General features: G+C 71.5%; 94 protein-coding genes and 1 riboswitch (2 of these 95 cut by a window edge). Of the genes, 54 read left to right on the plus strand and 40 right to left on the minus strand.

Translation table 11 applies throughout. The features are described 5' to 3' along the window. Window positions 1–481, minus strand: partial view of a sigma-70 family RNA polymerase sigma factor gene (locus ACTMTI_RS30800; protein ID WP_441124119.1) — the start only. The gene continues 1,199 nt to the left of window position 1, outside the view; the window shows 481 of its 1,680 coding nt (coding positions 1–481); it begins with the start codon at window positions 479–481; the stop codon falls past the left edge of the window. A gap of 101 nt (window positions 482–582) precedes the next feature. Continuing rightward, window positions 583–1,668, minus strand: coding sequence for a hypothetical protein (locus ACTMTI_RS30805; protein ID WP_441124121.1), 1,086 nt, complete (start codon window positions 1,666–1,668; stop codon window positions 583–585). A gap of 264 nt (window positions 1,669–1,932) precedes the next feature. Continuing rightward, window positions 1,933–2,076: riboswitch (cyclic di-AMP (ydaO/yuaA leader) on the plus strand. Window positions 2,077–2,087: 11 nt separating this feature from the next. Between ACTMTI_RS30805 and ACTMTI_RS30810 the strand changes: the two genes are divergently transcribed. Beyond that, window positions 2,088–2,753 carry a CHAP domain-containing protein gene (locus tag ACTMTI_RS30810; RefSeq protein ID WP_441124123.1) on the plus strand — a complete coding sequence of 222 codons (666 nt, stop codon included), beginning with the start codon at window positions 2,088–2,090 and terminating at the stop codon, window positions 2,751–2,753. Window positions 2,754–2,760: 7 nt separating this feature from the next. Here the strand turns inward: ACTMTI_RS30810 and ACTMTI_RS30815 are convergent, their stop codons facing one another. After that, window positions 2,761–5,337, minus strand: a complete 2,577-nt coding sequence (locus tag ACTMTI_RS30815; protein WP_441124125.1) for a LuxR C-terminal-related transcriptional regulator — start codon at window positions 5,335–5,337, stop codon at window positions 2,761–2,763. Between the two features lie 80 nt (window positions 5,338–5,417). Here ACTMTI_RS30815 and ACTMTI_RS30820 point away from each other — a divergent pair, with 80 nt between their 5' ends. From ACTMTI_RS30820 to ACTMTI_RS30830, 3 genes are all read left to right on the plus strand, one after another. Next, window positions 5,418–6,491, plus strand: coding sequence for a hypothetical protein (locus tag ACTMTI_RS30820; protein ID WP_441124127.1), 1,074 nt, complete (start codon window positions 5,418–5,420; stop codon window positions 6,489–6,491). Window positions 6,492–6,656: 165 nt separating this feature from the next. After that, a complete protein-coding gene (locus ACTMTI_RS30825) occupies window positions 6,657–7,241 on the plus strand; it encodes a TetR/AcrR family transcriptional regulator (RefSeq protein WP_441124128.1) in 585 nt (194 codons plus the stop codon). Further along, a complete protein-coding gene (locus ACTMTI_RS30830; protein WP_441124129.1) occupies window positions 7,238–7,999 on the plus strand; it encodes an alpha/beta fold hydrolase in 762 nt (253 codons plus the stop codon). Before ACTMTI_RS30825 ends, ACTMTI_RS30830 begins: the two co-directional genes overlap by 4 nt. A gap of 339 nt (window positions 8,000–8,338) precedes the next feature. On the opposite strand, the gene ACTMTI_RS30835 is transcribed toward ACTMTI_RS30830, so the two are convergent. The 4 genes from ACTMTI_RS30835 to ACTMTI_RS30850 all read right to left on the minus strand — a co-directional run bounded on the left by ACTMTI_RS30835 (window position 8,339) and on the right by ACTMTI_RS30850 (window position 12,865). Then, window positions 8,339–10,273 carry a helix-turn-helix transcriptional regulator gene (locus ACTMTI_RS30835; protein WP_441124130.1) on the minus strand — a complete coding sequence of 645 codons (1,935 nt, stop codon included), beginning with the start codon at window positions 10,271–10,273 and terminating at the stop codon, window positions 8,339–8,341. A 170-nt stretch (window positions 10,274–10,443) separates the two neighbouring features. Next, entirely contained in the window at window positions 10,444–11,223 is a 780-nt protein-coding gene (locus ACTMTI_RS30840) for an aminotransferase class IV (protein ID WP_441124131.1), read from the minus strand. A gap of 39 nt (window positions 11,224–11,262) precedes the next feature. Beyond that, window positions 11,263–12,324: an AMP-binding protein gene (locus ACTMTI_RS30845; RefSeq protein ID WP_138709962.1), complete on the minus strand. Its 1,062-nt coding sequence runs from the start codon at window positions 12,322–12,324 to the stop codon at window positions 11,263–11,265. Between the two features lie 61 nt (window positions 12,325–12,385). Further along, window positions 12,386–12,865, minus strand: a complete 480-nt coding sequence (locus ACTMTI_RS30850) for a carboxymuconolactone decarboxylase family protein (protein ID WP_441124132.1) — start codon at window positions 12,863–12,865, stop codon at window positions 12,386–12,388. 302 nt (window positions 12,866–13,167) lie between these two features. Here ACTMTI_RS30850 and ACTMTI_RS30855 point away from each other — a divergent pair, with 302 nt between their 5' ends. The 12 genes from ACTMTI_RS30855 to ACTMTI_RS30910 are packed head-to-tail and all read left to right on the plus strand — an operon-like array spanning window position 13,168 to window position 28,767. Then, window positions 13,168–14,382, plus strand: coding sequence for an FAD-dependent monooxygenase (locus tag ACTMTI_RS30855; RefSeq protein WP_441124133.1), 1,215 nt, complete (start codon window positions 13,168–13,170; stop codon window positions 14,380–14,382). A gap of 44 nt (window positions 14,383–14,426) precedes the next feature. After that, a complete protein-coding gene (locus tag ACTMTI_RS30860) occupies window positions 14,427–16,199 on the plus strand; it encodes a tryptophan halogenase family protein (protein WP_441124134.1) in 1,773 nt (590 codons plus the stop codon). Between the two features lie 40 nt (window positions 16,200–16,239). After that, on the plus strand, window positions 16,240–16,761 hold the full coding sequence (locus ACTMTI_RS30865) for a flavin reductase family protein (protein ID WP_441124135.1): 522 nt from the start codon (window positions 16,240–16,242) through the stop codon (window positions 16,759–16,761). A 28-nt stretch (window positions 16,762–16,789) separates the two neighbouring features. After that, window positions 16,790–18,523 (plus strand): AMP-binding protein, encoded by a 1,734-nt coding sequence (locus ACTMTI_RS30870; RefSeq protein WP_441124136.1) that lies wholly within the window; start codon window positions 16,790–16,792, stop codon window positions 18,521–18,523. Beyond that, complete coding sequence (locus tag ACTMTI_RS30875) at window positions 18,504–19,301, plus strand: DUF3050 domain-containing protein (RefSeq protein ID WP_441124137.1); 798 nt, start codon at window positions 18,504–18,506, stop codon at window positions 19,299–19,301. Before ACTMTI_RS30870 ends, ACTMTI_RS30875 begins: the two co-directional genes overlap by 20 nt. Window positions 19,302–19,335: 34 nt before the next feature. Beyond that, the gene (locus tag ACTMTI_RS30880; protein WP_441124138.1) at window positions 19,336–20,508 is read left to right on the plus strand and encodes a 3-deoxy-7-phosphoheptulonate synthase; all 1,173 of its coding nucleotides are present in this window, start codon (window positions 19,336–19,338) and stop codon (window positions 20,506–20,508) included. A gap of 58 nt (window positions 20,509–20,566) precedes the next feature. After that, the gene (locus ACTMTI_RS30885; protein WP_441124139.1) at window positions 20,567–21,937 is read left to right on the plus strand and encodes an aldehyde dehydrogenase family protein; all 1,371 of its coding nucleotides are present in this window, start codon (window positions 20,567–20,569) and stop codon (window positions 21,935–21,937) included. After that, window positions 21,937–24,027: an aminodeoxychorismate synthase component I gene (pabB, locus tag ACTMTI_RS30890; RefSeq protein ID WP_441124303.1), complete on the plus strand. Its 2,091-nt coding sequence runs from the start codon at window positions 21,937–21,939 to the stop codon at window positions 24,025–24,027. Before ACTMTI_RS30885 ends, pabB begins: the two co-directional genes overlap by 1 nt. Next, window positions 24,024–25,532 carry an AMP-binding protein gene (locus ACTMTI_RS30895; protein ID WP_441124140.1) on the plus strand — a complete coding sequence of 503 codons (1,509 nt, stop codon included), beginning with the start codon at window positions 24,024–24,026 and terminating at the stop codon, window positions 25,530–25,532. The genes pabB and ACTMTI_RS30895 overlap by 4 nt, the downstream gene beginning before the upstream one ends. Next, window positions 25,529–26,656, plus strand: coding sequence for a ScyD/ScyE family protein (locus ACTMTI_RS30900; protein ID WP_441124141.1), 1,128 nt, complete (start codon window positions 25,529–25,531; stop codon window positions 26,654–26,656). The genes ACTMTI_RS30895 and ACTMTI_RS30900 overlap by 4 nt, the downstream gene beginning before the upstream one ends. Next, a complete protein-coding gene (locus tag ACTMTI_RS30905; protein ID WP_441124142.1) occupies window positions 26,653–27,924 on the plus strand; it encodes an MFS transporter in 1,272 nt (423 codons plus the stop codon). The genes ACTMTI_RS30900 and ACTMTI_RS30905 overlap by 4 nt, the downstream gene beginning before the upstream one ends. Before the next feature lie 15 nt (window positions 27,925–27,939). Beyond that, window positions 27,940–28,767 (plus strand): AfsR/SARP family transcriptional regulator, encoded by an 828-nt coding sequence (locus ACTMTI_RS30910; RefSeq protein WP_441124143.1) that lies wholly within the window; start codon window positions 27,940–27,942, stop codon window positions 28,765–28,767. On the opposite strand, the gene ACTMTI_RS30915 is transcribed toward ACTMTI_RS30910, so the two are convergent. Next, a complete protein-coding gene (locus tag ACTMTI_RS30915; RefSeq protein WP_441124144.1) occupies window positions 28,757–31,720 on the minus strand; it encodes a type 2 lanthipeptide synthetase LanM family protein in 2,964 nt (987 codons plus the stop codon). The genes ACTMTI_RS30910 and ACTMTI_RS30915 overlap by 11 nt on opposite strands. A 49-nt stretch (window positions 31,721–31,769) precedes the next feature. Then, window positions 31,770–32,588: a DUF6229 family protein gene (locus tag ACTMTI_RS30920; protein ID WP_441124145.1), complete on the minus strand. Its 819-nt coding sequence runs from the start codon at window positions 32,586–32,588 to the stop codon at window positions 31,770–31,772. A 167-nt stretch (window positions 32,589–32,755) separates the two neighbouring features. Here ACTMTI_RS30920 and ACTMTI_RS30925 point away from each other — a divergent pair, with 167 nt between their 5' ends. Continuing rightward, window positions 32,756–34,087, plus strand: a complete 1,332-nt coding sequence (locus tag ACTMTI_RS30925; protein WP_441124146.1) for a cation:proton antiporter — start codon at window positions 32,756–32,758, stop codon at window positions 34,085–34,087. 192 nt (window positions 34,088–34,279) lie between these two features. Here ACTMTI_RS30925 and ligA read toward each other — a convergent pair whose 3' ends face one another. From ligA to ACTMTI_RS30950, 5 genes are all read right to left on the minus strand, one after another. Next, window positions 34,280–36,364, minus strand: coding sequence for an NAD-dependent DNA ligase LigA (ligA, locus tag ACTMTI_RS30930; RefSeq protein WP_441124147.1), 2,085 nt, complete (start codon window positions 36,362–36,364; stop codon window positions 34,280–34,282). Window positions 36,365–36,474: 110 nt separating this feature from the next. Then, window positions 36,475–37,101 (minus strand): TetR/AcrR family transcriptional regulator, encoded by a 627-nt coding sequence (locus tag ACTMTI_RS30935; RefSeq protein ID WP_441124148.1) that lies wholly within the window; start codon window positions 37,099–37,101, stop codon window positions 36,475–36,477. A gap of 45 nt (window positions 37,102–37,146) precedes the next feature. Further along, on the minus strand, window positions 37,147–38,343 hold the full coding sequence (locus ACTMTI_RS30940; RefSeq protein ID WP_441124149.1) for a cytochrome P450: 1,197 nt from the start codon (window positions 38,341–38,343) through the stop codon (window positions 37,147–37,149). 260 nt (window positions 38,344–38,603) lie between these two features. Further along, window positions 38,604–38,801: a hypothetical protein gene (locus ACTMTI_RS30945; RefSeq protein WP_441124150.1), complete on the minus strand. Its 198-nt coding sequence runs from the start codon at window positions 38,799–38,801 to the stop codon at window positions 38,604–38,606. An 84-nt stretch (window positions 38,802–38,885) separates the two neighbouring features. Then, on the minus strand, window positions 38,886–39,821 hold the full coding sequence (locus ACTMTI_RS30950; RefSeq protein WP_441124151.1) for an AraC family transcriptional regulator: 936 nt from the start codon (window positions 39,819–39,821) through the stop codon (window positions 38,886–38,888). A gap of 351 nt (window positions 39,822–40,172) precedes the next feature. Between ACTMTI_RS30950 and ACTMTI_RS30955 the strand changes: the two genes are divergently transcribed. The 5 genes from ACTMTI_RS30955 (at window position 40,173) to ACTMTI_RS30975 (ending at window position 45,098) form a co-directional block, all read left to right on the plus strand. Next, entirely contained in the window at window positions 40,173–41,264 is a 1,092-nt protein-coding gene (locus ACTMTI_RS30955; RefSeq protein ID WP_441124152.1) for a sugar ABC transporter substrate-binding protein, read from the plus strand. A gap of 214 nt (window positions 41,265–41,478) precedes the next feature. After that, window positions 41,479–42,342, plus strand: coding sequence for an ABC transporter permease (locus ACTMTI_RS30960; RefSeq protein WP_441124153.1), 864 nt, complete (start codon window positions 41,479–41,481; stop codon window positions 42,340–42,342). Continuing rightward, a complete protein-coding gene (locus ACTMTI_RS30965; protein WP_441124154.1) occupies window positions 42,339–43,322 on the plus strand; it encodes a sugar phosphate isomerase/epimerase family protein in 984 nt (327 codons plus the stop codon). The genes ACTMTI_RS30960 and ACTMTI_RS30965 overlap by 4 nt, the downstream gene beginning before the upstream one ends. Continuing rightward, a complete protein-coding gene (locus ACTMTI_RS30970) occupies window positions 43,312–44,313 on the plus strand; it encodes a PfkB family carbohydrate kinase (RefSeq protein WP_441124155.1) in 1,002 nt (333 codons plus the stop codon). The genes ACTMTI_RS30965 and ACTMTI_RS30970 overlap by 11 nt, the downstream gene beginning before the upstream one ends. A gap of 2 nt (window positions 44,314–44,315) precedes the next feature. Further along, window positions 44,316–45,098: an ATP-binding cassette domain-containing protein gene (locus tag ACTMTI_RS30975; RefSeq protein WP_441124156.1), complete on the plus strand. Its 783-nt coding sequence runs from the start codon at window positions 44,316–44,318 to the stop codon at window positions 45,096–45,098. A 30-nt stretch (window positions 45,099–45,128) separates the two neighbouring features. Here the strand turns inward: ACTMTI_RS30975 and ACTMTI_RS30980 are convergent, their stop codons facing one another. After that, window positions 45,129–45,872, minus strand: coding sequence for an SDR family oxidoreductase (locus ACTMTI_RS30980; RefSeq protein ID WP_441124157.1), 744 nt, complete (start codon window positions 45,870–45,872; stop codon window positions 45,129–45,131). Between the two features lie 86 nt (window positions 45,873–45,958). Here ACTMTI_RS30980 and ACTMTI_RS30985 point away from each other — a divergent pair, with 86 nt between their 5' ends. Further along, complete coding sequence (locus tag ACTMTI_RS30985) at window positions 45,959–46,576, plus strand: TetR/AcrR family transcriptional regulator (protein WP_441124158.1); 618 nt, start codon at window positions 45,959–45,961, stop codon at window positions 46,574–46,576. A 27-nt stretch (window positions 46,577–46,603) separates the two neighbouring features. Here ACTMTI_RS30985 and ACTMTI_RS30990 read toward each other — a convergent pair whose 3' ends face one another. Together ACTMTI_RS30990 and ACTMTI_RS30995 are read right to left on the minus strand one after the other, a co-directional pair. Further along, a complete protein-coding gene (locus ACTMTI_RS30990) occupies window positions 46,604–47,353 on the minus strand; it encodes a sulfite exporter TauE/SafE family protein (protein WP_441124159.1) in 750 nt (249 codons plus the stop codon). 12 nt (window positions 47,354–47,365) lie between these two features. Continuing rightward, window positions 47,366–48,160, minus strand: coding sequence for an IclR family transcriptional regulator (locus tag ACTMTI_RS30995; RefSeq protein ID WP_441124160.1), 795 nt, complete (start codon window positions 48,158–48,160; stop codon window positions 47,366–47,368). A gap of 103 nt (window positions 48,161–48,263) precedes the next feature. Between ACTMTI_RS30995 and ACTMTI_RS31000 the strand changes: the two genes are divergently transcribed. The 6 genes from ACTMTI_RS31000 to ACTMTI_RS31025 are packed head-to-tail and all read left to right on the plus strand — an operon-like array spanning window position 48,264 to window position 53,842. Further along, complete coding sequence (locus ACTMTI_RS31000) at window positions 48,264–49,208, plus strand: 5-dehydro-4-deoxyglucarate dehydratase (RefSeq protein WP_441124161.1); 945 nt, start codon at window positions 48,264–48,266, stop codon at window positions 49,206–49,208. A gap of 13 nt (window positions 49,209–49,221) precedes the next feature. Beyond that, window positions 49,222–50,499 (plus strand): glucarate dehydratase family protein, encoded by a 1,278-nt coding sequence (locus ACTMTI_RS31005; protein WP_441124162.1) that lies wholly within the window; start codon window positions 49,222–49,224, stop codon window positions 50,497–50,499. Window positions 50,500–50,512: 13 nt separating this feature from the next. Beyond that, the gene (locus ACTMTI_RS31010; protein WP_441124163.1) at window positions 50,513–51,496 is read left to right on the plus strand and encodes a Bug family tripartite tricarboxylate transporter substrate binding protein; all 984 of its coding nucleotides are present in this window, start codon (window positions 50,513–50,515) and stop codon (window positions 51,494–51,496) included. Further along, on the plus strand, window positions 51,493–51,975 hold the full coding sequence (locus ACTMTI_RS31015; RefSeq protein WP_441124164.1) for a tripartite tricarboxylate transporter TctB family protein: 483 nt from the start codon (window positions 51,493–51,495) through the stop codon (window positions 51,973–51,975). Before ACTMTI_RS31010 ends, ACTMTI_RS31015 begins: the two co-directional genes overlap by 4 nt. Next, window positions 51,972–53,474, plus strand: coding sequence for a tripartite tricarboxylate transporter permease (locus tag ACTMTI_RS31020; protein WP_441124165.1), 1,503 nt, complete (start codon window positions 51,972–51,974; stop codon window positions 53,472–53,474). Before ACTMTI_RS31015 ends, ACTMTI_RS31020 begins: the two co-directional genes overlap by 4 nt. Next, window positions 53,471–53,842 carry a universal stress protein gene (locus ACTMTI_RS31025; RefSeq protein WP_441124166.1) on the plus strand — a complete coding sequence of 124 codons (372 nt, stop codon included), beginning with the start codon at window positions 53,471–53,473 and terminating at the stop codon, window positions 53,840–53,842. The genes ACTMTI_RS31020 and ACTMTI_RS31025 overlap by 4 nt, the downstream gene beginning before the upstream one ends. 64 nt (window positions 53,843–53,906) lie before the next feature. Here ACTMTI_RS31025 and ACTMTI_RS31030 read toward each other — a convergent pair whose 3' ends face one another. Further along, the gene (locus ACTMTI_RS31030; RefSeq protein WP_441124167.1) at window positions 53,907–54,668 is read right to left on the minus strand and encodes an SDR family NAD(P)-dependent oxidoreductase; all 762 of its coding nucleotides are present in this window, start codon (window positions 54,666–54,668) and stop codon (window positions 53,907–53,909) included. Beyond that, window positions 54,665–55,690 carry a zinc-dependent alcohol dehydrogenase gene (locus ACTMTI_RS31035; protein WP_441124168.1) on the minus strand — a complete coding sequence of 342 codons (1,026 nt, stop codon included), beginning with the start codon at window positions 55,688–55,690 and terminating at the stop codon, window positions 54,665–54,667. Before ACTMTI_RS31035 ends, ACTMTI_RS31030 begins: the two co-directional genes overlap by 4 nt. A 199-nt stretch (window positions 55,691–55,889) precedes the next feature. Here ACTMTI_RS31035 and ACTMTI_RS31040 point away from each other — a divergent pair, with 199 nt between their 5' ends. Further along, window positions 55,890–57,197, plus strand: coding sequence for an L-fuconate dehydratase (locus ACTMTI_RS31040; RefSeq protein ID WP_441124169.1), 1,308 nt, complete (start codon window positions 55,890–55,892; stop codon window positions 57,195–57,197). On the opposite strand, the gene ACTMTI_RS31045 is transcribed toward ACTMTI_RS31040, so the two are convergent. Beyond that, the gene (locus ACTMTI_RS31045) at window positions 57,170–57,898 is read right to left on the minus strand and encodes a FadR/GntR family transcriptional regulator (RefSeq protein WP_441124170.1); all 729 of its coding nucleotides are present in this window, start codon (window positions 57,896–57,898) and stop codon (window positions 57,170–57,172) included. The two genes, ACTMTI_RS31040 and ACTMTI_RS31045, sit on opposite strands and share 28 nt — an antisense overlap. A gap of 217 nt (window positions 57,899–58,115) precedes the next feature. Between ACTMTI_RS31045 and ACTMTI_RS31050 the strand changes: the two genes are divergently transcribed. Both ACTMTI_RS31050 and ACTMTI_RS31055 read left to right on the plus strand, forming a co-directional pair. Continuing rightward, entirely contained in the window at window positions 58,116–59,441 is a 1,326-nt protein-coding gene (locus ACTMTI_RS31050; protein ID WP_441124171.1) for an MFS transporter, read from the plus strand. Window positions 59,442–59,607: 166 nt separating this feature from the next. Then, a complete protein-coding gene (locus ACTMTI_RS31055) occupies window positions 59,608–60,345 on the plus strand; it encodes an aldo/keto reductase (protein WP_441124172.1) in 738 nt (245 codons plus the stop codon). 18 nt (window positions 60,346–60,363) lie between these two features. Here the strand turns inward: ACTMTI_RS31055 and ACTMTI_RS31060 are convergent, their stop codons facing one another. Next, the gene (locus tag ACTMTI_RS31060) at window positions 60,364–61,944 is read right to left on the minus strand and encodes a glycoside hydrolase family 88 protein (RefSeq protein ID WP_441124173.1); all 1,581 of its coding nucleotides are present in this window, start codon (window positions 61,942–61,944) and stop codon (window positions 60,364–60,366) included. Window positions 61,945–62,225: 281 nt separating this feature from the next. Between ACTMTI_RS31060 and ACTMTI_RS31065 the strand changes: the two genes are divergently transcribed. The 14 genes from ACTMTI_RS31065 (at window position 62,226) to ACTMTI_RS31130 (ending at window position 81,834) form a co-directional block, all read left to right on the plus strand. Further along, a complete protein-coding gene (locus tag ACTMTI_RS31065; protein ID WP_441124174.1) occupies window positions 62,226–64,637 on the plus strand; it encodes a PQQ-dependent sugar dehydrogenase in 2,412 nt (803 codons plus the stop codon). 71 nt (window positions 64,638–64,708) lie between these two features. Beyond that, entirely contained in the window at window positions 64,709–66,505 is a 1,797-nt protein-coding gene (locus tag ACTMTI_RS31070; protein WP_441124175.1) for a glycosyl hydrolase family 28 protein, read from the plus strand. Next, window positions 66,502–67,710, plus strand: coding sequence for a CBM35 domain-containing protein (locus tag ACTMTI_RS31075; protein ID WP_441124176.1), 1,209 nt, complete (start codon window positions 66,502–66,504; stop codon window positions 67,708–67,710). The genes ACTMTI_RS31070 and ACTMTI_RS31075 overlap by 4 nt, the downstream gene beginning before the upstream one ends. After that, window positions 67,707–69,599, plus strand: coding sequence for a glycosyl hydrolase family 28 protein (locus ACTMTI_RS31080; protein WP_441124177.1), 1,893 nt, complete (start codon window positions 67,707–67,709; stop codon window positions 69,597–69,599). Before ACTMTI_RS31075 ends, ACTMTI_RS31080 begins: the two co-directional genes overlap by 4 nt. After that, the gene (locus ACTMTI_RS31085) at window positions 69,596–71,545 is read left to right on the plus strand and encodes a glycoside hydrolase family 28 protein (RefSeq protein ID WP_441124178.1); all 1,950 of its coding nucleotides are present in this window, start codon (window positions 69,596–69,598) and stop codon (window positions 71,543–71,545) included. The genes ACTMTI_RS31080 and ACTMTI_RS31085 overlap by 4 nt, the downstream gene beginning before the upstream one ends. Window positions 71,546–71,555: 10 nt before the next feature. Next, entirely contained in the window at window positions 71,556–72,956 is a 1,401-nt protein-coding gene (locus tag ACTMTI_RS31090; RefSeq protein WP_441124179.1) for a CoA transferase, read from the plus strand. Next, window positions 72,953–74,608, plus strand: coding sequence for a class I adenylate-forming enzyme family protein (locus ACTMTI_RS31095; RefSeq protein WP_441124180.1), 1,656 nt, complete (start codon window positions 72,953–72,955; stop codon window positions 74,606–74,608). Before ACTMTI_RS31090 ends, ACTMTI_RS31095 begins: the two co-directional genes overlap by 4 nt. Before the next feature lie 32 nt (window positions 74,609–74,640). Next, complete coding sequence (locus ACTMTI_RS31100) at window positions 74,641–75,789, plus strand: acyl-CoA dehydrogenase family protein (RefSeq protein ID WP_441124181.1); 1,149 nt, start codon at window positions 74,641–74,643, stop codon at window positions 75,787–75,789. Next, complete coding sequence (locus ACTMTI_RS31105; RefSeq protein ID WP_441124182.1) at window positions 75,786–77,015, plus strand: CoA transferase; 1,230 nt, start codon at window positions 75,786–75,788, stop codon at window positions 77,013–77,015. The genes ACTMTI_RS31100 and ACTMTI_RS31105 overlap by 4 nt, the downstream gene beginning before the upstream one ends. Window positions 77,016–77,038: 23 nt before the next feature. Next, window positions 77,039–77,779, plus strand: a complete 741-nt coding sequence (gene fabG, locus ACTMTI_RS31110) for a 3-oxoacyl-ACP reductase FabG (protein ID WP_441124183.1) — start codon at window positions 77,039–77,041, stop codon at window positions 77,777–77,779. Continuing rightward, the gene (locus tag ACTMTI_RS31115; protein WP_441124184.1) at window positions 77,776–78,636 is read left to right on the plus strand and encodes an FAS1-like dehydratase domain-containing protein; all 861 of its coding nucleotides are present in this window, start codon (window positions 77,776–77,778) and stop codon (window positions 78,634–78,636) included. Before fabG ends, ACTMTI_RS31115 begins: the two co-directional genes overlap by 4 nt. Further along, a complete protein-coding gene (locus ACTMTI_RS31120; protein ID WP_441124185.1) occupies window positions 78,629–79,828 on the plus strand; it encodes an acetyl-CoA C-acetyltransferase in 1,200 nt (399 codons plus the stop codon). The genes ACTMTI_RS31115 and ACTMTI_RS31120 overlap by 8 nt, the downstream gene beginning before the upstream one ends. Next, window positions 79,825–80,286: a MaoC family dehydratase gene (locus tag ACTMTI_RS31125; RefSeq protein WP_441124186.1), complete on the plus strand. Its 462-nt coding sequence runs from the start codon at window positions 79,825–79,827 to the stop codon at window positions 80,284–80,286. The genes ACTMTI_RS31120 and ACTMTI_RS31125 overlap by 4 nt, the downstream gene beginning before the upstream one ends. Before the next feature lie 9 nt (window positions 80,287–80,295). Continuing rightward, window positions 80,296–81,834, plus strand: coding sequence for an acyl-CoA dehydrogenase family protein (locus tag ACTMTI_RS31130; RefSeq protein WP_441124187.1), 1,539 nt, complete (start codon window positions 80,296–80,298; stop codon window positions 81,832–81,834). Here ACTMTI_RS31130 and ACTMTI_RS31135 read toward each other — a convergent pair. The 9 genes from ACTMTI_RS31135 to ACTMTI_RS31175 all read right to left on the minus strand — a co-directional run bounded on the left by ACTMTI_RS31135 (window position 81,806) and on the right by ACTMTI_RS31175 (window position 91,042). Next, a complete protein-coding gene (locus ACTMTI_RS31135; RefSeq protein ID WP_441124188.1) occupies window positions 81,806–83,401 on the minus strand; it encodes a long-chain-fatty-acid--CoA ligase in 1,596 nt (531 codons plus the stop codon). The genes ACTMTI_RS31130 and ACTMTI_RS31135 overlap by 29 nt on opposite strands. Further along, a complete protein-coding gene (locus tag ACTMTI_RS31140; protein WP_441124189.1) occupies window positions 83,401–84,162 on the minus strand; it encodes a crotonase/enoyl-CoA hydratase family protein in 762 nt (253 codons plus the stop codon). Before ACTMTI_RS31140 ends, ACTMTI_RS31135 begins: the two co-directional genes overlap by 1 nt. 37 nt (window positions 84,163–84,199) lie before the next feature. After that, complete coding sequence (locus ACTMTI_RS31145) at window positions 84,200–85,348, minus strand: acyl-CoA dehydrogenase family protein (protein ID WP_441124190.1); 1,149 nt, start codon at window positions 85,346–85,348, stop codon at window positions 84,200–84,202. A 77-nt stretch (window positions 85,349–85,425) separates the two neighbouring features. Then, window positions 85,426–86,064 (minus strand): TetR/AcrR family transcriptional regulator, encoded by a 639-nt coding sequence (locus tag ACTMTI_RS31150; RefSeq protein ID WP_441124191.1) that lies wholly within the window; start codon window positions 86,062–86,064, stop codon window positions 85,426–85,428. 54 nt (window positions 86,065–86,118) lie between these two features. After that, the gene (locus ACTMTI_RS31155; RefSeq protein WP_441124192.1) at window positions 86,119–87,366 is read right to left on the minus strand and encodes an ABC transporter substrate-binding protein; all 1,248 of its coding nucleotides are present in this window, start codon (window positions 87,364–87,366) and stop codon (window positions 86,119–86,121) included. 38 nt (window positions 87,367–87,404) lie between these two features. Further along, window positions 87,405–88,535 (minus strand): branched-chain amino acid ABC transporter permease, encoded by a 1,131-nt coding sequence (locus tag ACTMTI_RS31160; RefSeq protein WP_441124193.1) that lies wholly within the window; start codon window positions 88,533–88,535, stop codon window positions 87,405–87,407. After that, window positions 88,528–89,418, minus strand: coding sequence for a branched-chain amino acid ABC transporter permease (locus tag ACTMTI_RS31165; RefSeq protein ID WP_441124194.1), 891 nt, complete (start codon window positions 89,416–89,418; stop codon window positions 88,528–88,530). The genes ACTMTI_RS31160 and ACTMTI_RS31165 overlap by 8 nt, the downstream gene beginning before the upstream one ends. Next, window positions 89,415–90,266: an ABC transporter ATP-binding protein gene (locus tag ACTMTI_RS31170; RefSeq protein WP_441124195.1), complete on the minus strand. Its 852-nt coding sequence runs from the start codon at window positions 90,264–90,266 to the stop codon at window positions 89,415–89,417. The genes ACTMTI_RS31165 and ACTMTI_RS31170 overlap by 4 nt, the downstream gene beginning before the upstream one ends. Continuing rightward, window positions 90,263–91,042 carry an ABC transporter ATP-binding protein gene (locus ACTMTI_RS31175; protein ID WP_441124196.1) on the minus strand — a complete coding sequence of 260 codons (780 nt, stop codon included), beginning with the start codon at window positions 91,040–91,042 and terminating at the stop codon, window positions 90,263–90,265. Before ACTMTI_RS31175 ends, ACTMTI_RS31170 begins: the two co-directional genes overlap by 4 nt. Before the next feature lie 218 nt (window positions 91,043–91,260). On the opposite strand from ACTMTI_RS31175, the gene ACTMTI_RS31180 reads away from it, so the two are divergent. The 3 genes from ACTMTI_RS31180 (at window position 91,261) to ACTMTI_RS31190 (ending at window position 95,703) form a co-directional block, all read left to right on the plus strand. After that, window positions 91,261–92,301, plus strand: a complete 1,041-nt coding sequence (locus tag ACTMTI_RS31180; RefSeq protein WP_441124197.1) for an LLM class F420-dependent oxidoreductase — start codon at window positions 91,261–91,263, stop codon at window positions 92,299–92,301. A gap of 142 nt (window positions 92,302–92,443) precedes the next feature. Further along, on the plus strand, window positions 92,444–93,178 hold the full coding sequence (locus tag ACTMTI_RS31185; protein WP_441124199.1) for a GntR family transcriptional regulator: 735 nt from the start codon (window positions 92,444–92,446) through the stop codon (window positions 93,176–93,178). A 143-nt stretch (window positions 93,179–93,321) separates the two neighbouring features. Further along, window positions 93,322–95,703, plus strand: a complete 2,382-nt coding sequence (locus ACTMTI_RS31190; protein ID WP_441124200.1) for an aldehyde dehydrogenase family protein — start codon at window positions 93,322–93,324, stop codon at window positions 95,701–95,703. Window positions 95,704–95,821: 118 nt separating this feature from the next. Here ACTMTI_RS31190 and ACTMTI_RS31195 read toward each other — a convergent pair whose 3' ends face one another. The 4 genes from ACTMTI_RS31195 to ACTMTI_RS31210 are packed head-to-tail and all read right to left on the minus strand — an operon-like array spanning window position 95,822 to window position 102,271. Continuing rightward, window positions 95,822–99,253 (minus strand): hypothetical protein, encoded by a 3,432-nt coding sequence (locus tag ACTMTI_RS31195; RefSeq protein WP_441124201.1) that lies wholly within the window; start codon window positions 99,251–99,253, stop codon window positions 95,822–95,824. Continuing rightward, window positions 99,250–100,062: a carbohydrate ABC transporter permease gene (locus ACTMTI_RS31200; RefSeq protein ID WP_441124202.1), complete on the minus strand. Its 813-nt coding sequence runs from the start codon at window positions 100,060–100,062 to the stop codon at window positions 99,250–99,252. The genes ACTMTI_RS31195 and ACTMTI_RS31200 overlap by 4 nt, the downstream gene beginning before the upstream one ends. Continuing rightward, window positions 100,059–100,970: a carbohydrate ABC transporter permease gene (locus ACTMTI_RS31205; RefSeq protein WP_441124203.1), complete on the minus strand. Its 912-nt coding sequence runs from the start codon at window positions 100,968–100,970 to the stop codon at window positions 100,059–100,061. The genes ACTMTI_RS31200 and ACTMTI_RS31205 overlap by 4 nt, the downstream gene beginning before the upstream one ends. Then, the gene (locus ACTMTI_RS31210; protein ID WP_441124205.1) at window positions 100,967–102,271 is read right to left on the minus strand and encodes an extracellular solute-binding protein; all 1,305 of its coding nucleotides are present in this window, start codon (window positions 102,269–102,271) and stop codon (window positions 100,967–100,969) included. Before ACTMTI_RS31210 ends, ACTMTI_RS31205 begins: the two co-directional genes overlap by 4 nt. Before the next feature lie 214 nt (window positions 102,272–102,485). Between ACTMTI_RS31210 and ACTMTI_RS31215 the strand changes: the two genes are divergently transcribed. The 4 genes from ACTMTI_RS31215 (at window position 102,486) to ACTMTI_RS31230 (ending at window position 107,224) form a co-directional block, all read left to right on the plus strand. After that, entirely contained in the window at window positions 102,486–103,223 is a 738-nt protein-coding gene (locus tag ACTMTI_RS31215; RefSeq protein WP_441124207.1) for a DeoR/GlpR family DNA-binding transcription regulator, read from the plus strand. A 93-nt stretch (window positions 103,224–103,316) separates the two neighbouring features. Beyond that, window positions 103,317–104,885: an alkaline phosphatase D family protein gene (locus tag ACTMTI_RS31220; protein WP_441124208.1), complete on the plus strand. Its 1,569-nt coding sequence runs from the start codon at window positions 103,317–103,319 to the stop codon at window positions 104,883–104,885. A gap of 12 nt (window positions 104,886–104,897) precedes the next feature. Continuing rightward, on the plus strand, window positions 104,898–105,785 hold the full coding sequence (locus tag ACTMTI_RS31225; protein WP_441124209.1) for a discoidin domain-containing protein: 888 nt from the start codon (window positions 104,898–104,900) through the stop codon (window positions 105,783–105,785). A gap of 17 nt (window positions 105,786–105,802) precedes the next feature. After that, entirely contained in the window at window positions 105,803–107,224 is a 1,422-nt protein-coding gene (locus ACTMTI_RS31230; RefSeq protein ID WP_441124210.1) for an arabinose isomerase, read from the plus strand. Between the two features lie 116 nt (window positions 107,225–107,340). Here the strand turns inward: ACTMTI_RS31230 and ACTMTI_RS31235 are convergent, their stop codons facing one another. Genes ACTMTI_RS31235 through mhpA form a run of 5 tightly spaced genes read right to left on the minus strand, consistent with a single transcriptional unit; the run spans window position 107,341 to window position 113,115 of the window. Next, entirely contained in the window at window positions 107,341–108,255 is a 915-nt protein-coding gene (locus tag ACTMTI_RS31235) for an IclR family transcriptional regulator (protein ID WP_441124211.1), read from the minus strand. Between the two features lie 11 nt (window positions 108,256–108,266). Next, window positions 108,267–109,163, minus strand: a complete 897-nt coding sequence (locus ACTMTI_RS31240; RefSeq protein ID WP_441124213.1) for a dioxygenase family protein — start codon at window positions 109,161–109,163, stop codon at window positions 108,267–108,269. Continuing rightward, on the minus strand, window positions 109,160–110,254 hold the full coding sequence (locus ACTMTI_RS31245) for a maleylacetate reductase (protein ID WP_441124214.1): 1,095 nt from the start codon (window positions 110,252–110,254) through the stop codon (window positions 109,160–109,162). Before ACTMTI_RS31245 ends, ACTMTI_RS31240 begins: the two co-directional genes overlap by 4 nt. Next, on the minus strand, window positions 110,251–111,507 hold the full coding sequence (locus ACTMTI_RS31250) for an MFS transporter (RefSeq protein ID WP_441124215.1): 1,257 nt from the start codon (window positions 111,505–111,507) through the stop codon (window positions 110,251–110,253). Before ACTMTI_RS31250 ends, ACTMTI_RS31245 begins: the two co-directional genes overlap by 4 nt. Window positions 111,508–111,546: 39 nt before the next feature. Next, window positions 111,547–113,115, minus strand: coding sequence for a bifunctional 3-(3-hydroxy-phenyl)propionate/3-hydroxycinnamic acid hydroxylase MhpA (mhpA, locus tag ACTMTI_RS31255; protein WP_441124216.1), 1,569 nt, complete (start codon window positions 113,113–113,115; stop codon window positions 111,547–111,549). A 121-nt stretch (window positions 113,116–113,236) separates the two neighbouring features. Between mhpA and ACTMTI_RS31260 the strand changes: the two genes are divergently transcribed. Then, window positions 113,237–114,196 carry an amidohydrolase family protein gene (locus tag ACTMTI_RS31260; protein ID WP_441124218.1) on the plus strand — a complete coding sequence of 320 codons (960 nt, stop codon included), beginning with the start codon at window positions 113,237–113,239 and terminating at the stop codon, window positions 114,194–114,196. Between the two features lie 49 nt (window positions 114,197–114,245). Here ACTMTI_RS31260 and ACTMTI_RS31265 read toward each other — a convergent pair whose 3' ends face one another. Next, on the minus strand, window positions 114,246–115,343 hold the 3' portion of the coding sequence (locus tag ACTMTI_RS31265; protein WP_441124219.1) for an ROK family protein. The gene runs 216 nt beyond the window's last position; the window shows 1,098 of its 1,314 coding nt (coding positions 217–1,314); its start codon lies off the right edge, out of view; the stop codon is at window positions 114,246–114,248.

Genomic DNA, 115,343 nt, shown 5'->3' on the forward strand with positions numbered 1-115,343 from the left:
CCGCGAGCTCGGCCCTGCTGAGCTCGCCCGCCACCTCCAGCCACCACAGCGACAGCACCTCCTGGTCGTCCGGGTCGAGCCAGCGCGTCGCCTCGGCCGTCTCCTTGCGCTGCCCGGACAGGCCGAGCTGCATGATCGTCAGCCCGGTGAAGTCGGCCGCCGGGTCGGCCATGCCCAACGCCTCGTCGAGCAGGGTGAAGGAACCGGCCCTCGCGCGCCGCCACTCGCGTACCTGGTTCATGGTGATGGCGACCAGCCACGACCTGAAGCTCTCCGGGGCCCGCAGTCCCGCCAGTCCTGAGACGGCCCTCGCCATGGTCTCCTGGACCACGTCGTCCACGTCGGGATGGCCGTCGAGCGCCCGGCCCGCGATGTTGTACACCAGCGGCAGGTAGCGCCGGACCAACTCGTCGATCGCCCGGGGGTCGCCGGACCTGGCGGCCAGCACGGTCTCGATCGCGTCGGACGGCTGCGCGTACATCCATCACCTCGATCTCTCGTCCCGCAGTCAGGAGACGGAGGGCCGCGGCAACAGATAACCAGAAATCACCCAAATAACTGAAATCCGTCACGTATCTGACGTCACCTGGGCGGTGCTGACCGCGTTTCTGCTGAGGGAGGTCCGCTCGGGCCGGGATCGGCCGACGTACGGTGCAGTCTGATGCCGAGCACGGAGGAGGCCACCAGGACGGCGCCCGCGATCATCACGATGAGCGAGCCGCCGACTACGCCGCCGGTCCAGTGCCAGATCGCCTCCGGCACGGCCAGGGTGAACCCGACCACTCCTGCCACGAGCAGCACCCACGCCCGTTCCCACCGGTACAGCACCAGACACCCCACGGCCACGGCGAACGTCAGCCCGTACGCCCAGGCCGTGGTCTCGTACCCGATCGCCTGCTGGCCGCCGACCAGGGCGATGGCGGCGCCGAGTCCGAGCCCCAGCCGCCGTTGCGCGATCACGCCGGTCAGCACCAGCGCGGTCCAGAGCACGCCGAGGGCGACGAGGGACACCCCGGCGGCCGGTACGGAGCCGCCGGTGATCTCGTCGGCGAGCGAACCGGTGGCCAGCGCGGCGAAGCCCGCGCACGCCAGCGCCCCGGGTACGGCGGGCGACACGACGTACCCGGCCACGGCCACGATCAGGCCGGCCACGGCCGCCACGGTGAGCCGATGATCGCCGGCGATCTCGCCCGCGGCCAGCGCGGCCGTTCCCGAGGCCAGCGCCAGCGCCACCGAACCGGACCGCGCCCGCACGGTGTTCCCGTGCGCCAGCGCCACCGAACCGGATCGCGCCCGCACGATGTTCCCGTGCGCCTGCGCCACCGAACCGGGCCGCACCCGTCCGGTGTCCCAGTGCGCCGGCAGGGCGGTTCCCCGTGGCCGGATGCCGCGCAGCGCGAGTCCGGCGGCGAGCAGCGCCGCCGTCGTGGCCAGCAGGATCGCGATCTGCGCCGGCCGGGCCAGGTCCGTCCACGACGTCCTCACGAGGGAGGCCGCTCCCGCCAGGAGCAGGCCGCCTCCGACGTACCCGGCCACCTCCGCCCACCGCGCCTGCGCGGGCCGTCGCGCCCCCTCGTCGAGCGCCTCCCGTACGGCCGTGGCCTGCCCGCTGGAGAGCACGCCTTCGCGCACGAGCCGCTGCAGCACTTCGTCGCGGGTCTTGCTCACCTCGTCCCCCTTCACATCCGGCGTCACCAGCCCCCTACCCGGCTGACGGAGCCATGCTGAAACCCGGTCAAAGGTAAAGAATTGCTCCCACAATCCCTTGCCAGACAAGGGATTTCGAGGCGGTTCTCCAAACCCGACTTGCACTCCGCTATGTGTATTTCTTACCTTTGAGGACTCGGGGCGCACCAATGCCGCTTTTTGCCGGCGTGCGTCCTAGATCTGCCGAGACCGTGATCTACCTGCGCAGGCGGCATGCCCGCAGCGTGGACACGGCCGCCGAATCCGCGATGTAAGCGGAACCGGGGACCCATTCCGTTGGGGTGAATCGGAATATCCGTATGGACTTCCGTAGGGCACTTCCACGCCCGAACCCGTCAGCTAACCCGGTAGGCGGCATGGAAGCAAGGAGCAATCCCAGTATGACCAAGAACGTACTTTCCCGTGCCTTCAAGCCGGTGAACATCTCCCGGCTCGCCGCCGGAGCGGCCGGAGCGGCCGTCGCCGCCACGTTCCTCGCCGGAACCCCCGCCTTCGCCGCGGACGGCCAGGGCGACCGTATGCCCGGCGCCCAGACCTCCCCGCAGCGCCCCCGTGACGTCACGGCCGACACCGTGGTGAAGGTCGCCGAGTCCCAGGTGGGCGTGACCGAGAACGCGGCGGGCGGTGGGACGCCGTTCCACAAGTGGTACATGTCCTCGCCTCGCGCGAAGGAGACCGCCGCCCGTGACGGTGGCAGCATCCAGGCGTACGCGAACGCGCCGTGGTGCGCCATGTTCCTCTCCTGGGTCGGCGAGAAGACCGGCGCCCGCCCCACCATGGGCTGGGACGCCTACACCATCACCTGGGCCCAGTGGTTCAAGGGCCAAGGGCATTGGGGCTCCGTGGCCAAGCCGGGCGCCGTCGTCTACTTCTCCTGGGACGACAAGAGCATCGGCAGCATCGACCACGTGGGCCTGGTCAAGAAGGACAACCGCGACGGCACGATCACCACGATCGAGGGCAACACCGGCAACGGCAAGGTGGAAGAGCGGGTCCGCCCCGCGTCCCATGTCGTCGGCTACGGCTACCCGCAGTACAAGGGCTGACGCCCGGTCATCCCGGCTCGGGGAGATGCAGGATCTTCGCCAGCTCGTCGCGCCCGCTGATCCCGGTCCGTTCGTAGACCTGGACGAGGGTGTTGGCGACGGTGCGCCTGGAAAGCACCAGCCGGTCGGCGATGTCCGGGTTGCTCAGGCCGGCCGCGGCGAGGTGCGCGATCTGGCGCTGCCTGGGCGTCAGCTGTGGCGCGGCCAGGCCGGTCAACGCGGGCGTGTGCGCGTCCTCGCACTGGCGAGCCAGCATCCAGGCCCTGGTCTCCGCCGCCCGCTGCGCCCTGCGCAGTCCGTCACCGCGGTACGCGGCCGCGGCCTGGGCGGCGGCTTCGGCGGCGGCCAGCGGCAGGCCGAGGCTCTCCAGCGACAGCGACACCGCCTCCAGCTCACCGGCGTCGCCGGCCAGAGCGGCACGGGCGTGGCGGGCGAAGACCGGGGCCAGCTCGCCCTCGAAGGTCCGGGCCAGCGCGGTGAGCCGGTCGGCCACCCGCCCGCCGGCACCGAGCCTGACGACGTCGTACAGCGCGAACAGCTCGTAGGCGGGCAGGTCCCGCGCCGCGTCCGCGGTCTCGAGCGCCGCCTCGATCCCGCCCGCGACGTCCCCCTCGGCGGCCAGCGTCCACGGCCGCACCAGCAGGAAGGCGAATTCCGGCAGGTGCCCGACGCGCAGCACGAACTCGTCGGCGAGCCGCAGGGTGGCCCGCATGGCGGGCAGGTCGCCGGTCAGCGCGTACGCCTGGCCGAGCTCGGCCAGGCACAGCCCCGCGTGGAGCGTACGCCCGCGCAGCCGCACGGCCGCCTGCCTGCCCATGCGGATGGCCTCGCTCATCCGGCCGCGCAGCCGGCACGTCCGGGCGCGCCACGCGCCGAAGGTGACGAGCGCGCGGTCCCACCCGGCGTAGTCCTCGCCGATGCGGTAGCCGATGCCGGCGTACCGCTCGGCCGCCGTCAGGTCGCCCGCCACCATGGCGGCGAAGGCGCCCGCCTCGGCCAGCGCCGCCTGGATCGACGGCAGCCCGTCGGGCAGGCGGCCGATGCGGTCGAGCGCCTCGTCCACCAAGGCCATGGCCTGCCGGCCACGCCCCTCGTGGGCCAGCACGAACGACTCCATCGCGGCCAGCCCGACCGACACCCGCGTGCCTGACGGGCCGATGCCGCGGATCTGCTCCATCGTCGTCCTGGCCTGGGCGAACCTCCCCATCAGATGCTCGATCGAGGTCCTGATGATCAGCACGCCCTGCCGCGACCCGCGGTCCGTCATGGCCGCCGCCGCGGCGGTCAGCGCGGCGCGCGCCTCCTCCTCCCGGCCGAACCCCCAGAACAGGTTGAGCGCTCGCACGGCCTCGTACTCGGCGCGTACCGGGTCGTCCATCGGCTCGCCGGCCAGGCAGCGCAGCACCTCCCCGGCCTCCTCGAAACGGTCGGCGTAGTTGAGCACGGTGGCCAGCGGCAGCCCGGCCGCGATCCCGCCGCCGGCGGCCAGCGCGGCCCGGCCGAGCCGGGCGGCCAGCTCCAGGTCCCGGACGTTCCGCGCGATGTGGCAGGCCCTGATGAGCAGGTCAGGGTCGTCGGCGGTGCCGCCGTCCAGCCGCCAGACCGCGATCCGCAGCAGCTTCTCCGCGGTCGGCGGACCGGCCTGTTCGGCGGCGTCGGCCAGCCAGGTCAGCACCTCGCGCCGGCGGAGCGCGCCGCAGCCGGCGCGGATCACCTCGCCGTAGAGCGGGTGCGCGAGCCGTACCGACAGATCTTGGCCGGACACCGTCACGAGCTGGCGGTCTTCCAGCCGCCGCACGGTCAGCGGCGAGGAGAGCGCGGTCAGCGCCGCGGCGGAGAGCGGCTCGCCGTACGCGATCAGCTCCAGCACGGCGCGCTCCTCCGCCGAGATGTCACCGATGCGGCTCTCGATCAGCTCGCGCAACCGCGTCGTCACCGGGATCTCGCCCTGCCAGCGCCAGATCCCGCGCCGCTCGACGAGCCCGCCGCCCGCCTCCCCGGCCAGGACGAGCTCGCGCAGGAACAGCGCGTTGCCGTCGCTGACGCGCCACAGCCGTCGGACGGTGGCCGCCTCGACCTGCCCGCCGAGCGTGGCGGCGAGGATTTGGCCGGCCTCGTCGGCCGTCAGCGGGTCCAGGTCCAGGCGCGGCAGCAGATCGTCCTTCCACAGCGCGGTCACCGCGTCGGGCGCGCGCTCCCCGGCGCGTACGGTGACCAGGACCCGGGCCTGGCCGCCCGCCACCAGGTGGTGGACGAGCGCGGCGGAGACCGCGTCCAGCAAGTGGGCGTCGTCCACGAGGAGCACCCGATGCTCGCCCGCGACGGCGTCGGCGGCCCAGCGCAGCACGTTCCCCCCGGGCGGCCGGGCCGGCAGCAGGTGGGCCATCGCGCCCAGCGGGACGCCCGAGGCGGCGGCCGTCGCCAGCACCCTGGCCACGCCGTTCGCATCGCGTACCGCCTCGGCCGCCAGCCGGCTCTTGCCCACGCCCGCCGGACCGGCCAGAACGGCTCCTCCGGCCTCCATCGCCGACTGGATGGCCGCCAGCTGAGAGGCTCGGCCTGCGAAGGGCCACAAGGGACGCACATGGGGATGGTAAGGCCGCGCGCCCACTTGAGTAAGGCATGCTCTGGTCAGGACATCACCGCGGCGGACAGGGTGGGGCCATGACCTCGATCTTGTCCACCGCCGACCTCACGCCCCTCGTGCGCCGATGCCTCCGCCAAGACGCCGCTGAGGTCGAGTCGTTCCAGGTGGAGCCCATACCGCACGTTGTGGGCACGCCCTCCACCGGCGGCCTGCGCCGGGTCAGCGGCACCACGACAGGCGGGCGCCGGTGGTCGTTCTTCGTCAAGTCCATCCACTCCGTACGCCACTGGCCGCACCTGCACCTCGTCCCCGAGGCCACCCGGGAGGCGTTCATCGCCGAGTTCCCCTGGCGCACCGAGGCCGAGGTGTACGCCGCCGCGCCGCCGCTCCCGGCCGGGATGCGGCTGCCGCGCCTGTTCCTCGTCGACGACCTCGGCGACGACCGCCTCGACCTGTGGCTGGAAGACGTGCCCGCCCTGCCCGTCGCATGGGACCCGCCCAGGTACGCCGCCGCGGCCCGGCTCCTCGGCAGGTTCGCGGGCATGCACGTGGTGGACGGGCCGGGCACCGCACTGCGGACGTACGTCGCCAACCGGGTCATGGGCCACGCGCTGCCCGCGCTACGCGATCCGGACCTCTGGAAGCACCCCCTGGTCGCGCCGCACGCCGACAGCCTGCTCCGCATGGATCTGGACACCCTGGGTCACCGCATCCCCGCCCTGCTGGACACGATCGACGGCCTGCCGCACACCATGGCCCACGGCGATGCCAGCCCGCAGAACCTGCTCGTGCCCGCCGACGCCCCCGAGGAATTCGTCGCCATCGACTGGGGCTGGCAGGATCCCGCGCCGATCGGCTTCGACCTCGGCCAGCTCCTCGTCGGTCTCGCTCACCAGGGCCTCACCGAACCGGGCGAGCTGCCCGCGATCCACCGTACGATCCAGCGCGCGTACGCGCTCGGCCTCGCCGGCGAGGGCGTGCCGGCCGACCACCTGGCCACCGGTTACACCACCACGCTGGTGCTGCGCAGCGCCTTCACCGCGATCCCCCTCGAACTGCTCGGCGAGCCCGTCACCGACGACCTGCACGAGCTGTTCCGCAAGCGCATCGGCCTGGCCCGGTTCATCGCCGACCTCGGCCTCGCCCTGTGACCGTCACCTGTCATGCGTCCGCGGCATGATCAGTGCCGCTTTGGGGGCCCAGGGGCTGCCCGGCCGCGGCGCTCCCGGGCCCCCCGGCCGAAGCGCCTGCTCCGTGCGCTGCCCGCCAAGGGATATACTGTGAACAAATAACTGATTTGTTCATATGGAGATAGTATGCCGCCGGCGTTCTCGGAGGAAGAGCGGGCGCGGATCATCGAGCAGTTGCTCGACACCGCCGCCCGCCTCTTCTCCACTCAGGGCCTGCGCAAGACATCCCTGGAAGAGCTGACCGCTCCCGCGGGCATCGCCAAATCCTCGCTCTACGCCTTCTTCGCCTCCAAGGAGGACCTCTACTTCGAGGCCATGCTGCGCGAGAGCGAGCAGGTGCGGCGGCGCGTGATCGACGAAGGCCTCAACCGCGGCACCGACACCCGCGACGCGCTGCGGCGCTTCCTGCGTGCCACGGTCGCCGAACTCGACACCAACCCGCTCTACCGGCGCCTGATGTCCCACCCCCAGGAGATGGCCGCGGTCGCCGCCAAGCTCACCCCCGAGCGGATGGCCGCCGCCGAGGGCGGCCCGATGGCCGCCCTGCTCCAGTTCCTCAGCACTCATCTGGAAGGCGACCCCCAGGTCCTGCTCGGCGTGCTGCGCGCGGTCCTGCTCACTCCGCTGCACGCCGAACACCTGGGCGCCGGCATCTATCCAGCCGTGATGGACCGCCTGATCGACGCGGTCACCGAAGGGATCACCTCATGATGAACGGCCTGCCGTACCTGTCAGCCGGTGCGGGACCACCTCTGGTCGTCCTGCTCTACACTCCGCAAGCGGCCAACCCGACGGGCCTGGCGCGCTGGTCCACGATGCGGATGGTACGACCGTTCAGCAAGCACTTCACCGTCTACGTCGTCAACCGGCCACCCGGGCTGCCACCGGCCACGACGATGGCCGACCTCGCCGCGGTCTACGCGCAAGCATTGACAGCCACCTTCGAGGGCCCGGTGAACACGCTGGCCATCTCCACCGGCGGCTCCATCGCCCTCCAACTCGCCGCCGACCATCCCGGCCTGGTCGACCGCCTGGTCCTGGCCGGCACGGCCGCCACCCTCGGCCCTGCCGGCAGGCGGGCCCAGCGCACCTACATCGAACGCGCACGCCAAGGCAGGCGGCCGAGTCCCGCGCTGGCGGAGATCGTCACCGAATCGGAAATCGGCCGGCGACTGCTCAAAGGCCTGCTGTGGCTGTCGGACAGCGGCCGGCAGGACCACACCGACGCCGTCACCGTGCTCAACGCCGAGGACGGCTTCGACCTGCGCGGCCGGCTGCACGACATCAAGGCCGCCACGCTGCTGATCCAGGGGGACAAGGACCTCGTCTACCCCCTGGAACTGGCCCGGCAGACGGTAGAGGGGATCCCCGACGCCCGGCTCATCGTCTATCCGGGCCGAAGCCACAGCGGCACATTCACCGACAAGCGCTTCGCTCCCGACGCACGGGCCTTCCTGACAGACAGTTGATCAACGCTGATCACCGCGCTGCCGCCGGATCTCGTTCCGGTCACCGAGACGTTGGGGTCTCGGAGGATTGCCGGTGGCCCCCGTCATGACGGCTTCATGACCGACCCGCCCCCATCACCGTTCTGGCCGACGACACGGCCTGCGCCGAAGCCGTGCAGCGGTCGCGCCGCCCTGGCAGGGGTGTCCGTATCCTGGGCCGGCCGCCTATGAGCAGGAGCAGCAGGACGTCTGCTACGGCCGGGAGCTGCTGACGGCCCCTCCGCGCGGCCGGACCCGGCGTCGTTCGAGCAGGTCCGGGGGTATATCGCGATCAACGCACATCTCTCGGTACGAGGACGGTCAGGGCAGGGCGCGGGACGCGCAGGGGATGGCCAGGGAGTCACGGCCGGCTTCGTTGACGAGGCGGGCGAGCTCGACGCGCGAGTTGACACTCACCTTCCGGAACATCTTGCGCAGGTGATAGTTGACCGTGTGCGCCGACAACGAGACCCGGCCGGCGATCTGATGATTGGTCAGCCCTTGGCTGACCAGCAGCGCGATGAGGCACTCGGTCTCGCTGAACCCGTGCCACAAGGACCGCCCCTGCCGGATCGGCACCGGCTCCTGCCCCAGCCTCCGCAGCCGGCCGCGCACGCGCTCGCTGTCGCGTACCGCGCCGATCCGCTCGAACAGGCACAGGGCCGACTGGTAGCGGCGGGCGGCCTCGATGAGGTCGGCGGCGGGCGGGGCGGCGAGCGCGGCCCCGAGGTCTTCCAGAGCTCCCGCCTGGTCCCAGGGGTCGGGATGCTCGGCGGCTGCCCAGCGCAGCACCGTCACGTCCTTCTCGCGCAGCGCCCTGGCGTGGCGCGCGGCGACGGAGAGGCGGTGGGACTGCGGGTTGCGCCGGGCCAGCCCTTCCACCGCGGTGAGGGTCTGACCGGTGAGCCCGTCGTCGCCCGCCGCGATGCCGAGCCGGGTGAGCCAGACGGCCGCGCCGGGCTCGTCGAGCAGCAGCGGCCCGAACGTGACGAGGTCGGTGTGCTCGGCGGCGAAGATCCGGGCCGCGTGTTGCGGGCCGTGTAACTCGGCGGCGATGCGCACCCTGACCCATTCGGGGTGCACCGGCCACAGGCGGGGCCGGCCTGCCGCGCGGAGCTTGTCCGGGACCCCCGCGTGCCAGCGGCTTCTGTCGAGGTCGCCGATCCGCAGGCTCGCCTCGGCCAGGACCGCATGGCCGAGTGGGAGGAGCAGGCCGGCGTCCATCTCGCGGGCGGTGCGCAGGGCCGCTTCGGCCAGCTCCAGCGCCTGCTCCAGGTTGCCGGTGCGCATCAGCAGCTCGGCCCGGGTGATGGCGGGGGCCGGGGCGTAGACGCTGGGCGCGCCGGGGCGGGACAGCTCGCCGGCGGCCTGCTCGATGTGGCCGTCGGCCTCGGTGTACCGGCCGCCGCTCATGAGCTTGCGGGCGTAGGCGAGCCGGACGAGCATCCGCCACACCGGCGGGGCGCTGTCGTCGGCGATCGTGACGGCCTGCCGGGCGAGCCGCATGGCCCGCGCCGCGTCACCGCGCCGCCACGCGCTTCCGGCCAGCGTGGACGTGGTCACCGCCGCCGCCGCCCCCGAAAGCGCCGGCTCCGCCGCTTGCAGTGCGGCTCGTTCCGGATCGCGCAGGGAGAGGGCGAACGCCAGCGCGGCCCGCGCGTCGTCGCGACCGCCGTCGTGCCGGCCCTGCTCGGGCGGCGCGGCCTGCGCGACGGTGATCGCCTCGGCGATCCGGCCGCCCGCGACCAGCACGTGGACCAGCCGGGTACGCAGCTCCGCCGCGACTTCGTCGGGCAGCGGCCGCAGCAGGCTCTCGCGCAGCAGCACCCCGGCTCCGGCCAGCCGGCCGTCGGCGAGGTGGGCGTCCGCCACGGTCACCAGGTGGGGCGCGAGGGCGGGATCCAGCGAGTCCAGCTTGTCCAGGAGCCGATCCGCCAGCTTGACGGCGGCCTGGGCGGACACCGGCAGGATCTCGCGTACGGCGTGGGCCAGGGTGTCGGCGGCGGTGGCCTCGCGGTTCGCCTCGTTCTCCACCAGGCCGGGCGGCGTGACCAGGAGCACCCAGACCTTGCGCTGGGCCACGGCGGCGACCGCCGGGCCTGTCTCCGTGTCGGAGGGCTGCGAGCGGTGCAGGATGTGCATGCCCCGCCGGCGGGCCGCGGCCACCACCGAGCGCAGCGTCTCGGCGGGCTCACCCTCCTGCGCCTGGAGCATCAGCGTCCAGCCGGGCCCGGCCTGCCGCAGGACCTTGGACAACTGACGCCATCTTTGTTTTTCGATATTGTCAAAACCGACCGACATCGTGTGCCGCCCCCTATCGGTTTACTGCCTTCCTGACACTAATTCGTGCGACCGCCCGTCACGGATGAAGTGGATCGGCCGGACATCGCGAAAAGGCATCTCTTTCTCAGTGGCTCTTGCGCCGCTCATTGTGCGGGCAGGGAAGGCAGCGGCGCCGCCTGCTCCGCCAGCCACGCCTGCCAGGACGGCGCCATCTTGACCGGACCGGGGCGGAGGAACTCGGGCACCGCCCAGCGCTGCACGGGGCGGATGCCGTGCAGCGCGTTGACCAGCCATGTCTCACGGCCCGCGAGGTCCTGCGGGCGCCGGCGCCGGTGGGTCACCGGGATGCCGAGCTCGGCGGCCCGGCGCTGGAGCCGCGCGGTCGTCACTCCGGGTAACGCGGGCAACTCGCTCGAAGGCACGCAGAGGGTGTCGTCCTCCCACCACAGCAGGCTCGTGGTGGCGCCTTCGACCACCCACCCGTCCGGAGCGGTGATCAGCGCCTCATGAGCGCCGTGCCGCTGTGCCTCGGCCCGCAGGCGGGCGAGGGTGGCCAGGTCCGGCCCCTTGACGTGGGGGACGCGCCGGGGGTCGCCGGGCGGCCGGACCCAGACGGCCAGCGGCCCGCCCCTGGCCGGTGCCGTACGCACGCGAAACCGCAGCTCGCCGGAGGCGGACAGCTCGACGCGGGGGAACCAGTCCCCCTCCCGCGGCAACGCGTCGACGGCCGCCCGCCACATCGCGGCGACCAGGTCTCCGGCCAGGGCCGCCGCTTCGCAGGCCGCGCGGAAGCGGCGGCCGTGGTCGGGGAGAAAACGCACCGCACCGTCCACGACCAGCCAGGAGTCGGCCACCAGCAGGTCGTCCTCGATCGGCTCACCCGCGATGAACTCGCCTCCGGCGAAGACGCTGATCGTGTCCAAACGGCACCTCCTCCCTGATCGGCCGGTCGCCAGTGAGCCTCAGTAGACCCCTTCGACGATCTCCTCGGTCGTGACGGGGAGGACGGAGGCGATCCCGTCGACCACGTCGCCCGCCCCGGGCGCGATCCGCAGCGCGGTGTCGCGTTCGAGGATGTTGGGCAGGAACATGTCGCGGAAGAGCAGGTGCATGAGCACCTGGCCGCGTTCGCCGTAGGCCACGGGGACCCGGGTATCCGGGTCGACGATCTCCACGACCGAGGCCGGGTGGTAGGGCCTGAAGACACACGGCTGCTCGTCCCCGCGCTCGCGGGGGCGCTGTGGCGCGATGCCCATCAGCGTGTTGCCGTAGATGCCGCACACCTTGGCCTTGGGGAACAGCGTCTCCTCGATGAGTCGCAGCGTCTCCGGCCCCGCCGAGGTGCCCGCCCAGAGCAGTCCTTCCAGGCGCTCGGACAGGACCTCGTAGATGGCGGGCCGCGCGCAGGCCGCCTCCAGCATCGGCGGGGTGATGAACAGCACTCGGATGTCCTGGGTGGCGACGATCGCCTCCATCTGGTCCAGCACGTGCTCGACGTACTCGTCGGCGAGGTCGCCGCGGCCGTCGGCGAGGACCTTCTTCACCCAGCGCGGGTCCATGTCGACGGTGAAGAACAGCCCGTTCCGCCGGGCCGCGATCCGCCGGACGGTACGGCCGACCACGTGCGGCCCGCACGGCGCGATGTGCAGCCAGTTCCCCCTGGCGGGGAAATCGTGGGAGTCGAGCACGTCGGCGCACCAGTCGGCGTTGGCGACCCGCGAAGTGGCGTCCACGACGCGTTTGGGCGCCCCGGTCGTCCCGCCGGAGTCGAACACCTCGTACGTGCCCGTGCCGCCCCGGGGGATCAGATCCTCGGCAGGCACGGTCCGTAGCAGCTCCCCGACGTCGGGGAAGCGCCGCAGGTCCGCGACGGACCGGATGTCGGCGCGCGGATCGAAGCCGAGCCCGCCGGCGAGTTCCAGCCAGAATCTCGACCCCGTCGCCGGATCGAAGTGCCAGTCGAGGGTCTCCTGGAGGTGCCGGCTCAGCTCCGTCGCCGGCGCGTGCGCGTCTACCGCGGACATGCTCTACTCCCTGCGTGTGGCTTGCGGACCTGCGTGTGGCCGAGGAGGCGCGGATTCCCGTTCAGGAACGGCCCTTGTACGCGCCGGGCGCCAGCCGGGCCGAGATGGCCAGCCGGTTCCAGGCGTTCATGACGGTCGCCACGAAGATGAGGTGGGCGGTCTGTTCCTCGGTGAAGTGCTTGCGGGCCCGCTGGTAGACGTCGTCGTCCACCGCGTCGGTCCCGAGCAGCGTGATCGCCTCCGCCAGGCCGAGTGCGGCCTGCTCCGGCTCGGAGAAGAACCGCGGTGAGTGCCGCCAGGCGTCCAGCAGGTAGACCCGCTGGGCGGTGACCCCCGCGGCCTGCGCGTCGATGATGTGCATGTCGATGCAGTACGCGCAGCCGTTCACCTGGGAGACCCGGATCTTCACGAGGTGGACGACCTCCGCCTCGATCCCCGACCGCAGCGCACTCTGCGTCACGGTCTGGGCGAACTTCCCCATGGCCCCATAGCTCTCGCGGGCGATTTGGAACAGCGGCAGCCGCGCGGATTGACTCGTCATGGAATTCCTTCAAAAGGTCGGCAGAATTTACACGGGCGCCGCACCCGAAAAGTCATTTGACTTGACACGGCTGCTCTCGTGAACTCACGGCATCACCATAAAAGGCGGGTTCCCGCGCGTCCACTACTCAATCAGGTAGTGGACTTGTCGGCCTCTCGCCTGTTGAACTGCGTGAGCGACGGCTCCATGCCCCGCTGCCGCGCCCCGAGTACGGGGTGAGCGGCTTTCGCCCCCTTGGCCGATCAGCGATCCGGGCTGTCCGTGCGAGCGGCGGGGGATCACCGACTAGGAAGGTCCGATCGATGAGCCATGAGCAGGAGTTGCTGGTCGTGGGCGCCGGCCCGGCCGGTCTGAGCGCCACTCTGGCCGCCCGGTCGCTCGGCGTCGAGGTGACCTTGATCGAGGCGGACGCCCGGGACCAGGAGCGGCCGGGCAGCCGGGCGCTGTTCGTGCACCAGGAGACGCTGGAGCGGCTGGAGCGGCTGAGCCCGGGACTGGGGGAGAAGATCGCGGGATTCGGGGTCCTGTGGCAGGTCGCGCGCACTTTCTACCGTGGCAGGGAGGTCTACGCGCGCCGCTACGACACCGAACAGGGCAGTGGGCTGCCGCCGTACGCGAGCCTGCGGCAGCTCGACACCGAACGGTTCCTGCTCGGCGCGTGCCGCGCCGCCGGCGTTGAGCCCGTCTGGGGAGCCCGGGTGATTTCGGTCCGGTCCGACCCGGACGGGGTGACCGTCCGCGCCGAGAACGGCGGCGAGTGGCGGGCGCGCTACGTCATCGCCGCCGACGGGGCGCGGTCGGCCGTCCGCGCGTCGATCCCGATCGAGATGGACGGTGGCCGCTCCAGCGACTACCGGGTCGCAGTGGACCTGTCCGGCGAGGACGCGGGCGGCGCGCCGGCGGAGCGGCACCTGCACTACCGGCATCCGGCGCTCGACGGCCGGAACCTGCTGATCGTGCCGTTCACCGGCGGCGTCCAGGTGGACGTGCAGTGCCGGGACCCGGCAGACGGCGAGGCGCTGAGCGACCCCGACGCCGTCCGCCGGTGGCTGCCGAAGGTGGTCTCGCGGGAGCAGGCGGAGCGGGTGCTCTGGGTGTCGCGTTATCCCTGCCTGCAGCGCGTCGCCACCGGCTTCGCCGACGAGCACCGGCGCGTCCTGCTGGCCGGGGAGGCCGCGCACCTGTTCGCCCCGCTGGGCGCGCGGGGGATGAACAGCTCGATCGCGGACGCCGAGGCGGCGGCGACCGCGGTGTGCCTCGCGCTCCGCTCGACCGGCGTGGAGCGGGCGAGAGGCGTCGTCGAGGACTACGACACGGTGCGGCGGCAGGCGGCGCGGCACAACCGGGCCCGCGTCGAAGGCGCGCTGCGGCATCTGCGCGCCGAATCCGCCTGGTCCCGGCTGGCCCAGGCCGGTGCCGCCCGGCTGGCTCCACGTCTGCCGCGCTTCGGCGCATGGCTGGACAAGGCCCCCTACGGCCCGCGCGGGCCCATCACGCTGCGCGGCGGCTTGTACTGACGACCCCCCGGACAAAGCGCTACTTCGAGAGAGAAGACGCACAGATGACGAGCAAATCTGCGGCCGACCACGGCTTGACCTGGTCGGAGAAGATCGATCTGCTGGCCGGCACCATGCCGGCCGCCGAGGCGCGCGCGCTGTCCAGCCTGCTGCCCGGCCCCGAGGCCAACGGCGCGGGCGCGTTCCGCTCCCGCGTCCCCGATCGGGAACGCGCCGCGCTCTCCCACGAGGCGCCCCGCCCAGACCCCGACGACCCGCATGCCGTGCGCCGCATCGGCGTGATCGGCGGCGGCACCGCCGGCTATCTGGTGGCGCTGGCGCTGCGGGCCAAACGGCCCTGGCTGGACGTCACGCTGGTCGAGTCGAGCGCCATCCCCGTCATCGGCGTCGGCGAGGCCACGACGCCGCCGCTGCTGGCGTTCCTGCACCACTATCTCGGCATCGACGCCCTGGACTTCCTCAAGCGGGTCAAGCCGACCTGGAAGCTGGGGATCAAGTTCGACTGGGGCCCCTATCCCGACGGGATCATGGCCCCCTTCGACTGGGGCGCCAACTCGATCGGTGTGCTGGGCTCGATGGCGACCAGGAACGACCCGAACGCGTACACCCTGCAGTCGCTGTTCATGCTGCACAACCGGGTGCCGGTGTTCCGCACGGACGACGGTGAGTACGTCTCGCTGATGGACGACCTCCCGTTCGCCTACCACCTGGAGAACCGCGCCCTGGTCACCTTCCTCTCCGAGATCGCGGGGGAGCGCGGCATCCACCATGTGGACGCCCAGATCAGCGACGTCCGCCTGTCCGGCGAGGACTGGATCGAGTCGCTGCGGACGACCGACGGCCGGAGCCTCGACTTCGACCTGTACATCGACTGCACCGGATTCCGCTCCCTGCTGCTGGGCGACGCGCTGAAGACCAATTTCACCAGCTACGCCGACAGCCTCTTCACCGACACGGCGGTCACCGGCTACACCACCCAGAGCGAGGCGATCGAGCCGTACACCACGGCCGCGACCATGGACGCGGGCTGGTGCTGGAGCATCCCGGTCCCCGAAGAGGACCACGTGGGCTACGTCTACTCCTCGGCCTTCATGTCCGGCGACCAGGCCGCCGACGAGGTGATCCGTCAGCACGGCATGGTCGGCGACCTCAAGACGGTGCGCTTCCGGGTCGGGCGGCACGAGAAGACCTGGCGCGGGAACGTGATCGCGGTGGGCAACTCCTACGCGTTCGTGGAGCCGCTGGAGTCCAGCAGCCTGCTCATGCTGGTGTTCACGATCATGTCGATGATGCCGCTGCTGCCGGCGTCCTGGAAGCAGCCGGTGCCCAGCGAGACGCTCAACCGGGTGACCGCGAACCGCTGGGACGGGCTGCGCTGGTTCCTGGCCCTCCACTACCGCTACAACCGGCGCCGCGACACGCCGTTCTGGCGGGAGGTCTGGACCTCCACCGACGTCTCCGGCATCCAGCCGCTGCTGGACGTCTACGCCGCCGGCGCGCCGCTGCACCTGCGCGACCCGATCACCCGCAGGCTCGCCCGCGCCGCCGCCCCCACCTTCTACGAGCTGGACGGCGTCGACTGCCTGCTGCTCGGCCAGAACTATCCGGCCGAGCTCGTCACCGGCACCGAGCCGCTGGAGGCGTGGCAGGCCCGCAAGTCGGCCGCCGACGCCCTCGTGGCCCGGGCCCTCACCCAGCGCCAGGCCCTCGCGGCCTTCCACGCCCGGCCCGAGCTCACCCAGAGCCTGGTCCACGGGCCGCACAGCTGGGTGACCGGATACGGCGAAGAGCGCTGGCTCTGGCAGAGCGGTGCGTGACGGGCGCCTGATGGAGATCGCAGTCGACGGAGCGAGGACCATGGCCGTGTCATCGGAGCTCGGTGAGCAGACGTGCGCGGAGGACGACTACCGCGCGCTGATGGGCTCCTTCCCCACCGGCGTCGCGGTGGTGACCAGCACCGGCGCCGACGGCTTTCCGCGCGGGCTGACGTGCTCGTCGCTGACGAGCGTGGCCGTGAGCCCGCCGACGTTGCTGATCTGCCTGCACACCCGCAGCTCCACGCTGGAGGCGCTGTGCAAGAGCGGCAGGTTCGCGGTGAACCTGCTGCGGGCCGAGGGACGCCGCGTCGCCGAGCTGTTCTCCCGGCCGGTGGACGACCGGTTCGCCCACGTCACCTGGGCCTTCTCGGAGGCCAACGGCCAGCCGGTGCTCGTGGAGGACGCCGTCGCCTTCGCCGGCTGCCGGGTGACCAGGAGCCTGCTCGTCGGCGATCACGCGGTGGTGCTCGGCGAGGTCACCGACGTGACGCGGGCGGCGGGCGTCCCGCTGCTCTACGGCCTGCGGCGCTTCGCCGCGTGGCGCCCCGATCAGGACGGATGACGACCATGAGCGACGAAGAGGGAAGACCATGATGGGAGCGGGCGCGCTGGCGCCGATCCTGCGGACGGCGCTGCGGCGGACGTTCCGCATCGGGCGGATGTTCGAGGAGGCGGCACGGCGGAACCCGGCCGCCACGGTCAAGCTGGACCGGCCGCTGAGCGTGCTCGATTCCGACCAGACCACCTACGACTACGACGAGCTGGCCGACATCGTCGACGACCTCGCCGCCCGCCTGCGGGCGGCCGGCGTGAGACGGGGGGAGTACGTCCCCGTCTACAAGGGCCTGAACTTCGATCTGCCCCTGCTGGCCTGCGCCGCGGCCAGGGCGGGCGCGGTGCCCGTCATGCTCTCCCCGGCGCTGGACCCCTCCGTGGTCCTGATCCTGCTGGCCAGGCTGTCGTCGCCGTGGATCGTCACGGACACGGCCCAGCTCGCCAGGCTCGCCGGCGAGGGCACGTTCTCCGGCACGAAGGTCCTCGTCACCGACGGGCCGTCGCGGTCCGACCCGCCGTCCGGCCTGGACGGCACCCGGTCCGACGTGCCGTCCGGCCTGGACGGCACCCGGCTCATCGACCTCGCGGCGCTGGCGGGCGCCCCCCGGCGTCCGCCGATCGACCTGCCGCCCGACCACGCGACGCTCATCACCCACTCCTCGGGAACGACCGGCGTGCCCAAGCTGATGGTGCACACGACGCGTACGCTCTCCCACCGCCTGCTTCCCCAGCAGTTGCTGGCCTGGCCGGTCCGGCACCGCTCGCGGGTGCTCCTGGCGATGTCGTTCGTGCACTCGCGGTTCTTCAACTCCCTCGGCGTGTTCCTGTCCTACGGCAACCCGCTCGCGGTGATCAGCGAGACGGACCTCGCCACGGTCCGCAGGATGCTCTCGACGACCAGGCCGGCCCTCGTGGAGACCCACCCGAACAACTTCGTGTTGTGGGAGGACTTCGCGGACGAGATCGGCGGCCCGCTGGCCGGCGTGCGCTATTACAGCAGCACCTTCGACGCCATCCATCCGGGCACGGTCAAGAAGCTCCTGTCGGCCTCCCGGCACCGCCGTCCGGCCCTGCTGCAACTGTTCGGCCAGAGCGAGACCGGCCCGCTCACCGGCTGGCTCAACACCAGGCGCAACGTGGAGCGGATGGACGGCCGCTGCATCGGCTACCCGCTGCCCGGCTTCGTGCGGCTGCGGGTCGTCGACTCCTCGGGCCGGCCGGCGCCCCGCGGCACGATCGGCCGCCTGGAGGTGCGCACCCGCGGCCGGGTCCGCACCTATCTGGGCGAGGACGAGCGCTTCCAGTCCCAGCTCACTGACGGCTGGTGGTACGTCGGCGACATGGGCTGGCGGGACCGGGCGGGCCGGGTCCACCTGGCCGACCGCGAAGTGGACAAGATCAGCGACATCGACAGCAACCTCGGGCTTGAGGACGTTCTCATGGAGCGCCTGCCCGAGATCTCCGAGCTGGTGGTCGTGCCGGACCGGGCGGGGCGGCCCACGCCCATCCTGGCCACCCGGCACGACCGGCCGCTGGACCGCGGGCGCTGGGCGGCGGCCGTGGCCGGGCTGCCCGGCCTGGAGAGCCCGGTCCAGTGGCACTTCGCCGACTTCCCGCGCACCTCCACGTGGAAGATCAAGCGGCTGGAGATCCGCGGGCTGCTGGGCACCGAGCAGGAGCCGCCGCAGGTTCCGCCCGAGTCCCTCCCGATGACATCTCAGATTCCGACCACACAATCTGGAGCACTAAATGTCGACAAATCGCTATAAGTGGGGCATCTCGCACCCAGGGCTGGACGGGCTCCAGCAGGCCATCGAGCCGATCAGGGACAAGATCCTCGCCCACCCGATGTACACCTCGCTCAACGACCTCGGCGACGTGGTCACCTTCATGGAGCACCACGTCTTCGCCGTCTGGGACTTCATGTCCCTGCTCAAAAGCCTCCAGCGGCAGCTCACCTGTGTGCGGGTGCCCTGGGTGCCGGAAGGCCCGGAGACCAGCCGCCGGCTGGTCAACGAGATCGTGCTGGTGGAGGAGAGCGACACCCTCGCCGGCGGCTACATCAGCCACTTCGAGCTGTACGTCGACGGCATGCGGCAGGCCGGCGCCGACACCACGGCCATCGAGGCGTTCATCGCCCACCTGCGCTCCGGCGGGACCGTCCCCGACGGGCTGGCCGGCGCGGACGTCCCCCGGCCGGCCGCCGCGTTCGTCGGCACCACCTGGCGGATCATCGCCGAGGCGCCGCTGCACTGCCAGGCCGCCGCGTTCGCGTTCGGCCGGGAGGACCTCATCCCCGAGATGTTCGACCAGGTCATGCGGATGGACCGGCACGCCGACGTCCTGGGAACGTTCCGCGACTACCTGGAGCGGCACATCGAGGTCGACGGTGAGCAGCACACGCCGATGGCGATGCAGATGCTCGTCGATCTCTGCGGCGACGACCAGGTCAAGTGGGACGAGTGCGCGCTCACGCTGAACACCGCGCTGGAGGCCCGGCACGACCTGTGGGATGCCATCGCGGAGCGCATCGCCGCCCAGCCGTAAAGCCCGTTCCCATCCCATGAGAAGGGTGAACTCGATGCTGCTTTCCCGGTCGGTCGCGGCCTCGGCCGTGCCGATGCCCGACTGGTCCGCCGGCGGCGACCTCGCCGCGGTGGTCGCGGAGCTCGGGCGGCGGCCCGCCCTCGTGTCCTTCGAGCCCACCCGCGCCCTGCGCGAGCGGCTCGCCGAGGTCGCGACGGCCGGCGGGTTCGTCCTGCACGCCGGTGACTGCGCGGAGATGTTCGCCGAGGTGTCGCCCGGCCTCGTCGCCCGCAAGGTCGCGCAGCTCACCGAGCTGGCGGCGATCCTGGCTGACGTACGCGACCCCCTCGGAACCGTGGTGGTCGGCCGGATCGCCGGCCAGTTCGCCAAGCCGAGGTCGTACCCCACCGAGGCCGTCGCCGACGGCTCGCACGTGCCGATCTACATGGGTGACGCGGTGAACGGCCTGGCCGCGACACCGCTCGCCCGCACCCCCCAGGCGGGACGGTTGCTGCTCGCCTACGACAAGTCCGCCGAGGTGCTCGGCCACCTGGCCGCCGCCCGCACCCCCCACCCCGTCTTCACCAGCCACGAGGCCCTGCTGCACCCCTATGAGGAGCCGCTGGTCCGGCCCGCCGGGATCGCCGGCGCGGTCTACGCCTCCTCCGCCCACCTGCTGTGGGTGGGCGACCGCACCCGCCAGGCCGACGGCCCGCACGTGGCGCTGGCCGCGCGGGTCGCCAACCCGGTGGCGGTGAAGCTCGGCCCGTCAGCCCGCCCGGAGGACGTCGCCGCGCTCGTCGAGGCGCTGGACCCCGGACGGGAGCCCGGCCGGCTGACCTTCGTCGCCCGGCTGGGGATCGGCCGCGTGGCCGAGTCGCTGCCCGGCCTGCTGACCGCCGCCCGAGACAGCGGCGCCCGGCCACTATGGCTGTGCGATCCGATGCACGGCAACACGGGCCGCCATGACGGATACAAGATCCGCGTCGTCGATCACGTCATCGCCGAGGCACGATCGTTCGTCCGCGTCGCCCGCTACCACGGCGTACGCCCGGCGGGCCTGCACCTGGAGATCACCCCGGACGACGTGGTCGAGTGCCTGGACCACGCCGAGCGGTCGCTGCCCAGCATCGATCCCACCCGTTACCGGACCGGTTGCGACCCGCGCCTCAATCCGGAGCAGGCGCGGCGGGTGGTCACCGCCTTCGCGGAGGAGCTCGCCCGATGACGCGCGGCCCCCGTGCCCGCCACCCACTTGACCGACCGAACGCGCAGGAGACCTGCCGATGCCAACCGCAATCCCCACGATCCGGCCGCTGGTCGCCGGCGAGCCCATGGACAGTCACGACCACTCCGACCTCGTCGGCGTGCACGGCGCCCGGGTGGCGGAGGTGCGCCTGGCCGCGCCGCTGACCGCGGTGCCGGCGGTGAAACGGGTCCGCGACGCCGCCGACGGCGTACCGCCCGACCAGGCGACGCTCTCGCGTGCCGCCGAGATCCTGCTCACCGAGGAGGTGGACGGCGAGTCGCCCGATGACTACCTGATCCGCTGCGCGCTCGCCACCGGCGTGCCGAAGCCCGTCGTCCGCGACGGCCTGCACTACCTGGCCCGGGTGCTCACCGACGTCGGGCGGCACAACGCGCTCGATCTGCCGCCGATCCCGGACGTGGACGGCGTCGCCGCCCGCTGGATCCCCCGGGGCCGGCTCTTCGCGATGCTCACCAACCTCGGCACCCACTCCGGGGGCAACTCGTTGTGGGTGCGGGCACTGTCGATCGGCTACAGCGTCATGATCCGCCCGGGACGCGCCGATCCGTTCACGCCGCACCGGCTCATGGGCGCGCTGCGCGCGGCCGGGGTCGCGCCGGAGAAGCTCACGCTGCTGCCGGGACCGGACCGGATCGGCCACCTGCTGGTCGAGCACGCGGACGCCGGAGCCGTGCAGGGTCCGCCCAAACTCACCCGGCAGTGGGAGCGGCGGCGCGACGTCCGGGTGAACGGCCCCGGCCGCAGCAAGCTCGTCATCGACCACGAGCCCTCCGCCGCCGAGCTCGACTACCTGCTGGACACCGTGCTCGGCGACGGCGGTGTCCGCTGCGACAACGTCTCGGCCATCCTCACCACCGAGGATCCCGGCGCGCTCGCCGACGTCCTGGCCGAGCGGCTCGCGGCGACCCCGGCCCACCTCGTCACCGACGACCGGGCGCGGCTGCCCGCCGTGTCGGCCGAGCGCGCCACCATCCTGCGCAAGCATCTGGACGAGCTGGCCGCCGGCCTGGCCGACCACACCGCCCCGCACTACGGCGGAGACCCGCTGGCCGCGCTGGACGACGGCTCGTACGCGGTGCGCCCGGTGGTGCTGTCGGCGCCGAGCTCCGGCCATCCGGCCGTGCACACCGAGCTGACCTCGCCGTTCGTCGTCGTTGCCCCCTGGCGGCCGGACGAGGGCGTGGCGCCCTTGCGCGACTCCCTGGTCGTGACCGTGCTGGGCGACGATCACCTGGCCCGCCTGGCGGAGGACGAGCCCCGCATCGGCCGGGTGGTCACCGCCCCCGTGCTGCCCTGGGCCACGATGCCCCCCTCCCTGTACGGCGACGGCCTCATGCACATGCTCGCCGTCCGCAAGACGACCGTGATCGGCGGTGGCCGGAGTTGATCCGCTGCCTGCTCATCGACAACTACGACTCCTACACCTACAACCTGTTCCAGTTGCTGGCGCAGATCAACGGAGTCGATCCCGTGGTGGTCGCCAACGACGACCCGCGCTGCGTGGAGCTGGCCGCCGAGCTGGACTGCGTGGTCATCTCCCCAGGTCCTGGCGACCCCGGCAACCCGGAGGACTTCGGCCGGTGCGCCGACGTCCTGCGGGAGGCGACCGTACCCGTGCTCGGGGTGTGCCTCGGGCACCAGGGGATCGCGGCGGTCGGCGGCGGCGCGGTCGAGCGGGCCCCGGCCGCCCGGCACGGGCACGTCAGCCGCGTCCGTCACACCGGCGACGAGCTGTTCCACGGCATCCCCCAGGACTTCAGGGGAGTGCGTTACCACTCGTTGCGGGTGCCCGAGCCGCTGCCCGGCCACCTTGAGGCGACCGCGTGGGCGGAGGACGGCGTGCTCATGGGGCTGCGCCACCGGCACCGTCCGATCTGGGGGGTGCAGTTCCACCCCGAGTCGGTCCTGACCGAGTACGGGGCGCGGCTGCTGGCGAACTTCCGGCGCATCGTCGAACGGCACCACGGCCGGCCGGCGGGGCGGGCCACCGACCTGCTGGAGTACACCGCGCACACCCGGTCGGTCCCGCTGCGCGCCGGGAGCGAGCCGGTCTACCACGCGCTCTTCGGCGGCTCCCGGCACACCATGTGGCTGGACAGCGCCCGGCACGGCCCCGGCCTGGCCAGATTCTCCTACCTGGCCGAGGCGTCTCCCGCGCACGGCGAGGTGCTGACCTACCAGGTCGGCGAGGGGGAGGTCGCCATCGAGACGGTCGGCGCCGGCACGCGGCGGGTCGCCGGGTCCATCCTGGAGATCCTGGACCGGGAGCTCCGGCGGCGGTCGGTGCACACGCCCGAGCTGCCGTTCGACTTCACCGGCGGATTCATGGGCTACCTCGGGTACGAGGTCAAGGCCGACTGCGGATCCTCGGCCAAGCACTCCTCCGAGGTGCCGGACGCCGTGTGGATGTTCCCCGACCGGTTCGCGGTCATCGACCACGCCGACGACACCCTGCACCTGGTGGCCCTGAGCGTCGCCACGCGGGAGTCGGAGCGGGCGGCGGCCGGCTGGCTGGAGTGGGCGGCCAGGACCGCGGGCGGGATCACGCATACGCCGGAGCCGCCCCGGGGTGGCCTGGCGGGCGGTCCCGGCCTGCGCGCGGTGGCGGAGGCCGGCCTGGTACGTGGCCGCGCGCGCTACCTGGCCGACGTGCGGCGCTGTCAGGATGAGCTGCTCGCGGGCGAGTCGTACGAGATCTGCCTGACCAACGCGGTGCGCCTGCCGGCCGTCGTGAGCCCGCTGCGCTTCTACGGCCGGATGCGCGCCCGCAACCCCGCGCCGTACGCGGCGTACCTGTCGGCCGGCGGCGTCCAGGTCGCCTGCTCCTCGCCCGAACGCTTCCTGAAGATAGACAAGGGCCGCGTCGTGGAGAGCAAACCGATCAAGGGCACCGCTCCCCGGGGCGCCACCGAGGCCGAGGACGAGCGCCTGCGCACCACGCTGGCCACCGACCCGAAGAGCCGCGCGGAGAACCTCATGATCGTCGACCTGCTCCGGAACGACCTCGGCCGGGTGTGCGAGCCCGGCAGCGTGCACGTGCCCGCCCTGATGCAGGTCGAGTCGTACCAGACCGTGCACCAGCTCGTCTCGACGATCCGCGGGCTGCTGCGCTCTGAGGCGTCGGCCGTGGACTGCCTGCGCGCGTGCTTCCCCGGCGGCTCCATGACCGGCGCGCCCAAGCTGCGCACCATGGAGATCATCGACGAGCTGGAGACGGAGGCGCGCGGCCCGTACTCGGGCACGATCGGGTTCCTGGGCTGCGACGGGACCGCCGACCTGAACATCACGATCAGGACGGCGGTCTTCACCCCCGACGGCATCAGGATCGGCGCGGGCGGCGCCATCGTGCTCGACTCCGACCCCGCCGACGAGTACGAGGAGATGCTGCTCAAGGCGTGCGCCCCGCTGCTCGGCCTGGACGAGGAGCCCGCCCCGGGTGAGCTGGTGGCCGGCGGGCTGTCGGAGGCGGCCCGATGAACGTCACCCGGCAGATCGAGCAGCTCGCCGAAGGCGGAGGATGGCTGGGGCGCACGGCGTTCTGGGACGACGGCGTCCCGCACACGCACGCGGCCCTGCACCGGATGGCCGCCTCCGCCGCGGCCGGCCTGGCCGCTCGGGGGGTGCGCCGGGGCGATCGCGTCCTGCTCGCGCTCCCCGACGGCATGGGCGTGGTCGCTGCCTTCCTCGGCGCGGCGCGGATCGGCGCGCCGGCCGTCATCGTCAACCCGGACGTCACCGCCGCCGACCACGCCAGGATCGTCGCCGACTGCGCGCCGCACACGATCGTCGCCGGCGCCGCGCTGAGCGGCCGCTACGACGCCGCCCGCCACGTCACCGCCGACGAACTGCTCGCCCTGGGGCACACCCGTCCGGTCCCCGGGCCCATCGACGTCGGCCCCGACGAGCCCCTGTACATCCAGTACACCTCCGGCACCACCGGGACACCCAAGGGCGCGGTGCACACCCACGGGCAGCTCGCGGCCTACCAGCGATGTGTCGGCGAGGGCGTGCTCGACGTCCGCGCCGAGGACGTGCTGCTGTCGGTGTCGAAGATGTACTTCGCCTACGGCTTCGGCAACGCGCTGGTCTTCCCGCTGTTCACCGGGGCGGGCGCGGTGCTGTTCGGGCACCGGCCGAAGGCTGCGGAGGTCGCGGCGGCGATCGGGCGGTACGGGGTCACGCTGCTGTTCTCCGTGCCCGGGTTCTACGCCAAGCTGCTCGACCACTGCCCGCCGGAGGGGTTCGGCTCGCTGCGCGCCGCGGTCTCGGCGGGCGAACGGCTGCTCCCGGCGCTCGGGGCGAAGGTGACCCGGTCGCTGGGGGCGCCGGTGCTGGAGCAGATCGGTGCCACGGAGGCCGGTCACGCCTACTGCGCCAACACCGTCTGGGACAACACCCTCGGCACCATCGGGCGGCCGGTGCCGGAATGCGAGCTCCAGATCCGCGGCGAGGACGGCGGGCCGGTCGCCGGCGGCGAGATCGGGGAGCTGTGGGTACGCAGTCCCATGATCATGCCGGGCTATCTCGGCGCGCCGGAGCTGACCGCGAACGTGCTGGTCGACGGCTGGCTCAACACTCGCGACCGGGTGAGCCGCAGCCCCGACGGCACGTACGTGCACCACGGCCGTACCGACGACATCGAGGTCGTCGGCGGCATCAACGTGGCGCCGACGGAGATCGAGGCGGTGCTCGCCCGGCATCCTGGCGTCCGCGAGGTGGCCGTGGTGTCCGTGCGCGACGACGCCGGCGTCACCGCGCTGCGCGCGTTCGTGGTGCCGGGCACGCCCGGGGTGGACGCCGCGCGACTGGAGCCGGAGCTGATCGCGCTGGCCCGCGAACATCTGGCCGCCTTCAAGGTGCCCAAGTCGGTCCGCGTGGCCGCGGAGCTTCCGCGCACGCACACCGGCAAACTCCGCCGCTTCGTTCTGCGCGAAGGCGCCGAGGCGGCGGGCGAACCGCTCGGAAAGGACGTCTCCTCATGAGACCTGCCATCGTTCTCGCGGCGACCATGCTCGCCTGCGCGGCCCTGCCACTCCCGGCGGAGGCCACGACCACCACTACCACCACCGCGGCGTCGCCGGTTCTGTCCGCGCCCCGGGTCGTCGCGGAGGGGCTGGCCCATCCGCGTGGCATCCGCGCCCTGGCCGACGGCGTGGTGCTGGTCGCCGAGTCCGGACGGGAGGGCACCGAGCCGTGCCTGCCCAGAAGCCCGGGCAGCGCGGGAGCCGAGCAGTGCCTCAGCCGGACGGGCGCCGTCTCCCTGTTCACGCACGGCCGCAAGACCACGCTCGTCGGCGGCACCGCCTCGCTCGGCACCAAGGACGGCACCTTCGCGCACGGGCCGAGCGACATGCTCCTCACACCGAAGGGGCTGGTCGTCGTCATGGGCCTGGCCAACAACCCCACGGGGCGCGAGGCGCTCGGCGAGGCCGGTCGTGAGCTCGGCACGCTCGCGTACGCGACCCGCAACGGGCTGCGGCCGTTCGCCGACCTGGCCGCCCACGAAATCGCCGACAACCCGGACGGCGGCGCGGGCTTCGCCGGGCTGTGGTGCCATCCGTACGCCGCGATGGCGGACGGCGACGGGTTCCTGGTCGCCGACGCCGGGGCCAACGCGCTGCTGCGGGTGGCCCGGGACGGCGCCATCTCGGTCGTCGCGGTGTTCCCGGCGCAGACGGTGACCACGCCGAACGGTCCTGCGCAGGTCCAGGCGGTGCCCACCTCGGTGGTACGCGGTCCGCGTGGCTCGTACTACGTCAGCGAGTACACCGGATACCCGTACACCGGCAAGGTCGCGCGCATCTGGCACGTGGTCCCCGGGCAGCAGCCGCGCGTCTTCGCCCAGGGCTTCTCTCCCATCCTCGACATGGACGTCGACGCCAGGGGACGGCTGCACGTCCTTGAGGTCGAGTACACCGGCAGCCCCTACACCGTCCCCCCGCCGGCCGGCCGGGTCACCCGCGTCGAGCGCGACGGGACGGCCGTGCCCGTCGTCACCGAGGGCCTGACCATGCCCAGCTCGTTGTCCTTCACCCGCGACACCCTGTACGTCGCCGACAACTCGGTGTCGGCCAACGGCCGGCTGCTGGCCTACCGGCTGCCGTGACGGACATCGAGCACCCCGCCGACGTGGACAGGACTGCCGCCCGCGCCGAGGTGGCCCGCGTTCAGGCGCGGACCGTACGGGTGCTGGCCGTCACGCAGGTCGTCGGCGGCGTGGGCGCGCTGGCGGGCACGACGGCCGGCGGGCTGCTCGCCGCGTCCGTCGCCGGCGATCCGGCCGCCGCCGGATACGCGCAGGGCTCCCAGGTGGCTGGGGCGGCGCTGCTCGCCCTGCCCATCGTGCTCATCATGCAGCGGTTCGGACGACGCCGGGGCATGGTCGCGGGCTTCACCACCGGGCTCGTCGGCGCGTGCGTCGCCGTCCTGGGCGGCTGGACGGACTCGCTGCCCGTCCTGATGGCCGGGCTCATCCTGTACGGCGCCGCGACCGCCACCAGCCTGCAGTCCCGGTACGCCGCCACCGACCTGGCCACCCCTGCGCAGCGCGCCCGTGCCCTGTCCACCGTCGTCTGGGCCGCGACCGCCGGCGTGGCGATCGGCCCGAACCTGGTCGGGCCCACCGCCGCGGTGGCCGAGCGGGCCGGCCTGCCCCCGCTGACCGGCGCGTACGTCTTCGCGGCGGCGGCCTTCCTGGTGGCGGCCACCGTGGCCGCGACGATGCTCCGCCCCGACCCCCTGCTCCTGTCCCGGCGGGTCGCCGGCGAGCCGGCCCGGCCCGCCCCCGGCGGGACCTGGGTGCCGCGCCTGATCCTGACCACCCCACCGGCGCGGCTGGCGCTGATGACGATGGTGGTGAGCCACTCCGTCATGCTGCCGCTGATGGTGATCACCCCCGTGCACATGGCGGCGGCGGGCACCGGCCTGACCGTCATCGGCGCCGCGGCCAGCGCCCACGTGCTGGGCATGTACGTCCTGTCGCCGCTGGTCGGCCGGCTCTGCGACCGGTTCGGGCGACGGGCGGGCCTGGTGACCGGCTCGACGTTGCTGCTGACGGCCACCGTGGTGGCCGGCACGGCGGGCCACGACTCCTGGCGCCTGACCGCCGGGCTGGTGCTGCTCGGCGTGGGCTGGTCGGCCTGCCTGGTCTCCGGTTCGCTGCTGCTCAGCGAGTCGGTCCCGGCCGAGCGGCGCCTCCGGGTCCAGGGCACGGCCGACATGACGGTGGGCCTGTGCGCGGCGACGGGCGGGCTGATCGCCGGCCCGGTGGTCGGTACGTTCGGCTTCGCGGGACTCACCCTGGGCGCGGGCGTCATGGTGCTCTGCCTGATCGCCGTACAGGTGCACGCCCTCCTCGGAGGCCGGGCCGGATGAGAGGGAGGGCGTGCGATGGACGGACTCCGTCTCACCGGCCCCGGCGGGCCCGTGCTCCGGGCGCCTCGGGGAGCCGTCGTGGACAGCGGGCGTGAGGTGCGGTTGCGGCTCATCGGCGAGTTCGCGGTCTTCGTCGGGGCGCGCCGCCTGACCGGCGCCGAGGTGGGCAGCCGCAAGGCTCGTACGCTGCTCGCGCTGCTCGCCGTGGCCGACGGGCGGCTGGTGCACCTGGACGCCGCCGCCGAGGCGTTGTGGGGCGAGAGGTGGCCGTCGCGGCCGGGGGACAACGTGGCCACGCTGGTCAGCAGGCTACGCGCCACGCTCGACCCCGGCGTCGTGCTCGGCGGGCGCAGCGGATACCGCCTGGGCCGGCACGTCCGCGTCGACCTGTGGGAGGCACGTGAGCTGGCCGGCGTCGCCGAAGGCGCCCTGGCCGGCGACGCGCGCCGGGCCATGCGGCTCGCGGGCGACGCCGTCCGCCTCGTCGCCGACGCCGAGGTGTTCCCCGACGCCACGGACGCGGCGTGGGCCGAGCCCGCCAGGGCGGCGCGGGCCGACGTCCTGCGGCGGGCGCTGCACGTGACCGCCGCCGCCGCGCTGCGCCGCCGGCGTCTGCCGGAGGCGCGACTGGCCGCCCAGTCCGCCGTGGCGCAGGATCCGTTCGACGAGATCGCCTGCCGCCTGCTGATGCGGGCGTACGAGCTGGCCGGCGAGCCCGCCAGGGCGCTGGCCGCCTACGAGCGGCTCCGGGCCACGCTCGCCGAGGAGCTGGGCATCGATCCCACGCCGGCCACCAGCGCCCTGCACGTGGCGATCCTCCGCAGCGCCACGCTCACCCCCTAGCCCCTTGGGAGAGCCCGGCCGCCGATGGCTGAGCGTGCGCTGTCAGGTCGCCGGCTCCCGGGTCGGGGAGCAGGACGGAGGGCAGCGGGCAGCCGGGGTGCATCCGCAGCAACTGGTACGCGACACCGCCGAGCCCGGGCAGCAGCCCCGGCACCAGCGCGTTCCCGGCGAACCCGCTGGAGGGGCCGAACTCCTCGATCCCGCTGAGCACGCGGGCGTCCAGCCGTTCCCTGTCGACGTCGAGCGCGCCGGTGGCGGCGGCGAGCGTGAGCACCTCCCAGGCGCCGAGGTCCCCGTGGGCCAGGGCGTGACTCCGGCCGAAACCGTCCGCCCGGCACACCGCCGCCGCCCGCCCCAGCACGGCGCGCCACCGCGCGGCGCTCACCAGGTCACCCGGGGCCACCCGCCGCAACGCGTCCGCCGCGACGACCCCGATCCCGCCCGCCCCGTAAGCCCAGGTAGCGGCACCGACCGTCGGGTGCTCGAGCACCATCGCGCGCTCGGGCCTCTGTGAGACGGCGGCGGCGGTCGGGTGCCCGGGCTCCTCGGAGACGGCGGCGTCCGTCGGATGCTCCGGCTCCGCCGAGACGACGGCGGCGGCGAGAGCTGCCGCCTCCGCGTTCCCGGTGGCCGCCGCCAGCCGGGACAACGCCCAGCCGATCCCGGCGGCACCATGGGCCAGCCCGGCGGAGCCCAGGGACGGCTCCGGGCTCGCCCACCGTACGACGCCGTCGCAGACCTCCGCCGCCGCCACCAACCGGGACCCGATCTCATCCGCCAGCGCCACCGCGCCGGCGTGCCCGCCCTCGACGTGCTCATCCAGCCTGAGCAGCGGCACCACCGCCCCCGCCAGCCCATCGACCAGCCCGAACGACGCGTTGCCGGCCAGCGAGGCAGGCAGATCGGCCAGCACGGCCGACGCCTGGGACACCGCCTCGGCCGGCTCGACCGCACCGAGCCGTCCCAGCAGCAGCCAGGCCCAGATCCACGACCCGATCCCGAGATAGCCCCCGGCGACCTCCCAGGCGCCGGCCGACAGCAGGGCATCCCCGGTGTCGCGCAGGGTGCGCAGCACGGCTCGCAGCAGCTCGGCCGCCTCGGGCACCGGATCCGCCCGGCCGTGCTCCACCTCGTGCTGGTAGCCCGCGAGCAGCACGGCGATTCCCGCCGTACCGCCGTACATGTCCAGCCCGAGCGGCAGCACCGCCCAGCCGGCCGAGTCGAGCACCGGTCCGATCCACGTGGCGCTGCCGTCGTCCCCCCGCACGGCGGACGCGGCCAGCCCGCGCACGATCCCGGCCGCCGCCGTACGCCGGCGCCGGTCCAGGCCCGAGGTACGCACCCGGCGCGGCACCAGGGTCCGCTCACCGCGCAACCACCCGTCGTTCAGGTACGCGCCGACCACGGCGGATCGGATGACCTGCCGTTCCACCTCGATGTCGGCCGCCCGCCAGCGGCGCAGCGTACCGGCGAACAGGTCGTCCGCCGCTCCCCACGTCGTTCCGCGCGGCCCGGTCAGCAGTCCCCTGCGAGGCGTGGTGGAGTACACGGGCACGTCGGCGACGAGCAGGTCCGCCACCTCGGCCGCGATCACGGCCGGATCGTCCGGCCTGCCGGGCACGTTGACCGCCTGGCGGGCGAGCACGGCCTCGGCGCGTTCGCGGGCGGCGGGCTCGTCGTGCAGCGACGCCGGGTGCCACAACATGCGGCCCAGCTCGGCGTACGACTCGGTGGAGCGGGGGACGACCCGGACCGGCACGTCGGCGAAACCGGCGAGCGCCGGCTCCAGCTCACCCGCCTCGTCCAGGCCCCGCAACCGCTCGGTGAGCTCGGTGAACCCGGCGACCACCTGGTCCCAGTACGCGCCCAGCACCGGGTCGGGGCTCGGCAGGTTCCGCTCCATGGGCACCTCCACGGAGGCCCGGCCCACTCTGGCCCGATCGGTGCCCGCGTCCAGGATGACCTGCAGCTCCGCGGCCGGTTGCTGGCCGGGCAGCGAGCCGATCCCGGACGGGTCGATCCCGCGCCAGCCGAGCGCCACCCCGCGGTCCGGTAGCAGGCCGGTGCTCAGCACCGAGCCGCCGAGCAGCGCCGCGGCCCTGTCGGTGGCGTCGCCGAAACCCAGCTCCATGGCGGGCGGCGGCGGCGTGAACAGCGTCTCGCAGTCCACGACGACGGGCACCGGCCCGGCCGCGATGAGATTCTCGGCGTGCATGTCGCTGCCGCCGAGCAGGAGCATCACCGCCAGCCAGTGCCCCAGGCCACGATGGAAGGCACGCAGCTCCTCGTCACCGTCGCAGTAGCGGTGCTCGACGTACTCGACCCAGCCGTAGGTGCCACGGGCCACGGCCTCGGGCACCCGGATCCGGGTGCCGGCCGGCTCATCGTGCAGCACCCGCTCCAGGAACCGCGCCAGGGCGCGGTCCACGGTGACCGGCCGCGGCTTGTACGCGACGCAGCCGCCCTCGCAACCCAGGAGGACCACGGTCTGCCCGCCCCGATGGCTGTCCCCGGCCGCGAACTCCACCTCGACCAGCCCGGTCCCACCGCCACCCATGAGCGGGCCGAGTGCGGCGCGGTCGGTGACGAACCGGTGCGCCAGCGTCAGCGCCGCCGCGCACCTGTTGCCGATCACCCGGCGCAGGCGGGGCAGCAACGTCGGATAGTGGCCGCCCAGCGAGGTCCAGAAGGCGGGAGTGGCCGTCTGGGCCTGCCACTCCGCCCACCGGGCCGCCGGATCGGCCGCAGTGAGCCGGCCGGTGAGCCGGGCCGCGTGCAGCTCCAGGAGCAGGACGCGGTCGATGAGCCGGCGTACGGTGTCGCGCAGTGCCGTCTCGGCGGCGGCGTGCAGCGCGTCCCGCTCCACCTCCGCCAGCCCCGGAACCGCGCCGAGCCGGGCCGCCAGCCGAACCAGGGCAGGTTCCAGCAGGTGGCCCGGCACGGTGTCGTTCACGGTGTCGTTACCCGTGTGTGCAGATATGTCCGGTCGGTAATGTTCACGGCTAGGAGACCGCGGTCATCTCGAACTGGACGGTACGGGTGTTGCCGAAGGTGCGGGTGTTGGTGCGAGTGTTCGCGATGCTGCGCGTGTTCGCCAGGGCGCGCGTGTTCGCCAGCTCCCGCGTGTTGACGGTGCGGGTATTGACGGTGCGCGTGTTGATCTGACGGGTGTTGGCGGCGCGGGTGTTGATGTCACGGGTGTTGGCCGCACGCGTGTTGATCTGACGGGTGTTGGCGGCGCGGGTGTTGATGTCACGGGTGTTGGCCGCACGCGTGTTGATCTGACGGGTGTTGGCGGCGCGGGTGTTGATGTCACGGGTGTTGGCCGCACGCGTGTTGATCTGACGGGTGTTGGCGGCGCGGGTGTTGATGTCACGGGTGTTGGCCGCACGCGTGTTGATCTGACGGGTGTTGGCCGCGCGGGTGTTGATGTCACGGGTGTTGGCCGCACGCGTGTTGATGTCACGGGTGTTGGCCGCACGCGTGTTGATGTCACGGGTGTTGGCAGTACGCGTGTTGGCCAGGCTCCGGGTGTTGTCCGCACTCCGGGTGTTACCCGAGGTGACCGACTCGAAGGTGAGATCGTCCTCGCCGGCGCCGAACAGCGGTCCGGCCGGGTTGATCAGTTCGTCGAACCCCTGGGCCGTCTGCTGCCCGGCGCGCCAGGCGGCGACGACCTCCTCGGCTTGCCACTGGGTGAGTTCTGACATGTGACCGGTCCCTCCTGGGCTCGTCTTCTTGGTCAATCCAGATGCTCCCAGCGGCCATTGCAGATCCGTTGCAGTCCCGCCCGCACCGCGACGTACGGAAAGTACCGTCATCCCCGGCGCCGTCCCGGGCGTATCACTTCGCAGACCCCGGAGCTCTGTCCTCGGGCGCCGGGAGCGCACGGAGAGCATTCGGGGGATTCACGCGAACGTGCGGTGACCCGCAGCCTGCGCACGCGCCGCGAGCCGGGCAAGTCCGATGACGCGAGAAAGGCAGCACTGTGACCAACTCATCCATCGTGGTGACCCCGCCGGTACCGCCGCTCGGCACCCACCTGCTGCTGGTGTTCCTGCTCCAGGTCGGAGTGCTGCTCCTTGTCGCCGTGGCGCTCGGCAGGCTCGCCGTACGGTGGAAGATGCCTGCCGTGGTCGGCGAGCTGTGCGCCGGCGTCATCCTGGGCCCGTCGCTCCTCCAGCACGCCGCCCCCGCCCTGGCGGCCTGGCTGCTGCCACGCGACGTGGAGCAGTTCCACCTGCTGGACGCGGTCGGCCAGCTCGGCGTGCTGCTGCTGGTGGGGATCACCGGCAGCCATCTGGATCTCGGGCTGGTGCGCAGGCGGGGCGCCACGGCCGCCAAGGTCAGCCTGTTCGGCCTGGTCATCCCGTTCGCGCTGGGCATCGGCACCGGGCTGCTGCCCTCGCCGCTGGCCGCCGGCAGCCCGGACCGTACGGTGTTCGCGCTCTTCCTGGGGGTGGCCATGTGCGTGAGCGCCATCCCGGTCATCGCCAAGACCCTGTTCGACATGAACCTCCTGCACCGCAACATCGGCCAGCTCACCCTGGTCGCCGGAATGGTGGACGACGTGTTCGGCTGGGTGATGCTGTCGATCGTCTCGGTCATGGCCACGACCGGGCTGGCCACGCAGAACGTGGTGCTCTCGATCGCGTACGTGCTCGCGGTGCTCCTCTTCGCGGCACTCGTCGGCAAGCCGCTGGTCGCCCGGCTCTACCGGCGAGTACGCACGCCCTCCACCGTCACCGCCGTCACGGTGGTGCTCATCCTGCTGTCCGCCGCGGGCACCCACGCGCTGGGCCTGGAGGCCGTCTTCGGCGCCTTCGTGATGGGCATCCTCATCGGCGCCTGGGGCAAACCCGACCCCGCCGGGTTCGCCCCGCTGCGCACCGTCGTCCTGGCCGTGCTCGCCCCCGTGTTCTTCGCCACCGCAGGGCTGCGCATGGACATGACCGCCCTGGCCAGACCGGAGATCCTCGGCGCGGGCCTCCTGGTGCTGACCGTCGCCATCGTCGGCAAGTTCGCCGGGGCCTTCCTCGGAGCCCGGCTCAGCCGGCTCACCTCCTGGGAGGCGCTCGCGCTGGGCGCGGGGATGAACGCCCGCGGCGTCATCGAGGTCATCGTCGCCATGGTCGGCCTGCGGCTCGGCGTCCTGAACCTGGAGACGTACACGATCATCATCCTCGTCGCGGTCGTCACCTCGCTCATGGCACCGCCGATCCTGCGGGTGGCGATGGCCAGGGTCGCCCTCACCGAGGAGGAGAACCTCAGGAACGTCGACGGTCCCCAGCCCGCAACCGTCCCTCGAAGCCCGGCCTGACCGCCGACGGCGCGTGGCCAGAGCGGCCGACGCCCCCGCATCTACCGCCGCCGCCCTGGCCGGCGACGTCACGTCCCAGGACCACCGCATCCGGCTCCGCGCGCATCCGCAGCCGGACATCGAGCTTCTCGCTGCCGCAGGTCGCCGCCGAGCGGGGTCAGGCCAACGGTGCCCGCCGTCGGGGCAGGGCGCTCACAGGAAGGCGCTGACCTGGGTGGCGAACTCCTCCGGATCGACGATCCGCACGCCCAGGCTCTCGGCCTTGGCCCGCTTGGACCCGGCCTTGTCGCCGGCTACCAGCAGCGACGTCTTCGCCGAGACGCTGGAGGACGCCTTGCCGCCCGCGCGCTCGATCAGCTCGTTCATCTCATTGCGGCTGAGCGTCCCGAGCTTGCCGGTCATCGAGCCGGTCACGACGACGGCCAGGCCCGCCAGCGGCAGCTCGGCCACCGGAGCGGCGGCCTCCGACGGCCTCACGCCCTCGGCGGCGGGCGGGGTGGCGCCGGGTTCGGTCATGTTGACACCGGCCGCGACCAGCTTGTCGATGAGCGGTGCGAGCTCGATCAGCTCGTCGACCACGACCGGAGCCTTCTCCGGGCCCATGCCCTCCACCTGCTGGATCGCTTCGGCGTCGGCGGCCCGGATGGCGTCCATGGTGGCGAAGTGACGGGCCACGCGCCGGCTCATGGAACGGCCGGTGCCGCGCACGCCCAGCGCGCAGAACACCCGGCTGAGCGGTTGCCGCTTGGCCCGCTCGATGGCGGCCAGCAGATTGTCGGTGCTGGTCTCGCCCATACGTTCGAGGGCGAGGAGCTGCTCGCGGGTGAGGGTGAAAAGGTCGGCGAAGTCGCTGATCAACCCGGCGTCGAGCATCTGCTTGATGCGGTTTTCGGCCAGGCCCTCGATGTCGAGCGTGTCGCGCCCGACGGCGTAGACGATAGAGGCGATCGCCCGGCAGCCGCGCCCGCGCACGCACCGCCACCGCTCCTGTGAGCTGTCGATGGCGTCGCCGCAGGACGGGCAGACCTCCGGGATCGCGATCGGTTGCTCCTCGCCGGTGCGCAGGTGCACCACGGGCGACTCCACCCGCGGGATGACGTCGCCCGCCTTGTAGACGACCACGTTGTCGCCGATCATCAGGCCGCGGCGGGTGATGTCGGCGACGTTGTGCAGGGTGGCGTAGGTGACGACGCTGCCATCCAGCTCGACCGGCTCCAGCACGGCACGCGGCGCGATGATGCCGGTGCGGCCGGTGTTCCACTCGACGGCGAGCAGCTTGGTGATCTTCTCGGTGGCGGGCAGCTTGTAGGCGATCGCCCAGCGCGGCGCGCGCGAGCTGAACCCGGCCTCGACCTGGTCGCCGGCCAGATCGCACTTGATCACGATGCCATCGATGCCGAACGGCAGCCCAGCTCGCGCCGCCGCGATCTCGGCGACGCGCTCGCCCACCCGCTCCAGCGTCTCGGCGACGATGCCGGCGACGGGCGTGGCGGCGGTGGTCTGCACGCCCTGCGTGGCCACCCACCTCATGATCTCGCTGTGCGGTAACTCCCGCAGGCGCACCGCCAGTTCGGAGTCGTCGCCGGAAGGTGGCAACACCCCATAAGCGAAAAATGTCAGCTCGCAGACGTACGGCCTGTCCTGGGCACGCAGCGTGCCCGCCGCCGCGCTGCGCGGGTTGGCAAATGTGGTGCCGTCGTGGGCCTGCCGCTTGGCGCAGGCCTCCTCGAACTGGGTGGTGGTCATCATGACCTCGCCGCGCAGCTCCACCGTGACCGGGTCGACCAGCCTGTCGGGCAGGCCGACGATGGTGCCGATGGCGTGGGAGACGTCCTCGCCCGCGGCCCCGTCGCCGCGCGTGACGAGCTGCGCGAGCCGCCCGTGCCGGTAACGGGCCGAGATCGCCAGGCCGTCAAGCTTGGGCTCCACGCTCCACGCCGTCACCGGATGGCCGAGCCGGCGCTCCAGCCCGGCCGCCCAGTCGGCAAGCTGGTCGGTGCCGAACACGTTGTCGAGGCTCAGCATGGGCACGGTGTGCGGCACGTCGCCCACCACCGCGCCGCCGGCCACCTTGCCAGTCGGCGAGGACGGCAGCACCGCTTCGGGGTGGGCCTCCTCGTACGCCTGGATGCCCCGCACCAGCCGGTCGTAGGCGTCGTCATCAAGTGCGGAGGTGCCGTCGGCGTAGTAGGCGGCGGCGGAGTCGACGGCGAGTTGGACGGCCTCGGCGTAGGCCGCGTCATCGGCGAGGACGGCGGAAGGGGGCGTCTCGGTCATGGCACCACAATGCCGGTCGCCACCGACAGTTCCGAGACCCAAGTGCCTGGCGTCGTGGGGACGCATCACGCCGAGCTTGCGGCCGGCGTGATGCCGGCGCGGCGGTCCCTTTACTGCCTGGGGCAGTGGCCGGTGTCCGCTTCCGGGATCAGGTGGGCGTCGGAGGGGGCGGGCAACTCGTCGGCCGATGGCCGGAGGCTGGACAGCAGCAGGGCCAGGTAGCGGTGGGGGTCGTTGTGGGCGGGGTCGTCGGGGTGCGCGGTGGCCAGCGCCATGACGACGATCGCGGCCAGGTCGCGGACGATCAGGTCGGCCCGCACTTGGCCGTGCCGCTGGGCCCTGGCCAGCACGGAGCCGAGCGGCCCCATGAAGCGCGCGGCGATGTCGACGGTGAACGCCCCCGACTCCTTGGCCGCCTTCAGCAGCCCTCGATGGGCGGACAGGGTGGCGACCGTGGCGGTCAGCGACTCGGTGAGCGCCTGCCCGGCGTCGGGGGCGTCGCGCGCGGCCAGCGCCAGGGGTTCGACCTCTTCGGCGAAGTAGGTCTGGAAGGCGGCCCGAATCACCCCGTCGCGGTCGCCGAATCGCCGGTAGACCGTGGCGCTCCCGGTCCCCGCGTGCCGGGCGATCTCCTCGAGGGAGACGTCGGGGCCATGCTCGCGCAGGATCGCGATCGCCGCTCTGACGATCTTGTCGGCGTTGCGCAGCGCGTCGGCTCGCTGTCGCTGCTCGTGCACAGGCTGAAGGCTAGCAAGCCACGCGGAGCGCCTAGGAATGCGGATCTACCAGGCAACCTCGAAGGTGGACAGCCCATACACGAAGTGGAAGGAGCGGAACTCGGCTGGAGTGCCGGTCTCGCGCAGGCCGGGGAAGCGCTCGAACAGGGCGGGGAAGGCGATGCGCATCTCCATCCTGGCCAGCGGCGCGCCCAGGCAGTGGTGCACGCCGTGACCGAAGGCGACGTGGCCGAGGTCGCCGCGGGTGATGTCGAGGCGATCGGGCTCGGAGATGAACGCGGGGTCGCGGTTGGCGGCAGCCAGGGCGCACATGACCAGCGCGCCGGCCGGGATGCGCGTACCTGCCACCTCGACCTCGGTGGTGGTGAACTTGACCACGCCGGAGTGCACGATGCTGAGCCAGCGCAGCAACTCCTCCACTGCGGCGTTGATCCGCTCGGGCTCCTTCCTGATCAGGTCCAGCTGGTCGGGGTGGCGCAGCAGCGCCAGAGTGCCGAGTCCGAGCATGTTGGAGGTGGTCTCGTGGCCGGCCAGCAGCAGCAGGCTGGCGATGCCGGCGAGCTCGTCGGCGGACAGGTCGTCGCCGTGCTCGCGCACGAGCATGCCGAGCATGTCCTCGCCCGGCTCGGCCTGGGCACGGGCCACCAGCCCCGCCATGTAGGCGCGCGACTCCATCTGCGCCGCCATCCGCTCCTCGACCGGCAGCGCGAGGTCCAGCAGCCTGCCGGTGCGCCGCTGGAAGTCGTCCCGGTCCTCGTACGGCACTCCGAGCAGCTCGCAGATCACCAGGGAGGGGATCGGCAGGGCGAAGGCCGTGATGAGGTCGACCGGCGGGCCTGTGCGCTCCATGGCGTCGAGGTGGTCGGCGACGATGGCGTGGATGCGCGGTTCCAGGCGGCGCATCCGGCGCATGGTGAACTCGGGTGTCAGCATCCGGCGCAGCCGCGTGTGCTCAGGCGGGTCGAAACCGAGCAGGTTGCCCGCCCGCATCGCCTTGATCTGCTCGTCGGTCATCTCCGGCGCGCCCGGCGGGCGAAACTGCAGGGGCAGGGCGTTGCTGAAGCGTTGGTGGTCGCCGAGCACCTGCCGGACGTCGGCGTAGCGGGTCACGAGCCAGGCGTCCATGCCGAACGGCGTAGACGTCCGATGCACGCCTTCCCTGTCGCGCACGGATGCGAGCTCGGGAACCGGGTCGAACATGGTGCGCCGCATGTGCAGGGGCAACGTCACAGAATCGCTCATGTCATCTCCTGAGGAAGATGGGCCTCGGAACAGACTTGCGGTGCGCGCTACAAGTGATAGTAACCCATCACTTAACCTGCCGCGCACTGACGCGACCGGGTGGTCACCGCGCGGCCGGTGAACAGTCTCGGACTCGGCGACGGCCTTTGAGGATGGTCTGCCCTGGTGCTGAGCCCCGCGCGGTGCGTCCTCGCTGGCCGATGTGAGTGCACCCACTGATCTTTCTTCTTGTGCGAGGGCGTGGTTCGGTCACTCGGCCCTTACCCGCCGCGTTGCTGATGCGTCGTGCGCATCATGGCCCGGTACATCTGCCGGGATGTGGGTGGGTCGGGCAGGGGCTGCGCGGCCGGGGCGGCGCAGGCTTGCAGGAGATAGCCGACGAGCCGACGCCAGGTTTCCGGGGCGGCGTCGGCGGTGGCGGTCAGGACGCCGGCGTTGGCCATGAGGCACATGGGCATGGGCCGATCGCCCAGGCCGGCGCATTGATGAGCATTACGTATGCGACGGCTGTCACGCTGTACTACGCGTGTTCGCGTGGGCCGTCAGGTCTGGGCCGGTGCCGTGCCTGTCCGGTGGTCGCGCGGGCTGATGCCGCGTGCCTTCTTGAACGCGGCGCTCAGGGCGAAGGCGCTGGAGAAGCCGACGCGGCCTGCTACTGCGGCGATCGTGGTGCCGGGCTCGCGTAGGAGATCGGCGGCCAGGGCGAGCCGCTGCTCGCGCAGGTAGGTCATCGGGGGCTGTCCGGCCAGGGCGGTGAAGCGCCGGGCCAGGGCCGCCCGGGATACGCCCGTCTTGGCCGCCAAGACCTCGACCGTCCATGGATGGGCGGGGTCGGCGTGCAGCAGCCGCAGGGCCGATCCGACCACGGGGTCGCTGTACGCGCGATACCACGCCGGGACCTGGGCGCCGGGGCGGGTGAACCAGGTGCGCAGCGCGGTGATGAGCATCAGGTCCAGCATCCGGTCCAGCAAGACCTGCTGACCGGGTTCCAGGCGGGTGACGTCATCGAACGCCGCCGGGCTGACAGGGCACGCTCCTTGCCCTGCCTGGACGACGGCGAGCGGGGGCAGCGCCGCGAGCAGCCGGCCGGGGACGCCGCTGTCCACCGAGTACAGGCCGTTCAGCAGCACCGTGCCACCGGCTGCGCTCCGGGTGCCCGCACTCTGAGTGGTCCTGGCGTCCTCGCCATCCACGGTCGTGCAGCGGCCGCCGGGGCGGATCACCACGTCCGGCTCCGTGGCCGGGTCGTCCGCGATCACATACGGTGCGCTGCCGCTCAGCACCGCGACATCGCCGTGGGCCAGCCGCACAGGAACGCCTGCGTGGGGGATCACCCAGGCCGCACCGTGCAGGAGCACGGCCAGCGCCAGCGGAGAGCCGTCCTCGAAGCGCACCGCCCAGGCACCCGAGAGCGAGGACTGATTGAAGACCGCCCCAGCGGTCCGTATCCCGTTCAACAGGTCCGTCAGCGGATCCATGCTGGTCAGCGTAGACGAACCCGGATGAGAGCGAGCGTGCTCACCGCCGGCGCGGTGTGCGGCTGAGCAGGGCCGGAGCCGTCACCGATTGTCCTCCGGCGCGGCTGGTGCGCGTCGGCGTCAACGGGTCTGTCAACGCTGACGGCCTGCTCGATTTCGGACGTATCGACGGGCGATTTGTCCGAATTGGATTCCCAATTCGGGACATATGGGTCATATTGGTAACGATTCGGCCACATGTACTCGAGCAAAACTGCTGCCGAAAACCAAAGCCTACTCTCCAGAGAACCAACCGCCGCTGACCTGCCTTTGTGGGAACGGCGTCACGTGTTCGAAATGAGGGGGGCCTTGATGCCCAAGACGATCTCCCCGCATCGCAGACTCACCGGGAGCGCCGCGCTGCTCCTGTTGCTTCTCATCAGTGCCGGATGCGCTGGTCCGTCAGGAACTGCGAGCTCGGCGAGCTCGGGCGGGACCGCCACCAACTCCTGCTCCCAGGTCAGCGCTCCCTTCAGTACCGACGACGCGACCGACAGCATCGACTACTCCGACCTCGCCAAAAGCCTGGGACCCGTGCCGGCGCCGCCTGCCGACGCCAACTTCGGCTCGATCATGAAGTTCCTGGGCAACCAGTATTGGGTCGCCCTCGCCAAGGGCCAGACCGAGCGCGCCCAGAAGTACTCGATCCGCCTCGATGTCCAGGCCGCGGCGAGTGAGTCGGACCAGGTCGGCCAGCTCAACGCGGCGGAGACCATGCTGAACAAGGGCTACACCGCCATCCTGGCCTCGCCGCAATCCGACACCAACCTGTGCCCCGCGGTTGAGAAGGCCGAGAGCGGCAGGCGTCTGGTGATCAACGTCAACGACGCGGTGTTCCCCAATGCGCAGCGCTGGGTCGGCCCCAACCAGATCCAGAACGGCGTCTCCGCCGCGAAGTATCTGATCGAGAAGCTTCCGCCGAAGTCCAAGGTGGCCGTCATCGAGGGCCAGGCAGGGGTGTACGCGGCCAAGCAGCGCACCAAGGGGTTCACCGACACAGCGAAGCAGGGCGGCCTCGATGTGGTCTCCAGCGTCCCGGCCGACTGGGACGTCCAGAAAGCCCGGGACGCCGCCGCGTCGATCATCCAGCAGACGCCCGACATCGCCGCCTTCTATTGCAACAACGACACCATGGCTCTGGGCGTCGTGGAGGCGGTCAAGGCCGCCGGCAAGCAGGGAAAGATCATGATCATCGGCACCGACGGGGTCGAGGACGCCTACAAGGCGATCCGGGCCGGTGAGCTCACGGCCACCGTCGACTCCTACCCCCAGCTCACCGGCCAGGTGTCCGTGGACGTCGCGATTCGCGTCCTGGCCGGGCAGAAGGTCCCCCGCGCGGTGTACACCCCGCAGGCGCTGATCACCAAGGAGAACGTCGACACGCCGCCGCCGACGCTGAGCTGACGGTACGTCATCAATCACATCAACGGCGAGTCGCGAAAGGGAACGAAGATAGGTGTCCAGTATCGCCAGAGGTGAGAACGCGCGGTCGCAGTCGCCGCCGGCGCGCGCCCACGAGCCCGCCGGCATCCGGCCGGGTGGACCGCGCCGGATATCCAGCTACCGCATCGGCGGTGTTCTCGGCGCTCTCATCGCTGTTTTCGTCATCTTCACCGTCATGGAGCCGTCCTTCATCGGATTGGCCAACCTCGGTGAAATCGTCGTGCAATCGTCGATCATCGCGGTGGTCGCGCTCGGCGTCACCCTAGTGATCATCACTGGCGGCATCGACCTGTCGGTCGGCTCGACGGTCGGTGTGGTGAGCGTGGTGTGCGCCGTCAACCTGGCCGTCTGGGGCACACCGCTGACCATCGTGGTGGGCCTCGTCCTCGGCGCGCTGCTCGGGCTGTTCAACGGGTTCTTCACCGCTTACCTGAATCTGCAGAGCTTCATCGTGACGCTCGCGACGTTGAACCTCTTTCGAGGCCTCGCGTTCCTGTATACCGATGGACGCCCCGTATTCGGCCTGGACGATGGCTTCCGGACCATATTCGCGGGCTCCTTCCTCGGTGTGCAGAGTCCCATCATCCTGCTCCTGGTGGTGACGGGCCTGTGCTGGTTGATCTTGACCAACACCCGCCTCGGTACGTACCTGCGCGCGGTGGGCACCAACGCGGACGCCGCGCGCAAGAGCGGCGTCCGGGTCAGGCCCACCCGTCTCTACGCCTTCACCCTCTGCGGGGTGCTCTGCGCGCTCGCCGCGTTGATGCTGATAGCCCGCGTCGGCGCGGCGGAACCGATCACCGGCACCGGGTTCGAGCTCACGGCCATCGCGGCCGTCGTGGTCGGCGGCACCAGCCTGACCGGCGGAAGGGGATCGATATTCGGCACGATTCTCGGGGCGATCCTGCTCGGCTCGATCAGGACCGGCCTGACTCTGCTGAATGTCAACGCGTACGTGCAGTACGTAGTCACAGGAGCGATCATCCTGATCGCGGTCCTGGTGGATCGCTTCTTCAGCAGAAAGCAGGCGGCGCGATGACGCTGAGCTCGACTTCGCCACTGTACGCCACCCGGCTGAACTCCTTCGCCCTCGGCGAGGGCACGGCGCACCCGGCGAAAAAGCTTCCGACCACCGAACTGATCCAACGGGCCGGCCGGGTCAAGGGACTCGACGCCCTCGAACTGAACTTTCCCGAGCATTTCCTCGATGTCTCGGCGAGCGAGGTCAAGGCGGCCACGGACGCCGCGGGCCTGCAAGTGACCGGTCTGCAGTTGCGCTGGCCGGCCTCCGACTTCGCCCGCGGCGCCTTCACCAACGCCGACCCCGGCCGGCGGGCCCAGGCGGTGCAGGTCACCAAGGAGGCCGTCGACGTCGCCCGTGATCTGGGCGCCGGACATGTCATTCTCTGGCCGGCGCACGACGGCTACGAATATCCGATGCAGCTCGACTACGCCAGGGCCTGGGACTGGCTGTGCGAATGCTATTCGGAGGTCGCAGCCTATGGACACGACCTCGACATGAGCATCGAGTACAAGCCCGCGGAGCCGCGCGCGAGGACGTTGTTGTCGACCACGGGCAGCGTTCTGACGCTCATAGCCGAGGTCCAGCGACCGAACCTCGGCGTCACCCTGGATTTCGCGCACCTGCTGATGGCACAGGAGAACCCGGCCCAGTCGATCGCCCTGTGCCTGCGGCAGGGTCTGCTCAAGGGCCTGCAGCTGAACGACGGCTATGCGAAGGCGGACGATGGCCTGATGGTGGCATCGGTACACCTCGTGGAGACGCTGGAAGCATTCTTCTACCTCGTACGCGACGGCTATGCCGGCACGTTCTACTTCGACACCGATCCCATTCGGGAAGATCCGCTCGGCGAGTGCGAGATGAACATCGCGCGCGCCAAGCAGTTGCTCGGCGTCGCCAGGAAACTCGTGGCGGACGCGACGACGTTGCCCGATGCCGACGCGCTGGCCGGCGGCGCGGCATGGTGGAAGGCGTTGGTGGCCAACGGTGACCATTGATTTGGGGGAGATTCCAGAGGGAGTGCGCGTCGCGGTCATCGGCAGCCTCAACGCCGACCTCATCGCCTACGAGTCGGCCCAGCCCGCCGGCAGCGACTACAACATCGGCGAGGCCTTCGAACTGGGCATCGGCGGCAAGGGGCTCAACGTGGCGATGAGCGTGGCGGCCACCGGGATCTCGCCGTACCTGGTCGGCAGGTTGGGCAACGACATCTTCGGCGGTCTCATCCGGCGGGCGCTCAACAAGAGCCGCGTCAATCACGACTTCGTCGAGACCGATGGCAGCGGCGCGACGGGCGTGGGCCATGTCCGGGTCAACGCCGAGAAGGACTACGACACGTGCGTCGTCCCCGGCGTCAACGGAAGCGTCGATCACACCGACATCGACCGCGTCCTCGCCAGCGGCCTGACGTTCACCCACCTGGTCCTCGACTTCGAGATCCCGCTGGAGGCGGCGCTCTACGCGGTGCGCGCCTTCCGGGCGATGAACGCCAAGGTCATCGTCAATTTCTCGCCGCCGACCCATGGCTCGCGGGCGCTGCTGCCGTACACGGACGTGCTGGTGGTCAACGAGAAGGAAGCCTTCGCCCTGTGGCTGGACGTCGTCGGCGCCGACCAGCCCTTGCCGATCAGCCTGTGGACGGTCATCGACCGACTGCGCAGGACTGACGAGGGCTACCGGGACGTCGTGGTGACCCTGGGGCCGCGAGGCGTGTGGGGCATGTCCGCCCACGGTGAGCTGCGTCAACTCACCGCACACCCGATCGACACCGTGAACGCCGTCGGGGCCGGCGACTCGTTCCTCGCCATGCTGGTGTCCAGCCTGGCGCGGGGGACATCGCTCCTGGACAGCCTTTACCCCGCCGCCGCGGGAGGGGCCCTGGCGTGCAGCAGGCGTGAATCATGGCTCAACATCAACGACGGTCCGCGCATTTTCGAGCTGATGCAGAACAGATCGATTCTCATGCCGGCGAGATCCAGAAAGGTCTAGGGATGACCACGCCTCAGCAGATCCTGACCGTGCGTGATGTACGCAAGAGCTTCGGCGGCGTGGCGGCGCTCAAGGGCGTCACCGTCTCGTTCACCCAGGGCGAGATCACCGCGCTGATCGGCGACAACGGCGCGGGAAAGAGCACCCTGGTCAAGTGCCTGGCCGGTCTTCATGTTCCCGACTCAGGACAGATCACCTTCGACGGGCACGAGGTCGCCATCAGCGATCCCCGCAGGGCCCGCGCCCTGGGCATTGAGACCGTCTATCAGGATCTGGCCCTGCTCGATGAGCTCACCGTGACAGAGAACCTCTTTCTCAGCCGCGAACCGCAACGCGGACTGCCGGGCTTGAAACTGCTCGACCGGCGGGCGATGAAGCGGCAGGCACGGGAGATGCTCGCACAGATCGGCGCCGCCGACCGGATCAGCGTCGACGGCCTGATCCGATGGATGTCCGGAGGCCAGCGCCAGGCGGTCGCCATCTGCCGGGCGGTCGCCTGGGGCGCGAAAGTGATCATTCTCGATGAGCCGACGGCGGCCCTCGGCGTCAACGAGAGCGCCGAGGTCCATCAGCTCATCCGCCGGCTCAAGGCCCAGGGCATCACGGTGATCTTCGTAAGCCACAATTTCGAGGAGATCATGGCGCTGGCCGACCACATCTGGGTGATGAGACAGGGCATGGCGATCGCCGGCCGGCGTGCTGCCGAGACCAGCGGGACAGAGCTGGTCGGCCTGCTGACCGGCGCCACGTCGGAGGCGGTCGAGGGCACATCGGCGACGCCCTGATCGTGCCGAGCCGGCCCACGCACTCCCTGGTCAGGCCAGGTAGCCGCCGTCGATGGTGAGGACGGTGCCCGTGACGAAGGAGGCGGCGGGGCTGGCGAGGAAGGCCACGCCCGCGGCGATCTCCTCGGGACGTCCGAAGCGGCCCAAGGCCTTCAGGGCTCGTTGCGCGTCCGCGAACTCGCCCTCCGGGGGGTTCATGTCGGTCGCGACCGCGCCCGGCTGGATGACGTTGACCGTGATGCCGCGGGGGCCCAGGTCTCGTGCCGCGCCTTTGCTGTAGCCGACGATCGCGGCCTTGGTCGCCGCATAGTCGGCCATCCCCGGAAACCCGGTGCGGTCGGCCAAGGTGGAGCCGATCGTGATGATGCGGCCGTCCTCGCCGATCACCTTGGCCGCGGCGCGAATGGCGGACACCACGCCGGCGAGGTTGACGTCATACAAGTCGTCCTGGGCCGTCGGCTCGTCCCGCTGGTCGCCGAGGACGGCCCGCTGCGACACCCCCGCGCTGTTGACCAGTACGTCGAGCCGCCCGAAGTCTGTGACGACAGCGTTGACCATGTCCTCGACCTGGCGGGGGTCGCTTTGATCGGCCTGGTAGGCGGCGCCGCGGCGGCCCATGGCCTCGATCCGGGCGGCGACCCCTCGCGCCTTCTCGGTGGAGGTGGCGTAGCCGATCGCCACGTCGGCGCCCGCCTCGGCGAGCGCGCAGGCCGCCGCCGCTCCGATGCCCCGCGATCCGCCCGTCACGAGCGCGACCTTCCCCTTCAACGTCATGCGAGCCTCCATTTTGTGTACCGATCGGTATCAAATTTAGAGGATACTATATCGATCGGTACGAAAACCGGGCAGGGGGCAAGCCCATGGGACGCTCACGCACCTTCGACGTCGACGAACGGCTCGACCGCGCGCTGGAGGTCTTCTGGCGCCAGGGCTACGAAGGCACCGCGCTGTCGGACCTGACCACGGCGATGGGGATCAACCGCCCCAGCCTGTACGCCGCGTACGGCAACAAAGAGGCCTTGTTCCGCCAGGCGCTCGACCGGTATCTCAACGGTCCGGCAGCCCACGTCCGCACGGCCATCGACCGGCCCACGGCGCGAGCGGTCACCGAGGCCCTGCTGCGCGGCGCCATCGACGTCGCCACGACGCCGGACGGGCCGGACGGCTGTCTCATGGTGCAAAGCGCTCTGGTGACCGGCGCCCACGGCCGGCCGATCCGCGCGGAGCTGGCGGCGCTACGGCGCGCGGCCGAGACGGGGTTGAGCGAACGCTTCGAGCGAGCTCGCGCCGAGGGTGATCTGCCGGCGTCCGCGGCCCCCGGGGCCCTGGCCCGATACGTCTGGGCGATCTCCTACGGCATCTCCGTCCAGGCGGCCGGCGGCGCATCCCGTGAGGACCTGCATGCCATGGTGGACCTCACCCTGCAGGCATGGCCCCCGTCGCCGCGCACGGAGAACGCGGCAGCAGTACCGCACTGATCGAACGGGATCGCTGGAGCCGGCGCGTCACGTCACCCACAGGCTCGCCGCCAGGCCGAAGCCGGCCAGGGCGATGGCGAAGCGCAGCGGCCGCTCCGGCAACCGCCGGACGATCTGCGGCCCCAGCCAGCTGCCCACCAGGCAGCCGCACGACAGCGCGGCCGCGGCCAGCCAGTGCACCGGCGCCAGGAACGCGTACGCGACCGCGGCGGTGATGTTGGCCGCGCCGGTGGCCATGTTCTTGATCGCGTTGGTCACCGGCAACGGCTCGGTGGCGGCGGCGCACAGCACGGCCAGCATGATCACGCCGGCGGCCGCGCCGAAGTAGCCCCCGTACACGCCGACCAGCGCCACCGCCACGGCGACCGGCAGGAACGAGGCCGCCGACGCCGTCCTGGCGGCCCGGGCGTCGGCCAGCCGCCGCAGCGGGTCCCTGGCCAGCAGCAGCGCCGAGCCGAGTGCGATGAGCCACGGCGCCGCGAACTCGAACGCGGTGGCCGGGGTGGCCATCAGCAGCCAGGCCCCGGCCGAGCCGCCCGCGGCGGCCACGACGACCAATTTGGCGACGCGCCGCCCGTGGCCGCGTAGTTCCAGCCGCGAGCCGGCGGCGGTGCCGACGGTGGTGGAGAACATCGCCACCGTGTTGGTGACGTTGGCGACGACGGGAGGCAGGCCGAAGGCGAGCAACGCCGGATAGCTGAACAGTGAGGCGAGCCCGCCGATGGAACCGGCCAGACCGGAGCCCAGCCCCGCCGCCATCAGCAGGGCCGCTGACATGAGATCCAACCGTCAGACCCACCCGGGCGCGGCCAGATCGATCGGCGCCATCCTTTCGATGGCCATCCTGACGTGCTCCATCGCGTCGACGATCTCCTTCTCCCGCGCCGCGGTCAGGTTGGCGATGGGCACCGAGCAACTGATCGCGTCCGTCGCGGGGGAGCTGTAGCGCAGCGCGAAGCCGAAGCATTTGACGCCGGCGTAGTTCTCCTCGTTGTCGATGGCGTGTCCGCGCTCGCGGGTCAGCTCGAGATCCCGCCGCAGGGTCTGCTCGTCCACCAGCGTGTTCGGGGTCAGCGGCGCGATCGGCTGCGGGATCGGCACCTCGTGCGGGGTGCCGAGCCTTTCGGCCAGCAGCGACTTGCCCATGGCGGTGCTGAACGCGGGCAGCCGGCGGCCCACCCGGCTGAACGGGCGCACGTAGCGGCTCGACTCCTTCGTGGCGAGGTAGACGATGTCGGTGCGGTCCAGCCTGCCGAAGTGGATGGTCTCGTCGAGTTTGGCGCTGAGGTCGTTGATGTGGGGCTGGGCGATGCGCACGTAGGGGTCGGTGTCAAGGTAGGTGGTGCCGGCCAGCAGGGCGCGGATGCCGATGCTGTAGAGGGTGCCTGTTTCGTCGGTGCGGACCCAGCCGCGCTCGGCGAGGGTGCGGATCAGCGCGTACACGCTGCTGCGGGGGGCGCCCAGCGCCTCGCTCAGCTCGCGCAGGCGCGCGGGCCGGTTCTGGCGGGAGGCCAGGAGTTCGAGGAGCTCGATGGTCCGGGCGGCGGACTTGACGGCCCGTACCCCCGCTTCGGGCTGGGTCACATGAACCTCACAAAGTCTCAGGGTCTGGGTCAGGGTGTTGACACATTATCAAAATAAGGCGAAACTGCTCGCCACGTGACAGCAATCTACATATGGAGACAGGTTGCCTGCTACATATACGACCGAGGAGATATCCGAACGGCTGCGCCGAGGGATGGACACGGGTGTGCTGTCGTTCCCGCTGACGGCTTTCGACGCTGACGGCGGGGTGGATCTGGACGCCTCCCGCGCGCATGTGCGCGCGCAGCTCGCGGCCGGCCCCGGCGCGTTGTTCCCGTGCTGCGGGACCGGTGAGTTCTTCTCGCTCGCGGAGGACGAGTACGCGAGCCTGATCGGCGCGGCGGTCGAGGAGGCCGGAGGCGCGACTCCCGTGGTCGCGGGCGTGGGCTACGGCTGGGCCCAGGCCGCCAGGTTCGCCGCCGCCGCCGAGCGGGCCGGGGCCGACGCGCTGCTCCTGTTGCCGCCGTACCTGGCCGAGACGCCGCAGCAGGGCCTCGTCGAGCACGTGCGCCGCGTTGCCGCGAGCACCGCGCTGCCGATCATCGTCTACCAGCGCGCCCAGGTCAGGATCGACATCGCCAGCGTGCCTGCCCTCGCCGCGATCCCGAACGTGATCGGCGTCAAGGACGGCCACTGCGACCTGGACCGGCTGCAGCGCATCAAGCTCGCCGCGCCCGCCGAATGGCTGTTCTTCAACGGCGCGGCCACCGCCGAGATGCAGGCGCGCGCCTATCGCAGCATCGGCATCCCGGCCTACTCCTCGGCCGTGCACGCCTTCGCCCCGGAGATCGCCCGCTCCTTCTTCACCGCGCTGCACGCCGACGATCATGTTCGCGTCGACCGGCTGCTCAAGGAGTTCTACGTGCCGCTGGTGGAGCTGCGCGACCAGGGGACCGGGTACGCGGTCTCCCTCGTCAAGGCCGCGGCCCGGCTGCGCGGCGCGAACGTCGGGCCGGTACGCGCCCCGCTGACCGATCCCTCGCCCGAGCATCTCCAGGTCCTCGACGGACTGCTGACCACCGGACTCGCCCTCGCTGCCGCCAGCTAGAAGGAATCACCGTATGTCACGAATTATTCGGGCGTCCGTCACGCCCATCCTGATCAGCGACCCGCCGCTGCTCAACGTGCTCGGCGTGCACCAGCCGTACACACCGCGCACCATCGTCGAGATCGAGACCGACGACGGCGCGACCGGCATCGGCGAGACCTACGGCGACACCGACTACCTCGACATCGCCCGCAAGCTCGCCGACGCCGTGACCGGTCGCGAGCTCACTGCCGTCAACGGCCTGTACGCCCTGGCGTCCGCGTCGCTGAGCGGCTCCGCCGACGAGGTCAAGGAGTTCGACCCGGCGGGCCTGCGCGGGGCGCGCAACAACGAAAAGCTCATCCGCAGCGTCGTGTCCGCCTTCGAGGTCGCCTGCCTCGATGCGCTCGGCAAGATCACCGGCCTGCCGGTGCACGCGCTGCTCGGTGGCAAGGTACGCGACCGCGTCGACTACAGCGGCTACCTGTTCTACCGATGGGCCGAGCACCCGACCGGCGAGGCGCCCGACGACTGGGGCGCCGCCCTCGACCCCGACGGCGTGGTCCGGCAGGCCCGCCGCTTCGCCGACGACTACGGCTTCACCTCCTTCAAGCTCAAAGGCGGCGTGTTCGAGCCCGAGCAGGAGATCGCCGCCGTCAAGGCGCTGGCCAAGGCGTTCCCCGGCTACCCGCTGCGGCTCGACCCGAACGGCGGCTGGTCGGTCGAGGCCAGCGTGCGCGTGGCCGAGGAGGTCGGCCACCTGCTGGAGTACATGGAGGACCCGACCGCCGGCATCGACGGCATGGCCGAGGTGCGCAAGCGCACCGGCGCGCTGCTGGCCACGAACATGTGCGTCACCACGTTCGCCGAGGTGCCCGAGGCGTTCGCCAAGGACGCCGTCCAGGTCGTGCTGTCGGACCACCACTACTGGGGCGGCCTGCACGCCACCCGCGAGCTGGCCGCGCTGTGCCGGACGTACGGCGTGGGCCTGTCCATGCACTCCAACACCCACCTGGGCATCAGCCTGGCGGCGATGACCCACGTCGCCAGCGTGATCCCCGACCTGAGCTACGCCTGCGACAGCCATCGTCCCTGGCAGAGCGAGGACGTCATCACCGAGCCGCACCGCTTCACCGGCGGCGCCATCGAGGTGAGCGACGCGCCGGGGCTCGGCGTCGAGCTCGACCGGGACGCGCTGGGCGCGCTGCACGAGCGCTGGCTCGGCCGCCCCGACATGCGCGACCGGGACGACGTCGCCGCCATGCGCCAGGTCCACCCCGACTGGGTCCAGCCTTCCCTCCCTCGCTGGTGAAACGGAGAAATTCATGAGAATCGGCGTACTTCTGGCCGCTGTCGCGCTGGCGGCTTCGGCCTGCTCGGTGCAGGGCGGCAGCTCGGACAAGAGCGCGGCCGCGTCCGGCTACCCGAACAAGCCGGTCGAGTTCACCGTGCCGACGGACCCCGGCGGCAGCACCGACCTGCTCACCCGCGCCCTGGCCAAGAGCATCGAGCAGCCGCTCGGCGTCAAGGCCGTGGTGGTGAACAAGCCGGGCGCCAACGGCAAGATCGCCGGCAAGGACGTGTTCGGCAGCAAGCCGGACGGCTACCGCATCGCGGTGATGCCGCAGTCGCTGTTCGCCATCGGGCCGCTCATGCTGAACGACCCCGACGCGATCAAGCTCACCGACATGACCTTCATCAAGGGCCTGGCGGTGGAGGACTACGTGCTGGTCGTGCCCGCCGACTCCGAGCACAAGACGCTCAAGGACCTGCTCGGCGCCTCCGACGTCAAGTACGGCACCACCGGCCCCGGCACCGGCAGCCAGCTCTCGCAGACGCTGCTGTTCGGCCTGGCCAAGACGAAGGCCGCCCCGGTGCCCTTCGACGGCGGCGCGCCCACCCTGACCGCGGTGCTCGGCGGCAAGGTCGACGCCGGCTCCGTGCAGATCGCCGAGGCGTACAAGCAGGTCCAGGCGGGCAAGCTGCGGGCGCTGGCGGTCTTCGCCGACAAGCGCATCGAGGCGATGCCGGACGTGCCGACCGCCAAGGAGTCCGGCTACGACGTCGTGGTGGACCAGCGCCGCTTCGTCGCCGGCCCCGCCGGGCTGCCCGCCGAGGTGCGCGACAAGCTGGCCGCGGCCATCGACAAGGCCGTCGCCGCGCCCGAGTACAACGAGGTCCTCAAGACCAACTACATCGGCCGCTGGGACGCGAGCGGCGACCAGGTCGGCACCCAGCTGAACGAGAGCCTCAAGCGGTTCGAGACCCTCGCCAAGGACCTCGGCATCGACCTCAAGGCGCAGCAGTGACCTCTCCCGCGGAAGCCGAGGCGGAGGTCCCCGCCTCGTACGCGCGCCGGCTGAACGTGGTGGCCGCCCTGGTCCCGCTGGCCGTCGGCGTGGTGGCCGGGATCATGTCGTGGCAGCTCGGGGTCGGCACGCTGCCGGCCCCCGGGCCCGGCATGTGGCCGCTGGTGATCAGCGTCGCCATGGTGATCACGGCCGCGGTGCTGGTGCTCCAGTCGCGGCCCCGCGGCGATGAGGAGCGGTTCACCAAGGACATGGTGACGGTGGCCATCGCGGCCGCCTCGCTGCTCGGGTACGCGTTCCTGTTCGAGCTCGTCGGCTTCGAGGTGCCGACCGTCGCGCTGCTCGTGCTGTGGCTCAAGGGGCTGGGCCGGGAGAGCTGGCGGCTGACGGCCGTGGTCTCGATCGTTGCGACGGCGGCGCTGTACCTGCTGTTCATCACCGGGCTCGGAGTGTCGCTGCCCCACATCATCCAACTGTGAGACTGGACATGGACTTCCTCTCCCCGGTGATCGCCGGGTTCGGCGTGGTCTTCCAGCCGGAGAACCTGTTCTACTGCCTGCTCGGCGTCACGCTCGGCATGCTGGTGGGGGTGCTGCCCGGGCTCGGGCCGGCGGCCACCATCGCGGTGCTGCTGCCGATCACGTACAACATCGAGCCGACCGCGGCCATCATCATGCTCGCCGGCATCTTCTACGGCGCGCAGTACGGCGGCACCATCACCTCGGTGCTGCTGCGCCTGCCCGGCGAGGCCTCCAGCGTGGTCACCGCCATCGACGGGCACGAGCTGGCCAGGCAGGGCCGGGCCGGCTCCGCGCTGGGCATCGCCGCCATCGGCTCCTTCATCGGCGGCACCGTCGCCATCATCGGCCTGACGTTCGTCGCCCCGCTGGTAGCCGGCTTCGCGCTCGACTTCGGGCCGTCGGAGTACACCGCGCTGGCGCTGCTCGGCATCCTGCTGATCACCACGCTCGGCACCGGATCGCCCGTCAAGAGCGTCCTCATGGCCACCGTCGGGCTGCTGCTGGCCACCATCGGCCAGGACCCGATCGACGGCGCCTCGCGCCTGACGTTCGGCGTCGACGCGCTGCTGGACGGGATCGACTTCGTCATCGTGGCGATGGGCCTGTTCGGCGTCGGCGAGATCCTCTACAACCTGGAGTCCCTGCGCCGGCCCGCCGCCCCGGCGGCCGAGGTGGGCTCGGTCTACCCCTCGCGCGCGGAGCTCGGCCAGTCCAAGGGCGCCATCAGCCGCGGCTCGGTGCTCGGCTTCCTGCTCGGCATCCTGCCGGGCGGCGGCGCGACCATGTCGTCCATGGTCGCCTACGCCGTGGAGAAGCGGGTCGCCAAGCAGCCCGAGCGGTTCGGCAAGGGTGCCATCGAGGGCGTGGCCGGGCCGGAGACGGCCAACAACGCCGCCGCCACCTCATCGTTCATCCCCCTGCTCACGCTGGGCATCCCGGCCAACGCCACCATGGCGATCATGTTCGGCGCACTGCTCATCCAGGGCATCACGCCCGGGCCGATGCTGGTCGCGGAGAAGCCCGACCTGTTCTGGGGCGTGATCAACTCCATGTACGTCGGCAACCTCCTGCTGCTGGCCATGAGCATGCCGCTGATCGGAGTGTTCGTCCGCATCCTGCGGGTGCGCGCGGCGATCCTGGCCCCGCTGACCATCCTCATCACCATGATCGGTGTCTACACGGTCAGGATGAGCGTCTTCGACATGTTCCTCATGGTCGGCCTCGGCGTGCTCGGCTACCTGATGAAGAAGGCCGGCTTCGAGCCGGGACCGCTCGTGCTCGCCTTCGTGCTCGGCAGCCTGCTGGAGTCGTCCTTCCGCCGGTCGATGCGCATCTTCGGCGGCGACCTGACCGGGTTCCTCACCCAGCCCATCACCGCCACGCTGCTCGCGGTGATCGCGCTGATCGTCCTCGCGCCCGTGGCGCTGCGCCTGTCCCGACGGAAGGTGAAAGCATGACCATCATCGCCGGCTACGTCCCCACGCCGCTCGGGCAGGTCGTCCTCGACCAGGCTCTGGCCGAGGCCGACCTCAGGAAGGCGCGGCTGATCGTGGTCAACGTCTCCCACCCCGGCTCGTACGTCGACCCCGGCACCGCGTCCACGGCCGACCTCCAACACCGGGTGGGCGACGGCCACGAGGTACGCCAGCTGCAGGACAACGACCCGGCCGCCGCCCTCCTCGACGTGGCCCAGCAGGAGTCGGCGAGCCTCGTCGTGATCGGCGTGCCCCGCCGCTCCCCGGTCGGCAAGCTCCTCATGGGCAGCACGGCCCAGCGCATTCTCCTGGAGTCGCCCTGCCCCGTGCTGGCGGTCAAGGAGCCCTGAACTGAGGCGGTCCCCTCAGCGGGCGAGCCGGCGGTCAAGGAGCCCTGACCTGAAGCGGGATCCCTCAGCGGGCGAGCCAGCCGCCGTCCACGGGCAGCACGACGCCGGAGACGTAGTCGGAGGCGCGGCTCGCCAGGAACACCGCGGCGCCGCCGAGGTCGCTCGCCGCTCCCCAGCGGCCGGCCGGGATGCGCTCCAGAAGGGACCGGCTGCGTTCGGGGTCGTCCCGGAGCGCCTGCGTGTTGTCCGTGGCGATGTAGCCGGGGGCGATGCCGTTGACGTTCACGCCCTTCGGCATCCACTCGTTGGCCAGCGCCTTCGTCAGCCCTGCGAGCGCCGACTTGGAGGCGGTGTAGCCGGGCACGTTGATGCCGCCCTGGAAGCTCAGCAACGACGCGACGAAGATGATCTTTCCGCGGCCCCGCTCGATCATCGACCGGCCGACGGCCTGGCTGAGCACGAACTGGCTGTTGAGGTTGGTCTCGATGACCCGGTCCCACAGCTCCATCCGATGCTGGGCCGCGGGCTCACGCTCGATGGTGCCCGCGTTGTTCACCAGGATGTCGACGCCGAGCCCTTCGAGGTGAGCGGCGAGCGCGGTGACGGCCGCCCGGTCGGAGAAGTCGGCCTGGAGCGGCGTGAAGGTCCGCCCCGCCGCTTCCACGCGCCGCGCCGCCTCGCTGCCCGACGGCTCCATGGCCGCGCTGACGCCGATGATGTCGGCGCCCGCCCGGGCCAGCGACTCGGCGATGGCCAGGCCGATGCCGCGGCGCGCGCCCGTCACGACGGCGGTGGTCCCGGTCAGGTCGAAAAGCTCCCGGCTCATGCCGTACCCCCAGACACGTCCACGAGGATCTTCATGGCCCGCCCCGACTCCAGGGCCGCGAACGCCTCCGCCGTCCCGGTGATCGGCACGACCTCGGTGATCAGCTCGCCCGCCGGGATCACCCCCATGCCGAGCAGTTCGACGGCGCGCTCGAAGTCGGTGCGCTGGTAGACGCGCGCGCCCAGCAGCCGCAGCTCGCGCCAGAAGACGCGCTGCAGGTCGACCGGCCGCGGCTGCGGATGGATGGCCACCACGACGACGGTGCCCCGCACCTTCACCAGGTCCGTCACGCCGAGGATCGCCGCCGCCGCGCCGGACACCTCGAACGCCACGTCCGCGCCGGCTCCCTGGGTCCATTCGGCGACCCACCCGGCCTGGTCGGTGACCGAGGGGTCGAGCACGCGGAACCCCAGGTCGGCGGCGGCCTGTCTGCGCAGGGGGTCGATCTCGACGACCGCCACCTCCGCGCCCTCGTGCCTGGCGACCGTGGCGATGAGCACGCCGATGGGGCCGCCGCCGACGACCACCACGTGATCGCCCGGTACGACCTCGGCGCGCCGTACGTCGTGGACGGCGACGGCCACGGGTTCGACCAGTGCCGCGTGGTCCAGGCGGAGGGTCTTGGGCAGGGGGACCAGGAGATCGGCGTCGACGTTCCACAGGCCCTGAAGCGCGCCGGGGGAGTCGATGCCGACGAAATTGAGGTTCTGGCAGATGTGCTGGTTGCCCGCACGGCACGCGGGACACGAGCCGTCCCAGTCCAGCGGCATGACCGTGACGTGGTCGCCGGCGGCCCAGCCGCGCACGCCGTCGCCCACGGCGGCGATGACGCCGCTCATCTCGTGGCCGATGACGGCGGGCGGTTTCACCCTGGCGTCCATGTGTCCGTGGAGGATGTGCAGGTCCGTGCCGCAGATGCCGGTGTAGGCGACCTCGATCTGCACCTGGCCGGCTTTCGGGGGTGACGGATCCGCCTCACGGATGCCGATGTCTCGATTCCCCAGGTAGTTGGCGGTTAGCACCGTTCGGGCTCCCATCGGTCTGGTTTCGGGCAGCAGCATACACACAAGTCTCCGCAAACATCAGACGAAAACCGGCTACAGTGGGGGCAAATGCCGGAAATAGCGGGCTTTGCGTGTGCAGTCATCAGATGTATTGTGGCGACGGTTGATCTGATGTCACGACATGTGACGTTCCGTGCGAGATCCGCTGGAGAGGTGAATGACCGCGATCATCGGCGTAGACGCCTTCGACGTGCGCTTCCCGACGTCGTTGAGCCAGGACGGCTCAGACGCGATGAACAAGGACGGCGACTACTCGGCCGCCTACGTCGTGATCAGGACCGACGATCCGGAGCTGTCCGGCTTCGGCTTCACGTTCACGATCGGCAGGGGCAACGACATCTGCGTGCTCGCCGCCGAGCAGCGTGGCCTGCCTCTGGTCGGCATGGCCGTGGAGGAGGTGGTCAAGGACCTGGGCGGCGTCTACCGCCACCTCAAGTCCGACTCGCAACTGCGCTGGCTGGGGCCGGAGAAGGGCGTGGAACACCTGGCCATGGCCGCGGTCATGAACGCCGTGTGGGATCTGGCGGCCCGCGTCGCGGGCAAGCCGCTGTGGCGGCTGCTGGTCGACATGACCCCGGAGGAACTGGCCGACGTCGCGGACCTGTCGTACCTGTCGGACGTGCTCACCCGCGACGAGGCGGTCGCACTGCTGCAGGAGCTGGCGCCGACCCGCGCCGACCGCGTCGCCGAGCTGGCCGAGAGCGGCTACCCGTGCTACACGACCAGCGCCGGCTGGCTCGGATACTCCGACGAGAAGCTGCGGCGGCTCTGCCAGGAGGCCGTCGAGGCCGGATACAAGCATGTGAAGCTGAAGGTCGGCGCCAACCTCGACGACGACATCCGCCGGTTGCGCATCGCCCGCGAGGTCCTCGGCGACGACGCCAACCTGATGATCGACGCCAACCAGGTCTGGGACGTGCCGCAGGCGATCGAGTGGGTACGCGCGCTGGCGGAGTTCGAGCCGCTGTGGATCGAGGAGCCGACCAGTCCCGACGACATCCTCGGCCACGCCGCGATCCGCGCGGCCGTCGCGCCCATCGGGGTGGCCACCGGCGAGCACGGGATGAACCGGGTGCTGTTCAAGCAGATGTTCCAGGCCGAGGCCATCGACTACTGCCAGCTCGACTCCGCCAGGCTCGCCAGCGTCAACGAGATCCTCGCGGTGTACCTGATGGCCAAGAAGTTCGGCGTGCCGGTGTGCCCGCACGCGGGCGGCGTCGGGCTCTGCGAGCTGGTGCAGCACCTGTCGATCTTCGACTACGTCGCGGTGTCGGGCTCGCTCGAGGGCAGGGTGACCGAATACGTCGACCACCTGCACGAGCACTTCGTCGACCCGTGCGTCGTCAAGAACGGCGCCTACGTGCTGCCGGCCCTTCCCGGTTACAGCGCCCAGATGTACGACGCCACGCTGGCGACCTATTCCTTCCCCGGCGGCGACTACTGGACCAGCGCCACGGAGTCCTGATTCGCCGACAGATACTGCTCCACCGCGAGCAGGTGCACGCCCATCCGCAGCCGGGCCGCGTCGGGATCGCGGGTCTTGAGCGCCTGCAGGATCGCCCGATGCTCCTTGTGCGTGTCGAGCTCGGCCCCCTCGGCGTTGATGGCCCGCCACAGGCGGGCCCGGACGGTACGGCTGGCGAGCGCCTCGATCAGCGCCTCCAGCGTCGTGTTGCGGGACGCGGCGGCGATGAGGCGGTGGAACAGGATGTCGGCGTTCATGATCGCCTCGTGGTCGATCTGCTCGGCCTGGAGCAGCAGCTCCATGGACGCCAGGATCTGCTCGGCCCGGTCGAGCTCCTCGTCGGTGATGCGCAGCGCGGCGCGCCCCACGGCCTCCGCCTCCAGCACCCGGCGCACGGCCTGCAGGTCGGCGACGTTTTCCGGCCGGTGAAGGTCGACCAGGAAGCCGATCGGACTCAGCAGTATCGCCGGGTCGAGCGCGGTCACGTAGGTGCCGTCGCCCTGCCGGGTCTCCAGCACTCCGGTCATGACCAGCGCGCGCACCCCTTCGCGGAGCGAGCTGCGTGACACGCCGAGCTGGGCGGCCAGGTCCTTCTCCACGGGGAGGCGGGATCCCGCCGTCAGCGCGCCACTGATGATCATGCGCTTGATGCCCTCGACCACGAGGTCGGACTGCGATGCACGCGGCTCGCGGGTAGTCATCTGACCAGTTTAGAGCCAGCGGGGGAGCGTGGTGCCGTACCGCGAACGCAATCATCAGATCAATTAGGGTCACTTGGGCGGACGTTTCGGAAAACGTGCCGGAAACCTTGACGTAACACGACGATTCATCAGATGATTCCGGAAAGCTGTCGGAGTTCGTCACCCTCCATCGTCAGGGCTTCCCGGCGGCTGCTCCCCCGCACGAAGGAGGCGTCGCATGACGCAAGCGCATCCCCAACTCGTCAGGCCGCCCATCACCCGGGTCCGATGGATGATCATCTGGCTGGCGTTCGCCGGTCTTTCGATCAACTACCTCGACCGTGCGAGTCTCAGCGTCGCGCTGCCGTTCATGGGCAAGGACTTCGACCTGACCGCGACGCAGCAGGGCCTGGTCTTCGCGGCGTTCTTCTGGGCCTACGACGTCTGCCAGCTCGCCGCCGGATGGTACGTCGACAAGGTCGGGCCGCGGCGCTCGTTCTTCCTCGCGGCGATCTGGTGGTCGATCTTCACCGCGCTGACCGCGCTCGCCCGCGGCTTCTGGTCCCTCATCACGTTCCGCTTCCTGCTCGGCGTGGGGGAGAGCCCGGCTCCCAGCACCGCGGCCAAGGTCGTCGCGACCTGGTTCCCGACCAGGGAGCGCGCCTTCGCCACCAGCATCTGGGACTCCGGCTCCCGGGTCGGCGCCGTCATCGCGCTCCCCGTCGTGACCGGCCTCATCGCGCTGCTGCACTGGCGCGCCGTCTTCGTCGTGATCGGCGCGGTCGGAGTCGTCTGGGCGCTCGTCTGGTGGAAGGTCTACCGGGACCCGCGTGAGCACCCCGGCGCGAGCGCGGCCGAGGTCGAGTACATCGAGAGCGGCGGCGCCCGTACCTCGGAGACCGACGCCGAGGGGGCCGCGCGGATCCCGTGGCGGTCGTTGTTCCGCTACCGCACCGTGCTCAGCATGATGTTCGGCTTCTTCTGCCTGAACAGCGTCATCTACTTCTTCATCACCTTCTTCCCGTCCTATCTGGTCACCGAGCGCGGCTTCTCGCTGCTGAAGCTGGGCTTCTTCGGGGCCATCCCGGGCCTGTTCGCGGTGCTGTCCGGCTGGGCCGGCGGCTACCTGGCCGACCGGGCGATCCGCAGGGGCGCCTCGGTCACCCGGGTACGCAAGACGGTCATCGTCGGCGGGCTCGCCGGCGGGTCGGTGATCATGTTCGCCGCGTTGGTGCCGGAGGCGTGGATGGCTCTGACGCTCCTGTCGATCTCGTACGGCAGCCTCACCGTCGCGGGAACCGGCATCTGGTCGCTGCCCGCCGACGTCGCGCCCAGCTCGCGGCACGTCGGGTCCCTCGGCGGGGTCCAGAACTTCGCGTCCAACTTCGCCGGGATCATCACGCCGATCGTGGTGGGCGCGCTGGTCGACGCCACGGGGTCGTTCGTCGTGCCGCTGCTGGTGATCGGGGTGGTTGCCCTGGTGGGGGCGTTCAACTACCTGGTGATCATGGGCAGGATCGAGCCGCTCCAGCTCCGTCCGGCGGAGAGTTCCACCCGGCTTTGACCTGGAGCACGCTCCAGCAGACAGGATGGTCACATGCACAACGCCATGAGAACTCGCGCCATCGGAAGCCGCCACGTCGGGGTCATCGGGCTCGGCGCCATGCCCATGTCCGTGGCCGGGCACATGCCGGACGAGGCCCAGTCGATCCGTACCCCTTCTCGCGGCCTTGGACGCCGGCGTCACCCTGATCGACACGGCGGACGCCTACACACCTTCATCCGATGACGTCGGCCACAACGAACGCCTGGTCGCCCGCGCCCTGTCGCTGTGGTCCGGCGACGCCGGCACCGTGCTCGTCGCGACCAAGGGCGGGCACACCCGCACGCCCGACGGCGGCTGGGCCGTCAACGGCGACCCGGCCTATCTCAAGCAGGCCTGCGACCGTTCGCTGAAAGCGCTCGGCGTCGACAGTATCGGCCTCTACCAGCACCACCGTCCCGATCCGCGGGTGCCGTACGAGGAGACGATGGGCGCTCTGAAGGACCTGCACGACGCCGGCAAGATCCAGATGGCGGGCATCTCGAACGCCGGCCCGGAGCAGATCAGGCTCGCCCACGACATCCTGGGCGAGCGCCTGGTGAGCGTCCAGAACGAATACTCTCCGCGCTTCCGCTCCAGCGAGCCCGAGATCGACGTCTGCGCCGAGCTCGGCCTGGCCTTCCTTCCCTGGTCCCCGCTCGGCGGCATCAGCCGTACCGGTGAGCTCGGGCAGCGCAACGCCGCCTTCACCGAGATCGCCGAAGCGCGTGGCGTCTCGCCGCAGCAGGTCTGCCTCGCCTGGGAGCTGGCCCGCAGTCCCGTGGTCATCCCCATCCCCGGTGCCAGCCGCCCGGAGACCATCCTCGACTCCATCGGCGCCGCCGCCCTGAAGCTCAGCGAGGAGGAGCTCGCCCGCCTCGGCTGACGCGGCGGGAAGCACGGCTCATGAGGAGGGGCCGAGCTGCTCGTTCATGATGAGGAAGGCGCCCAGGCCGTGGAAGTCGTTCACCGGTCTGGCGCGGCCGAAGTAGAAGGCGAGCGAGTCGCTGGCGTTGGTGCCCTCGCTGATGCCCGCGATGTTCGTCCTGCCGTCCGGGCCGAGCGACACCTGGGCGAGCACGCCCTGGTAGCCGCGGTCGGCGTTCGCCCGGTAGGAGGCGTCCACGTAGCCGCGCTGGACGGCTCGCGAGATCGTGTACGTGTACATCGCCGAGCACGACGTCTCCGTCCAGTTCGACGGGTTGCCCGGTTCGGTGACCACCTGCCACCAGCGGCCGGTGGCCGGGTCCTGCCAGCGCGCGTACGCGGGCACGAGGTCGCGCAGGATGCCGATCAGCGCCGGCCTGCGCGGGTGGTCGGCCGGGAGCAACTCCAGGATGTCGACCACGGCCATGCCGAACCAGCCCATCGCCCGGCACCAGGAGATCCCGTTCGTGTTGCCCAGCGACGGCTTGACCCAGGAGGCGGTCGGCCCGCCGGGCTCGTCGTAGGCGTGGTACAGCAGTCCCGCCGCCGGTCCCGAGGTGCGGCGCAGATGGCTCCAGTAGATCTCGAGCTGCCGGGCCGGCTCGGCCGAGGTGAAGGAGTCGGCCGACACCCAGGCGCCGTACCGGGCCAGGAAGGGGTCGGCCATGTAGACGCCGTCGCCCCAGAGCTGGCCCTCGCGCGAGCTGGAGGTGGAGTGCCACCAGCCGCCGTCCGACGTGCGCGGGTACGAGTTCAGCCGGGTCCTGATCTTGACCGCCGCGGTGCGGTAGCGCGACTGCCCGGTCTCCCTGTAGAGGGCGAGCAGCACGTTGCCCGCCTGCATGCTGTCGAGATTGTCGAAGCTCTGGGAGATGCCGCCGGAGGCGTCCACGAACCGGTCGGCCCAGTCCTTGATGTACTGCAGGTAGCGCGCCTCTCCCGTGCGCTGGTAGACGAGGTACTGGCCCCAGAGGTAGAGGCCGCGCGGGTAACTCCAGCCGCCGAGCGTGCCGGGGGAGTAGCGGGCCATCGTCGAGTCCACCACGGCCCTGGACCAGTCGGTGCCCGCCGAGGCGTCCACGGTCAGCGAGTCGAGGTTCGGGCCGCCACCCGCGGTGGTGGCCGTGGCCTTGACGGTGGCCGGGCCCGCGGCCGGCGTGACCCGCACGGTCACGGTCCGCCACGTGGTCCAGGAGCCGGTGCCGGGGAAGGACAGCGTCGTGGTCGTGCCGCCGGTGGTGCCATTGACGGTGATGGCCATCGGCCGATCGGTGCTCGTGCCGTTGGCGTAGCGGAAGGCGAGGGTGACCGGGCCGGCGGGCTCCGGCGCGTCGATCGTCCACGCCACGGAGGAGCCGGCGACGTTGTCGAAGTTGACGAACCCGGAGCCGGTGAAGCCCGCGTGATTCGACTCCACGACGCCCTGCGAGAGCGTCCCGTTCTCGGCCTCGTAGAGGGTCGCCGCCGCGGCGGCGTCGTCCGCGGCCATGGCGGAAACCGGTTGCAGGAACAACAGCCCGCCGACTGCCGCAGCGGTGATGGCGCGAAGACGTCCCATGTATCACTCCGGGTCTGACGAGCTGTGATGCCGTGCCGGCCGGTTCAGATGGACGCGATCGGCGGTGCATGGCTCCGATCTTCTTGCGTGTTACAGGCATACATCCCGGCCCGGCGCCTGTCCACCGCTGAATTACATCGGATGTATCGAGGGAGGCATGTTAGGAAAGTTTCCTAAAGATTGGATCGTTCCAACGGTTGACGCCCGTAGCGGTTTGTGGAAAACGTTTGGGAAGCTCCACATTCCTTACTCGAGGCATCACTCTCAGCCAGGAGCGCCCGATGAACTTCAGCAAGTCCCGGGCCTGCGTCATCGCCTGCTTACTCGCCCTGGGAACGACGGCCGTCCCGGCGAACGCCGCGCCCACCCGTCACGAAGCCGAGAACGCGACGGTCTCCCAGGGCGTCGTCGACTCCAACCACGCCGGCTATTCCGGCACCGGCTTCGTCAACGGCGACAACGTCGCCGGCTCGTACACCGAATGGACGATCAACGCGCCCAGCGCGGGCACGGCCACGCTCGCCTTCCGCTACGCCAACGGCACAGGCGCCGACCGGCCCAGCGACATCGCGGTCAACGGCACGACCGTGGCCGCCGCCCGGTCCTTCCCCGCCACGGGTGCCTGGAGCACGTGGGCCACGGTCACGCTGACCGCCCAGGTCAGCGCGGGCGCGAACACGATCAGGGCCACCGCCGCCGGCGCGGGTGGCAACCCGAACTGGGACTACCTCGACGCCGAGGTCCAGTCGTCGAACTTCACCGACTACCAAGCCGAGACCGCGACGATCGCCCAGGGTGTCGTCGAGTCGAACCACGCCGGCTTCACCGGCTCCGGGTTCGTCAACTACGACAACGTCACCGGCTCGTACATCGAGTTCGCCGTCAGCGCGGCCACCGCCGGCACCCAGAGCCTGACCTTCCGCTTCGCCAACGGCACCACCACCGACCGGCCGATGACCATCACCGTCAACGGCACCGCCGTCGTCACCGGCCGGTCCTTCCCCGGCACCGGCGCCTGGGCCACCTGGCAGGAGATCAGCGTCAACGCGCCGCTCAACGCGGGCGGCAACACCGTCAGGGCCACGGCCACCACCGCGAACGGCGGGCCGAACCTCGACCGGCTGCGGGTCAGCGGTCCGGGCGACACCGAGAAGCCCACCTCGCCGGGGCAGCCGGCGTGCTCCGCCATCACGCACAACGCCCTGACCCTGGACTGGCCGCCGTCCACGGACAACATCGGCGTCGTGGCGTACGACATCTACCACCAGGGGCAGCAGATCGCGACCGCGACCGCCCCGCCGTACCGGCTGACCGAGCTCAACCCCGACTTCGGCTACCAGTTGTCGGTGTTCGCCCGCGACGCCTCCGGCAACGTCTCGCTGAGCAGCCCCGAGGCGAACTGCCGCACGCTGCCCGCGCCCGCCGACGACCCGCCGTCGCAGCCTGGGCAGCCTGCCGTCAGCGGCGTGCAGGCCACCTCGGCGACCGTGACGTGGGCGGCCTCCACCGACGACAACGGCGTGCGCGCCTACCTGGTCCGTGACCACGCCACCAACGCCGTGCTCGCCACGGTCACCGGCACCCCGCCCGCCACCACGGCCAGTGTGCCGCTCGAGTGCGCGCGGACGTACCAGGTGCACGTCGTCGCGCGGGACACGGCCAACCAGCTCTCCACCCCGAGCGCGCCGTCCGCGTCGTTCACCACGGCCGGCTGCGGCAGCGTGCCGCAGACGCCGGCGAGCATCGCGGGCGGCTGGGACGTGCCGTGGGACATCTCCTGGGCGCCCGACGGCACGTACGCGCTGGTGACCGAGCGGGACACGTTCAGGGTGTTCAAGGTGACCCCGTCCGGTACGAAGACGCAGGTCGGAACCGTGCCCAACACGCAGACCACCGGCGGCGAGGGCGGCCTGATGGGCCTGGACTTCTCGCCGACCTGGAACGGCACGACCGACCAGGAGGTGTTCTTCATGCACACCGCCTCCGAGGGCAACCGGGTCGCGAAGATGAACTTCAACGGGACCACGCTCAGCGGCTACGCCTCGGTGCTGCAGGGCATCGACAAGAACCGCTACCACAACGGCGGCCGCATCAGGTTCGGCCCCGACGGCCACCTGTACGTCGCCACCGGCGACGCGCAGCAGTCCGGCAACGCGCCCGACCTGGACTCGCTCAACGGCAAGATCCTGCGCATCACCAAGACCGGCGCCGCCGCGCCCGGCAATCCGTTCGGCACCCGCGTCTACAGCTACGGCCACCGCAACCCGCAGGGCCTGGCCTGGGACTCGGCCGGCCGGCTCTGGTCGTCGGAGCTCGGCAACTCCTCGCGCGACGAGCTCAACCTCATCCTGCCGGGCCGCAACTACGGCTGGCCCACCTGCGAGGGCACGTGCAACACCTCCGGCATGACGAACCCGAAGCACACCTGGGGCGTCGCGGAGGCCTCGCCGAGCGGCATCGCCATCGTCGGCAACACGATCTTCATGGCGGCGCTGCGCGGCCAGCGGCTGTGGCGCATCGTGCTGAACGGCGAGAGCGTCTCGACGGTCAACTCCTACTTCAACGGCACGTACGGCAGGCTCCGCGCGGTCGAGAAGGTGCCCGGCGCCAGCGCCATCTGGTTCGGCTCCACCAACTCCGACAACAACGGCAACGGCTCCGCCGACACCATCCGGCGCTCCGCCATCCAGTGACCACCCCCTGAACGCCGGCGGCCGCGCGGACGCGCGCCCGCCGGATCCAGCACCCCCTGGAGCGCCCCCCCATGCATCCCTCCCGACGGGCCGTCCTCACCGGCGCCCTGCTCGCCCCCATACCGGCGGGCGCCGTGCTGCCGCCGGCGCCCGCCACGGCCCGCCCCCTCGTCTCCCCCTGGGCCCAGGTGCCCGCGATCCTCGCCAGGATCGCGCCGCCGGCCTTCCCCGACCGCACGTTCCCGATCACCGACTACGGCGCCAGACCGGACAACACCACCGACTGCACGCCCGCCTTCCGCGCCGCGATCGCCGCCTGCAACGCCGCCGGCGGCGGCACCGTGCTCGTCCCCGGCACCGGCAGGTTCCGCACCGGCAAGATCCACCTGCTGTCGAACGTGCGGCTGCACGCCGAGGCCGGCGCCACGATCAGGTTCAGATCCGACGCCGGCTCCTACCTGCCGAACGTCTACACCCGCTGGCAGGGGATCGAGTGCTACAACTACTCGCCCTTCATCTACGCCCGCGGCCAGACCAACCTCGCCCTGACCGGATCCGGCACCATCGACGGCAACGCGGCGGCCGGGCCCTGGTTCGGCTTCGACGACGAGCGCGGTCCCGACTGGGACCGGCTCCAGCAGCTCGCGGTGGACGGCGTGCCGGTGGAGCAGCGCCGGTTCGGCGACAGCCACTACCTCAAGCCGAACATGATCCAGTTCTACGACTGCCGGAACATCCTGGTCGAGGATCTGGACATCAGGAATCCCGCGATGTGGACCATCCACCCCGTCTTATCCCGAAATATCACCATCAGGCGGGTCAAGATCTACAGCCGGGGCGCCATGGTGGACGGCGTCGACCCCGAATGCTGCTCGGACGTGCTCATCGAAGGCTGCTCGTTCGACACCGGCGACGACGGCACGGTCATCAAGTCCGGCCGCGACACCGACGGCCGCCGCGTCGGCGTGCCCTCCACGGACATCGTCATCCGCGACAACACGTACTACGGCCGCTGGGGCGCGATCACGGTGGGCAGCGAGATGTCCGGCGGGGTGCGCAACGTCTTCGCAGAGAACAACCGCATCCTCGCCGGGTCGAGTTACCGCTCCTTCCATGCCGTGTACCTGAAGACCAACAACAGGCGCGGCGGCACGGTGGACGGGGTGCACGTCAGGAACCTGACGGGCGGCCCGTGCGACCGGGGCGCCTTCTTCATCGACATGAACTACAGCCTGACCGGCCCCGGCTACGGCCCCATCGCCAACCCGGTGATCCAGAACCTCACCGTGGAGGGCCTGAACATCACCGACTCGCCATTCGCGATCAAGCTGTCCGGGTCATCGGCCAGTCACATCCGCAACGTGACGATCTCCGACAGCACGTTCACCCAGATCGACACGCCCGCGCCGCAGATCTCCAACGCCGACGACGTGGTGCTGCGGAACGTGCGGATCAACGGCGTCCTGTACGGCGGCGGCCCGCAGGGCACCCGCTACGAGGCGGAGAGCGCGACGATCTCGCAGGGCGCGGTCGAGTCGAACCACGCGGGCTTCTCCGGCAGCGGCTTCGTCAACTACGACAACGTCGCCGGCTCGTACGTGGAGTTCACGGTGACCGCCCCCACCGCCGGTACGGCGCCCCTCACCTTCCGTTACGCCAACGGCACCACCGCCAACCGGCCGATGGACATCGCGGTCAACGGCACGGTCGTGGCGGCGGCGAAACCCTTCACAGGCACGGGCTCCTGGACCACCTGGCAGTCCACGACGGTCTCCGCCCTTCTCGCCGCCGGCCCGAACACGGTCAGGGCCACCGCCACCACCGCGGGCGGCGGCCCCAACCTCGACTACCTGGAGGTCATGGCATGACCCGCGCTCACCTGACCCGCCGCCAGCTCGGGCTCCTCGCGGGCGCGGCCGCCCTCGCCCCTCTCCTGCCCGCCCGCCCGGCGTTCGCCGCCCCCACCCTGCTTCCGTCCGGGATGACCTGGCAGCTGATGTGGTCGCCTTCGGCCAGGGCCAACGGCATGGGGGCGTGGGAGACCATCGAGGACGATCGCGCCGACTCCCACCCCGCAGCGGCGCCGCACATCTTCCCCGAGGGCGACAACTACCGCTTCACCATGCACACGGTGGACCGGGACACCAGCACGGACAGGCAGCGGCACGAGGTGACCGGCAACCGCACCTCCGGCAGCAGCTATCTGCAGTGGAAGAACGGCGAGCTGTGGCGGGTCACCTACTCCATGTACATCCCGAGCACGCTGAAGGCCACCACGACGTTCACCCACATCTTCCAGACCAAGATGCCGGGCTCGGGAACGGCCCCGATCACGGTCACCTCGCTGCGCCGGGTGGACGGCAGGCAGACCATCGAGCACAAGGTCTTCGAGCCGAACATCCTGGTCGGGAGGACGGACCTGGAGCCGCTGCACAACAAGTGGATCGACATCGACTACGAGATCAAGATCGGTGACGGCTCGTCCGGCGCGGTCAGGTGGGTGGTCAGGAACGGCGGCGCCACGGTGGCCGACGCGACGAGGACGGGCGTGGACACCTTCCTCGGGGACCGGGTGCGGCCGAAGTGGGGCATCTACCGGTCTCTGGGCGATACCTCCGGCTCGCTGCAGAACTGCCACCTGCTGCTGACGAACCTCAGGTCCTACAAGGCCGTCCCGGGGAACGGCGGAGGCGCCACCCGCTACGAGGCGGAGAACGCGACGATCTCGCAGGGCGCGGTCGAGTCCAACCACGCGGGCTACTCGGGCACCGGCTTCGTCAACGGCGACAACGTGGCCGGATCGTACGTGGAGTGGACCGTGAGCGGCACCGCCGGAGCGGCCACCCTCGGGATCCGGTACGCCAACGGCACCACCACCGTCCGCCCCGCGACGGTCACCGTCAACGGCGCGACCGTCGCCGCCGACCAGCCCTTCAACGGCACCGGTGCCTGGACCACATGGGCGACGGCCACCGTGCCCATCACCCTCGCTTCGGGCGCCAACACGGTGCGGATCACCGCCGCCACCGCAGGCGGCAACCCGAACCTCGACTACATCGAGGTGGCGCAATGAACGGCCCGCCGCACGAGAACTCCGGCCCATCGCCCGAGCCCAGCGCACCCCCGGGGAGCGGGGCGTCGCGGCGGGACGTTCTGCGGGCGGCCGTGCTCGCCACCGGGGTCGCGGCCGTGGCCGGTCCGCTCGGGGAAACGCTGGGCGCGAGCCGGGCCGCAGCCGAGGCGGGTGGCGGCAGTCGGCTCGCGACCCGTACGACCGCCGCCTCGCCATGGGACGAGGTGCCGTCGATCCTGGCCAGGATCGTCCCGCCCGCGTTCCCCGACCGGACGTTCGACATCGTCGACTACGGTGCCGTGGGGGACAACAGCGCCGACTGCACCGCCGCGTTCCGCCAGGCGATCGCCGCCTGCAACGCCGCGGGCGGCGGCCGGGTGCTGGTGCCGGCCGGCACGTTCCGCACCGGAAAGATCCATCTGCTGTCGAACGTGAACCTGCGCGTGACCGGAACGATCCGGTTCCGCACAGACCCGGGCGCGTACCTGCCGAACGTGTTCACCCGATGGGAGGGCATCGAGTGCTACAACTACTCGCCCTTCATCTACGCCAACGGCCAGACCGACATCGCGATCACCGGCACCGGCACCATCGACGGCAATGCACCGGCGGGCGAATGGTCGTCATGGGGCGGCGGGGGAGACGATCGCGACCGGTTGCGCGGGTGGGGCGCGAACGACCACCCGGTCGAGCAGCGCCAGTTCGGGGCGGGGCACCGGCTGCGTCCCAACATGATCGGCCTGTACAACTGCGCGAACATCCTGGTCGAGGGCCTCAACCTGCGCAACCCGGCCATGTGGATGCTGCACCCGGTCTACTGCACGAACGTCACGGTCAGGAACGTCACCTTCTCCAGCACCAACTCCCAGGGCGACGGCTGCGACCCCGACTCCTGCACCGACGTGTTCATCACCGGCTGCAGGTTCGACACCAACGACGACTGCATCCCCGTCAAGTCGGGCCGTGACCGCGACGGCAGAAGGGTGAACAAGCCCTCCCAGAACATCGTGGTACGCGACTGCAAGTTCTCCGGCCGCTGGGGCGGCATCACCGTCGGATCGGAGATGTCGGGCGGCGTCAGGAAAGTGTTCGCCGAGGACTGCACGTGCAACGCCGCCGACTTCCCCGGCCGCTACCCGGTCAAGTACGCCCTGTACGTCAAGACCAGCTTCAACCGGGGCGGCTTCGTCGAGGACGTCCACCTCCGCCGCTTCACCGGCCGCAACCTCGAGCGCGACGCCGTCTACATCACGATGAACTACGAAACATCCGGAAGCATCCCGCCGACCGTCAGGAACTTCACCGTGGACGGCATGACGATCGCGGGCGGGCGCTCGGCGTACAACATCGACGGCCGGAGCGCCGAGCACATCCAGAACGTGTCGATCTCCAACAGCACCTTCACCGGGATGACCAATTCCGGGAACATCGGCAACCACGTCGACGACCTTCAGCTGATCAACGTGTTCTACAACGGCCGGGACATCTCCACCCAGCCCTCCCCGGGCGTGCGATACGAGGCGGAGAACGCGACGATCTCGCAGGGCGCCGTCGAGTCCAACCACGCGGGCTACTCGGGCACGGGGTTCGTCAACTCGGCCAACGCGGCCGGCGCCTACGTCGAGTTCGCGGTGACCGCTGCGACGTCCGGCACCAAGACGCTCACGGTCCGCTACGCCAACGGCACCACCACGAACCGGCCCTACTCGGTCACGGTCAACGGCACGCTCGTCGCGCCCGCCGTCGACGCTCCCGGCACGGGGGCTTGGCGCACCTGGGCGTCGAACCCGCTGGCCATTCCCGCCGCCTCCGGCGCCAACACCATCCGGCTCACCGCCACCACCGCGGGCGGCCTGCCCAATCTCGACTACGTGGAACTCCAGCCATGACCTCTCTCGCCCGAGCCCTCCTGGTGTGCGCCCTCGCTCTCCTCTTGAGTCCCCAGCCCGCGAACGCCGCCGCCGAGTTCAACGTCCGCGACTACGGCGCCACCGGCAACGGCTCCACCAACGACGACGACGCCATCGACCGCGCCATCAACGCCGCCAGTGCCGCACCCGGCGGCATCGTGGTCTTCCCGTCCGGCCGTTACCGGGCCCGTACGATCCATCTGAAATCGCACGTCACGCTCCGGCTCGACGCCGGTGCCACCCTCCTGGCCGCGGGCAGCGGCATGGACCCGCCGGAGTCCAACCCGTACGACGACTACCAGGACTACGGCCACAGCCACTTCCACAACTCGCTCATGTGGGGCAGCGGCATCACGGACTTCCACATCACCGGCAGCGGCACGATCGACGGCGACGGCAACCTGATCACCGGCAACCCGGAACCGGGGGAGGCCGACAAGGCGCTCACGCTCACCGAGTGCTCCGACATCAGCCTGACCGGGGTCACGTTCCGGCGCGGCGGCCACTTCGCCGCCCTCATCAACGGCTGCCACGACATCACGATCGACAACCTCAAGACGATCCACTCCAGCAGCGGCGTGCGCGACGGCATCAACCTGATCAACAGCTGGAACGTCACCGTCACGAACAGCCGCATCGAGGCCAGTGACGACGCCCTCGCGTTCAAGAGCGACTACGCCCTCGGCCACACCTACACCAGCCAGAACGTGCGCGTGCGCGACACCACCGTCTACTCGCACGAGAACAACGCGCTCCAGTTCGGCTCGGAGACCTGCGGGAACTTCCGCGACTTCCGCTTCGAGAACATCACGGTCCTCGGCGCGGGCAAGGCCGGCATCGGCATCGTGTCCATGGACGGCGCGATCATCGAGGACGTCCACTACGACAACGTCTCGCTCACCAAGACCACGTCGCCGTTCTTCTTCAAGATCGGCGAGCGGAAGCGCTGTCCCGGCTCGCCGCCCGCCGGACGGATCCGCGACATCACGATCTCGAACGTGACCGGCACCGACCTGACCGCGCCCGTGGTCACCGGCACCGTCGGCGCCCGCGACTACACCAGCACGCTGACCGGCACGCCGTCGGCGGACATCGGCCCCGGCATCACGTTCAGCGACGTCGACCTGACGGTCCCCGGCGGGCACCCGGCCTCCGAGGCCGACCGGGTGCCGGGCGAGTACCTCACCACGTATCCGCCACGCGACTACGGCCCGCGCCCGTCGTTCGCCTACTGGATCAGGCACGCGACCGGGATCACGCTGTCCGGCCGGGTCCGGTTCGACGACAACGACAACCGGCCCGCCGTCATCGCCGACGACGCCTCCAGCGTGATCCTGCAGGGCATCACCCTGCAGCGCGGCAGCGGCAGCGCGTACGACGTCGGCTTCAGCGGCGTCAACGGGTACGCCGTGCGCGACAGCGCCGGCACCTCGGGCGCGGCGCTGCGCCTGCGGGCCACCGGCTCCACGCCCATCGGGGATGACCCGGTCAGCCTGTACGCCGAGGCGGAGTCCGGCACGGTCACCGCACCCATGGGGACGGTCTCGGACGGCGCCGCGTCGGGCGGCTCGTACGTGACCGTGGCCGCCGGCCGCAACAGCAAGTCCAGCGCCCCCTCCACCGGCTGGACCACGATCCCGTTCGACCTGCCGCGCGGCGGGACGTTCGCCGTGTGGGCCCGCGTGATCGCCCCCACCGACGCCGACGACTCGTTCTGGGTGCGCTCCGGCACCGGCTCGTGGACCAACTGGAACAACATCCCGCTCGGCGCCTCCTGGCACTGGGCCCGCCTGCCCGTCACGTACGACCTGGCGGCCGGGGCACGGACGATCACCTTCGCCTACCGCGAGGACGGCGCCCGCCTCGACCGGGTCGCGATCTCCAGCGACCCCGCGTTCAGCCCCACTGGCACCCCCTCGTCCTAGGAGGCGCACCATGAAACGCACGGCGCCGATCGCCGTCCTCGCGCTCCTGATCGGCCTGCTCACCGCCACCCCGGCGGGGGCCGACCTGCAACATCCGCGCCAGGCGTTCCTGCGTGACTCGGTCGCCGGCCTCTTCCTGCACTGGGGCGAGCGGACCTCGCCGCAGCACACCAGTTGCAGCGCGTGGGAGGCCGACGTCACCAACGGCGGGTGGACCCCGGCCTACTGGGTGAACGAGGCCAAGAAGCTGCACGCCCAGTACATCGTGCTGGCCACCTTCCACAGCAGGCTCGGGTACGCGCGGCCGTACCCGTCGCAGATCCCCGGCTCCTGCCGCACCACGCGGGACTTCCTCGGCGAGCTCATCGACGCCGCCGACGCGCAGGGCCTGAAGGTCATCCACTACATGACCGACGACCCGCAGTGGCACAACGAGGGGCTGTCGTCGGGCTCGTGGCTCAACTCCTCGGCCTTCTCGAGCCACGTCGGGCGCACCGTGGACCTGACCACCCGCGACGGCTTCGGCGAGTTCAGCTACCTGCAGTTCTTCGAGCAGATGCAGCGCTATCCGAAGCTGGCCGGGTTCTGGATCGACAACGACAACGCCTACTGGGAGCGCAACAACCTCTACGCCAAGATCTACCAGCAGCGCCCCGACATGACGATCTCGAACAACAACGAAGACACGCCGATCATGGACATGATCAGCAACGAGCAGAAGACCGGCATGACGCCGTCGTACGACTACCCGCAGGCGATCTACACGGCGCTGCCCCGCCTGATCGAGGCCGACTTCAAGCTCCCCACCAGTGGCCCCTGGTGGTACGGCGGCTCCGACCAGGCCGTGGACCGCAAGCTCATGTCGATGATCTACGGCCGGTACGCGCACGGCGCGTGGACTCTCGACCGTGGCGAGAACCTGCTCGACGGCGGTGCCCCCTTCTACGACACCTACGAGTGCGCCGACGGACGGCACGTCGCCGTGGGCGCCATCGAAGCGGGGTTCTTCGCCAAGCTCGTGGACGTCCTCGGCGTCGCCGGCTCGGTCGACCTCGCCGCCCAGCGGGACCCGAGCACCTGGCCGGCCATGCGGGAGCTCTTCGCGAAGGCGTTCATGACCGCTACGCGCGAGGAGTGGGCGGAGCGGTTCGCCGGCGCCGACGCCTGCGTCACGCCGGTGCTCACCATGGACGAGGTCGTCGCGCACCCCCACAACGCCGCCCGCGAGAGCTTCTTCACCGACTCCGAGGGCGCCATCCATCCGGCGCCCGCGCCCCGGTTCGCCGGCACCCCCTGCGAGAGGCCGGCGCCCGCGCCGGTCCCCGGCCGGGACACCCGCGCGATCCTGTCGGAGCTGGGACATACTTCGGAGGACATCGACAGCCTGCTGGCGGAGGGGGCCGTGCGGTGAGCGCGTACTGGCCGGAGGGGCTGCCGGCCTCGCTCGACTACCCCGAGCTGACCGTGGGGGAGCTGCTCACCGTCGCGGCAGAGCTGTACGGCGACCGCACGGCCGTCGTCGACGGAGCGGAGCGGCTGACCTTCGCCCAGTTGCGCGAGCACGCCGCCGCGTTCGCCCACGGCGTGCGGGACGCCGGCGTCGGCGAAGGTGACGTCGTCCTCCTGCACCTGTCCAACAGCATGTGGTTCCTGGTCGGCTATTACGGGGCGCTGCTCGCCGGGGCGACCGTGTCGCCGGCCAACCCGTTGCAGCCTGCGCCGGGCCTGCGCGCCCAACTCCTCGACACCGGCGCGGCCCTCGCCGTCAGCCATCCCGCCCACGTGGCCACGCTGCGCGAGGCCGCCGCCGGCGCGGCCGTGCGGACGATCGTGACCGTACCGCCGAGCGCGTGCGCGCCGTCCGCCGGGCATCCCGAGACGGGGACGTCCTTCGCGGAATTCGTCGCGGGCCGGCCCGCCGCCGCCCCGAAGACCGCCGCCGCCCCGGACGACGTGGCCCACCTCGCCTACACGGGCGGCACCACCGGGGTCCCGAAGGGCGTGCGGGTCCTGCACCGCAACGTGGTCGCCAACGTCACCCAGATGACCGCCTGGCGCGCCGCCCACCTCGTCACCGCCGATCACCGGCTCCGCCCGATCCCCGGCGTGCCCGAGGCGGGAGTGCGGCCCGGGAACGCGGTCACGGTCCTCGTGTCACCCCTGTTCCACGCGCATGCGCTCATCAACATGAACTTCCTGCTGCTGTGCGGGACCACCATCGTGCTCACCGGGCGGTTCTCTCCCGAGCTGCTGCTGACGGAGATCGAGCGCCACCGCGCCACGTACGTCACCGGCAGCCCGGCCATGTGGCACGCGGTGCTGGACAGCCCCGGCCTGGACGGCCGCGACCTCTCCGCGGTCCAGGTGATCTCCTCCGGAGCCGCCCCGATGGACCCAGCCACGCTCCGCGCGCTCGGCACGGCCTTCCCCAACGCGATGATCAGCGAGGGGTACGGGCTGACCGAGGCGACGTGCCTGGTGGCCGCCGCGCCCCTGCTGCGCAGCGCCAGGCGCAAAACCGGGAGCGTCGGCCTGCCCATCTTCGACACCGCCGTGGAGGTCCGCCCGGTCACCGGAGAGGCGGTCGCGCTCGGCCCGAACGAGGCCGGCGAGCTGTGGGTGCGCGGCCCCCAGGTCACCGGCGGCTACCTGAACCAGCCGGAAGCGAGCGCCGAGCAGTTCGCCGGCGGCTGGCTGCGCACCGGAGACATCGGGTACGTCGACGAGGACGGTTTCCTCTTCATCGCCGACCGCGCCAAGGACATGCTGATCTACAAGGGCTACAACGTCTATCCGCGCGAGCTGGAAGACATCCTGCACGGCCATCCCGGCGTGGCCGCGGCGGCGGTCGTCGCCCGGTCCGTCCCGCGCGCCGGGGAGGAGCCGGTCGCCTTCGTCGTGCCGCGGCCCGGCGCGCTCCTCGACCCCGGGGAGGTCATGGCCTACGTCGCCGAACGCGTCCTGCCGTACAAGAAGATCCGCACCGTCCACGTCGTCGACGCGCTGCCCACCTCTGCCGCCGGGAAGGTCCTCAAGGCCGAACTGCGCGCCCGGCTCGCGTGAACCACCCACGACCCCCCTTCAGGAGACCGCAAGTGGAGACCGAAGCGTTCCAGGAAGTGCTCGCCGCCGTGCGCACCTTCGTGCGCAAGGAGGTCGTGCCGGCCGAAGACGTCATCGAGCAGACCGACGAGATTCCCGACGCCATCCGCGCGAAGGCGGCCGACATGGGGCTCTTCGGCTTCGCGCTGCCCGAGGAGTACGGCGGCCTCGGGTTCTCGATGACCGAGGACGTCCAGCTCGCGATGGAGCTCGGCTACACCACGCCGGCCTTCCGCTCGATGCTCGGCACCAACAACGGCATCGCCGGCCAGGTGCTGGTGAACTTCGGCACCGACGAGCAGAAGCGGCGCCACCTGCCGGACCTCGCCGCCGGGGCCAAGATCGCCTCGTTCGCGCTGACCGAGTCGGAAGCGGGCTCGGACCCGAGCGGGTTGCGGACCCGCGCGGTCCGCGTCGAGGGCGGTTATCGGATCACCGGACAGAAGCGGTTCATCACCAACGCGGACCGGGCCGACCTGTTCATGGTCTTCGCCAGGACGAACGCCGACACCGAGGGCACCAAGGGCATATCCGTCTTCGCGGTCGAGTCCGGGGCCACCGGGCTCAGCGTCGGCCCCAAGGACGAGAAGATGGGGCAGCGTGGCGCGCACACCGCGGAGGTCTTTTTCGACGACGTTCTCGTGCCGGAGTCCGCGCTGATCGGCGGGGTCGAGGGCGAGGGCTTCGCGGCCGCCATGCGCTCGCTGGCACGCGGCCGGCTGCACATCGCGGCGGTCTGCGTCGGGCTCGCGCAGCGGCTCGTCGAGGAGAGCGTCAACCACGCCGCGGCGAGCCGGCAGGGCGGCCGTCCCATCGCGGAGTTCCAGCAGGTGCAGGCGATGCTCGCGGACTCGCAGACCGATGCCATGGCGGGCCGGGCGATGGTGCTGGACGCGGCGAGGGCGTACGACGACGGCGGCGACCGCCGCATGACGCCGTCGTGCGCGAAGCTCTTCTGCTCCGAGATGGTGTGCCGGGTGGCCGACCGCGCCGTCCAGATCCACGGCGGCATGGGCTACATGCGGACGGTCCCGGTCGAGCGGTTCTACCGTGACGCCCGCCTGTTCCGGCTGTACGAGGGCACCAGCGAGGTGCAGAAGGTCATCATCGCCAAGCAACTGCTCAGGGGGGCGGGTCGTTGACCGACCGCGCGCGGCCGCTGCGCGGCATGCGGATCATCGAGCTGTCGAGCTACGTGGCGACCCCGCTGAGCGGGATGACCCTCGCTCAGCTCGGCGCCGACGTGATCCGGGTCGAGCCGATCGGCGGCGCCGTCGACCGCACCCGCTGGCCGCTCGCCGAGAGCGGGACGAGCCTCTACTGGTCGGGGCTGAACAAGGGCAAGCGCGCCATCGAGGTGGACCTGTCCTCCGAGCGGGGACGCCGGCTCGTCGCCGATCTGGTCGTCAGCGGCGGAGAGCGCGGCGGGATCGTGATCAGCAACTCCGAGCGCTACCCCGAGCTGACCTTCGAGACGTTGCGCGCGCGCCGCGCCGATGTGATCTGCGTGCTGCTGACCGGCCGCCGGGACGGCGGGGCCGCGGTGGACTACACCGTCCAGGCGGCGACCGGGTTCCCCCTGCTGACCGGCCCCTCGCACGTGGCGCACCCGGTGAACAACGTGGTGCCCGCCTGGGACGTGGCCGCCGGACTCTACCTGGCGGTCGGGCTGCTGGCCGCCGAACGGCACCGCCTGCTGACGGGCGAGGGGCAGCAGGTGCGGGTCGCCCTGGAGGACGTCGCCCTGGCGACCGCCGGCAACCTCGGCTACCTCGCCGAAGCGCAACTGGGCGGCACGCTCCGGGAACGCGACGGCAACCACGTCTACGGCACCTTCGGCCGTGACTTCGCCACCGCCGACGGCGAGCACCTGATGATCGTGGCGCTCACCGCCAGGCACTGGCGGGACCTGCTGGCCGCGACCGGTCTCACCGGCGTGGTCTCGGCGCTGGCCGCCGCGCTCGGGGCGGACTTCGACGAGGAGTCGCAGCGGTATCGGCACCGCAAAGTGCTCGGCGAGCTGCTCGCCGGCTGGTTCGCGACCCGTACCCGCGCCGAGGCGGAGGCGGCCCTGCGCGCCACCCGCGTGCTGTGGTCGGCGTACCGGAGCTTCGCCGGCCTCGTCGCCGGCCTGCCGGAGCATCCGCTGATGGGACGGATCGACCAGCCCGGGGCCGGCGAGCATTGGGCGCCGGGCTCCCCCGTGGTGATGGACGGGGAGCAGTCGCCTCCGGCGGCGTCGCCGCCGGTGGGCGGGCACACCGGCGAGGTGCTGCGGGCCGAGCTCGGCCTGTCCGCGGCGGACCTCGCGGCGCTGCGGGAGAAGGGTGTGGTCCGCACGCGCCCCGACGGGCAGGACACGGAATGACGAACGGAAGAAGCTGATCATCCATGGCACTACTCGCCGACAAGACCGCGGTCATCACCGGCGGCGCCCAGGGCATTGGGCTCGCCATCGCGGAGGTCTTCGTGACGGAGGGCGCGCGGGTCGTCCTCGGTGACCTGAACCTGGAGGCCGCCGAGGCGGCGGCCAAGGACCTCGGCGGCCCCGCGGTGGCCCGGGCGGCGCGCTGCGACGTCACCGATTCCGCCGACGTGGACGCCTTGGTCCAGACGGCGCTGGAGGCCTTCGGCTCGCTGGACGTCATGGTCAACAACGCCGGGATCACCCGCGACGCGACCATGCGGACGATGACCGAGGAACAGTTCGACCAGGTCATCGACGTGCACCTCAAAGGCACCTGGAACGGCACGCGCAAGGCGGCCGCGATCATGCGCGAGCAGAAGAGCGGCGCGATCGTGAACATCTCGTCGCTGTCGGGGAAGGTCGGCATGGTCGGCCAGACCAACTACTCCGCCGCCAAGGCCGGCATCGTCGGCCTGTCCAAGGCCGCCGCCAAGGAGCTGGCGCACCACGGCGTGCGGGTCAACGTCATCCAGCCGGGCCTGATCCGGTCGGCCATGACCGAGGCGATGCCGCAGCGGGTGTGGGAGCAGAAGCTGGCCGAGATCCCGATGCAGCGCGCCGGCGAGGTGCGCGAGGTCGCCGGCGTCGCGCTGTTCCTGGCCTCCGGCCTGTCCTCCTACATGACCGGCACCGTGCTGGAAGTGACCGGCGGAAGGTTCATGTGAGCTGGACACCGCACACCGTCACCAGCACCGAGACGGTCGATCCCCATCCCGTGGCGGCGCTGTCGGCCCTGTTCGACGACGGCACGCCCGCGCTCGGCCCGGGAGACGCCCTGCCACCGCTGTGGCACTGGCTCGCCCTGGCCCGCTGGCCCCGTTCGGCCGCGCTCGGCGCGGACGGCCATCCGAAGCGCGGGTCGTTCCTGCCTCCGGTGGAGCTGCCCCGGCGCATGTTCGCGGGCGGCGAGATCGTCTTCCACGCCCCGCTCACGGTGGGCGGCACGGTACGCCGCGAGGCGTGCGTGGAGTCGGTCACCGAGAAGACGGGCCGCTCCGGCCGGCTGGTCGTGGTGGTCGTCGCCACCAGGCTCTACGACGACGACCGGCTCGCGATCGAGGAGCGGCAGGACCTCATCTACCGGGAGGCCGGCGCCGTCGCCGCCGCGGACGTCCCGCCCGAGCCGGCGGCCCTCGCCGGCGCCCCCTTCACCCGGGCAGGAGAGTGGTCGTGGAATCTGGCCACGGACCCGGCCCTGTTGATGCGGTTCAGCGCGGCGACGTCGAACCCGCACCGCATCCACTACGACTGGCCGTACGCCACCCGCGTCGAGGGCTATCCCGGCCTGGTGGTGCATGGTCCCCTGATGACCCTCGCCCTGGCGGAGGTGCTGCGCCTGGAGAGCCACGGCGCGCCGGTCCGGAGCCTGCGCCACAGGAACCGCAAGCCCCTGTTCTGCGGCCAGGCCGCGCGGCTGCGGCGGATCGAGGACGCCGCGCCGCTCACCCTGGGCCTGTTCGGCCCGGACCTCGAGCCCTGCAGCACCTTGACGATCGAGCAGGAAGGCACCGGCCATGCGTGAAGCGGTCATCTGCGAGCCCGTCCGCACCCCGATAGGCCGCTACGGCGGGATGTTCAAAAGCCTGACGGCGGTCGACCTCGGGGTGACCGCGCTCAAGGGCCTGCTCGACCGGACCGGCATCGCGCCGGAGGCGATCGAGGACGTCATCCTCGGCCACTGCAACGCCACCGGCGAGGCGCCCGCGATCGGCCGGGTCGTCGCCCTCGACGCCGGCCTGCCGGTCAGCGTCCCCGGCCTGCACCTCGACCGCCGGTGCGGCTCCGGCCTGCAAGCCGTCCTCTACGCCGCCATGCAGGTGCAGACGGGCGCCCACGAGGTGGTGGTCGCGGGCGGCGTCGAGAGCATGAGCAACGCCGCGTTCTACTCGGTCGACATGCGGTGGGGCGCGAAGAACGGCATCGCGCTGCACGACGGCCTGGCCCGCGCCCGGGTGACGGCGGGCGGCAGGAGCCATCCCGTCCCCGGCGGCATGCTGGAGACGGCCGAGAACCTGCGCCGCGCGTACGCGATCCCGCGCGCGGAACAGGACGAGCTGGCCCTGCTGTCCCACCAGCGGGCGGTCAGGGCCCAGGCCGGCGGGATCCTGGCCGAAGAGATCATCCCGACTCCCGTCAAGGGCACTCTGGCCGACACCGACGAGCACCCGCGCCCCGGCACCTCCCTGGAGTCGCTGAGCGCGCTCAAGCCGCTCCTGCTCGACTCCGATCCGGAGGCGACGGTCACCGCCGGCAACGCCAGCGGGCAGAACGACGCGGCCGCCATGTGCCTCGTCACCACGCCCGAGCGGGCCGCGCGGCTCGGCCTGCGACCGCTGGTCCGTCTCGTGTCGTGGGCCGTGGCCGGAGTCGAGCCGGAGACCATGGGCATCGGACCGGTCCCCGCCACCGCGGCCGCCCTGGACCGCGCCGGCCTGTCCCTTGACGACATGGACCTCATCGAGCTGAACGAGGCGTTCGCGGCCCAGGCGCTGGCGGTCATGAGGGAGTGGAAGTTCGGCGAGAAGGACCTGGAGCGGACGAACGTCCATGGCTCCGGCATCTCGCTCGGCCATCCGGTCGGGGCGACCGGCGTGCGGATGCTCGCGACGCTGTCCCGGGAGCTGCACCGGCGCGAAGCCCGGTACGGCCTGGAGACCATGTGCATCGGCGGCGGCCAGGGGCTGGCCGCGGTCTTCGAGCGGGTGACGGCATGACCGCGCGCGTCTTCACGTCCCTGGAAGAGGTGGAGAAAGCCCTCGGCGAGCCGATCGGGCCCAGCGACTGGCTGGTCGTGGACCAGGAGCGCATCGACGTCTTCGCCGACGCCACCGGGGACCGCCAATGGATCCACGTCGACGTCGAACGGGCCGCGTCCGGGCCGTTCGGGGGCACCATCGCGCACGGATACCTGACCCTGTCGCTGATCCCCCACTTCGGCCGGCAGCTCTTCCGCCTGGACTTCGGCCGGGCGCGCATCAACTACGGCCTCAACAGGGCGCGCTTCCCCGCCCCCGTGCCCGCCGGGTCGCGCCTGCGGGCCCAGGCCACCCTCGTCGACCTGCGGCGGACCGATGCGGGCGGCGCTCTCACGACGCGCTACACCATCGAGATCGACGGGGGACGGAAACCCGCCTGCGTCGCCGAAACCATCACCCTCCTTCTCCAAACCTGAGGACTTCGGATGGACGACAATCTCGCCCGCGCCACGGCCGTCGTCGAACTGCTGCGAGCCGTGATCGACAAGGCCGCGCACTCGGCGGACCAGGACCAGACCGTGGCCTACGACGTGGCGTCGATGTCGTCGGCGGTCGCGGCGGCCGTCGAGCTCCTCGACCACGACGCGGACCTGGCGCTGCTGTACGCCGCCGACGTCGCCGCGGACCTGGCCGGCCGCCTGACCGGCAGGGAGTCCCAGTGGGGCGTCGACAGGACGGCTCTGGACGGCATCGCCGGCGACGTCGCCGCCGGGCGGGACCCGGCCTTCCTGGAACGCGTCGCCGAGCGCGTACTGGCCACCCGGGAGGCGGGGCCGCGGGGCCTGTCCGAGGACCTGGAGCTGGTCCGCTCCGCCGTCCGCCAGTTCGCCGCCGACCGCATCATCCCCGCGGCGGACCGGATCCACCGGGACGACGAGGACATCCCCGCCGACATCATCGACGGACTCGCGGACATGGGCTGCTTCGGGCTGTCCATCCCGGACGCGTACGGCGGCACCGACGATCTGCTGAGCATGGTGGTGGTGACCGAGGAGCTCTCCCGGGCCTCCCTCGGCGCCGCCGGCTCGCTCATCACGCGCCCAGAGATCATCGGCACCGCGATCTCCCGCGGCGGCACCGAGGAGCAGAAGCGGCGCTGGCTGCCGGCCATCGCCTCGGGGGAGCGGCTGTGCGCGGTCGCGGTGACCGAGCCGGACCACGGGTCGGACGTGGGCGCGATCACCACCAGCGCCGTCCGGGACGGCGACGACTGGATGCTGACCGGCGTCAAGACCTGGTGCACCTTCGCCGGTCGCGCCCACTACCTCCTGGTCCTCGCCCGGACGGACCCGGACCGGGCGGCCGGCCACCGGGGTCTGTCGCTCTTCGTCGTGGAGAAACCGTCCTTCTCCGGCCACGAATGGAGCCTCACCCAGGAGGGCGGCGGGACGGCCGAGGGGCGGGCCATCCGCACCCTCGGCTATCGGGGCATGCACTCGTTCGAGGTCCGCCTCGACCGATGGCGCGTCCCCGCGGCCGCCCTGATCGGCCTGGACGACGGCCTCGGCCGCGGGTTCTACCTGCAGATGCAGGCGTTCGCCAACGCGCGGCTGCAGACCGCGGCCCGCGCCGTCGGGGTCATGCAGGCGGCGCTCGAACTCGCCGTGGACTACGCGCGGCAGCGTACGGTCTTCCGCCGGCCGCTCGCCGACCACCAGCTGACCCGCGCCAAGATCGCCAGGATGGCCGCGCTGATCGCCGCCTGCCGGGCCTTCGCGTTCGCGGCGGCGCGGGCGGTGACGGCCGGCGACGGCCAGCTGGAGGCCGCGCAGGTCAAGCAACTCGCCTGCCGGGCGGCCGAATGGGTCACCAGGGAAGCCCAGCAGCTGCACGGCGGCTACGGGTACGCGGAGGAATACAGCATCTCGCGGCTGTTCGTCGACGCCCGGGTGCTGTCCATCTTCGAGGGCGCCGACGAAGTCCTCGCCCTGCGCGTCATCGCCCCCCGGCTGGCGAAGCGCTGACGGCGCCCCGCGCCTGCTGTCGCAACTCGTGCTTGCGCACCTTGCCGCTCGCGTTGCGCGGCAGCGCGGCCACGACGGACAGCAGGCGCGGGCACTTGTACGCGGCCAGCCGCTCCCGGCACCATCGCGTGATCTCCTCCGCCGTGGGCGGATCGGCGGGGTTTGCCGGCACCACGATGGCCAGCGGCGTCTCGCCCCACTTGTCGTGCGGCGCGCCGACCACGGCCACCTCGGCCACCTTGGGGTGGGCGGCCACAACGTCCTCCACCTCGACGCAGTAGATGTTCTCGCCACCCGAAATGATCATGTCTTTGAGGCGGTCGACGACGTAGATGTAGCCTTCGTCGTCCTGCCGCACCAGGTCGCCGGAGTGGAACCAGCCGCCCTCGAACGCCTCGGCGGTCTCGGCGGGCTTGTTCCAGTATTCGCGCATCACGCACGGGCCCCGGTAGACGATCTCACCGACCTGGCCGCGCGGGACGTCGGCGCCGTCCGCGTCGACGATGCGCACCTCCACGTTGAGCATCGGCGTGCCGACCGAGCCGATCTTCCGCAGCGCGTCCCGGCCCTGCAGGATCGTGGCGACGGCCGCGGTCTCGGTCTGCCCGAACGACGTGGTGATGTTGGCGTGGCCGAACAGCTCGATCATCCGGCGCAGCAGCGTCGTCGAGGCCGGCGAGGCCCCCCAAGTGATCACCCGCAGGGCGGAGAGGTCCCGGTCGGCGATGCCGGGCAGGTCGCAGATCGCTTGCCACTGCGACGGCACGAAGAAGCACGAGCTGATCCGCTCGCGCTCGAGCAGGTCCACGACATGGGCCGGGTCGAAGGCGGCGGAGCGGCCGAGCACCGTCCGCCCGCCGACGAAGAGACAGGTCAGCAGGGCCGCCACTCCGGCGATGTGGAACAGCGGCGTGGCGAGCAGCCAGGTCCGCGCGTCCGGCGGCAGCCCGGTGTGGACGAGCTTGCTGACGGTCTGGATCATCAGGTTGTTGTGCGTGAGCACCGCGCCCTTGGGGCGGCCCGTCGTGCCCGACGTGTACATGATGAACGCGGCGGAGTCCGGGTCCACCGCCATAGGCTCGCGGCCGGGCGGCGCGGACCGCAGCGCCCGCTCGTACGCCTCGGCGCCCTCGGGAAGGTCGTCCTCGGCCCCGATGACCAGGCACGCGCGTACCGAGGCGAGTCCGGCGCGGGCCTTGTTCAGGACCGGCACGAGCCGGTCGGCCACGATGACGAGCACCGCGCCGCTGTCGGCGAGCTGGTAGGCGATCTCGTCGGCGACCAGCCGGAAGTTGAGCGGCACGCAGATGGCGCCGATCCGGGCGCACGCGAAGTACGCCTCCACCATCTCCGGTCCGTTGTGCGCCAGCACCACGACCCGGTCGCCCGGCCCGGCCCCGCGCTCGGCGAACGCGCCGGCCAGCTGGGAGACCCGCTCGTCGAGCTGCCGGTAGGTGCTGTGGACACCGTCGAACGTCAACGCCACCGCGTCCGGCGTCACGCGCGCGTGCCGCGCGAGCTGGTCGCTGATCGTCATGCCCGCGTACGCGGCGAGAGGAGTCGTCATCACTGGTCCCGCCAGATCGGCGCGCGCTTCTCGGCGAAGGCGCGGGCGCCCTCCTGCGCGTCGGCGGACGCCGACACCACCGCCCATACCTCCCGCTGCGCCGCGAACGCCTCCGTATCGGTGTAGTCCACCGACGACGAGAGGATCTGCTTGGACGCGCGCACCGCGAACGGCGCGTTGGCGGCGATCCGGGCGGCCAGCGCCCGCGCTCCTTCGAGCGCGCCGCCCGGCTCGGTGAGCACGTTGACCAGCCCGTACGCGTGCGCCGCCGGTGCCGGGAGCGGGTCGCCGGTCAGCACCAGCTCCATGGCCAGGTGGTACGGCAGCGCCTTGGCCACCCGCAACAGGCCGCCGCCCACCGCGATCAGGCCCCGCTTGACCTCGGGCAGGCCGAACACGGCGTCCCGGGCCGCGACCACGAGGTCGGCGGCGAGCGCCAGCTCGCAGCCGCCGGCGACGGCCGCCCCCTCGACCGCCGCGATCAGCGGTTTGGCCGGAGGGCGCTCGGTGATGCCGGCGAAGCCGCGACCCGGCAGCGCGGGCTTCTCGCCGCGCGTGAACGCCTTCAGGTCCATGCCGGCGCAGAACGTGCCGCCCGCCCCGGTCAGGATCCCGACGAGCAGGTCGGGACGGGACTCGAACTCGTCGATCGCGGCGGCGAGTGCCTTCGTCGCCTCCAGGTCCACCGCATTGCGCGCCGCGGGCCGGTTGATGGTCATGACCGCGACGCCGTCGGCGAACTCGGTCAGCACTGTGCTCACTCCGGAACTCCCTTCGGGGTGTGGCAGCCGGCCGGCCTCACAGGCCGACGGACTTGGCGATGATGCTCTTCATGACCTCGCTGGTGCCGCCGTAGATGCGGGTGACCCTGGCGTCGGCGTACATGCGGGCGATCGGATACTCCAGCACGTATCCGTAGCCGCCGTGCAGCTGGAGGCACTTGTCGACGACGCGCGACTGCGACTCGGTGCAGAAGAGCTTGACCTTGGCCGCGTCGGCCGCGCTCAGCCCGCCGGCGTCGTGCTCCTCCAGCGCGCGGTCGACCAGCGCCTGACCCGCCTCCACGTCGGTCGCGCACTCGGCGAGCACGAACTTGGTGTTCTGAAAGCCGGACAGGGGCTGGCCGAAGACGTTCCGCTCCCTCACGTACCCGAGGGTGAGCTCCAGCGCCGCCGCCGCGGCCGCCTGCGCGTTCACCGCGATGGACAGCCGCTCCTGCGCGAGGTTGTGCCCGAGGTAGTCGAACGCCCGGCCCTCCTCGCCGAGGAGGTTCGCGGCCGGCACGCGGACGTCCTCGAAGGACAGCTCGGCGGTGTCCTGCGCCTTCAGGCCGATCTTCTCCAGGTTGCGGCCCACCGAGAAGCCGGCCGAGGCCGCCTCGACGACGAGGATGCTGAGGCCGGCCCGCCGGTTGCCCGACGGCGGGGACGTGCGGGCGACGACGAGCACCAGGTCGGCGTTGACAGCGCCGGTGATGAAGGTCTTGGCTCCGTTGAGGAGGTAATGGTCACCGTCGAGCGCTGCGGTCGTGGCGATGCCGGCCAGGTCGGAGCCCGTGCCCGGCTCGGTCATCGCGATCGCGGTCATCAGCTCCCCGGAGGCCACTCCGGGCAGCCAGCGCCGCTTCTGCTCGTCGTCGGCGTAGCGCAGCAGGTACGGCAGCACGATGTCGGTGTGCACCCGTATCGGGCCGAGGGCCATCTTTGCGTGCGCCAGTTCCTCGTTCACCACGGCGTTGAACTTGAAACTGCGCTGGCCGCCGCCTCCGTACTCCTCCGGGACCTGGAGACCGAGGATGCCCAGCTTGCCCAGCAGCCGGTAGAAGTCGCGGGGCGCCGCGCCCGCCTTCTCCCACTCCGGAAAGACCGGGGCGACCTCGCGGGCGAGGAAGTCGCGGACGGTGGCTCGGAACGTCTCGTGGTCCTCGTCGAAGACGGTGCGTCGCATCACTTCTCCTCTGGGCGCCCAGCTTATCGAACGATCGTTAAGTATGGAAAGGTGGAGCCCCGCCGGCCGTGGCGTCACTAGCTCTTGGCGGTGCGGTGCTCCGCCAGCGTGAGCGACAGATGGACGTAGCGCTCCACCAGGTCGGTGACGCTCAGGTCGCCGGACGGCTGATACCACTGGGCGACCGCGTTGCACATCGCCAGGATCGCCCGCTGCGCCTCATCGGGGTACGGCGTGGCGAAGACGCCGCGCGCCACGCCGTCGTCGATGATCTCCCGCAGCAGCTTGGGCAGCGCGTCGCGCCGCTCGACGAACCGCTGCAGCCGCTCCGGCTCCAGGTGGCGCAGCTCCCGCAGGGCGAGCAGGCTGTCGACCTGGCGTCGTATCCGGTATTCCACCGTGGCCCGCACGAAGGCGCCCAGCCGCGCCGCCGGGTCGTCCCCGGCGGCGGTCATCGCCGTCTGGCAGCTGGTGAAGCAGTCCGCGAGCGCGTCCTCCAGCAGCGCGTGGAGCAGCTCCTGCTTACCGTCGTGGTAGTAGTAGAGCGCCGACAGGCTCACTCCCGCGCTCTTGGCGATGTCCCGGATCGACGCGGCGTGATAGCCGCGCTCGGCGAAGATGTCGCGAGCCGACCGCATGATCGCGGCAAGCCCATTGCCCCTGGTCACCACCGGAGGCTGTTGTTCCGCCGCATCGGCCGTGCCGCGTTTCGCCATTACCACATCCTAAGCCACGTCATCGAATAGTTGATCTTTCCGGCCGGCGGCCGGTCAGGTACCCGTCTTCACCTGATACTCCTTGGCGAGGTCGGACACCTTGAAGTCCTCGACGAGCTTCATACCGGCGTAGACGTCCTTGCCGGGCCGGTGGATCTGGCTCGCCCGCGAGGTCGGCTGCGCCGGGTCGGACAGGTCGAGCGCCGGCCCCAGCCCGTCGATGCTGAAGCTGGTCACCTTGGCGCGGGCCGCGAGCGCGCCCTTGCGCGTCAGGTCGCCGCACGTCCCGCTGATGATCTTCGCGAACAGGTGGGTCGACAGGTAGGCGAGCACGACCGCGCCGCCCGACTCGGGCTGCTGCGCGCCGAACTTGGCCTTCCACTTGTCCGCGAGCTGCTTCACCGCGGGCGTGTCCGCGCTGAGCAGCCCGATACCGGACACCCGGTAGTAGTGCTCGAGCAGGGCGGGCGCGGCAGCCGTCGACAGCAGGCTCGTGCTGAACGTCGCGACGTTGCCCATGATCGGCACGTCCAGCCCGGCCGCCTGGGCGGCGCCGGCCACCGCCGCGGTCTGCTTGGCCGTGGAGTCCAGCAGGATGGCCTTGGCGCCGGCCGCCTTCATCGCGTTCACCTGGCTGGTGAGGTCGGCGTCGGTCGGCTTGATCTGCTGGCCCACCAGCTTCAGCCCCAGCTTCCCGGCGGCGAACGTGCTGCCCTTCAAGCTGTTCTCGCCGAGCTCGCCCTCCAGGTAGATGTGCCCGAGCGTGTCGCCGGACTTCAGCATGCCCTCGCGCACCATCCAGTCGACGCTGTTGATCGCCTGGATGTCGTACGTGGAGCCGACCACGAGCAGATGCGGGTCGCCGAGCAGGGTGGGCGCGAACGCGGTCAGGCCCACCAGCATGTCGTTCGCGGCGATCTTGTCCCGCAGCGCCGAGGTGATCGCCGAGCCGTAGACGTTGAGGAAGCCGAGCACCTGCGGCGCGACCTCGTCGTAGGCCGTGATCGCCTTCTGCACGTCGTAGCCGTGGTCCCGGACGACCAGCTCGATCTTCTTGCCGCACACGCCGCCGGCCGCGTTGATCTCGTCGACGGCGAACTGGCTGGCGGCGTTGCTGGTCTTGCCGGACGTGGCGAACGCGCCGGACAGGTCCACCAGCATGCCCAGCTTGATGGTGGAGTCGCTGACGCCGGGGGCGCCCGCGGCGGTCGAGGAACTGGTGGCCTTGGTCGAGCACGCGGCGATGGACAGGGTGAGTACGAGGGCGGCTGCGGCGAAGACGGGTGGACGGGACCGGTTCATGTCGTTCTCCTGGCCATTAAGGGGGGTGGGGTGGTGGTTCAGTGGGCGCGCCGGTCCCGGATGCCGTGCGCGATCGCGCTCAGCCCGCCGGGCCGGGTCAGCATGACGACCACGAGGAGCGCGCCGTAGACGAACTGCGCGGCGATGGACGCGTCGAGCCCGTCCTGGCCCGGCGCGACGACGAGCGGCAGCACGTCCGCATACCGGGACAGCACGATCGGCAGGGCGATCACGAACGTCGCGCCGATGATCGCGCCGGACGTCGAGCCGAGCCCGCCAAGGATGATCATCGCGAGGAAGTCGATGGAGAGCTGGAGGTTGAAGTAGTCGGGGACGGCACGCTGGAAGGCCAGCGCCGTCAGCACGCCGGCGACGCCGGCGTACATCGAGGACAGGACGAACGCGGCCGCCTTCGTGCGCTGGACCCGCACGCCCATCGCGGCGGCGCCCACCTCGCTGTCGCGCATCAGCCGGAACGCCCGGCCGGGCCGGCCCCGTAGCACGTTGCGGGCGATCAGCGTCGCGGCGACGGTGATCACCAGGAAGAGGTACCAGAGGCTCTCCACCGCGCCGAACGGCACGCCGAGCACGACGAGGCCCGCGCCGTCGGAGAAGGCGAACCCACCCAGCGCGAACGGCTCCACCGAGCGCCCGTCGTAGCCACCGGTCACCGGCCGCAGGTTGAGCATCAGGTGGTGGCCGAGGAACACCAGGCCCAGCGAGGCGATCCCGAGATAGATGCCGCGCAGCCGGCTGGCGACCGGGCTGAACAGCAGGCCGCACAGCCCGGCGAGCAGGGTCGCGAGCACGGCCGCCACGAGCGGGGGCAGCCCCAGGCCCTGTACGTGGCCCGCGTCGCCGCCGGCGAGGAACGCGTACCCGTACGTGCCGACCGCGACGAAGAACGCGTGGCCGAGCGAGAGCTGCCCGGCCGCGCCGAACAGGATGGTCAGGCCCAGCGCGCCGACCGCCGCGGCCATCGAGAACAGGCCGATGCGCAGCCAGAACGCGTCCACGTACAGCGGCAGGGCCACGAGTACGACGACCGCGGCCACCAGGGCGGCGACGCCCAGCAGCCGGTGCGGCAGCGCCCGGGCGACGGCCGGCCGGGCCTCGGCCTCGGGCTCGGATTCGACCGGCAGGGGAGGGGCGACGGTCTTGTCAGACACGGCTGAACTCCTTCGACCCGAACAGTCCGGACGGCCGCCACAGCAGCACGACGATCATCACGAGATAGGCCACGACGTCACCCACGCCGAGCCCGAGGAAGGCGAGCGAGTCCTGGTTGCCGGCCACGAGCACCTGGACGACCCCGACGATGAGCCCGCCCGCGATGGCGCCGCCGAGCGAGTCGAACCCGCCGATGATGGCCGCGGGGAAGGCGGTGATCGCGACCGCCTCCATGCTCACGCTGACGCCGGGACTCGGGAACGACGCCAGGCCGATGCCGGCCAGCGTGGCCAGCAGCCCGGCCACCACCCAGGCGGAGGCGGAGACCCGGCGCAGGCGGATCCCCACCAGCGCCGCCCCTTCGGCGTCGGCGATGGACGCGCGCATCGCCAGCCCCCAGCCGGTCAGCGTGAGCAGCGCGGTGAGAGCGCCGATCAGCAGCGGCACGGCCACCACGGTGATGACGACCGTGAGCGGGAGCGTCAACGGGCCGAGGTGGACCACGTGGCCGTCCCACGGCGCGCCCAGCGGCACCACCTGTTCTCCCAGGCGGCGCGTCAGCTCCGCGGTCAGCACGACGTTCAGGCCGATCGTGACGATCGCCATCGCGTGGTGGTTGTGCCGCTCGATGCGGGCCATCAGCAGCCGCTCGGTCGCCTGCCCCAGCAGGCCGGCGACCGCGAGGCCGAGCGACGCGGCCGCGGGGAACCCGAGGTGCGGCTGGGCGACGGCGACCACGTACACGCCGAGCAGCAGGAACGACGCGTGCGCGAAGTTGACCACCCGGGTGGCCTTGAAGACGATGACGAATCCGAGCGTGATGAGCGCGTAGAGCAGGCCCAGGGATACGCCGTTGACGAGCAGCTCCATGAGACGGGTCATCGTGACGTCCTCTCTGCCCCTCGGCTGGTCCTGGGTTCGGCCGGTGCGTCGTCGGCCGCGGTCGGCGTGTCGTCCGGCGCGGCCTCGGTCGGGACGCCGAGGTAGGCGGTGACCACGGTGGGGTCCCGGCGCACCTCCGCGGGTGCGCCTTCGGCCACGACCCGGCCGAAGTCGAGCACCGTGATGCGGTCGGCGATCGACATGACCACGCCCATGTCGTGCTCCACGAACACCACGGTGAGGTCGAGGGACTCGCGCGCCGCGAGGACGAGCTGCCCCAGCTCCCAGCTCTCCGTGGTGTTCAGGCCGGCGACCGGCTCGTCGAGGATGAGCAGGCGCGGCTCCAGGCACAGGGCCCTGGCGAACTCCAGCCGCTTCAGGTCGCCGAAGGGCAGCCGCCCCGCGGTGGCGCCGAGCCGCGCCGAGAGACCGACGAAGTCGGCGATCTCCCGGACCCGCGCCTCGTGGCGGCGCTGCTCGCGGCGCCCGAGCCAGAACGCGGTCGCGACCAGCCCGGCGCGGGTCAGCCGGTGCCGGCCGACCATCAGGTTGTCCAGCACCGACTCCTGCGGCGAGACGACGATGTTCTGGAACGTCCTGCCGACCCCCAGCGCCGCGACCCGGTCCGGCCGCAGCCTGGTCACCTCGTGCTCGTCGAGCAGGATGCGCCCGCCGGCCACGGGGTAGATGCCGCACAGTGCGTTGAGCAGCGACGACTTCCCGGCCCCGTTGGGGCCGATGACCGCGTGCACCGTGCCCGGCTCGACGGTGAACGACACCTCGTCCAGCGCGCGCAGACCGCTGAACGCCACGCTCACCGCCTCCACCGCCAGGCGGGGCGGGCTCATGCCGTCCACCGGGCCAGCCGGCGCACGGGCAGCCGCTCATCCGATACGCGCACGTCTTCTCCCAGATAGAGCCGGCGTACCTCGTCGCTGCGGGACAGCTCGCCCGCCGGTCCGTTCAGCACCACACGACCGAGCTCCAGCACGTACGCCCGGTGCGCGACGGACAACGCCATCGCCGCGTTCTGCTCCACCAGCAGCACGGGCACGCCCGCACGGCTGATCTCGCCCACGGTCTCGCCGATCTGCTTGACCAGCAGCGGCGCCAGGCCGAGTGACGGCTCGTCGAGCAGCAGCAGCTTCGGCTGGGACATCAGCGCGCGGGCGATGGCCAGCATCTGCTGCTCGCCGCCGGACAGCGTGCCGGCGCGCTGCCGGCGCCGCTCGGCCAGCCGGGGGAACATCTCGAACAACCGGCGGCGGGTACGTGCCCGCGCCTCGCGAGAGCGGACGGTGATGGCGCCCGCGTCGAGGTTCTCGTCGACGGTGAGCGCGCCGAACACGTGCCGCCCCTCCGGGACCTGCACCAGCCCGCCGGCCACCACGGCCGCCGGGTTGGCTCCGGCGATCTCCTGTCCCAGGAACCGGATCGACCCCGCGGCGACCGATCCGCCGTGTAACGGCAGCGTGCCGGAGATGGCCCGCATGAGGGAGGTTTTGCCCGCGCCGTTGGCGCCGAGCAGCGCGACCACGCCCGCCTCGACGACTTCGAGGCTCACCCCGTGTAGTACCGGCTCGCGTGCGCCGTAGCGGATGACAAGGCCTTCGATGTCCAGCATGCGGCCTCCTGAGGTGCCGTGCTTTGGAGCGATCGTTCGTTAAGTTCGAGTTGCCACTATCGGACGTTCGTTAAGTACGCGTAATGTAGGTGGCTGTTGAGACGTACGTCAACACCTCCGCGGGAGCGGGTTCGCACCGGCCCGGCCCGCCCGTCCAGCCTGCCGGAGCGGAGTTCCCCCAGGCCCCGGCCCATTCCTTCTGATCCTGGAGGTTTGCTATGCGGATCGGCACCACCCTCGCCTACAGCGGCGGTTTCCGGCAGGCGGCCGCGGGCCTGCGTGACCTCGAGGCCGCCGGGGTCGAGATCGCGTTCGTCCCGGAGGCGTACTCCTTCGACGCCGTGAGCCAGCTCGGCTACCTCGCGGCGGTCACCGACCGGATGCTGCTGGCCTCGGCGATCCTGCCGATCTACACGCGGACGCCGTCGCTGCTCGGGATGACGGCGGCCGGGCTGGACCACGTGTCGGACGGCCGGTTCGTGCTCGGCCTCGGCGCGTCCGGGCCGCAGGTGGTCGAGGGGTTCCACGGCGTGCCGTACGACGCCCCGATCGCCAGGACCCGCGAGGTCGTGGAGATCTGCCGCCGGGTGTGGCGGCGCGAGGAGGTCGTGTACCAGGGCGCGCACTACGAGCTGCCGCTGCCGGCCGAGCGGGGGACCGGCCTCGGCAAGCCGCTGAAGCTCATCAACCACCCCGTGCGCGACCGCATCCCGATCATGCTGGCCGCCATCGGCCCCAAGAACGTCCAGCTCGCCGCCGAGATCGCCGAGGGCTGGTTGCCGATCTTCGTACATCCGGGCATGCTGCGGGAGGTGTGGGGCCCGTCGCTGGACGCCGGGCAGGCCCGCCGCGATCCCGGCCTGGGTCCGCTGGACATCGTGGTCGGCATGAACCTGGCCGTCGGCGACGACGTGGACCATCTGCTCGACCGGGGCCGGCCGCAGCTCGCGCTCTACATCGGCGGGATGGGGGCGCGGGGCAAGAACTTCTACAACGACCTCGCCCGCCGCTACGGCTACGAGCGGGAGGCCGAGCTCATCCAGGAGCACTACCTGTCGGGCCGCAAGCGTGAGGCGGAGGCGGCGGTCCCCGAGGGGCTGCTGCGCGCCACGTCGCTGGTCGGGCCGAAGGAGTACGTGGCCGACCGGGTCGCCGAGCTCGCCGCCTGCGGCGTCACCACGGTCAGCGTGAAGCCCCTCGCGGACAGCGCCGCCGACCGGGTCGCCGCGATCGAGCGGCTGCGGGATCTGATGCCCTGACCCTCTCGGCGTACCGAGGACGACCGGTGTGGTGTCCGGAAATGGTGGTTACCAGGTCCGGGGCCAGCTGATTGCTGGATCTGACCGCATACTGGAAGAATCTCGGCAGGAGAGGCCGGGCAGGCGACGGACCGGAGGACTGATGGCCGAACGACTCGGCAGGGCCCACGCGGACAAGCCTGCGCCCAAGGGCAGACGTCCTCGTGCGGGCAGCGGGGAGTCGCTCGGCGATCAGGCGTACGAGCACATTCGCGCCGCGATCCTGGAGGGGACCTACCGCCCCAACCAGCGGCTTCCGGAAGACGAGGTGGCCGCGCGGCTCAACAGCAGCCGCACCCCGGTGCGCGTCGCCTTGATGCGCCTGGTCGACCAGGGCCTGGTCGTGCGCGAGCGGCAGGGATGGGTGGTGCGCGAGCACACCCCGGACGAGATCCGCGAGATCTACGAGGTGCGCTGCGCCCTGGAGTCCATGGCCACGGGGCTGGCCGCCGTGCGGGCGTCCGAGGACGAGCTGGCCCGGATCGCCGCCTTCTACCAGGGGACGATCGAGGAATACGTCTGCCGCCCGCGCGCCGAGCTGGGCCGCATGAACCGCGATTTCCACCACGCCATCGTGCAGGCCTCGGGCAACGGGCGGCTGCTGGCCGAGTGGCTGCGCAACCGCGACTTCGGCATCACGTACAACATGGCCGTGGTCTTCAGCAGGGACGAGGTCGTCACCTGCGTGGAGGGCCACCACCGCATCATCGACGCCCTGTTGCGCCGCGACCGCGAGGGCGCGGAGCAGCAGGCGCGCGTCCACGTCGAGGACGTCCAGGCCGCGGCCAGCCGCCGGCTCGACGCCCTGCACGCCTCCGCCGGTCTCCACCTTTCCTGACCTGCCGTCCTGAAGGCGCCGCGTTGCTGGACGCTGCCCTGAAGGCGCTCTTCACCTGGCGGGGACAGGCGCGGCAGCAGATGCGAAACGGTGATGAAACAGACACTTGAAGCAATTGGATCCAAGTTTGTATCCTACGTTGCATGCAACATGCCAAGAGCTTCTCGTCGATCGACCCGCGAACCGGGGCGGAGCGGCGTCGATTTCTGGACGCCACGACTGCCGACCTCGACAAAGCCCTCGCGGGCGCGGCAGAGGCGTTCCCCGGCTGGGGCGGCTTCGACCCGGCCCCGCGCGTGGCGCTGCTGCGCCGGATCGCTGAGGAGCTGACGGCCCGCCGGGCCGAGCTCGTCGAGTTCGCCGAGGCCGAAACCGGACTGCCGGAGCCGCGCCTGAGCGGGGAGGTGGCGCGGACGGTGTTCCAGCTCACCCAGTTCGCGCGGCTGATCGAGCGGGGTGACCACTTCGACGCGGTGATCGACCCGGCGACCGCGGCCACGCCGGACATCCGGCGGGTCAACGTGCCCATCGGCCCGGTCGCCGTGTTCGCCGCCAGCAACTTCCCGTTCGCGTTCAGCGTGGCGGGCACCGACACGGCCGCCGCGCTGGCCGCCGGCTGCCCGGTGATCGTCAAGGGACACCCCTCGCATCCGGAGACCGCCGAGCTCGTCGCCTCGCTGGTGCGCTCCGCGATCGCCGCGACCGGCGCGCCGAGCGGCGTCTTCCACCTGCTGCAGGAGAGCGGGCTGGAGGTCGCGCGGAAGCTGGTCACCGCCCCGGAGATCGCGGCCGTGGCCTTCACCGGCTCCCTCGCCGGCGGGCGGGCGATCTTCGATCTCGCCGCCGCGCGCCCGCGCCCCATCCCGGTGTACGCCGAGATGGGCAGCCTCAACCCCGTCTTCCTGCTCCCCGGAGCGCTCGCCGGGGACCCGGAGGGCCTGGCGGACGGCTACACGGACTCGCTGACCACCGCGAACGGCCAGCTCTGCACCAAGCCGGGCGTCCTGTTCGTGCCGGCCGGCGAGGCGGGCGACCGCTTCGTGGCGCGAGCCGCACAGCGCCTGCGGGACCACCCGCCCGGTGTCATGCTCAACGCCTCCATGTGGGAGCGGCTGGCCGACGGGGTCGCGGAGACGGTGGCGCGGCCGGACGTGCGCCTGCTCGCCGGGGGCACGGTGCTGGACGGCACCGGGGGCGCCTTGCCGGACGGCGCCTGGTTCTCCTTCCCCGCGAGCCTGGTGGAGACCGACCTGATCACCTTCCTGGCCGACCCCGCCCTGCGCGAGGAGCGGTTCGGCCCGTTCGGGGTCGTCGTCCGGTACGACGAGCCCGGCGAGCTGACGGTGGCGGCGAGCTCTCTCGACGGGCACCTCACCGGGACGATCCACCTGGGAACCGACGACACCGAGACCGCGCGGCGGCTGGCCGGCGAGCTGGCGGCCCGGGTCGGGCGCCTCGTGTGGAACGGCTGGCCGACGGGGGTCGCCGTCACCGACGCCATGCACCACGGCGGCCCGTACCCGGCGACCACGAACGCCGCCGCCACCTCGGTCGGGACGAACGGCATCGGCAGGTTCCTGCGCCCGGTGGCGTACCAGAACAGCCCGCAGGACCTGCTCCCGCTGCCGCTGCGGGACGCCAACCCGCTGCGTGTCCGCAGGAAGGTGGCAGGTGAGGTCGGCACCGAGGCGATCATCACGACGGAGCCGGCCGACGCCGCCCGCGGGGCCGTGCTGCTGCCGTCGCTGCCCGCCAAACCCGAGCTGACCGCCGAGGCCGCCCGGGTGATCGGGGAAGTGCCCCGCTATCTGGGCGTGCCGTTCGTCAGCCCCATCTTCCAGGCGCTGGCCAACTATCCCGACTATCTCGTCCCGGCCTGGGACCGGTTCAAGCCGGTCATCGGCTCGCCCGAGTTCAGGACGGCCGCGGCGGGGCTGGGGGTGCCGGTCGAACTGCTTCCCGGGCGGGAGGAGTCGCTGGCGGACGCCGGCGCCGACATCCGGCTCTACACGTCGACGTTCCACCGGTTGCTGCCCGAGCTGCTGCTGCTCGCCTCGTGCTGGTACCGGGGGCTCACCGTAGGGGCCGAGACCACCCCCGCCCTGCCCGACCCGGGACCCCGCGGAATACCACCGGAAGCCCTCAACATCACCCCGGACGGGAGCACGCCCGGCGAGGAACTGGCCCGGGTTTACGAGGAGATCCGCGCCCTGCACGACCACCCCCGGGTGCTGAGCTACTACCGCGCGATCGGGAACCGGCCCGGCTTGCTGCCCGAGGTGTGGAAGCGGCTGGAGCCGATCGCCCGCAGCGCGGAATACGCCGTGGCCTACGACCAGGTGCTGGCCAAGGCCGCCGCCGCGGCCGCCCGCCTGCCCGTGCCCGTGGTCGGCACGCCGCACGCCGATGACGTGCGGGCGATCCTCGCGCTGTTCCGGACCCGCCTGATCCCCTCGCTGCTGCTCGACACGGCCGTCGTCCTCGCGCTCCTGGGCGAGGACGCGGCGATCGTCACCGCCTCTTAGGAGCCCCGCCCATGCCCAACATCTCCGTCGAGATCCTCACCGGCCGCACGGCCGCCCAGCGCGCTGGCCCGGGGAACGTCACACCGCCCCGGGCCGGCCCTCGACCCCCGCGCTGAGCTCAGCGCGGGGTGCGCAGGCGCACGGGGCCGAATAGGCCGGTGCTGCGCTGGCCGGGGAAGACGAAGTGCGTGGGGCTGACCTCGTCGAGGTACGGGCCCAGCGTCCCGAGGACGAGGATCTCGACGGCGTTGTCGCCATCGTCCAGGTGGACGTCGAACGTGTACGGCGAGCACACCCTGACGCCGCAGGACCGCCCGTTGACCGTCACCTCCGCCGTGCCCCTGACCCGGCCCAGATCGAGCACACCAGGCCCGGTCCGGGCCGTGACGGTGGCGCGGTACCGCACGCCGCCGCTGTATCCGGCCAGGCCGCGCTCCTCCCAGTCCCCGAGCCGCATCCGGCCCGGCCCGCAGGTGAACCGGACGGGCCCGGCGAACGCCGCGCCCGCCTGCGCGCCCGGCACCGTCGTCATGCGCAACTCGACGGCGCCCTGGTCCAACCGGCCGTGCACCTCGACGTGGCCCGGAGCGTCCAGGTCGATGCCGGTCGCCCCCGGAGGGGGATCCACGAGGAAGCGTTCGGTTCGCGGGCGGGCGCCGGGCACCGCGAAGGTGGCGGGCAGGGCGGTGGGACGGCCGTCGAGCCAGCCGGCTTCCGGGAGCGGATGGGGGCGGGCGCGCAGGTACAGAGCGGCGGGGTCGCCGTGCTGACGTCTCCGCACCCTGGGGGAGGGCGACCAGCCGGGGCCGGAGACGGCCAGGCCGTCGACCAGGACCCAGCCGTCCGACTCGATCGTGATCGTGTTGTCGCCCGGCCGCAGCAGGTGGGACACGTCGTAGCGGCGCACCCGGGGGATGTCCGCCTCGGCGTACGGGTCGAAGCCGCCCTGCCTGCCCACCTCCCGGCCGTTGACGAGCACCCGGCAGGACGCGGTCGAGGCGACCTGCAGCAGCTCGTACGGCTCCGCCGCCCGCACCGTGGTCTCCAAGGGCGTGCCGGCGATCCACTCGGGACGGGCGGCGTCGGCGGGATCGGCCACCAGGCAGGCGTAGGCCCGCAGGTCGAGCTCCTCCTCCGGCACGAGCAGCAGCTCCATCAGATGCTCGCCGGGCGCGACGGGCGAGAGCGTGACGGCGGCGTAGCCGGCGTCGGCGAGCGGCCGCTCCACGCCGTCGAGCCAGAGCGTCTTCGCCGCCCCGGCCCCGACGGCCAGCCAGGCGGGGGCGCCGGGCGGCACGGTGAGCACGGTGCGGAAGCGGGCCTCGGCCCCCGCCCCCACGCGGCCGAACGCGAGGAACTCGACCGGCACGTGCCCCTTGGGCCCGAGCGTCTCCCGGTGGACGGGGTCCTTGCGCAGCCCCCGGGACGCCGACCACACCGAGGGCGTCCACGGTCCGTCACCGGCCCGCTGCTCCCCGCGCGGCCCGTACGTCACGTCCACCGCGTCCCCGTCCGGCGTCCGCAGCGTCCAGCATTCGACGCCCGCGCCGCCACCGAAGTCGGACCAGCTGTCGTCCAGAGTCGGGACCAGCTCGACGGCCCACTCGTCCCCGAGATCGACCTCGACCGGGTACGGCGGCCGCGGCGGCGCCGGCTCGGCGTCGGTCCCGTCGAACACCAGCAGCGCGGCCGGCCCGTCGTCGAACGGCACGACGACCTCCACGGTGTCCCCGTCGCGCGTGTGCGGCAGCGCCCGCGGCTCGCCGCCGTCGAAGAGGCGGGCCAGCAGCGGCGTGCCGGAGACGCCTCTGACGGTGATCCGCATGTCGCGGGCGTACCTGCCGGGGTCGAAGTCGATGACGGCGTCCAGCCAGCCGAGCTCCACGCCGCGTTCCCCGGGCCGCCCCACACCGATCCTGCTGGCCATGGGGAACGCCGCGGTGAGGAACACCAGCGTGGTCTCCCCGGCCTCGCGCACCAGCACGGGCACCGGCGCCTCGACCCGCCGGGGCAGGTCCGCCAGCGCCTCGCCCAGCTCGGCGGCGGACTCGACGTGGCGGGCCCGGCCCGTCTCGAAGCGGGAGCGCAGGGCTTCGGGGAGCGCGCCGACGGCGACGAGCAGCCCGCCGTCCGCGGCGAACTCGGCGAGCCTGGCGGCGACGTCCTCGTCGACGGCCGTGACGGAGGGCAGGATGACGGCGCGGTACGCCTCGGTGGACACGGCCAGCCGCCCGTCCCGGACGACGGCGCGCCGCACCGAGTCGTCGTCGATCACGTCGGCGTCGAGGCGGAGCCGGTCGAGAGCGCCGGGCGCGGTGGCGAACCACGCCATGTCGCCCACGATCTCCCGGTAGACCTGCTGCGCTCGCGCGGCCTCCGCCTCGACCCCGTCCAGCGCGGTGCCCGCCTGGGCGGTGGCGGTGGGCAGCAGGACCGCGACGTCGCAGGCGTGCCGCCCCAGGGACAGGGCGGCGCACAGGCGCGTGACGGCGTCGGCGAAGACGCGGTGGTGCCGCCAGTACGGCTGGCGCCAGTCGGTGGACGGCGGCGCCCACTCCCACCAGCCGCGCTTGGTGGTGTAGTAGACCGCGTGCGGGTTGTACAGCGTGGCCCCGGCGCGTAGCCAGGGCAGCAGCCAGTCGAAGGTCTCCTCGAGGGTGCCGCCCCAGCCGCTGGAGTGGAACGCCTCGATCCACGTGCGCGGCCGGCCGTACAGATGGGCGAGGGAGGCGTGCAGGCGGGCGTCGCCGTGGTGGTCGGAGCCGGGCGCGCTGAACCAGCGGTGTGTGCGCGCGTAGTCGGCGTACAACTGCACGCCCTCCACCGGGTGCCCGGCCCGCGCCGGGTCCTGCTGGTCGCAGCCGTTCAGCAGGCCGTGCCGCTCGTGCCAGCGCGCCAGCGGGCGGAAGAACGCCTCCTCGGCCAGCTCGGCGCGGGTCCGCTGGTACGCCTGCCAGTCCGGGGCGTCGAGCGAGAACGCCTTGCCGCGGCGGGCCAGGTGCTCTTCGGCGAAGCGCGCCGACCAGGTGGGCAGGGTCGGCAGCTCGTCCTGGAACGACCCGGCGATCACCCGGCCGAACCAGTGCCCGACCCGCCGCTCGAACTCGCCGTGCACCCGGTCCAGCAGCACCGCGCACGCCTCGGCCGACAGGTAGTCGAAGCCGCGCAGCGAGACCGACCCGTCGGCGGCCAGCCACTGACCGGCGAACTCGGGGCGTTCCACGACCAGGCGAGCCTGGAGGTCGGCGCCGGAGAAGCCGAGCTGGTCGTAGAACCACAGGTACGCGCCCAGCTCGAAGGCGTCGGCGCACACGCCGTCGAGCAGCTCCCACCACGCCTCCGACAGGAACGGCGGATCGTCGGCGTCGGCGCCGAACGTCGGCCCCGACGGGGCGAGATTCAGGATGACGAGATTGCGCACCCCGCCGGCGACCAGGCGCTCCAGCTGCCAGCGCAGCCGGTCCCTGCGCAGCGGCTCGCCGCTCCACCACCAGATGGCCGCGGGGGAGTACTCCCTGGGCGGCTCGCGGAGCACGTCGAAGACGTTCATCCCTTGAGCCCGCTGGAGAAGCCCTTGATGACGTAGCGCTGCAGCGCCAGGAAGACCACCACGATCGGCAGCGCGCCGAGCACCAGCCCGGCGAAGACGAGGCCGTGCTGGGAGACGTACTGGCCGACGTAGGCGAAGACGCTGACCGGGACCGTCTCGAAGCCGGAGCCGCCGAGGTAGACCAGCGGAGTGAAGAAGTCGTTCCAGATGAAGACGGCGTTGAGGATCAGCACGGTGCCGGTGATCGGCCGCAGCAGCGGGAAGACCACGCGGGTGAACGCCACCAGGTGCGAGGCGCCGTCGATCTGGGCGGCGCTGGCGTACTCGTGGGGCAGCGCCCGGATGAACCCGGTGTAGAGGAAGACGGTGAACGGGAGCTGGATGCCGGTGTAGAAGAGGATCATCCCGGCGTGCGTGCCGATCAGCCCGAGGTCGGTCACCAGCTCGTAGAGCGGGATCATGCCGAGCTGGAACGGCAGCACGATGCCCAGCAGGAACAGGACGTACAGGCCGTAGCCGAGGCCGCTCTTCACCCGGGCCAGGAAGTACGCGGCGAACGAGCCGAGCGCGATGAGCGCGACCAGGCTGGCCACGGTGATCACCGTGCTGTTCACCAGGGACGGGCCGAGCGCCGCGGCCGACCAGGCGCTGGCGAAGTTGCCGAACGTGGGCGGGTCCGGCAGCGCCAGCGGCGACTGGGAGATCTGCGCCGGGTCCTTCAGCGACAGCGAGACCAGCATGTACACCGGGAACAGGAACGCCACCGCCACCGCGATCATGACGATTTCCAGCAGGAACGTCCTCCTCACGCGGTCACCTCCCGGCCGCGCAGGTAATAGACCTGGACGAGGGAGACGGCGGCCACGAACAGCGCGAGGACCAGGGCGATGGCCGTGCTGTAGCCGAACTTGCCGAATACGAAGGCCTGCTTGTACAGCACCGTGGACAACGTCTCCGTGGCGTAGCCGGGACCGCCGTTCGTGGCGGCGAAGACCTGGTCGAAGAGCTTGAGCCCGCCGATCGTGGACAGCATCAGGTTGATCGTCACGGCGGGGGCCAGCAGCGGCCAGGTGACGTAGCGGAAGCGCTGCCAGGTGCCCGCGCCGTCGATCATGGCGGCCTCGTGCAGCTCCTTGGGCACCCCTTCCAGCCCGGCCAGGAAGATGACCATCGAGTATCCGGCGTACTGCCACACGACCATGCCGGCGATCGACCACAGCGCCACCGACGGGTCGCCCAGCCAGTCCACCTCCAGGCCGAGCAGGCCGTTCAACCCCGAGGAGGAGTCGGGGTTGAAGATGTACTTCCACAGGAACGCCACCATGACCGGGCTGACCACCACCGGCGCGAAGAAGATCACGCGGAGCAGCGTCCGGCTCTTCAGCTTGGTGTTCACCCCGAGGGCCAGCAGCAGCCCGACGCCGTTCTGGACGGCCACGATGGCCAGGGTGAGCAGCAGCGTGTTGCCGATCGAGCCCACGGCCTGCTCGTCGCCCAGCAGCGTGCGGAAGTTGGCCAGGCCGACGAAGGACATGTCCTGGCCGATGCCGCTCCAGTCCGTGAAGGCGTACACCACGCCGCTGATCGCGGGGTACAGCACCACCAGCGCGTACACCACGAGAGCGGGCGCGGCGAACAGCCAGGGCGGGGTGGCGGCGCTGGAGCGCCGCCGCGCGGCACGGGCGGGACGGGCGCGGAAGGCGGTCAGGGGGGTCACTTCTGGTAGGCCTCGTCCATCTTCTTCAGCGCCTCGTCGATCGTGGACTTGCCGGCCAGCAGCTCCTGGATCACCGCGAAGTGCACCGGCTGCACCTCGGCGTTGGGCCAGCGCTGGTCCATGAACGGCACCGCCCGGTCCTTGGTGAACGGCAGGAACGACTGCACGGCGGGGTCGATGGTGGAGGAGGCGTCCTGGGTGAGCGGGATTGCGGAGATCGCCTTGGCCCAGGCGTTGATGCTCTCCTGCTTGCCGAGGAAGTCGATGAACGCCTTGGCCTCCTCGACGTTCTTGCCCTTCGCGCCGGCCCCGAGCCCGACGACGACGCCGGCGGGGATCCACACGGAGTTCGCGTCGTCGGCGCCCGGCACGGGGAACATCGACAGGTCGCCGGGCGAGGAGGCGGCCTTGCGGAAGTCCGGCAGCACGGCCGACACCTGGATGGCCATGGCCGCCTTGCCGGTGGCCACCATCGAGGTCTGCTGCTCGAACGTGGTGCCGTTCGGCTTGTCGTTGAAGAAGCCGCGCTTTTGCAGCTCCAGGTACATCTCCATGGCCTGGCGCCAGCCGGACTGGGCGAAGGTGGCCTGCCCGGCGAGCTGCTTGTCGTCGAAGGTGGGGTCCTTGGCGTAGACGGTCGAGGGCACCAGCGCGTACGTGATGAGCTGGGTGACCCACGGCGTCTGCGCGCCCAGCGCGATCGGCACCACGCCGGCCTTCTTCAGCTTGTCGCAGACCGCGAGGAACTCGCTCCAAGTGGCCGGCGGCGCTTCGATGCCCGCCTTCTCGAAGACCTTCGTGTTGTAGACGGCGCCGATGACCGACGATCCCGCCGAGTAGATGTAGGTCTTGCCGTCGAGCTGGAAGGCGGGCTTGAACCCCGCCGGGATGGTCTGCGTCCACGCCTGGGCGGACAGGTCGGCGAGCAGCCCGGCCTTGGCGATCTGGGACATCGACATCGCGCTTCCGTTGCCCGGGTACACCACGTGCAGGTCGGGGGCGTTGCCGGCGCCGAGCTGGGTGCGTACGGAGGTCTGCACCTGGTCGGTGGGGGCGTAGGAGGCGGTGATCCGCACCGCGGGCTTGACCTTCTGGTAGCCGGCCACCAGCTCGTCCATCGCCGACTTCTGGTCGGCCACGCCGATGAACTTCAGCTCGGCCGTGACCGGGCCACCGCCCGTCGTGGCGGTGGTCTCCGGCCGCGTCGAGCAGGCGGTGGCGGCCGCGGCCGCGGCCAGGCCGCCCATCAGGCGCAGGAACTGGCCGCGGCTCACCCTGGCGTTGTGCAGCAGGTCGGTCATGCTATGGCTCCTCGGTCGTGCGTGAGGTCTTCTCCCCCGAGAGAACATCGCTTGTTAAATTCGCAATCACATTTGTTAAAAGTGATAGATGGTGGGAGGGTACGAGTCGCCGAAGTTGGGTGTCAAGGGTAGGATTCGCAGCCGTCCGAGCAGGGTGGAGACCACAGTGAATTCGGGACAGCACACTTCCAGCAGGTCAGCTCGATGGCACGGCATGACCGAGCACATCGTGCGCCAGGGCTCCGCCTCTGTGACAGAGCTCGCCGAGAACTTCGGCGTGAGCGTGATGACCGTCCACCGCGACCTCGACGAGCTGGAACGCCAGGGCATGGTGCGCAAGGTGCGCGGCGGCGCCACCGCCCAGGCCAGCAACGTGTGGGAGAGCAACATCGCCTACCGGCTCAAGGCCCACACGGCCGAGAAGGACGCGATCGCCCAGGTGGTGGCCGGGCTGATCGAGCCGGGCAGCTCGGTCATGCTCGACGACTCCACGACGGCCCTGGCCGTGGCCCGCCGCCTGCGCGAGCTGGCGCCGCTGACCGTGGTGACGAACTTCATGGAGGCGATCAGGCTGCTCGCCGGCGACCGGGACATCCGCCTGATCGTGCTCGGCGGCGAATATCACGCCACCCATGACTCCTTTCTCGGCGTGGGCTGCGTGGACGCGGTCGAGGCGGTGAGCACCGACGTGGTCGTGGTCTCCACCTCGGCCATCTCCGACCAGTACGCCTTCCACCAGGAGCAGGAGATCGTCCTGGTGAAGCGGGCCATGCTGCGTTCCGGCGCCCGCCGCATCCTGGCCGTGGACGGCTCCAAACTGGCCCGGGTGGCGCTGCACCGGGTCGCGCCGCTCGACGATTTCGACGTCATCGTGGTCGACTCCAACGCCCCGGCCGACCGGCTCCAGCGGCTCCGGGACCGTCATGCGCACGTCGAGGTCGCGCAGATGTAACCCTGTTGGCCGTTATTTGTAACTCACATCTTGTTAAGAGCTTGCCTGCTTGCTACAAAGTGAGGGCTTTCGCCCTCCAGCTTAGGAAGCAGCATGCATCGACCCTCGCGCCGATCCTTATTCGGGCTCGGCGGCGCCGCGCTCGCTCTGGCCTTCACCACCGACCTGGCCGACCCGTGGACCGCGCACGCGACCGTGAAGGGCGACTACCCCTTCCAGCTCGGCGTCGCCTCGGGCGATCCGCTGCCCGATCGGGTGATCCTCTGGACGCGGCTGGCCGTCCGGCCGCTGGAGCCGCTCGGCGGGCTGCCGTACAACAAGATCCAGGTTGACTGGGAGATCGCCGAGGACGAGGCGTTCACGCGGCGCGTCCGGCACGGCGCCGCCTGGGCCACCCCCGAGTACGGCCATTCCGTGCACGTGGACGCCAAGGGCCTGCGGCCGGGCCGCGAGTACTTCTACCGTTTCCGCGCCGGCGGCGAGATCAGCCCCGTCGGCCGCACCAAGACCGCGCCCGCCCCCGGGAGCAGCCCCGACGCGCTGCGCCTCGCCTTCGCCTCGTGCGCGTCGTGGCAGGACGGCTACTACAGCGCCTACCGCCACCTCGCCGACGAGCAGCCCGACGTGGTGTTCCACCTCGGGGACTACATCTACGAGTACGGCATCGTGCCGACCGGCGGAAACCGCAACACGCCCGTGCCCGAGCAGTTCCGCGTGCAGTGCGACACCCTCGACCGCTACCGCATCCAGTACGGCCTCTACAAGAGCGACCCCGACCTCCAAGCCGCGCACCAGCGGGCGCCGTGGATCGTCACCTGGGACGACCACGAGGTGCTCGACAACTGGGCGGGCCCCCACGGTCCGGGCGGCGAGGTGACCGAGCAGGACTACCTGGTGATCCGCGCCAACGCCTTCCGCGCCTTCTGGGAGAACATGCCCGTCCGGGTGCCCGCCGTGCAGGGCCCGGACGCCCGGATCCACCGCAGGTTCACCTTCGGCGACCTGGCGGAGTTCAACGTGCTCGACACCCGGCAGTACCGCGACGACCAGGTGTGCGGCGACGGGCAGCAGGTGGACTGCGCCGCCCGCCTCGACCCGGCCAGGCAGATGCTCGGCGCCGAGCAGGAGAAGTGGCTGCTCGACGGCCTGGGCGCCTCCCGCGCCAAGTGGAACGTGCTGACCCAGCAGATCGCCATGATGCAGCTCGACTTCGACGCGGGCCCCGCCCAGCGGCTCAGCATGGACCTCTGGGACGGCTACAAGGCCGCCAAGGACCGCGTGCTCAACGGCATGATCGACCGCCAGGTCAGCAACCCCGTGGTGCTGACCGGCGACATCCACTACAACCTGGCGGGCGAGCTCAAGGCGAACTTCGACGACCCCGCCTCGCGCACGGTCGGGGTGGAGTTCGTCGGCACGTCCATCAGCAGCGGCGGCAACGGCAACGCCGCCACGGGCCTGCCGCCGGGCGGCAGCGACCCGGTCAACCCGCACCTCAGGTTCTCCAGCTACCAGCGCGGCTACGTCTCCTGCGAGGTCACCCGAAGCCAGTGGCGGGCCGACTTCAAGGTCGTCCCGTACGTGGACCGGCCCGGCGCGCCGGTCTCCACGAGGGCGAGCCTCGTCACCCTCGACGGCGTCCCCGGCCTGCACGCGCTCTAGGAAGGACCGATCATGCGCCACCTCACCGCCGCGCTCGCGCTCGTCGCCACCGCCACGCTCACCGCCGCCGCCTGGGACCCCGAACCCCCCTCGGCGGTGTCCGTCAAGGTCAAGCCCGGCGCCTCCAAGGGCACCGGCGAGCTGACCCCGATCGCCGGCGCGGACCGGCTGGTCGCCCCGCTCGGCGTGGACCCCGCCTGCCCCGCCAAGATCGAGATCGGCCTGCGCAGCGACGCGAAGAAGCCTCTGTACGCCACCATGCAGGTCGAGATCGACGCGCCGCTGACGGCCTCGCGCTCCATGCTGACCAGCTACCTGCCGCCCGGCTACGAGCTCGGCGCGAAACTCCTGGTCGCCGTCCCGCCCGGCACCAAGGAAGGCGCGTACGGCCTGCGCCTGCGCACCTCCGCGAAAACGCTGTCCGTGCCGGTCGACGTCCTGCCCGTGGACCGCCTCGACAACGGCGGCAACCTGGCCCTGCGCCGCCCGGTCACCGCCTCCTCCCAGCACGTCAACGCCAACTACCCGCCGTGCAGCGTCGCCGACGGCGACCGCTCCTCCAACGGCTGGGCCGGCGGCAACGGCTGGAACGACGCCACCGCCCGGGCCTGGCCGGACACGGTCAGCATCGCGCTGGGCGGAGCCAGGCAGATCTCCCGCGTGGACCTGTACACGCTGGACACCGAGCGCTATCCCGCCGCGAGGTACGGGGTGCGCGACTGGGACGTCCAGGCGCAGGCCGGCGGCCAGTGGCAGACGGTCGCCCAGGTACGCGGCAACACCGCGGGCAGCGCGCGCTCGGACTTCGCGCCCGTCACCGCGGACGCGGTCCGCATCGTCGCGCTCGCCTCGAACGGCGCCAACGACTACACGCGGATCATCGAGGTCGAAGTCCGCTGAACGAAGGGAGCACCCCGGTGGACACGTTCACCCGCATCACCCCGCAGCGCACCAAGGTAGGACTGGTCGCCGGCGGGCTGGGGGCGTACTGGCCCCAGTTCCCGGACCTGTTGCCGCAGCTCCAGCGCTCGTCGGCCCGGGTGGCCGAGCGGATGAGGGCGCTGGATTGCGAGGTGGTGGACGTCGGCTTCATCTCCGACGCCCAGGACGGCGCGGCGGCGGCCGAGAAACTGCGCGCGGCCGGGTGCGACCTCATCGTCGGCTTCCTCACCACGTACATGACGGCCACCATGCTCGTGCCGATCGCGCAGCGCAGCGGCGCGCCCGTGCTGCTGATCAACCTGCAGCCCACCGAGTCGATGGATCACGCCTCCTTCGACACCGGCCAGTGGCTGGCGTACTGCGGCGCCTGCCCGCTGCCCGAGATGGCCAACGCGTTCACCCGCTGCGGCATCCCCTTCCGCTCGGTCTCCGGCTACCTGGAGGACGAGCGGGCGTGGGACCGGATCGGCAGGTGGGTGCGCGCGGCGGGCGTGCGCGCCGCGCTGCGCCGGGGGCGGCACGGCCTCATGGGCCACCTCTACCCGGGCATGCTGGACGTGGCCACCGATCTCACGCTGGTCAGCGCGAACTTCGGCGGGCACGTGGAGGTGCTGGAGTTCGACGACCTGCGGGTACGCGTGGAGAAGGTCACCGACGACGAGACCGCCGACCGGATCAAGCTGGCCCGTGAGGTGTTCGAGCTGGCGGACTCGGTGAACGAGGAGGACCTGTCGTGGGCGGCCCGCGTGTCGGTCGGCCTGGACCGCCTGGTCGAGGACTTCGAGCTGGACAGCCTGGCCTACTACCACCGGGGGCTGGACGGCGAGATCCACGAGCGGCTCGGCGCGGGCATGATCCTCGGCGCGTCCCTGCTCACGGCCCGCGGCATCCCGGCGGCCGGCGAGTACGAACTGCGCACCAGCCTGGCCATGCTGATCATGGATCGGCTGGGCGGCGGCGGCTCCTTCACCGAGTTGCAGGCGCTCGACTTCGCCCGCGGCCACGTGGAGATGGGGCACGACGGGCCCGCCCACCTGGCGATCAGTTCCCGCCGCCCGCTGCTGCGCGGACTCGGCGTCTACCACGGCAAACGCGGGTGGGGCGTGTCGGTCGAGTTCGACGTGACGCGGGGCCCGGTCACCGCGTTCGGGCTGCGGCAGGCGCGGGACGGCAGGTACGGGTTCGTCGTCTCGGAAGGCGAGGTCGTGTCCGGCCCGCTGCTGCAGATCGGCAACACCACCTCCCGGGTGGACTTCGGCCGCGACCCGGGTGAATGGACCGACGCGTGGAGCGCCAGCGGCATCTCCCACCACTGGGCGCTCGGCACCGGCCATCGCGCGGCCGACCTGCGTGCGGTGGCCGACCTCGTGGGCGTGGAGATGACGCACATCCAGTGAGACGGCGCACGACAGCGCCGCGTCAGTGCGCTGCGAGGGCGTTCTGGTCTACGAGATCCGCTTCAAGACGCCGGGCGGCGGTCGTGGCCTCTCCACGGCCGCCGCCCGGAAACGTCTCAGGTCTGGTTCCGCGCGGGGCGCGTGCCACGCTGGCCGGTTTTCGCCTGGGCGCGGCCGTTGGCGGCGAGCGGCTCGGCGGCGGGCTGGTGTCCCAGCTCGGCGGAGATCGCCCTGGTGGTCTTGAGCAGCTCGGCGGACACGTTACGCAGGACGGCCTGCGTCGCTATCCGCGCCGGCAGCGCGATCGCGACCGCCAGCGGCAGCGACTGCCCGGTGGTGAACACCGGTGCGGCCACGGAGGTGACTCCCGGGATCACGCCGCCGGAGGTGATGGCGACGCCGTCGCGGCGCACGTCGGCCGTGATGCGCTCGATCTCCTCGTCGGTGAGCCGCTGGTCGGCGGTCGCGTCCTGGGTGCGGATCACCGGGTCGGTCAGCGTCCTGGGCAGGTGGGTGAGGTAGACGCGGCCGACCGAGGAGGACAGCATGGGGAGCGTCGCGCCCACCCGTACGGTGATGGGCAGCGCGTAGGAGCCGTAGTCCCAGCGGACGATCACGGGGCCGTGGTCGCCCCATACCGCGAGGTTGACCGCGTGCTTGGTGCGGTCGCGCAGCCCCGGCAGGTGTTCGGAGGCCAGGCCGACCTCGTCCATCCTGCGTAGCGCCTCGGCGCCGAGCCGCCGCATCGCCGGGCCCAGGTCGTAGAGGCCGGAGCTGGGCGACTGGGAGACCAGCCCGACCCGGCTCAGGCTCACCAGGTAGCGATGCGCCTTGCTGGGTTGCATGCCGCTGAGCGCCGCGATCTGCGTCAGGCTCGCCGGCCCCGCGCTCCGCTCCAGCGCCAGCAGCACGGTCATGGCGATCTCGACCGACTGGATGCCCTGACGTGACGCGGACCGGCCCGAGCTCTCCTCGTCACCGACATGCTCTAGGTCGCTCACCATGCCCCGCCCCACGCGAATCCGGTCCACGTACGCGAAAACTATACGGAGTCGGCGACGTCCAGCACGAAGTCGAATTCCATGGTGAAGAAGGCGGCATCGCGGACGCGGCCGTCCGGAGCCACGCCGGGATCATGCCGGACGAACGCCCCCACCAGCGAATCCCGCTCCCCGAAGACGGCGTCGAAGCCGAGGTAGGGATCTCCCGCCACGAAGACATGGGTGGTCAGTGTGGCGAAGCCCGGGGCGCTCACCCTGAAGTGCATGTGCGCCGGTCGCATCGAGTCGCGCTCGGCGGCGGTGAGCAGGTCGCCGACCGGGCCGTCGTGCGGGATCGGGTACGGCACCGGCAGCACGGAGGAGAACCAGTACCGGCCGTCGGCCGCGGAGCGCAGGCGGCCCCGGCCCTGGGCCCCGTCGAGCTCCGCGTACTGCACGTCGTAATTGCCCTCGTCGTCGGCGTGCCAGACGTCGATCCTGGCCCCGGGGATCGGCGTGCCCGCCGCCGAGAGCACCCGCCCGGAGTAGAAGCACGGCTCTCCACCGGCTCCACCGGAGATGTCGTCGCCGTTGGCGAACTCGGGCGAATCCTCGACGAAGAACGGGCCGACCACGGTGGAGGCGGTAGCGGTCTCGCTCACCGGGTGGTTCATCCCGATGACGAGCATCGACAGCCCCAGCACGTCGGAGAGCAGGATCAGCTCCTGGCGCCGGTCATCGCTGATCTGGCCCGCACGGGTGAGGAACGAGACCGCGGCGGCCCACTCCTCCTCGGTGAGCCGCACGTCGGAGGCGAAGGCGTGCAGATGGGCGACCAGGCTGCGCATGACTTCGCCGAGCCTGGCGGAGGGGGCCGCGTCGAAGCTCTTCAGCACCCGGTCGGTGAGCGTCCGGTCGGCCGTGGGCAGGGCGGCCGGGTCGCTCGTCCACATGGTCATGGCGATACTCCTCGTGTGGCGGGCTGTGCTGTCGTGGCGGGCGGGCGCCCGTGCAGGGCGCCGGTCAGGATCCTGCGTACCTCGGGCTCGCCCACGGGCCGCGGGTTGCCGCCGAGGTCCTGCTCCAGGACGAGCTTGATGGCCGTGTCCAGATCGCCCTGCGCCAGCCCGATCTGGGCCAGCGAGACCGGGGCGCCGATCCGGGCCGCGAGCCGGGCGAGCCCGTCGGCGACGTCGACGCCGCCGAGTGCCGGGGCCACCCGCGTGCGCAGGGCGGGCACCGCGGGCTCGTTGAACGCGGCCACGTGGGGGAGCAGCACCGTGTGCGTCTCGGCGTGCGGCAGGCCGAAGGCGCCGCCCAGCACGTGGCAGATCTTGTGATGCAGCCCGGACCCGGCGGCGGCGAACGCCGATCCGGCCAGGTAGGCGCCGTACAGCAGCCCGGCACGCCCGGCCGGGTCGCCGAGGTCGGCCATGACCGCGGGCAGCGCGTCGGCGATCACCCGTACCCCTTCGGCGGCGACGAGGTCGGTGATCGGGTTGGCGCCGGGCGCGTAGAACGCCTCGACGCAGTGCGCCATCGCGTTCATCGCGCTGGCGGCGGTCGTCGCCGCCGGCAGGCTCATGGTCAGGGCGGGGTCGTACAGCACGGTCTTCGGCACGACGAGCGGGGATCGGCCCGTGGTCTTGCGCGCGCCCTCGGTCGTGCCCCAGACGGGCGTCACCTCGGAACCGGCGTACGTGGTGGGCACGGCCACGATCGGCAGCGACGTCCGCAACGCGATCGCCTTGGCCGTGCCGGTCGCGGCGCCGCCCCCGACGCTCAGCAGCGCGTCCGTGCCCGTCCGCGCCGCCAGCGCGACCGCCTGGTCCACCGTCTCCACGGGTACGTGCTCGCGCACGCCGTCGAAGACGGCCACCACGTGCGGCGGCCTGGTCGGCCCGGCGGCGGGCGCGGCGTTGCGCGGCGTGGTCACGAGCAGCACGCGGCGTGCGCCGAGGCGCTCGATCTCCTCGGCCAGCGCGCCCCCGGCGCAGCCGGGGCCGAAGACGACGCGGGCGGCGGGCGTCTCGTAGGTGAACGGCCTCATCCCGCACCCTCCGGTGCGACCTGGGCGGTGCCGCGGGCGGTGCGCGCCAGGGGAATGAGCGCGGCCGCCGTCGCGCCCACCAGGCCGGGGATCGCGAAGAGATAGAAGTTCCACTCCACGCCGAGCTGCGAGGAGAGGATCCAGCCGCCCATGGACGGCCCCAGGATGGCGCCGAGCCGCCCGACCGACAGCGCCCAGCCGATCCCCGCTCCGCGGACGTCCTCCGGGTAACGGGCGACGATGAACGCGTTGGTCATCACCTGCGAGCCGATGAACCCGAGACCGCTCACGAACATCAGCAGGAACAGCAGCACGATCGCGGGCCGCGTGCTCATCGCGATCAGGCTGATCGATCCGACCAGGAAGGCGGCCGACACGACCGGCTTGATCCCGATCCCGTCGGCGATCCGCCCTCCGGCGATCATGCCGAGCCCGGCGCCCACCCACATCGCGGCGGTCTGCAGCAGCGCCGAGCCGAGCGAGTAGCCGCTGGCCCTCATGATGGTGGGCAGCCAGGTGCTGATGCCGAAGACCAGCAGCAGCCCGCAGAAGGACGCCACCCAGAACAGCAGGGTCACCGTGCGGGTGCCGGGGGAGAGCAGGGGCCGCAGGCCGAACAGGTCCTGACGCGCCGCGGGCCGGTCGGTGCGATCGGCGTGGACGGGACTCTCCGGCAGGATCCGCGCGGCCACCGGGAGCAGCACCAGCGCGGGCGCCGCACCGATGACGTAGATCCAGTGCCACGACGCGTGCGGCAGCAGCACCGCGCCCAGCAGCGGGGCGAGCAGGGCGCCGAGGGCGTACCCCGACATCATGAGCCCGACGTTGCGGCTGCGCCGTCCCGGCTCGGACAGGTCGGCCACGTACGCGGTCAGGGTCGGCAGCACCACTCCGAGCCCGACCCCCACGATCAGCCGTGCCGCCCCGAACACGGCGAAGCCGGGCGCGACGGCGCACGCGAGCATGCCTGCGGAGAACGCTCCCGCCCCGGCCAGCAGCAGCCGGCGCGGGCCCAGGCGGCCGATCGCCGCGCCGGCGAGGGCCGCGCCGATCATCATGCCGACGGCCACCAGGGATCCGACCGTCCCCGCCGTCCCCGCGTCGCCGCCCAGATCTCGGTCGGCGAGCATCGAGGGCACCGTGACGCCGTAACAGGCGAGGTCGTAACCCTCCAGGGCGGCGAAGACGGCGACCACGACGAGCATGGTCTTTTCGGGAAGCGTTCGTCGGGCGGTTGTGGGGTTGGTCTGCATGGCCGCTCCAGCCGTGTGTCGCAGGGGGAGTTGGGAGATTCAGAGGCTGTGGGACGCGCCGGCCGGTACGGCCGTTCCGGCGCCGAGAGCGCTGAGGAGTTCGCGCGCGAGGACCCGGGCGGGTGCCGCGTCACGGGCGGTGCCGAAGACGTAGAAGTCGGGACGGACGGCGATGGCGGAGCAGTCGTGCTCGGCGAACCACCTGCGATACGTGCCGTCCACATCGGCCACGCCATCGCCGCCGGCGGCCGGCTCCGGCTGCCAGGTCAGGGCGACGACGCGGACGCCGGCGGCCTCCAGCGCGGCCACCAGGCCGGCGCGATCAAGGTCTTGCCGGATCGGTTCGGTCACCAGCAGGCTGAACCCGCGGCCCGCGATCTCGTCGAAGCGCCCGCGGCGGGACCCGTCGCCGACCGCGCCCTGCACCGACAGCTCGCCCCGCCCGGCCGCCGACGCCGTCGCCAGGAAACCCGTCGCCAGACCGGGAAAGCGGATCTTCTCCTGTCCGCGCCGCCGCGCCTGCAGCTCCTGGTTACGCGCGGCGGCCGCCGCCGGGTCACGGATCGTCTGCAGCCGGCCGAGCTCGATCCCCTTCTCGACGACCGCTCGAACGTGCGGCTTCCGCTCGGCCTGGTAGGTGTCGAGCAAGTCCGCGCCGGCCCGCCCGGTCAGGATCAGGTCCAGTTTGAAGGCGAGATTCTGCGCGTCCCGGATGCCCGAGCACATGCCCTGCCCGAGGAACGGGGGCATCTGGTGGGCGGCGTCTCCGGCGAGCAGGATCCGCCCGATCCGCCACTGGTGCGCGATCAGCGAGCGGAAGGTGTAGGTGGCGACTCTGATCAGGTCCGCGTCCTGCGGACCGAGGTACGCCGCGACCCGCGCCCACACCAGCTCGGGGTCGCGCTCGATCGCGAAGTCGTCCTCCGAGTCGAGCATGAAGCTGAACCGGTGGTGTGCCGGACCGAGCGAGATGATCGAGGTGGGCTGCCGGGGATCGCCGACCTGGCGCGCCGTCGGCAGCTCGACCGCCCGCCGCAGCCGGAAGTCGCAGACCATCCACGGCTCGGAGAACCCGTAGTCGTCCTGGCCGACGCCGAGCGCCCGGCGGACGAAGCTGTTGCCGCCGTCACACGCCACGACGTGGCCCACGGTCACGGTGCCGGGGCCGTCGGGGCCGTCGACGGTGAGCACGACGCCGTCCGCGGTCTGCTCCAGCCCCGTCACCGGCGTCGCGTGCCTGATCTCCACGTGCGGGAAGCTTCGGCAGACGCGATCGAGGGCCTCCTCGAGGTCGGGCTGGTACATCATGTACCACTCGGCCCAGCCGCTGCGTCCGGTCTCGGCGTAGTCCACCTCGATGAGCAGCTCGCCGTCGGCGTCGCACCACTCGTAGTTGCGCTGCACCCGCACCTTCGGCAGCAACTCCTCGGCCACGCCGAGCTTGTCCAGGGTACGCATCGTCTCGTCGTCGAAGATCGCGGCACGTGGCAGGTTGTACAGCCCGGCGTACCGCTCCAGGACGATGACCCGGTGCCCGGCCTGGGCCAGCAGGGCGGCCATCGCCATCCCGACCGGCCCGTATCCCACTACCGCGACATCCGCGTTCACGAGCGTGTCCCCTCGATCACCACGTGTTGTGAGCTTGACATGGGCTCAAGGTAATTTCCATCATTGATGAAGTCAATGCACAATGATGAAAACGAAACATGAGCGACCAGGAGGAACGCGGATGCGTAAGATCGGCCTGGAGGAACACTTCGTCACCGAGGAACTGGTCGCCTACGGGGCCGGGACGTCCACGATCGCCCAGCCCGGAGCCTGGCGAGAGGCCTCGCGGCGGCTGCTGGACCTCGCGGACGAGCGCCTGCCGGCGATGGACGCGGCAGGCGTCGACGTCCAGGTGCTGTCACTCAACTCACCGGGCATCCAGGCCGAGACCGACCCGGCGGTCGCCGTGTCGCGCGCGGCGGCGGTGAACGACTTCCTCACCGGCGTCGTCGCCGAGCACCCGACGCGCTTCGCCGGCTTCGCGGCGCTGCCGCTGCAGGACCCGCAGGCGGCGGCCAAGGAGCTGGAGCGCGCCGTCACCCAGCTCGGCATGCGCGGCGCGCTGGTCAACGCGCACACCCAGGGCCGCTACCTGGACGACCCCTCCCTGCGTGTGGTGTGGGAGTACGCCGAGGGCCTCGACGTGCCGCTGTACCTGCACCCGGCCAACGGCTTCGACGTCCCGCACGTGCTGTCGGGCCATCCCGAGCTCGTCGGCCCCATGTGGAGCTGGGGCACCGACACCGCCGCGCACGTGCTGCGGCTGGTCTTCGGGGGCGTCTTCGACGACTTCCCCAACGCGAAACTGCTGCTGGGCCACATGGGGGAGGGCCTGCCGTACGCGCTGTGGCGGCTCGACTCGCGCTGGGGCTTCCACAACCACCACGGCATCGAGCTGGCTTTGGGCAAGCCTTCGGAGTATCTGCGCCGCAACCTCTACATCACCACCAGCGGCGTCTGCTCGCCGCCGCCCCTGCTGTGCGCCATGCTGGCCCTCGGCGCCGACCACATCCTGTTCGGCAGCGACTATCCCTTCGAGGACATCGCCGAAGCCGCCGCCTTCCTCGACACCGCCCCCATCAGCGAGTCGGACCGAGCGAAGATCAGCCACCAGAACGCCGAGCGGCTGCTCAAGCTGTGAGGCGGCCGTCCCGGCTTTCGACCTGCGCCCCCGCTCGACCGCCGGGGATCTAGGTCTCGAACAGGCTCGTCGGCTTCGTGAGCAGGATGCGCTCGACCGCGGCGAGCGCGAAGCGGACGGCTCCGGTGAGGATCGCCTGGTCCCCGAGAACCGACAGCCGCCACTCGGGCGGATCGACGAGCAGGCCGGCCGCGCGCCGCTCGGCCGCGCCGCGGAGCAGCTCCGCCGCCGGGGCCAGGCGGGGCTCGGGGAACAGGCTGGTCCCCAGGACGACCACCGCGGGGTCGAGCGCGAGCAGGACCGGAGCGATGCCTTCGGCCAGCCGCTGCCCGACCGATTCCAGCACGCCGGCCGCGTCGGCGTCCCCGTCCGCGGCGGCGGCGATCATCGCGGCGCTGGTGGCGGCCCGGTGGGGACGGCCCGGCGCGCCCGGATGGTCGCCGCCGCGGCCCTGATGAGCGTCCCGCGGACCGGCCGGTGATCCGAGCCCTGGGCCTTCCGCCGTGCTGCGTCCCGGAAATCCGATCTCACCGGCCGCGCCGTGATGCCCGCGCAACAGCCGCCCGCCCGTGATGATCCCGGCGCCGAGCCGCTCGCCGAGCAGGATGAACAGCATCTCGGTGGTCGCCGAGCCGACACCGCGCCAGTGCTCGCCCAGTGCGGCGAGGTTCGCGTCGTTCTCCACCGCGACCGGGCAACCGAGTTCCTGCGCCACCACGGCCACGATGTCGACCTCGGCCCAGGTCTTCATGTGATCGACGTAGCGGATGCGGGCGTTGCCCCTTTCGACCAGGCCGGGTGTGCCGATGGTGGCCGCGCAGATCTGGCCGGCCCCGACACCGCCCTGCTCCATGGCGTCGCGGATGGTCGCGGTCACCGCGCCGGCGCGGGTGCGTCCGGTGAGGTCGGCCCGCACCGTCCGGCGTTTGACGGTCAGCAACCGGCCGTCGAGGTCCGCCAGGCAGGCGGTGATCGCATGGGCGCGTACGTCCACCCCGACCACGAAGCCCGCCCTGGGCTGGAACCGGAAGCGCCGGGCCGGGCGGCCGGGCGAGCGCATTCCCTGCCCCGGGGCCGCGGGGGCCTCTTCGATCAGGCCGCAGCCGATGAGATCGTCGACCAGCACCTCGACGGTGGGGCGGGACAG

It is taken from the genome of Nonomuraea sp. H19, assembly GCF_052068215.1.
GTDB lineage: Bacteria > Actinomycetota > Actinomycetes > Streptosporangiales > Streptosporangiaceae > Nonomuraea.

Coding starts and splice junctions, on each gene's coding strand:
- ACTMTI_RS30810 (WP_441124123.1), top strand. CDS start 2,088: ATGACCAAGAACGTACTTTCCCGTGCCTTCAAGCCGGTGAACATCTCC.
- ACTMTI_RS30820 (WP_441124127.1), top strand. CDS start 5,418: ATGACCTCGATCTTGTCCACCGCCGACCTCACGCCCCTCGTGCGCCGA.
- ACTMTI_RS30825 (WP_441124128.1), top strand. CDS start 6,657: ATGCCGCCGGCGTTCTCGGAGGAAGAGCGGGCGCGGATCATCGAGCAG.
- ACTMTI_RS30830 (WP_441124129.1), top strand. CDS start 7,238: ATGATGAACGGCCTGCCGTACCTGTCAGCCGGTGCGGGACCACCTCTG.
- ACTMTI_RS30845 (WP_138709962.1), bottom strand. CDS start 12,324: ATGTCCGCGGTAGACGCGCACGCGCCGGCGACGGAGCTGAGCCGGCAC.
- ACTMTI_RS30850 (WP_441124132.1), bottom strand. CDS start 12,865: ATGACGAGTCAATCCGCGCGGCTGCCGCTGTTCCAAATCGCCCGCGAG.
- ACTMTI_RS30855 (WP_441124133.1), top strand. CDS start 13,168: ATGAGCCATGAGCAGGAGTTGCTGGTCGTGGGCGCCGGCCCGGCCGGT.
- ACTMTI_RS30860 (WP_441124134.1), top strand. CDS start 14,427: ATGACGAGCAAATCTGCGGCCGACCACGGCTTGACCTGGTCGGAGAAG.
- ACTMTI_RS30865 (WP_441124135.1), top strand. CDS start 16,240: ATGGCCGTGTCATCGGAGCTCGGTGAGCAGACGTGCGCGGAGGACGAC.
- ACTMTI_RS30870 (WP_441124136.1), top strand. CDS start 16,790: ATGATGGGAGCGGGCGCGCTGGCGCCGATCCTGCGGACGGCGCTGCGG.
- ACTMTI_RS30875 (WP_441124137.1), top strand. CDS start 18,504: ATGTCGACAAATCGCTATAAGTGGGGCATCTCGCACCCAGGGCTGGAC.
- ACTMTI_RS30880 (WP_441124138.1), top strand. CDS start 19,336: ATGCTGCTTTCCCGGTCGGTCGCGGCCTCGGCCGTGCCGATGCCCGAC.
- ACTMTI_RS30885 (WP_441124139.1), top strand. CDS start 20,567: ATGCCAACCGCAATCCCCACGATCCGGCCGCTGGTCGCCGGCGAGCCC.
- ACTMTI_RS30895 (WP_441124140.1), top strand. CDS start 24,024: ATGAACGTCACCCGGCAGATCGAGCAGCTCGCCGAAGGCGGAGGATGG.
- ACTMTI_RS30900 (WP_441124141.1), top strand. CDS start 25,529: ATGAGACCTGCCATCGTTCTCGCGGCGACCATGCTCGCCTGCGCGGCC.
- ACTMTI_RS30910 (WP_441124143.1), top strand. CDS start 27,940: ATGGACGGACTCCGTCTCACCGGCCCCGGCGGGCCCGTGCTCCGGGCG.
- ACTMTI_RS30920 (WP_441124145.1), bottom strand. CDS start 32,588: ATGACGGTACTTTCCGTACGTCGCGGTGCGGGCGGGACTGCAACGGAT.
- ligA (WP_441124147.1), bottom strand. CDS start 36,364: ATGACCGAGACGCCCCCTTCCGCCGTCCTCGCCGATGACGCGGCCTAC.
- ACTMTI_RS30940 (WP_441124149.1), bottom strand. CDS start 38,343: ATGAGCGATTCTGTGACGTTGCCCCTGCACATGCGGCGCACCATGTTC.
- ACTMTI_RS30945 (WP_441124150.1), bottom strand. CDS start 38,801: ATGCCCATGTGCCTCATGGCCAACGCCGGCGTCCTGACCGCCACCGCC.
- ACTMTI_RS30950 (WP_441124151.1), bottom strand. CDS start 39,821: ATGGATCCGCTGACGGACCTGTTGAACGGGATACGGACCGCTGGGGCG.
- ACTMTI_RS30955 (WP_441124152.1), top strand. CDS start 40,173: ATGCCCAAGACGATCTCCCCGCATCGCAGACTCACCGGGAGCGCCGCG.
- ACTMTI_RS30960 (WP_441124153.1), top strand. CDS start 41,479: ATGGAGCCGTCCTTCATCGGATTGGCCAACCTCGGTGAAATCGTCGTG.
- ACTMTI_RS30965 (WP_441124154.1), top strand. CDS start 42,339: ATGACGCTGAGCTCGACTTCGCCACTGTACGCCACCCGGCTGAACTCC.
- ACTMTI_RS30975 (WP_441124156.1), top strand. CDS start 44,316: ATGACCACGCCTCAGCAGATCCTGACCGTGCGTGATGTACGCAAGAGC.
- ACTMTI_RS30980 (WP_441124157.1), bottom strand. CDS start 45,872: ATGACGTTGAAGGGGAAGGTCGCGCTCGTGACGGGCGGATCGCGGGGC.
- ACTMTI_RS30985 (WP_441124158.1), top strand. CDS start 45,959: ATGGGACGCTCACGCACCTTCGACGTCGACGAACGGCTCGACCGCGCG.
- ACTMTI_RS30990 (WP_441124159.1), bottom strand. CDS start 47,353: ATGTCAGCGGCCCTGCTGATGGCGGCGGGGCTGGGCTCCGGTCTGGCC.
- ACTMTI_RS31005 (WP_441124162.1), top strand. CDS start 49,222: ATGTCACGAATTATTCGGGCGTCCGTCACGCCCATCCTGATCAGCGAC.
- ACTMTI_RS31010 (WP_441124163.1), top strand. CDS start 50,513: ATGAGAATCGGCGTACTTCTGGCCGCTGTCGCGCTGGCGGCTTCGGCC.
- ACTMTI_RS31025 (WP_441124166.1), top strand. CDS start 53,471: ATGACCATCATCGCCGGCTACGTCCCCACGCCGCTCGGGCAGGTCGTC.
- ACTMTI_RS31030 (WP_441124167.1), bottom strand. CDS start 54,668: ATGAGCCGGGAGCTTTTCGACCTGACCGGGACCACCGCCGTCGTGACG.
- ACTMTI_RS31040 (WP_441124169.1), top strand. CDS start 55,890: ATGACCGCGATCATCGGCGTAGACGCCTTCGACGTGCGCTTCCCGACG.
- ACTMTI_RS31045 (WP_441124170.1), bottom strand. CDS start 57,898: ATGACTACCCGCGAGCCGCGTGCATCGCAGTCCGACCTCGTGGTCGAG.
- ACTMTI_RS31050 (WP_441124171.1), top strand. CDS start 58,116: ATGACGCAAGCGCATCCCCAACTCGTCAGGCCGCCCATCACCCGGGTC.
- ACTMTI_RS31060 (WP_441124173.1), bottom strand. CDS start 61,944: ATGGGACGTCTTCGCGCCATCACCGCTGCGGCAGTCGGCGGGCTGTTG.
- ACTMTI_RS31065 (WP_441124174.1), top strand. CDS start 62,226: ATGAACTTCAGCAAGTCCCGGGCCTGCGTCATCGCCTGCTTACTCGCC.
- ACTMTI_RS31070 (WP_441124175.1), top strand. CDS start 64,709: ATGCATCCCTCCCGACGGGCCGTCCTCACCGGCGCCCTGCTCGCCCCC.
- ACTMTI_RS31075 (WP_441124176.1), top strand. CDS start 66,502: ATGACCCGCGCTCACCTGACCCGCCGCCAGCTCGGGCTCCTCGCGGGC.
- ACTMTI_RS31080 (WP_441124177.1), top strand. CDS start 67,707: ATGAACGGCCCGCCGCACGAGAACTCCGGCCCATCGCCCGAGCCCAGC.
- ACTMTI_RS31085 (WP_441124178.1), top strand. CDS start 69,596: ATGACCTCTCTCGCCCGAGCCCTCCTGGTGTGCGCCCTCGCTCTCCTC.
- ACTMTI_RS31090 (WP_441124179.1), top strand. CDS start 71,556: ATGAAACGCACGGCGCCGATCGCCGTCCTCGCGCTCCTGATCGGCCTG.
- fabG (WP_441124183.1), top strand. CDS start 77,039: ATGGCACTACTCGCCGACAAGACCGCGGTCATCACCGGCGGCGCCCAG.
- ACTMTI_RS31120 (WP_441124185.1), top strand. CDS start 78,629: ATGCGTGAAGCGGTCATCTGCGAGCCCGTCCGCACCCCGATAGGCCGC.
- ACTMTI_RS31125 (WP_441124186.1), top strand. CDS start 79,825: ATGACCGCGCGCGTCTTCACGTCCCTGGAAGAGGTGGAGAAAGCCCTC.
- ACTMTI_RS31130 (WP_441124187.1), top strand. CDS start 80,296: ATGGACGACAATCTCGCCCGCGCCACGGCCGTCGTCGAACTGCTGCGA.
- ACTMTI_RS31135 (WP_441124188.1), bottom strand. CDS start 83,401: ATGACGACTCCTCTCGCCGCGTACGCGGGCATGACGATCAGCGACCAG.
- ACTMTI_RS31145 (WP_441124190.1), bottom strand. CDS start 85,348: ATGCGACGCACCGTCTTCGACGAGGACCACGAGACGTTCCGAGCCACC.
- ACTMTI_RS31150 (WP_441124191.1), bottom strand. CDS start 86,064: ATGGCGAAACGCGGCACGGCCGATGCGGCGGAACAACAGCCTCCGGTG.
- ACTMTI_RS31155 (WP_441124192.1), bottom strand. CDS start 87,366: ATGAACCGGTCCCGTCCACCCGTCTTCGCCGCAGCCGCCCTCGTACTC.
- ACTMTI_RS31165 (WP_441124194.1), bottom strand. CDS start 89,418: ATGACCCGTCTCATGGAGCTGCTCGTCAACGGCGTATCCCTGGGCCTG.
- ACTMTI_RS31170 (WP_441124195.1), bottom strand. CDS start 90,266: ATGAGCCCGCCCCGCCTGGCGGTGGAGGCGGTGAGCGTGGCGTTCAGC.
- ACTMTI_RS31175 (WP_441124196.1), bottom strand. CDS start 91,042: ATGCTGGACATCGAAGGCCTTGTCATCCGCTACGGCGCACGCGAGCCG.
- ACTMTI_RS31180 (WP_441124197.1), top strand. CDS start 91,261: ATGCGGATCGGCACCACCCTCGCCTACAGCGGCGGTTTCCGGCAGGCG.
- ACTMTI_RS31185 (WP_441124199.1), top strand. CDS start 92,444: ATGGCCGAACGACTCGGCAGGGCCCACGCGGACAAGCCTGCGCCCAAG.
- ACTMTI_RS31190 (WP_441124200.1), top strand. CDS start 93,322: ATGCAACATGCCAAGAGCTTCTCGTCGATCGACCCGCGAACCGGGGCG.
- ACTMTI_RS31195 (WP_441124201.1), bottom strand. CDS start 99,253: ATGAACGTCTTCGACGTGCTCCGCGAGCCGCCCAGGGAGTACTCCCCC.
- ACTMTI_RS31210 (WP_441124205.1), bottom strand. CDS start 102,271: ATGACCGACCTGCTGCACAACGCCAGGGTGAGCCGCGGCCAGTTCCTG.
- ACTMTI_RS31215 (WP_441124207.1), top strand. CDS start 102,486: ATGACCGAGCACATCGTGCGCCAGGGCTCCGCCTCTGTGACAGAGCTC.
- ACTMTI_RS31220 (WP_441124208.1), top strand. CDS start 103,317: ATGCATCGACCCTCGCGCCGATCCTTATTCGGGCTCGGCGGCGCCGCG.
- ACTMTI_RS31225 (WP_441124209.1), top strand. CDS start 104,898: ATGCGCCACCTCACCGCCGCGCTCGCGCTCGTCGCCACCGCCACGCTC.
- ACTMTI_RS31240 (WP_441124213.1), bottom strand. CDS start 109,163: ATGACCATGTGGACGAGCGACCCGGCCGCCCTGCCCACGGCCGACCGG.
- ACTMTI_RS31245 (WP_441124214.1), bottom strand. CDS start 110,254: ATGAGGCCGTTCACCTACGAGACGCCCGCCGCCCGCGTCGTCTTCGGC.
- ACTMTI_RS31250 (WP_441124215.1), bottom strand. CDS start 111,507: ATGCAGACCAACCCCACAACCGCCCGACGAACGCTTCCCGAAAAGACC.
- ACTMTI_RS31260 (WP_441124218.1), top strand. CDS start 113,237: ATGCGTAAGATCGGCCTGGAGGAACACTTCGTCACCGAGGAACTGGTC.